The sequence below is a fragment of the Serratia sp. Res13-Sevr-LER1-36-b genome (assembly GCF_015673035.1).
In the GTDB taxonomy this organism is placed as follows: Bacteria; Pseudomonadota; Gammaproteobacteria; order Enterobacterales; family Enterobacteriaceae; genus Chania; species Chania fonticola_C.
The window spans coordinates 519043-634385 of record NZ_JADACK010000005.1 but is presented as its reverse complement, the minus strand read 5'-3'; the positions used below and the strand labels follow the sequence as shown (position 1 = coordinate 634385).

Below are 115343 nucleotides of genomic sequence, written 5' to 3'. Positions count from 1 at the left end.
CCGAACAAACACTTCCTGCTGAATGCGGAAGAGCCGAAAGATTGGCGCGAATGGGGCACCGCCATCCCAAGGGACAACTGATAGCTCTCGGCAGGGTTCACTGTTCTGAACCCTGCCGAGTTCGCGGTACCGCACCGCGCCCACCTAAATAATCCCTATCATTGCTGCTTTGCCATCCATCTCATTGACCAAAACTTGCCGGTATTCTCAGGCAGGCTGTTTATGGTAAACTAGCCCCTTCGATTTTTTTCCGCCCTGAGAGCTCCCTGTGGCTAAACCTGCCCCTGCTTTTTTGCCTCCTGCTTTTCTCGACGCAACTCGCGCCATCATGCCTGACCATTTATCCATGGATGACTTCATCGCTATTTGCCAGAAACCCTTGCGGCGTAGCCTGCGGGTCAACACGCTGAAAATCAGCGTTGCGGACTTTCTGGCGCTGGTAAAGGACTACGACTGGCGGCTGGAACCCATCCCCTGGTGCCCCGAAGGCTTTTGGATCGAGCGCGAGGACGAAGCATTACGGCTGGGTAGCGCGGCGGAGCATCTAAGCGGCCTGTTCTACATTCAGGAAGCCAGCTCCATGCTGCCGGTGAGCGCCCTGTTTGCCGGGCGTGAAACCCCGCGCCGGGTGCTGGATGTCGCCGCCGCGCCGGGTTCCAAAACCACCCAGATCGCCGCGTTGATGGGCAATCAGGGCGGCATTGTCGCCAATGAATATTCGGCCAGCCGAGTCAAGGTGTTGCATGCCAACATCAGCCGCTGCGGCGTCAAAAATACGGCGCTGACCCATTTCGACGGCCGGGTGTTTGGCGCAGCCTTACCGGAAAGCTTTGACGCCATCCTGCTGGATGCGCCCTGCTCTGGTGAAGGCGTGGTGCGTAAAGATCCGGATGCCATGAGCAACTGGTCGCCAGAAAGCGTAACCAGCATCGCGCAAACCCAATGGGAACTGATCGACAGCGCCTTCCACGCCCTGGCCCCCGGCGGCGTGATGGTTTACTCCACCTGCACGCTGAATGCCCAGGAAAATCAACAGGTGGTACATCAGCTGTTGGCAACCTATGGCAACGCCGTCAGCGTTGAGCCACTGGGCGAACTGTTTCCACAGGCGCAACTGGCCCTCACACCAGAAGGCTTCCTGCACGTTTTCCCACAGATTTATGACAGTGAAGGCTTCTTCGTCGCCCGGCTACGCAAAAATCATAGCGTTCCGGCTTTGGCCAAACCAAGCTATAAGTTGGGCAAGTTCCCTTTCGCCCCACTTTCGGCCCAGGAGTCCTCGCTGGTGGCGCAGGCGGCTGCAGCCTCGGGTTTAGTTTGGGATGAAACCAGTAAATTATGGGCGCGGGATAAAGAAATCTGGCTGTTCCCCGCCGCGCTGGAACCTTTAGTCAGCAAAGTGCGTTTTTCACGCATTGGCCTTAAGTTGGCGGAACGCTTCCCAAAAGGGTTCCGCTGGCAGCATGAGGCAGTGATCGCCTTGGCTGCCAGTGGCAACCCACAGACTTTTGAGCTCGATGCGGCACTGGCTCAGGAGTGGTTTCATGGCCGCGATCTCTACCCCTCGCAACCCCCACAGAGCAATGAGTGTATCGTCACTTATCAGCATCAGCCGCTAGGGTTAGCCAAACTGATTGGCAGCCGGATTAAAAACAGTCTGCCCCGCGAACTGGTGCGCGATGGAGTACTGGATTTCCATCAATAACGTTTAATAGGCCACGGTCACCGTTACGGTGTCACTATAACTTCCCGCTGGCTGGTTATTTTGCGAGAGATTAACCGAAGCAGTATAGGGGAAGGATTGCGAGGTGCCCGTGCCCGTCGCGTTGCTATTGGTGGCAGCGGTCCAAACGGTGCTATCCCCTTTGAACAGTTGATATTGAATATAGCTGGTGGTGCCGTTTACCGTAGACGCCATTTGCCTGTATTGGCCCGAACTGGCGACGCTGCTGGTCAGGTTGACCGAATAACTGGCGCTGAGGGTGCAACGTACGCTGATGGTATTGGAAACTACCGTAGTGAGGCCAGACGGCAACGCCGCGCTTCCGAACCCAACATTTGGCGCGCTGTCGATGTAGCAATAGTTGCTGACAACCAGCGACAGGTTGATATTGGAGCCGGACGTTATACTCCCGGAGTCTGCGACACAAATGGGGCCAAGCGCAATCGAGCAGATGTTCCAGTCCCAAGAGATCGGGATAGTATCAGTATAAGTGCCAGCAGCCAGGTTAGAGTTCATTTGTGGCCGGATAAAAATCGGCAGCGTGCTGTTTGGTGCGGTAAAAAGACCTAGTAAATCCAGTGCAGTAGTACTGGTCCAGGTAATGACGCTGCCCTGATTATATAGGGTGCTACACCCTCCATCCTTGCACAGACTGTATGGCAGATACTGGCCGGTCGCCGCACTGTATAAACGTGGCTGGGTGCCAGATGGATGTAAAGTCGTACCGATGGTGGCCTTGATAGTGTTAGTGCCGCCAAGATTAAGCAGCGAGCCGGTACATTTCAGCCCGCTACTGACAGAGGTGGTTAACGGGGTACTGCTGACATCAAAGGAATTCTGCGTGCCCAGGCTGCCCGCGGTTGCCGGAGCCGTGCAGCCCGCCCAACCGAACGGCATTACCCCCGCTAACAGCAGCAATGCCAATCCTGCCCGCATCCATCGTAATTGCATAATCATGATTTTTTCTCTTCGGCACTGCCTTGGCAGACCAGCGGCCCAACCTGTTCAATGCTGTGATAATTGGGGTTCAGGTCAAAATCCACACGGCACATTGAGAGGTCGTCCTGCTGAATACTTAACTGGCCGTGGGATTGTAAATGTGAGAAGTACACCAGCCCGTCATAGCCGACAACGGTGGTTTGTTGCGTGGTTTGTTCCGTGACCAACGTGCCCAGTTTCAGCGGTTGCCCGACGGCGTCATGCAACGTGATATTGGCCGAGAGGACTTTTTGTACCGGGAATTTCACCACCATCCCGCTGCCTTGCTTAACGGCAATGCGATTGTTGACCTGATTGGCCACCACGTCCGCCGGTAACGGCAGCGTGTCGATCTCGACCTTGGCCGGATAGTACGAACTGATCGAGGGGATAAGTAGATGCCCGTTGCTGTCGGTGGTGCCCATCTTCTGATTCTCGTACAGTACCGAAACCCCGGCGTAACTGTCAGTATCCACCACGATAAACGCGTCGTTGATCTTGTCCGACAGGAACCAGGAGTTGGCCATGAACACCACTGAGCCGCTCAGGTCTGCCCAGTTGGTATATTCCCCTTGTGGGCCGAAGATGCCGCCTTGCAGCGTGGCATAACGGGTTTTCCAGGTGGCATCGGCCTGTTGATAGGCATCGCCACCGCCGCTGTAAGCCAGGTTCCAGCCCATGCCGCCATCCGTGGGAGCGGCCTTGCTGGCCCCCACCTGCTGCTGATAATGCCCAGTATTGTTACGTGCTAACCCCGCATTGAGGCTGACATCACTGCCCAGTGGAATAATAAATTGCAGCTGCGCACTGTAACCGTTATCCCCCAACGTTTTGTTGAGTGAGACAAACATGCTGCTCTGGCCCCACAAGGCACGGCTGTAAGAGAGGTTCACCAGGCGGGTATGCGAGTTGTCATAGGCCTGTACGTCGTAATAGCCCAAGCCCAAAGTGCCATTACTTGAACCAAACGGCGAAGCACTGAAGGTGGCCTGATCGGATTGACGGCTCAGGCGGGTATTGCTGGTGTAAGACGTGAGATCCTGATAGCCCACGGTGCGCGAGGCCCGCTGCGCCGAAAAACTGAATAGCGTCGAATTATAGGAGTAGCCCAACGTGTACTGGCTACCGTCTTTTTTGTCCGTCACGTTAGTGCCCAGCGGATTATCAATATCCTGATTGGGATCAGGCATACCTGGCGTATTCGGCCGGACAATCTGGTCGTTCACCACGTTGCTGGTCGCCACTGGCGGATGATTAGCCTTGCTCTGGCTTCCTGACAGGCTCAGCGTCCCCCAGGTTCCCACCGCGATATCGGCCCCTAACCCGCCGAGTGCCAGCCCTTGTGTGGCCTCGCTGTGCCCAGAAAGCGTCAGATAATTACTCAGCCCATAGCGGTAAATCCCGCTGAAGGCTGCATCTGAATAATCGCCATTAGAGATGCCATAATCCTGGCGCACCGCGCCGAGTGACACATCAAAGTCGCTCAGGTTTTTACGCAGCAGGGTGTTGGAAACATAAAACGGCACCGTGGTCGATACCTGGCGCCCAACCGCATCGGTGGTGACGATCGTCGCTTCACCGGCACCGTTGATGTAAGGCACATTGGTGAGGGTAAATGGCCCGGAGTTAAGGTTATTGCTGCTAGCCTTAAAACCGTTGAGAAATAAATCCACGGTGCTGGGGACTGCGGCGGTACCGCTATATTGCAGTAACGGATAAGTCACCAGATCCGGGCGCAGGGCAAAATTGCGGCTGATACGTAATCCCCCCATGCGGGCCGAATTACTCCAGGTAAGCGAGTTGCTGACAAAATCCCCAAGCTGATAGCTGATCAGATCTTGTTCATCGCTATAACGCCAGAACGTATCGTAGCGCAGATAGCGGTCTTGTACGGCACTGCCACCCTCGCCCGATACGGTGTCGATATTGTAGCGATAGGTCCCGGTATTACTGATAAACCCCAGGTTGCTGAACAAACGCTGCTCCATCCAGGTGGCAACCGATCTGGAGCCTTCGTGGGGATCGGTATAATAGGAATCGTAGTTTAGCAGCAGACCTGTGCTGCTTTGCGCCACCGTGTAATTCATCAGGTTGCCGCCGCCGACGTCCTGTTTTGGCAGCCAGGCATCCGGTACCTGGAAAATCAGCTGCTGGGCGGCAGAATCATATTTCACCTTCACCCCAGGCAACTCCTCGACCTTAATCAACCCTTGCTGACCATTGGTCTGCACGTGGTTCTTCGCCAGCACGCCAGCCTCCACGTAATACGCGTTGTCCCGATAAGTCACGGGAACCACCTGCCCGTCGCTCTGGCCATTGACGACAAGGGTCAGGTAGAACATCGCATTGGTGATCACCGGTGCCGCACGCGGGGCATCGGGCAATGATGAGTATTCCTGCGCCTGAACGCAGAAGGTACTCAGGCAAAGCAGGCACAGACCGCCTCGGCAATACAGCGGATACTGATGACCGGGACGAGTAATGGCTCGGATCGGCATTCGTCGCGCTTCCTGCCGCTATTCGCCGCGCGGAATGACGATGGGTTTGGTGTTATCGGCAATTTGCGCATTGAGTTGCGCACCAGGACTAACCCCGGCAGGAACCGGCCAGCGCATCGACTGCCCAGGCAAGACGTAGCCCATAAAACCGGCGATCATGGTTTTCACGCCCTGCTGTTGGTTGCCTTTCTCTGACCAGAACACATTACTCAGCCGCGCATGCACAATGCCGCTATTACGAACCTGTAAATAGGTTTTTCCACCGTCATTGACCGTGTGCCATTGCAACACTGGGCGCGTCGCCGTAGCAGCATCGCGTTTGATATCGCTACGTTCGTTGGTCCACAAGCCGCCACCATCCATAAACAGCGGCAGCAGATAGCGCATCTGTAACTGCAACCCTACTACCGCTTTACTTTGCCCCCCGGCAGCGCCGTTGATCGGCGACGGGATTTCATCAACGATGATGCGGTAGGCCTGCTCGGTATTGGCCGGTACCGGTGTATTGCGGATCAGCCTGATCAGTTGGCGTTGCCCCGGCGGTACGGTGGCAAAAGGTGGGCTGGCGACCACGTTATTCTGATCGGCATAGCGCTCGTTAAAATTTTCCTGTTTCCATGCCAGCACACGCACCTGGAGAGAAACGGGTTCTGTCCCGCGATTTTCCAGCCATAAGGCCGAGCCGTTCTGATCGGACTCAATGATTTGATACACCGGCCAGACCAGCACCGAGCTGGCGGCTTGTGCCGTGCTTGAAGCACACAGGGTGTAACTCAGTACTACAGCGCTGATAATGCGGGTAAACAAGGTCGACATGGCTCATATCCTGATGATTCAATAAGTTAATGTTACGGTGACCGTATCGGTATAAGTTCCTGCCGAAGGCAGTGTGGTCACGGCGTATAACCGGGCATAAACCGGGTAAGTTTGTGTGGTACTGGGAAAACTGGGGATAGACATCACCAATGCGCCATTGCCCCAGACCTGACTACGGTTGGCATCGCGAAACAGCTGATAACCCAGCGTGTCGCTATTGGCGCTGTTTTGCATAAAACGGCGGGTGGCACTGCCCCCGTGGATGCCGTAATCCATGGCAATGCTGACCGTCGCTCCCGGCGTGCAGGTCACCACCACCGAACCGGCACCGGCGGTGCTCACGGTATCGACATTACTGGCAATGGTCGTCATGGTGCCGAAATTGATGGTGCCGAGGTTGGAAGTGGGGCTGGAAAATGAGCTGCCAAAAGCACAGCCGTTGGTCAGGGTTGCCGTCACGGTAAAGGTCGTGGTGGTTGGCGTGGCAGCACGTAGCGCACCGCACATCATCAACGGTAGCAGGATCAAGGAGACATGGCGCATCAATGCCCCCGCTACCAGGATACGGTGACATTCACCGTATCCAGATAAACACCGGCTGCCGGTGTGGTTTGCGCCGGAACACGACCATAAACGGTGTGCCATTGATCGGCTCCGTTGCCCGTGTCACTCAGCCCGGTGGTGTTATCCCAAATCGTCCCCCCGGGTTGGTTGGTGTAAAGGTTGTACAACACGCTAGCCGAGCTATTGGTGGTATTTACCATTTTGCGATTCGTGACCACGCCGCTGCTGCCCCCATCCAGCAAGATTTTATAACTCAGACCACTGACGCATTTGACACGGATTGAACCCGCCAACTGGGCGCTGGTCGCGTTAATCACAGTGTTCACAGCGGCAAAATTGCCGAAATTCATCGTGCCAAAGCTGGTATTGCCAGACGTCGTTGTTCCCGCTTCACAGGCGGGCAGCAACGTGGCCGCAATGCCGATCGTCGCCGCCTGGCCTAAGGGAATGTTGAGCAGCAAAGACTGCGACAAGATCGCAGGCAACAGCAGCAATACCCTGATCCCCATGCTCATTCCTTCCCGTATAGAAAACCAGCCAGGGGCTGATTCGCCCCCGACGGAATAACAGCCTTACCAGGAAAGCGTGGCGACTACGGTATCGTTGTAAGTCCCTGCGGTTGGTGTGGTACTAAGTTGGTCGCCAGGTAATACGCGGCCATAAATCGGGATGTTTTGCGCCGTGGTGCCTGTCGTTAAAGCAATCGGCGTATTAATGGCGATTTCCGTGGTGCGCGCACTATCAGAATAGAGGCGATAAGGAATGGTGTCACCGCCGGAGCTCATGGCGCGCAGCGCGCCCGTTGCCGCCAGACCGCCATTGAGCGACAGCGTCGGGCTAAGGCCGGTGCTACAGGTGATGGTGACCGCGCTGGAGCCATTGGCACCAAACACCGTACCGTTGATTACGCTGGTCAGGTCGGAGTAACTGCCAAAGTTCAAGGTCCCCCATTGGTTGGTGCCGCCAGTCGCGCCGCCATTACCCACGGTACAGCCGCTACCGATCGTTAACTGAATACCGACTTGCCCTGTCAAGGTCCCCGCCGCCTGCACACCAGAAGCCAACGTCAAGGTTGCAGCAGCCAGCAAGGCCAGTGATAAACTCTTTTTTTCGCCCATGATAACTCCCAATAACAACTTACACCGATGTGTATTCATGCAACCAGGTTGCGTATGGAAATTCTCTGGTGGACTCACGCACTGCCAAAAACTGCCAAAGGACGACGCTCAAGCCGGGTTCTGTTTTTTTGCAAGCGAACCCTGACGTTAACAACCTGATGACACAGGCTATCGTGGTTAAATATAGATTAATAAATTTAGCTTAAGCGGAATTTGTCTGCTTTCAATGAAATAAGAATAAAAAACCATTTTTCATATTATTAACAAATTTTACTCCAGTAAATCACGCCACACCTCGACTTTAAAATGGTTGAGAAGTGCGATAGTGAGTAACGTTAATATTTATCGTGGCAATCAAGTAAGCATTAATGGTTGGGTCTAGTGCTACGAGCAGCGTCAGGCGGGCCGATGGCTACTTTTTTTGTGACTTTTTCGCCTGTTTGTCTATGCTTAGTGGGTGGTCGCAACTGGTCACACCTCATACCACTAGCTTCAGCAAGGAGTTCCAATGGGCAAAACCGTCGTGAAAATAGGCAGCTTCGAGGTTGATGACGCGCATTTAACGCCAGCATCTGAACACGCCGAAGGGAAAAGCACCCTGGCGATCCCCTGCAAATCAGACCCCGACCTGTGCATGCAGCTGGACGGTTGGGACGAGCACACCAGTATTCCGGCTATGCTGGATGGCCAGCAGTCGCTGCTGTACAAACAGCATTACGATCGACATGCGGATGCCTGGGTGATGCGGCTGGAGTAGAGAGATTCAGGAGAAAGGACGCGCCGTGTTCCCATTGGGCACGGCACGTTGTTTTATGCGATGGCGATACCGCGCCCGGCAAAGAAACGGCCGAAATCCGCCAGTGACATTGTCACTTTCTGGCGGCTGACGAGGCTATCACCGGAAGGATTATGAAAGGTAAGGCTATGCCGATCTGCAGCGAACACCAACACTAGATGTCCACCCCGCGCTGGCGGCTGTACCGCGGGTTGCCGGATACTCGGATGCACCGAGGCGATAAAATAGCGGTGTTGCTCCAATAACGGCGGCAACTGATGTTCATCGAGATTGACTCGCACCTCTGCCGTTAGCGCAAACTGTTCACGCACAAACTTCACAAAAGGCGCATAAATCAGCCCTTTGATCCGTTCGCCATCACGCACATAGGCCCCGTAAGGCAAGCTGCGGCGTGCCAGCGCCAGCAATGGCGGTGCCGTGCCGTCCCGGTGCGTCAGCACCATTTTCAGACAGGCCATACCGCATACGTGGTTAGCCCACTCGACATATTCCTCCGGGCTGGCCGCCCCGCTCAGCCCCCAGTTGGCATCATCCGCCAACGTGGCACGCCCGGCAATCAGATCGGCAGCCAGCTCTGGCGTCGCCCATTGGCACACATAGGGCACTTCAGGCAGTGACATCACTCAGAATTTTTCTATAACCTTGAAATGCATCAACACCAGCGTCATATCCGGTGAGAATAGTTCATACTCTTCAAAGAAGCGTTTGTGCTCTTTACGCCAGTAATCCAGCGAGCGATCGCCTTCACCTTCCGCCAGGGCATGAGCCGCATCCACCTGCTCATAGGTACTCATATCCACCGTCGTCAGCTCAATGGCACACACCGGCTCATTCTTGCCGTCCACCACCACAAAGACATCGCCAGGCTGTGGAATACCTTCGCCATCCAGATTGGAGCAGGTGGCGGTCTTGACGCCATCCAGCACCAGCTTTACCAACTCATCCGCCTGCTGTTCGGTATCACCAAACGCCCAACGTTCTACATTTTCATACTTTTCAGGAATGGCCATTGCTTTACCTTTATTGATTGAGTCACAGGTGCTCAAGCAATATTACACCGTATTCCCTCACGTCTGCATCCATCACGTTGCTGCACCGGCTCGCAGCCCCTGCTTTTTACCTGACTTTACGGTAAAGTTCTGTGCGTACCGCAGTGCATCATTCATACTGTGGATCAACACGTCCTTAATGGCAGCCAACCTGCCAGGGCAGTAAAATGAACCAGGCAGAGCATGATCCCGATGACACCTTCAGTGATTTACTGAAAATCATCACAGTTATAGCCATCACCCTGATCGCTCTGGGTAGTTGGTACCTCTGCGTCTAAAGGAAAATAAGGAACCCCGAATTGCCAACCAAGCGTATGCGTACCAAACACTGGAAAATGTTTGTGATCCTGGTGCTGATCTGTCTGGCCCTGCTGTTATTGCGCTGGGCGGCTATCGTCTTCGGTTAATCCTGCATTCTATTAACCGCCTCTCCCGCTCGGGTAGGAGGCGCTTTGGCCACGGGTTCCAACAGCTCACGCAAATAGGCGATCCGGGCCTCTCCCTGCGGTAGCCACCAACGGCACCAGCGATTCTTCACTTCAGCATCTCGGCTAAGTTGATAATAAGCCGCTAATTGTTCAACCAGTTTCATGGTTACGCCCCTCTCGTTGATTTGACCAATCCAGTATTGAATATAAAAACAAGAAGAAACACTGATGGGATGATTTTTATACTTCCGGTTTTATTTTCTCTGTGGCCTGACGGGTAGCGCAGCCGGTTGGCAACTGCTACATTGAGCAAAAATCACCCAGCCGAGGTTAACGATGAAGTTCTCGGAACAGGAGATCAAACCAGTATGGGATGAGGTTGCCCGATTGATTGGCGACAGCGTGATGCAGTTGCGTCATCGCGGCGAGGAATTGTCGGTGGAGAGCCTGTCCAGGCAGTTGGCGCAGCATCTGGCGGAAAGCCACGATATTGAGCAGCGCATCCTGATCGGTGCGGCGATCAACATGCTGAAAGAGGGAAAGTGAATCGCCAACCGAAGTGGTTGGCGATCCTGTAAGAGCCCAAGGTATGCAAGCCCGGCCTCTCTTGGTGTTATATTCTCACGTCAGCCCTGGCAGAGTAATCGGAATAGTCCAGATTGGTGACAAAGAATACGCAGGCGCGGCCTACAGCGCCTCTACAACAGCGTGGCAGGCACGATATCGGCCCATAAGGCCCGTGCATCATTGCCCTGAGCCACCAGCCGTAGCGGGCCATTCCCTGGTAGCCACCAGCAACCCTGGCGTGCTGCCAGCAAGCTGCCGTCTGGCAACTGCCATTCCCCTCGCAACACATACAACACGCCAGCATGTTGTAATGATAGCCCGATGGTTTCAGCAATGCGTTGCACCTGTGCCTGGTAGTGGCCACGCCGCGTCATGATGTTGAAGTCCTGGCTGCTGCCACCTAATAATCTGGCCTCTAGCGCCACATCCCCGGGAAAGGCAAACGGCTCACCGATGCGCTGCAACTGGTGGTCGATCAGGCCTTCGCTGTACAAATGTACGCCATCGCCTTCCAACAAAGTGATAGAACGGTCAATGCCGTTAAAGGCCGAGAAAGGTCCGTCCTGCGCGATGGTAGCAATGCTGGCGCGCCAGCCGAATTCGGCGTTGCCCGGCGGTTGGCAGGTAATTTCGCGTGTTTCTCCGCCGCCATTACGCCAAGGGCTGACCGGCAGATCGGCAAAATCGAAACGGTTCAGTTTCATTACGCCTCCTGTTGGAACGTTTTCAGCACCTGTAGGAACTCTGCGCTGCTTTGCTGTTGCAGCGCATGACGCCCCTGCTCAATCACCTGTCGGCCGGCAACAAATACGTCGCGGATCTGCTCTTTGCCCCCGGCAAACAGCCAGCGGTTAAGGATAGATGCATCAGGCGCAGATGCCAGATACGGGTCGTCGCCATCCAGCACCAGCCAGTCCGCACGATAGCCTACCGCCAGCTTGCCAATTGCCGTACCACAGGCCTGAGCACCGCCCCGTAATGCCTGTTGATAGAGCACGTCTGCCACGGCGGGTTGCTCTGGCGTGGTCAGGCGGTTACGGCGTTGATCGCGCAGCCGCTGCCCATACTCAAACCAGCGTAACTCTTCCACCACGTTTAGGGAAACGTGGCTGTCCGAACCGATCCCCCAGCGCCCCTGGTGATGCAGGTAACTGTCGCCAGGGAAAATACCGTCACCCAGATTGGCCTCGGTAGTCGGGCATAATCCGGCTACCGCTTTGCTGCGAGCCATCTGCTCGAGCTCTTCACGATCAAGATGAGTAGCATGCACCAGACACCAGCGGCTATCCACCGGTAAATGTTCATACAGCCAGGCCACCGGGCGTTGACCGCTCCAGGCCAGGCAGTCGTTGACCTCTTTTTGCTGCTCAGCGATATGAATATGTACCGGCAAGGTCTGTTCAGAGGCCGCCAGGATCTGCTGCATCTGCCCCAGTTCAACCGCCCGCAGCGAATGGAAACATAACCCCTGATTCTGCAATGGCTGACCTGCCAGTTGGCGAGCTATCACCTGTTGTTGTTCGAGGTAGCTTTCCGCACTCTGAATGAAGCGCCGCTGCCCCGCTTGCGCAGGCTGGGCACCAAACCCGGCGTAACTGTAGAGCACCGGCAATAGGGTCATGCCAATGCCTGCCTGAAGCGCTGCCTCGCTGAGGCGCCCTGTCATCTCGCCCCGGTCGGCATAGGCTTTTCCTTCCGGTGTGTGATGCAGATAATGGAACTCGGCAACCTGGGTGTAGCCGCCCTTGAGCATTTCGATATACAGTTGACGGGCGATAACCCCAACCTGCTCCGGGGTTAAGCGCTGAACCAGGCGATACATCAGATCGCGCCAGGTCCAGAAGCTATCTTGTGGGTTGCCAGCCACCTCTGCCAGCCCGGCCATCGCGCGCTGGAAGGCATGAGAGTGCAGGTTCGGCATGCCCGGCACCACATCGCCGTGCAGGCGCAGGCAACCGTCAGGGTCGGCATTGGGGGTCACTTGGGCCAATTGACCGTGCGCATCGACATCGAGCCGTACGTTATGGGCCCAACCGGTCGGAAGCAGTGCGCGAGAGGCAAAATAAGCAGGCATAGCAGTATTCCAAAGTAGGTGTAACGGCTAAGGACGCACGACTATCACGCCGCGCAGGTAAAAAATTTGTAAACCAGTTTCATTCATCTGGTGAACGGATGCTTACTTGTATATACATATACATATCTTCAACATCAACAGTAAACTGGTGTTATTATTTTTTTATTTGACGAGGTTAACGTCGTGGTAGATCAACAGACCGTGTTGCAACTGGCTGCAGCAATGAGCGAAACCCCCGCCCCGATCTATCAACGGGTCAAACAGGCCATCGTAAGCCAAATCCGTGCGGGCCACTGGCAGCCGCACCAACGTGTTCCCTCGGAAAGTGAACTGGTCAGCGAGCTGGGCGTCAGCCGCATGACCATCAACCGGGCCTTGCGTGAATTGACCAGCGAGGGCTTTTTGATCCGCATGCAGGGCGTTGGCACCTTCGTGGCCGAGGCCAAGGCACACACAGCGCTGCTGGAAGTGCATAATATCGCCGATGAGATCGCCGCTCGAGGGCACCACCACAGCAGTAAAATTTTGCAGTTGACCGCCCGCCCCGCCAGCGCAGAGGAGGCGACGGCATTGGGGATCCAGCCAGGCCAGCAGCTGTTCTACTCGCAGATTGTGCATTATGAAAATGACGTGCCGGTGCAGGTGGAAGATCGCTGCGTCAACCCGCTGGCCGCCCCCGATTATATGCAGCAGGATTTCGATCGGGTCACGCCCTATATTTACCTGACCCAATCCGCTCCGTTGACCGCAGGTGAACATATTGTTGAAGCCGTGGTGCCAACCAAGCAGGAGCGCGAACTGCTGCAATTGGAAGACCACGAGCCGGGTCTGCTGATCCATCGTCGCACCTGGTCTGGCAAAATGGTGGTGACCTCCGCCCGCCTGCTCTATCCAGGCAGCCGCTATCAGCTGTTTGGCCGTTTTACCAATCAGGTTTGAGTTAGAACGAGCGTACTACCAAGTGGGCGCAGCGTACAGCGCCCCTACGATCGAATCCAGTGACGTTAAATCCTGCCTTTTTCGCGTTTCATCACATCTCGGTAACAAATTTTATCCCCCTCTCTTGTCGCAGCCCGGCGAATGCGCTAGGTTGTTTTTAATTGTATATACAACCATGTGGGAGCGGGAACACCATGACGTCTGAGATCCACTGCGACAGCCTGTGGCACGGGGCCGATATCGTCACCATGCGTGACGGCAAGTATCACATCATCAGCAACGGTGCGATCGCCGTGCGTGCAGGCAAGATTGTCTGGATGGGTGAACAGGCCGCCATGCCTGCCTTGGCCGCGACCAAAACGGTGAAGCTTGACGGTGGCATCATCACCCCTGGCCTGGTGGATTGCCACACGCACCTGGTGTTTGGCGGCAACCGCAGTGGTGAGTTTGAACAACGCCTGAACGGGGTGAGCTACGCAGAGATTGCCGCTCAAGGCGGTGGGATTATCTCCACGGTCAAGGCCACGCGCGATGCACAAGAAGAGTTGTTGCTGGAACAAGCACTGTTCCGCCTGCGGCCATTGCTGGCCGAGGGTGTCACCTGCGTAGAAATAAAATCCGGCTACGGTTTAACGCTGGCAAGCGAGTTGAAAATGTTGCGCGTGGCACGTCAGTTAGGCGCGACATTGCCGGTCGAGGTGAAAACCACCTGTCTGGCCGCTCATGCCCTGCCACCGGAATATGCCGGGCGCAGCGACGACTATATTGACCTGGTGTGCAATACCATCATCCCTGAAGCCGCAGCTGCAGGCCTGGCAGATGCAGTGGATGCGTTTTGCGAACACCTGGCCTTCTCCCCTGAGCAGGTTGAGAGGGTTTTCGCGGCCGCTGAGCTTGCTGGCCTGCCGGTAAAACTGCACGCGGAGCAGCTTTCTGCGCTCGGCGGTAGCGCATTGGCGGCACGGCATCATGCCCTTTCCGCCGATCACCTGGAATATGCCACCGAACAAGATGCGATAGCGATGGCGGCAGCCGGAACCGTCGCGGTGCTGTTGCCGGGCGCCTACTACCTGTTACGCGAAACGCAGTGCCCACCGGTTGAGCTGTTCCGCAAACACGGCGTAGCGATGGCTATTGCCAGCGATGCCAACCCAGGCACCTCACCCGCACTATCGCTGCGTCTGATGATTAATATGGCTTGCACCCTGTTCCGTCTTACGCCGGAAGAAGCGCTGGCTGGCGTAACGCTGCATGCCGCCAAGGCTTTGGGCCTGCAGGAAACCCACGGCTCGCTGGAAGTGGGCAAAGTGGCCGATTTTGTTCACTGGCCGCTGGCACGCCCGGCAGAGCTGGCTTACTGGTTGGGCGGCCAACTGCCCTGCACGGTGATTTTCCGAGGAGAAGTCCGTTAATGATTTGCGATCCTTTCGAGTTCCAGAGCGGCCAACTGCCGCTGTTGATCAGTATTCCCCATGCCGGCACCCGCTTGACGCCAGCGGTTGAGAAAGGGCTAACCGATGAGGCCCGCCCCCTGCAAGACACCGACTGGCATATCCCACGGCTGTACGATTTTGCCCGTGCCATGGGGGCCAGCATCCTGGTCGGTAACTATTCGCGCCTGGTGATTGACCTCAACCGCCCGGCAGATGACAAACCGCTCTACACCACTGCCACCACCGGTCTGTTTCCGGATGTGTTGTTCGATGGCCGCCCCAGTTTTCTTCCGGACGCCGCCCCTTCGGACGAAGAAAGGGCCGGATACCTGCAAAACATCTGGCAGCCCTACCATCAGCAACTACAAAATGAGCTGGCACGGCTAAAAGCCCAACACGGTTACGCCTTACTGTTTGACGCCCACTCGATCGCCTCCGTGATCCCGCGCCTGTTCGACGGCAAACTACCCGATCTCAACCTGGGCACCAACGGGGGGGAAAGCTGCCCAGCTTCACTGAGTGACAGGCTGGTCACCTGTTGTCAGCAGCAGCAACAGTTCAGCCACGTGCTCAACGGACGTTTTAAAGGGGGCTACATCACCCGTGCCTATGGTCAACCGCAGGAAAACCAGCACGCGGTGCAGCTGGAGCTGGCACAGGTGAACTATATGTCCGAGCAGACATTTGAATTTGATGCCGCCCGTGCCGCACCTTTACAACGCCTGTTGCAGCAGATGATAGAAAGCATGCTGGCCTGGGGCGAGCAACAACGCTAATCCGCCACAACTCCGGTGCCGCTATTGCGCCGGAGTTGACCTTGACCTCACCATTATCCCCTCCTGTCTTTCACGCCCTTCCATGACGATTTGAGCACTGCATCCCAATTTTGATGGAAAGGTTGCCCACTGGTCTGAACAGCGCACAAAACAGCGGCCCGTGACTTTTGCCTTGCGCCACAATTGGGCCTCTTTCATCCCATGCCCACCCGTTGCAAGCCAGAGATCAGGGATTGAAAGACCACCCTTGCCATACCCGCCATCCACTTCTTTATCCTGGCTGCGGTAGACACTCGTGTGTAGTCGGCCACGGTGATGTGTGGCGTTCGTTATCTCAGGAGGAAACTATGTCTGACACCCCGCTAAACTGGCGCGCCGCACAGGCAGCCGCCGCTCAACTGTTGGCAGGCTGGCAAACCGCAGGCCAACCCGGTGGGGCAATCACCCTGTTTGACACCGATATGACCCAGGCGGTGGTGTGTGCTGGGCTGGCCGATCTGGCACGCCGCGATCCTTTCACTGCCGATACCGTGGTGCGCTATACCTCCATCACCAAACATATTTTTGCCGCGCTGGCGCTCAATGCCACCGATAACGCCCTGCAGCTTGACGAGCGCCTTGGCAGTCTACTGCCCGAATTGCAGGGACAACTGGCGGAGGTGACGGTAGGCCAGGCTTTGGACATGACCAGCGGGCTACCTGATATTCGGCAAACGTTGGGGCTGCTTGGCGTCTCGGTCAACACCGTCAGTGAGGCCCAGCCAGTGATGGATTTTATCCATGGTTTAACCCGGCTCAACTACCCGGCGGGCAGTGAGATCACCTACACCAATACAGGCTATCGTCTGGTAGAGGCGGCGTTGAAGACTAAAGGATACGCTTTTAATGATCTGGTTCAGCAGCATCTGGCCCGCCCTCTGGACGTACAGCTACAAGCCCCCGAGAGCTGGTTTGATGTGGTGCCTGGGCTAGCTCCAGGCTATTGGCACACGGGCAACGGTTGGCAGCAGACCAGCGCCGGTTTGCATCTCTCCGCCTCTGGCAGCCTGACAGGGAGCGCCAACGCCCTCACCCGCTGGTTACAATGCCTGCTGGCCAATAAAGGCCCTGGTAAAGGGATCCTGACGCAGCTAAGTGCCCCGCGTCGGCTCAGTCAGGGTCAAATAAGCCATTACGGACTAGGGCTGGCGCAAACGCCACTTGGCAGCCAGACATTGCTGGGCCATGGCGGTTCTCATGCCGGTTATAAGACCTATTTTCTGCTAGCGCCAGACCGGCAAGCGGGTGTCCTGCTGGTCGCCAACCGTGAGGATTGTGACAGCTTTGCCATCATTTTACAGGTGATGGCGGCGCTGCTGAATGAACCACTGCCCCAACGCAGCACGGCGATCCCAGATGGCATCTACGCCACCCGGGCGGAACCCTATTGGTTGGAAGTTAAAGGGGGCAACGTGGCTTATCTGGGCACCAACGAACCGCTGTATCAAAGTGAAGACGGTTATGCGGTATCGCTCTCGGCCCATCAACCAATGCGCCTTAAGTGGACGGGTGAAGCCGTAGAAGGTGAAGTTGGCCACGTTGCACGCCGCTTTCTGCCTGTGGCTAGCGAAACGGTTTGTCTCAAGCAGGTTCAAGGGCAATGGTATCACCCACAATATCGCACCGCATTCGAAATTTGCGGCAACCAGATCCACATCGGGGTCGGCCCGGCGGTGCAAACCGGCACCCTGAGTTCGCTGGGGGACGGGCGGATATTGGTTGAAAGCAACGATGGGCCCAACCTGAATCGGTTTTGTCTGTATTTCCGTGGTTACCAGGTCGATCTGATCGCCAGCCGCAGCCGGGTACTTACGTTCAAAAAGAACATCAGCGCCCGTGCGTAAAGGTTCGCCGTGCTCTGTAGGGGCGCCGCATGCTGCGCCCGCCTAGCAGGGCGGTGTATCATTCACGCTAATTATTAAAAAATAGATCGTGGCCATCAGACAAAAAATTGTTCACGCTCAAAACTACTCATGATATTCGAGCAAATGCCGTAGATTTTTCTTGCGGCAAAATAAGCCATTCAGTAATTTTAGTGGGCCTCAAAAATGAGTAAACCTGCTCTTTTTCGTTGCACCTCAAAAACCATCTTATGTCATCGATAAATGATACTACTCAATTTCCCGCCGTCCCGTGCGGGAGTTCTTTTACTACTTTTCACTACTACAACGCCACTTTTTAGTCTTTTTTGTTGCTGTTTTGTTGCGAATAATTTACCTTTAGGCCTTGAAAAGCTCAACCACTCAGCGTGGCGACACCGCTATTTCTGGGCGTTTAGGAGTTATAACCATGCACATGACGTTGATGGAGTACATCCAGCTGCACTTCAATGGTGATATTTATCGCTATGCGCAATTTGAAGGTGTCAGCCGTGAGCAAATCCTCAAGTGGATCGACAATGAGTGCTACGTTATCAAGGGTAAATTGGTTATGCCGGTTAAACATTTACCCGCGGAAAGTTAGCTGTAATGATGAAAAAAAACCCCGCCAGTGCGGGGTTTCCTGTTTCTGATACCACGGAAAATCAGAAGTTATAACCGGCAACCAGGTAGTAACCCCAGCCGGTAGACTTGATTGGCCCCTGCGGCGTACCGATATCCACCCCATCATTCCATTGACCACCGTTATGGAAGTAACGAGCCACGAAGGAGTAATGCCAGTGATCGTAGTTCAGCGCTAAAATGTGGCTGGAGGCGATAGAGTTGCTGGTACGCGCCTGGCGGCCATCCACTACGAAGTTGTCGCTGCCCAGATCGGAGTCAAAGTCAAAGTTGGTGAAACCGATATAGCTCAGGTTGCCACCCCACATTTCGGTCAACGGCACAAAGTATTTCACCTTGAAGCGATAGCCGTCCCAGCTGTTCTCGTTGGATGCACCATAGTTCTGCCATTGGTATTTGGCATAAATGTTCATCGACAGGCTCATCGGCAGACCGGTATCGATATCGGTGCCTAGCCCCATATACCAGGTGCTTTGACGGGAGGCGTTGTTACGCCCCATGTCGTAAATGTAGTTGTTGGCAAAATACCACTCTTTGAACGGCCCAAAGCCCAGGTTGGTGCCGGTCAGTTTGTCGATGGAGAAGCGCGGTTCGATCTCCATAAACAGCGGTGAGCCTTTATCCCAGATACCACGGTTTGGGGTGTTACCGGTGCCGAAGAATTTTGGCACATCCACGTAACCATAGAAATCCAGCCAGTCTTTCTTGGCAAAGGCTTCATACTCCAGATACACGTCATTGTTCAGCTGCGGCCCGAAGCGGGTATGGTAGCTGCCTACTACGTTGACACTCTGATGCCACCAGTCTGAAAGATACTGGCTGTCTTTGCTTTCTGCCGCCATGGAAGCGGGGCTGAAAGACGCGGAGAGAAGCACACCTGCTGCGAGAGCTATTTTCTTCATTTTATTACCACATGCTGAGTGGGCCAATTCCCTGCCCGTTAGAATGATATGAGTCTGGCGACGCCTGCTGTAAACAAACGGTTACCTATTGCCGGTTGCCGTGCGCATTATAGAAAGCTCTCGCTGTAATAATCTGTGATCCAGTTAGGCATTTTACCATCGCGTAATCGATTGCGTTCTCATTTTATAAAATAAATTGCAGTGCAAAACATTTTTGATGTGATTTTCATCATGTCGGTAAATTTCAAACGACGATTTTTGGTGTCTTTGTGTTCAACACCAAATTTTAACCTGGGGTTAAAAAGCGCGTAAAAAAGCCGACGCTTATGTCGGCTTAGTGGCTGGCGGGCCCCTTATGTGGCGGACCGGTTGGTTTTATCAGCGGGCTCCAGGTACGGCTTTGGCAATGTTCTCTTGCCGGAATACCACCTCATCACCCGTGGCAATTTCCCATTGGCTGACCGGGATATCGACTTTCGGCGAGGCCACGACTACCGAGCCATGGATCAGCTTATCGTCACGGCGCAGGATCATCACATCCAACTGGTATTCATGCGGCAGGTTAGCGGTGGTTAGACGAACGATATCGCCGGTGCTGAAACTATGGCCATTTAGCGCTGGCTGCTGAATAAATTGAATATCTTTTCTCATTTTCCCGTTCCTTCTGGCAGAACACTTACCTTGAGATTAGCTCGAAATTCATTATTCTGCCGCCTGCGCAGGTAAAAAATAGGCCTCAGTCGGCGCGGGTGGCCCGCCAGCAAATCAGCGATCCTAGCGTTACCATCACCACCCCCTGCCAGAAGTTGAGGGTCAGTGCGGTGCTGAGTACCACGGCGGCAAATACCGATGACAACACCGGGGTAAAGTAAGATACGGTCGCCAGCAGCGTCATATTGCCATGCAGGATCCCAACGTTCCAAGCAGCATAGCCAGCCCCCATCGCCGTCCCCACGCACAGCAACGCCACCACAACCGGCAGGCTAAAGTGCATGCCGCTTTCATTACTGAAAGGATAAATCAGCCACAGTGCCAGAGCGGTCAGCGAGATAAACAGCACCACCGCGTTTTTGCCCTGGGCGATCCTCTTGGTCACGTTGCAATAGATGGCCCAAATCACCGCACCACTGAATGCCAGCCCGTAACTCAACGGATTGCTGCGCACGTTGGCCAGCATTTGCGCTGGTGACCAACCGCCGCTGCCACTCATGATCCAGCCAATCCCGAACAGGGAAAGCAACAAACCAGGCACAACCCACCATTTGGCCTTTTGCCCATTGAACAGGATGGCCATCAATACGGTAAAACAGGGCCAAAGATAGTTGATCATCCCCAACTCAATAGCCTGTGTGCGGTTGCTGGCAAAGCCCAACGACAGCGAAAGGCAAATCTCATACAGCACAAACAGCAGGCTGCCGAGGATCAGATAGGAACGGCGGAACTCGCGCAGCTTGGGAATGCCCATCACCACCAGCAGAAACAGCGTGCCCACGCTATAGATCATCGCCGCCCCGCCTACCGGCCCCAGTCCTTCACTGACGCTGCGGATCAGCCCAACCACGCTGCTCCATAACACAATGGCCAACAGGCCGAGCAAGGTAGCTTTATGGGAAGCAGACAACGGAGGCATTAGCGTAGGATCCAATTGGTTATTTTTGTGCGGTTTTTTACTCTACTGCCCTACCGGGGAAAAAGAAAGGGCGCAACGCTGCGCCCATACCTTTACTGCTGAGGCTGGCGCTCCAACTGCGGAGGAGGCTGGCGGAAACGACGGGTGAGATAGGCAAGATAGCCAAACCCGAGCGCCGCCCACAGCAGCCCCATGGTCAAGGAACTTTTTTCCAGGTTCAGCCACAAGATCCCTACCGTCAGCGCTCCCACCAGCGGCAAAATCAGGTAATGGAAGCGGTCTTTCCAGCTCTTATTGCGCCCTTGACGAATATAGAAGTGACTGATCACCGAAAGGTTGACGAAGGTAAAGGCCACCAGAGCACCAAAGTTAATCAGGGCTGTGGCCGTCACCAAATCGAAGGATAATGCCGATAACGCCACCAAACCAACCAACAGCACGTTAAGCGCTGGCGTGCGCCATTTAGGATGCACGTAACCAAAGAATTTTTCCGGGAACACATTATCGCGCCCCATCACATACAGCAGCCTGGACACGCTGGCATGGGAAGCCAGGCCAGAAGCCAGGGTGTTGATAAAGGTGATGCACAGGAATATGGACTGGAACAGCTTGCCACCCACATACAGCGCGATTTCCGGCAGTGCCGCATCCGGCTGTTTGAAACGCTCAAGTGTTGGGAAGAACAGCTGAATAAAGAACGACACGGCGATAAAGATCACCCCACCATAGAGTGCAGTAAGGAAGATAGCGCGGGGGATCACCCGGGCGGCATCAGGCGTTTCTTCACACAGCGTGGTGACGGCGTCAAAACCCAGAAACGAAAAGCACAGGATGGTAGCGCCGGTAATGATCGGCAATAGATGGGCGTTTTCACTGATAAAGGGTTGCAGACTCCACACCTGGCCAACCCCTTCGCCATTGTGCAACCCCCGTACCACCAGGAAGATAAACACCACGATAATCGCCACCTGCGCCACCACAAACAGGGTGTTGAAGTTTGCCACCAGGCTGACGCTTTTCAGGTTGATGGCGGTGATCAGGATCACAAACCCGACCACCCAGATCCACGGTGGGACCTCTGGGAACAGGGCCGTAAGATAAATTTTGGCCAATAGCGTATTGATCATCGGCAAAAACAGGTAATCCAGCAGTGATGACCAGCCAACGAGAAAACCCACGTGCGGGTTGATAGCCTTTTGCGCGTAGGTGTAAGCCGAGCCCGAGGTCGGGAACTGGCGCACCAGCTTGCCATAGCTGATGGCGGTAAACAGCACCCCGGCCAATGCCAACAGGTAGGACGCCGGAACGTGCCCGTCCGTCACGCCAGAAACGATACCGAAGGTGTCAAACACCGTCATTGGCGTCAGATAGGCCAGGCCCATCATCACCACTTGCCACAGTTTCAATGTCTTGCGCAGTTGCGGTTTGCCCGCGCCATTATCGTCGATGGCACTTATCGTCATTGGGTTATTCCTCACCGGCGTCCTGTACGCCAAGTTGGAAGAAGTCATCACCGTCGCGCACGGCTTCGCCAGGCCACAGGTAGCCCGCGGGAATGCGCCGGCGCGCGGTAGGATCGGGCTGAGGACGTCAGGCGTTTTTCAGCATCCACTCGATTTCGGTTTCGGTGATCAGCCGCTCAAACTGCTCCAGCTCATCGGTCTTACAGGCCAGATAGACGTGGCTGAAACGTTCGCCCAGCAGCGCATTGAGCACCGGCTGGTGTTCGAACTCATACAGCGCATCGCTCTGACGGATCGGGAACGGTAGCCCCTCTTGCTCCAGCCCGTTGCCGGTGACTGGCTCAAGCAGCGGTAACTGAGTGTCGAGGCCGTAGACAATCCCGGCCAGAATGGTTGCCATCACCAGATAAGGGTTGGCATCGGCCCCCGCCACGCGATACTCCACGCGGTGGTTGTCGCGATCGCCACAGGGAATACGTAACGCTACGGTGCGGTTGTTATGGCCCCAGGATGCCTGGGTGGGAACGTACATCCCCGCCTGGAAGCGGCGGTAGGCGTTGACGTTGGGTGCCAGCAGCGCCATAGAGGCAGGCATCAAGGCGATCATGCCAGCCAGCGCCTGCTTCAACAGCGTGGAGTCTTCACCATCCGCATCGGCAAAGACGTTGTTACCTTGCTTGTCCAGCATGCTGATATGCACATGCATACCGCTGCCCGCATGTTCCTCGTAAGGCTTGGCCATAAAGGTTGCATGCATATGGTGCTTCTCTGCCACCATGCGTATCAGCCGCTTTAACGCCAGGGCATGGTCACAGGCCTGCAACACATCATTGGTGTGATGCAAGTTAACCTCAAACTGGCCCGGTGACGCTTCCGCTACCGCACCGTCGGCCGGCAGCCCTTGCAAGCGGGCCAGTTCGTCGATTTCGCTCAGCACGTCGGCAAAGTGGTTAAGGTTGTCTACCGAATAGACCTGGCTCTGGGTGTTACGCTCCTGGGTGCCGGGGGCACATGGGGGCTGTAGATAACCTTCCGGATCGCGCTGGCGATCGATGAGATAGAACTCCAACTCTACCGCTACTACGGGGAATAACCCGCGCTGACGCAAACGCTGCCACACTCGGTTCAGCACATTGCGCGGTTCAACGTCAAAGGGAGTACCATCTTCATCCAGCATGGTGAGCAGTACCTGGCCCAGATATTGCGGATCGGCCGCCGATGGCGTCAGGGTTCCGGCTACCGGCACACAAATATGGTCCGGCTCACCCATTTCCTGCCCCAAACCTGCCTCTTCCACCACGTTGCCAAGAATATCCATCGCGAACACCGAGGCTGGGAAGTAACAGCCCTTCTCCAGTTTACCCAGCCCGCTTACCGGGATGCGCTTGCCGCGGAAGCTGCCGTTGAGATCGGTCAGCAATACGTCGATATGCTGGGTTAACGGATAACGTTCCAGATACTTCTTCACTTCGCGCTGGAACGTGCTACTTCGCCTTTCTTCATTGTGTTGCACAAAGTTTTCGACTTCTACGATGTTGGTTTGCATGTTTCACCTGCCGTTGTGTTTGGTCTGTGGTTCTCACACTTACTGGCTTCGATGTTTTGACCATCTTGCTCAATATAATGTCCACCAATGAAACATAGATGCAACAAAAATGTTTTGCAAGTGTTAATTTTGGTTTGAATATTGGCCATTCGACTGCTAGATTTAGTGAATATTGAACAAAAAAGGCGATTAAACGGCTTATCGGTCATAATTTCGAACAACCTGTAGGGGATAGCATGGGCAATATATTTAACAGACCAATCGTCGGCGTCGTGATGTGCAGGTATAGGTTAAACCAGCACCTCACCCAGACCTTGCAAGAAAAGTACCTAAATGCGGTGTTAGCTGCCGGAGGATTACCGATCGCCCTGCCGCACGCGCTGGCAGAGCCGGAAATGCTGGCAGAGTTGCTGCCCCATCTCGACGGCATCCTGCTGCCGGGCAGCCCCAGTAATGTGCAGCCGCACCTTTATGGTGAAAACGGCGATGAGCCTGACGCCGATCCTGGGCGCGATGAATTGAGCCTGGCGCTGATCGGCCAGGCACTGAGCAGGCGCATCCCCCTTTTCGCCATTTGCCGCGGTATGCAAGAGCTGGTGGTCGCGACTCAAGGTACGCTACACCGTCGTTTATATGAACAACCCGAGCTGCTCGAGCACCGTGAAGATCACGATCTGCCGCTGGAACAGCAATATGCCCCTGCTCATGAAGTCACCGTGCAAGACGGAGGATTGCTGGCGCAGCTGCTGCCGGATTGCCACCGATTCTGGGTGAATTCCCTGCACGGCCAAGGAGCCAAAACCCTTGGCCCAAGCGTGCGTGTTGAAGCCTATGCCGCCGACGGCCTGGTAGAAGCCCTCAGCATTCGCGATCAGCCCTTTGCCTTAGGGGTGCAGTGGCACCCTGAATGGAACAGCGATGAATATGCCCTGTCCCGCCTGCTGTTTGAGGGATTTATTAACGCCTGCCAGCACTACCAAAAGGAAAAACGCCTATGAGCGACGTCAGCTTGGCACCGGGGAAACGCTTATCACAGATCCGCCAGCAGTTAGGGCTATCACAGCGCCGGGTAGCCGAACTGTCTGGCTTGACGCACAGCGCCATCAGTACCATTGAGCAGGACAAGGTCAGCCCGGCCATCAGTACGCTGCAAAAGCTGCTGACAGTGTATGGGCTGTCGCTATCGGCTTTCTTTACCGAACCGGAACAGCCGCATGAGCCGCAGATCGTGATCGACCATGACCATCTGATCGAAATCGGCAGCCAGGGAGTTTCGATGAAGCTGATCCACAACGGTGACCCTAACCGCACCCTGGCAATGATGATCGAAACCTACGATCCGGGCACCACCACCGGTGAACGGCTCAAACATCAGGGGGAAGAGATTGGCACCCTGCTGGAAGGCGAAGTGATGCTGCAGGTCAACGGGCAAAGCTTTCACCTACGGGCAGGCCAGAGCTACGCCATCAACACCGCGATCCCCCATAGTTTCAGCAACACCTCGGCGCGCATTTGCCGAATTATCAGCGCACATACGCCGACGACATTCTGATTAACGGAGCAAGGTATGGACTTCCACCACCTGGAATATTGGCAACAACGGGCACAGGCCCTGAAGATTGAAAACCGGTTGTTTATCAATGGCCGCTACCTCCCGGCAGCCGAAGGGGAAACCTTTAGCGTTCAGGATCCTGCCGGGGTTCGTGAACTGGTACAAATGGCCCGTGGCAGCCACATTGATATCGATTTGGCCATCAAGGCGGCGCGCGAGGTGTTTGAACGCGGCGACTGGTCGCAAGCCTCCCCTGCCAAACGCAAGGCAACATTGTTCAAACTCGCTAACCTGATGGAAGAGCACAGCGAGCAATTAGCGTTGTTGGAAACGTTAGATACCGGCAAACCCATCCGCCATAGCCTGCGCGACGATATTCCAGGGGCGATCCGCTGTATCCGCTGGTATGCCGAAGCCATCGACAAGGTTTATGGCGAAATTGCCCCAACCGGCCATGATGCGCTCGCCCTGATCCAGCGGGAGCCAATCGGCGTGGTGGGTGCCATCGTGCCGTGGAACTTTCCGCTGCTGTTAGCCTGCTGGAAGTTAGGCCCGGCGCTGGCGGCCGGGAACAGCGTAGTGCTGAAACCCTCGGAAAAATCACCGCTTACGGCGGTTTATCTTGGCGCTTTGGCACAGCAGGCAGGATTACCGGATGGCGTCCTGAACATTATTCCTGGTTTCGGCCACGATGCGGGCAAGGCGTTGGCACTGCATAACGACGTGGATGCTCTCGCCTTTACCGGCTCTACCCAGGTAGCCAAGCAGTTGATGAAGTACGCCGGTGAATCCAACATGAAGCGCGTGTGGCTGGAGGCCGGTGGCAAGAGTGCCAACATTATCTTCGCCGACTGCCCGGACCTGGATAAGGCGGCGCAGGGAGCGGCGGCCGGGATCTTCTATAATCAGGGCCAGGTGTGCATTGCCGGTACGCGGCTGCTGGTAGAGGAAAGTATTCAGCAGACCTTTTTACAGGCATTGCAACGCCATGCAGCGGCCTTCGCACCGGGCAACCCGCTCGATCCGCAAACGCTCATGGGTACGCTGATCGACCAACAACACTGTGAAAAAGTCACCAGCTATATCGAACAGGGTTTGAGCCAGGGAGCCTCGCTGTTCCTTGATGGACGTGCCCATCCGCAAGGCGATCATCACGGCTATCTCGGCCCCACCATTCTCACTCAGGTGGATAACGCGATGCACGTCGCACGGGACGAGATTTTTGGCCCTGTCTTGGCCGTCACGACCTTCAACGGTGAGCAACAGGCACTCACATTGGCCAACGACAGCGAATACGGGCTTGGCGCGGCCGTCTGGACCCGCGATTTGTCACGGGCACACCGCATGGCCCGCCAGTTGAAAGCAGGCACCGTGTTCGTCAACAACTATAACGATGGCGATATGACCGTACCGTTCGGCGGCTACAAGCAAAGCGGTAACGGCCGTGATAAGTCGCTGCATGCGCTGGATAAATTTACCGAACTGAAAACCACCTGGATTTCACTGGAATAAGGATTTGATGATGACTGAACACGTAAAAAGCTACTATGCGGCAACGGCCAATGACCATCAGCCTTATCCGCAGTTGAATGAATCGATCGACTGTGACGTCTGTATCGTGGGGGGCGGCTATACCGGCCTGTCATCGGCGCTGTTTCTGGTTGAAGCCGGTTATAACGTGGTAGTGCTGGAGTCTGCCCGCATCGGTTTTGGTGCCAGCGGCCGCAACGGTGGCCAACTGGTCAACTCCTACAGCCGCGACATCGACGTGATCGAAAGCCGTTACGGTGCAGAAAGCGCCAAGCTGCTTGGTAGCATGATGTTTGAAGGCGCAGAGATTATCCGCAGCCGTATCAAGCGCTATGCCATTGACTGTGACTATCGCCCCGGCGGGATCTTCGCCGCGCTGAACAATAAGCAATACCACGCGCTGATCGAACAAAAGCAGCACTGGGAGCGTTACGGCAATACGCAACTTGAACTGCTGGATGCCGACCGTATCCGCCAGGAGGTCAGCAGTGATCGTTACGTTGGCGCGTTACTCGATCACAGCGGCGGCCATATCCATCCACTCAACCTGGCGTTGGGCGAGGCCGAGGCCATTCGCCTGCAAGGAGGACGGATCTTCGAACAGTCCGCAGTCACCAATATCCGTCACGGAGAGCCAGCGTTGGTCAGCACCGCCAGCGGCCAAGTCACCGCTCGTTACGTGATCGTAGCCGGAAATGCCTATCTGGGCGATAAACTGGAGCCAAGGCTGGCCAAACGCAGTATGCCGTGCGGGACTCAAGTGGTCACCACCGAGCCCTTGGCTCCAGAAGTGGCAGCCTCACTGATCCCACAAAACTATTGCGTGGAAGATTGCAATTACCTGCTGGATTATTACCGTTTAACCGGCGATAACCGGCTGCTGTACGGCGGTGGCGTGGTCTATGGTGCCCGCGATCCGGATGATATCGATAACCTGATCCGCCCTAAGCTGCTGAAAACTTTCCCGCAGTTGAAAGGCGTACGCATTGATTACCGCTGGACCGGCAATTTCTTGCTGACGCTATCGCGCATGCCGCAGTTTGGCCGGTTGGAAAACAATGTCTACTACATGCAAGGCTACAGCGGGCACGGCGTGACCTGTACTCATCTGGCAGGCAAGCTGATAGCAGAGCTGATGCGTGGCGATGCAGAGCGTTTTGACGCCTTTGCCAAACTGCCACATCTGCCGTTCTTTGGTGGCCGTAACCTGCAAATCCCCTTCACCGCCATAGGCGCTGCCTACTACACCCTGCGCGATCGAATTGGGGTTTAATTCAACGCCACCTCAGCACAAATCTGCTACTTAAGTTGATACATTTTTCTAACTAGGCTGATTCTTACAGGTCGGACTAGTTAGATCCTTTGTTTAGCAAAATTATCAGTAAGTTAGCGATCTTAATTTTTATTAAATAGCGTTTAATATTTTACATGGCATTTACTTAATATTAATAACTACCGTAATGAATTAGAGCGGATTTTAAACTGAAATTTGCTGATTACACTATATTTTATATTGTTTCTTTCTTGCTCTACCGCCAAAAAAACAATATTATGAGACTTAGGATTAACGTTAATTAAGTTAATTATACTGTCTGACATGGAGTGAATCAGCATGACAAAGCCCCAATATCTCATCGAAGGAGATGTCCTTTTCTGCCCGAATAGCGTCGGTTTTTATCATCAGGAACTTCAAGAAGAAATCGTCACCATTTCCTCATCTGCAGCTCGACTTTTCTCCTTTCTTATTAAAAATAAAGGAGAAATTGTTGAGAGAGAAGTGCTTCTGCAAAGAGTGTGGGATGATTACGGTCTACAGGCCAGCAATAATAATCTCAACCAATGCCTGAGCACGCTACGACGGATCATCAAGAGTATGGGCATTGATAAAAACATCATAGAAACCATACCAAAAGTAGGGTTAAGAATAGCCAATGACGTCGCCATTGAAGAGATCGCAATTAATCAGGGTGAAGCTGAATTGCCCTGTAAAAAGAAAAAGAATTTTCTGAGCAAAGTTAAAATCACTTACGTTTTAATTGCGCTGGTGATTATATTAACGGTGACTACCGTGGTGCATATATTTCACATCTATCAGCACTACTACCAATCAGATGCGAACTATACCGCTATGAGGTGGAACAATGCGGCCTGCGAGTTATCTGCAGATCCGTCAGTTGGTAATATGCCTAAGCTTTCCTCTTTTGCTAACACAGGCAGTCACCTATTAAAAAGGGAGCTGGTTAGCTCCCTGAAACTGTAGTCATTTTCGCCAAGTAGCGGCGCAGCATGCTGCGCCCGCTGATTCAACCGACAGGCTCTAGCTCACATCGCTACGCCGATAAAGCGCAACGCCTACGGCCAACACGCCAAGCATGCCGGCACAGCTACGGTTTACCCAGCGCATTACGTTCGCCGAGAATTTACGCATCGCATGGCGGCCGCCGTAGGCATAGATTGTCATCATCACGCAGTCGATCATTGCGCTGACCAAAGCCAGGATCAGGTATTGCATGGCGATCGGCTTTTCTGGCTGAATAAACTGCGGCAGAAAGGCCGAGAAAAACAGCAGGCCTTTAGGGTTGGACAAACCAACCATCAGGGAGCGCAGGAATGCCGTTTTCCCGGTCGCCGCGGCGGCGCTAGCGTTTACCGCCAAAGCCTTTACCGGTGCCCGCCACAGCACCCAAGCCAGGTAGACCAGATATAACGCACCGCCCCACTTCACTACGGCAAACAACTGCTCAGAGGCCTGCAACAACGCCCCTAGTCCGCAACCGACAGCGCCGATCAGCAACAGATCGGCCAATACCGCCCCCAGGAAACCGTAACTGGCAATACGCATACCGTGGATTGCACCATTGTTTAGCGCCAACAGCATGGAAGGGCCAGGCGTCACCATCACCGCACTGACGGCAATCACGTAAAGCAAAAGCGTAGTTAACTCCATCAACAACTCCGGATAAATGTAAAACTCTCTGCGCCGCTGCATCGCAATACGACAACATCGCTATGGGTGGGGAATATAGGGGATCAGCCCAATGTGATTCAAGTCACATTCTGTTTGGGAGGGGGTAATGGAGCAAGAAATCACCCCAAAAGGCATCAATTCAACAAAAAACAACCAACATGCGGACTTATTGCTCACAAATAACGAACAAATTCACAAAACGTATGAATAAGGCCAAATGCATACAAATTAATTAACTATAATGTTGCAATAATGCAGCAATTTATTGATGAACTCTCGTCTCAAAAAACATATAGTAATAGCAGATTAGTTATCAACGATTTCCCTGGTGTTGTTGTGTTTGCCCCTCATTTTTTGCGGGGCTTTTTTCTTCCCCTCCGCCCCTTCTCCCCACTTGTTACTCCCTTTTTAGCGCGCAGCTAGCTACGTCTCTACCAGTGGTTTACCAATCTATGTGGAGCTATCATCGAGCGATAAAGGTACACTGAACTCCTCCTACCTCTACCCGGTGAAAAAGATGTCTTTCTTTGATGCTTTTAAGCTATTCGGTGACGCCCCCGTTGATGTCACCTGCCCTGAATGCGCAAAAAGTTCGCCGCAAAATCGCAGCAAGGTGAAAAAAAACGTCACGCTGATCTGCCCCCACTGTGGACATTATTTCCGTAAACGCGAAGATTGAGAGTGCCAGGAACGAACTGCGTCGGCTGAGATAGACGAGAGTGGCTACGAAAAAACCGCTTAGGTGGACATGGCAAACACGGCCATTATCCCCATGAGCAACGATTGGGTAATGCCTGCCCTCTTCATTGAAGAATTTACCCCGGAATTTCACTCCAGGCTGACCCCATGACTATCGACTCCCAGTCTCTGACGCTCAAACAGGTTGGAAGCTAAGCACTGTTTGTTTGAATTGCTGGTAGGTTTCGTCGTCATATGGCGCGGGGATGTCAGCATTTTTGATCGCTTTTATCGCAGCTTCACACAGCGGAGGATAGCCGTTGCCCTGCAGGTCATATACCTTCCCGTCTTTAGACATCTTGATGTTGATGTCACAGGTTTTACCGCGATAGTCATCCTCGATAAAAAGCTTCCGTTGAATGGCTGTCTGAACCTCACGAGCGTACATGAGCGGTTTATCAACGAGCGGTGCCACTTCCGTTGGCCTTAGCTCGATGGTTTTGTTATTGGTGCTCTTGTGGGGGCTACAGGCCGAGGCAAACAACATGCTGAGTAGACAAACAGAGGCAAGTTTTTTCATGTCTAAATTCCTTTTTAATGTTTGCATTAAATGTAGCAAAAAGGATCTTTCACGATAACAACCGAAGTTGATTTCTGTGCTGGCTACATTGCAATGAATATTGGTAGACACAAGGGATTCAAAGACTACTGATAAACCCTCCCCGGCCTCAAACGTAGGGGCGCTGCATGCTGCGCCCGCTTTTTATCAATAGGTTAGCTAGTTTCGAACAGTTTGTACCGTTAAAAAACCAGCGACATTGTCATTTTGTCGCCAATCACAAGGGATTTAAAATCCCTTGTTTTCTGAGCTGCCTGCACGGCAGTGAACTGTTCCATCCTATCTCTAATTATCTGTTAATTAAACAATAATCTTTATAATCACTGATAAACCCTTTTTTGTGACCGTCACCATCCCATCTGTAAAATCAATAAGTTATGAACCTCCCACAAAATTAGGGTCCAGCCAGAGACAGCGACCTGAAGCCGTATCAGAGGGGGGGTGAAGCGATCGGGTATTTATCAATACAGACGCTGGCTTGCACCTCAAGTGTATGCCCACCTTATCCTTCGCATCTGTATCCTTGGCGGCGAACTTACGGGCAAAACTACCGCCTGTGCTGGGGTAGAGATGATTAGAATTTGAAACCATTGAGCAGATTGTCTCACGGCCACAGGGACCCACCATATTCATAAATTTTACAGAATTAAAGTAAAACGAAAACCGGTTAAGACACCGGCCTTGCGTGAATAAAATTATTTATTATCAATTGAATACCAAAAAAAAGCAGAGTAAATTTTTTGATGCCCGCATCAAAATAGAACAAAAAACAATCAATAAATATAACTATGTCTATACTGTTTGAAGTGCGCACACATTCACTACATGAATACCCCCCTATGTCTTCCCTTACCTTAGATAAGGTTATGCTATGACGACTTACTACGCACCGACACAACAGCAACTTAATGATATCGTTAATAGTTTCACACAATACACGCAAGCCCCTTCAGGGGTTGCCATTGCCATCGGCTGGTCACTCACCGGCGACGAACCCGCGGAGGATATTTTTCTCGCGATCAAAGGCACGTTACGTACCGGTGACGACAATGAAATCACTCCCTCCAATCACATACTATTTAAATTAGCCTCCACCAGTAAATTATTCACCGCGACGGCGTTTGCCTATGCTTGCCAAGATGAGAATAGCCCTATACGGACTGACAGCCTACTTGGGCAATTCATTCAATTTACCGGCCCGATGGGAAATACGTTAAACAACCTGTCGCTAAAAAGCCTGGCAAACTATACCAGCGGCCTTCCTGCGGATAATGTCTCGTCTCCCCCAGGTCTTCTCCCACCACTCAGCCCCGACACACCGTATTGTGTAAAGGAAATGATTAGCTTTTTAAATAAGACAGAATTTAACGTCGAGCCGGAAAACACCATTTATCAATACTCTAATCTAGGGTTTTCATTACTTGCCGTAGCAATTTCACGCGCCTACGGCACTAACGGTTTTAATATCTGGGTTCGCGACCACCTTTTTCAAAATGACACACTACAGATGCATGACTCTCGTTACTGTCCCATTCCTGAAGAACCGTGGCCAGAAAGCTTCCCTCAAGGTTATAACCTGGACCAATCCAACAACCAATATATCCCCATTACATCGCTCTACAACAGCAAATTTGGTGCTTATTATGGCGGTGGAGGGGTAATGTCTTCCCCCCATGATATGCTGACATGGCTTAACTATAACCTTGGTAAACTGCCTGAAGATCCCAGCATTCCTACCGGCCCTTTGTTATCCATGTTACAAAACCCCTCAACGGAGGTACGTACCAATAATCAAGGCTATCTCGGTCTAGGTTGGTTTATATCACCTGATAAAAGTATTCTGTCAAAAAATGGGGAGTTGCCCGGCACCAATACTGCCATAAGAATTGCCGCAAGCAGCGATGCAGGTACCAACCAGGCACCAGCGGGGGTTTTCGTCCTGATTAACATGTTAGAAGTAAACTCGACATCAACCGATCTGGCCACGCAAATTGCCATAAAAGTGCTGGCGGCCATGGAAACTCCAAGCTGAGTATTGCGCTATAGGTTAATTGCGTTTTTACTCCGAGCTCAATGTTGCAATAATGCTGTTTTAATATTAATCCGCTATGCAATACAGCATTAATATCAGCTACCAGCAGGAAATATTAAGTAAAATGTTATCACTATCATGACCTGGTCACAGGACGGTGACCAGGTCATCATACCACCAAAATTCTCATCCCTGATTTGCCCCCACTCGATATAAAACGATAATACTACCGCATCTCACAGGCCAGACTAGCTAAGATAGGATCAATCATGCTACACAGTGTGTAGCATGATTGATCCTAGTAAGCTCCCCACGCCCGCCATTAAGTAAACCAACAACATCACAGCCACCATGTTCATTTAACGCTAGGATTGCACTACCAGAATCATGTCTAGAGGGACACTACGAGTATCAGGGATAGATACAGGTTCGCGGGATGAAAAAAGCTCGTTTTTTATACCACCGTGCGGAAGAGTTTCAGTGGAGAAAAGGAGATGGGAGCCGTAGCTCCCGTCAGATTGATAACTAAGAGTGCTGTTCTCTATTGGCAAACTGAATCGAAGACCTGGATCGCCGAAACAGGACTGTTTTTTGCCTGCGGCATCAGCATATACCCCACGGTACATTGCATTTCACTACCGGCGCCCCACTTCACAACCAGTTCTCCTTTGTCTTCCGCTACACGAGCATACATTTGCCCACCTTGCCCCACAGAACCCACACTGTTGCCTTTGCTATCAAAGATATCGGCGCCGAACGGTACCGGTTCCCCCTGATAGGTCGCATTCACCAGAATTGCCGTCCCCTGCTTGGTGTTGTATTTCAATTTCACCACCGCCCCGGAATACGGCGCAACTTTCTGACTGGTGTTATCCAACTCAACGTCCGCCGCGGTGCCTTTCGGATCAATACTGATTTCGTTCATCTGGTAGGGATTCAGGTAAGGCACCATCGCATAGCCGCGGGAGTTAACGTTCACCCCTGGATACGAAGACACGCTAGCCCCTTCTGCTCCCTTGGCCTCTACCAGGGCAAAGGTGTCTGAGGTGTAGGGAGTGAAGGTAATTCCTCCTGCGTGGGCGATCACCGTCCCTGTCATACCGGCAGAGCCGCTCTGGTAGCCTTTCCCGGTGCTGTAGGTTCCACTCAGTGCGCTGACCCGGCTGCGATAGTTACCATTCACCGACCCGCTGGTCCCCATCCCCTGGTTGGCGTTCATCGCGGTTATGCCATAACTGAACTGATTCTCCACACCGGAGGTACCGGATACCGTGGCCTGCTGGCCATAACGCCCACTGCTGTCATGAGACAGGTCCATTCGCAGCTGTGGCGTGTGGAGTTCGTCATTCCGGCCCAGTGGCAGGCTGAAGCTTAGCAGGTAGTTGGTTTGCATCTGCCCGATGCTTGAGTGACTGCGGTTGGCACTGATGCCGTAGGACAGGCTCTTATAGCGGTTGTTATACCCCACCTGATACTGTATGTCGCTGCCATCCTGATTCCAATAATCCTGCACTGAGCTACTGACATACAGTTGCCCCCAGTTATCCGGCAAGCCTTGCCCTGCGGTCAGCGTCAGGCGGTTTTTGACACGTGATATGGAGTCCAGAAAATTCCCCTGCTCCGCCGCATCACGGGTTTGCGCGGCGGTCAGAAAATCCAGGTAGTTTTGGGAAGAAGAGCGATGGTATACCGCCGAAAGGTTGCTGTTGGTTTCGCTGATAAGTTTGCTGTAGCTCAGTTGGTAACGCTGCCCGCTTAGGGTGCCGCCTGGCTGGTTCCGCCCATTGGCATCGGTGCTATCCCCCAGTTTCGTGCCTGCCTGCGTAACGTCAAAGGCCAGTGCCCCGATCGGGATCCCCAATGCCGCCCCTACCTGCACTGCATAGTAGTCCTGGCTGATTTGCAGCCCACCATAGCCGGTAATGGCATTGGTCAGGCCATATTGATAGGTACTCTGGAATAAAGTCGGTTCATCACGCAGGTTTTCGCTACGCAATTGACCGGCAGTGACGGAATAGCGCGATGACCCCGGGCGCAACAGTTGTGCCACCGAAGCATAAGGTACACTGAAGGTCTGTTCGGTGCCGTCGGACTCACGTACTGTAACCACAAGATCGCCACCGTAGCCGGTCGGATAAAGGTCATTAATCAGGAACTCCCCCGGCGTCACCGTGGTTTCATACAATACTTGGCCCCCCTGGGTCACGGTCACCCGGGCATTGGTGCGGGCGATCCCCCGGATCTCCGGCGCATAGCCACGCAGGGATTCCGGTAACATCCGCTCGTCGCTGGCCAGTTGGGCCCCGGTAAATGGCAAGGTATCAAACAATTGCCCGGTAGTATTCGATTCCCCCAGCAACATACGCCCTTTCAGTAGCGGGATGTCGCGCTGTAAATAGGTATTGATACTGCTGTATTGGCTGGGCCCGTCACTCATCTGGTTATAGGAGCCGTTGTGGCGCAAATACCAAGCCCCCACGTTCAGCCCAGCATTCACCCCGGCGAACAGCGAGTTAAAGGTGTTGCCGTGCGATTCGCTGGTGTAGCCATTAACGTTGTAACCAAAGAGGAACGCCGGGATACCACTGTCCCATAATTCTGGGCTCACGGTGCCCCGGGCAATATTGAGCATGTAAATCTGTGGGATAATGATATCCAGGCGTTGTTCATTACTGTCGAAATTCACCTGGGCTTCGGGAAGCTTATTTTGCAGATCCATGCATAGGGCACCGCTAGACTGCTGTTTCAAAAAATCGGCGGGTAGTTTTTCGTAGTTGAACGCAATATTTTTAATAATGTCGCTGGTCAGGCAGGGATAGACCGATTTATCGGCCCGAGACTTGAATTCAATATCGGTATTGCTGATCAGTTGATCGTTGACATACAGCGCGGTTTTGTAAATTCCGGGCAACCCGGAGGCGCCTTCGGCGAAACGGCTGAGATCGACCGACTGTACGTCATCAACATTCAAAAAAGACGAGTCGAACTCCAGGCTCTTGGCACTGGTTTGCGGTGCATTTTCAGTTGCCGCATTGACGCCTCCCGCCACAAAAATCGATAGCGCCGCTACCGCCAAAGAGACGAACGGCACACGAATAGCGTAGCGCAAAAATTTTGACATCCCGCCCCCTCAAGAGCTTGATACCGGGTCAATCACTAAGACTTCAATATAAAAAATAGTGATAGATATTATTACGTTACTTTATTACAGCATCGAAGGCGTTGACCGCACCATAGTCATTAACAACGCTTCCACTGATTTTGTTGCCCCCATTGCCAGCCAGATTCAACACCATGCTTGAGCGCGGTGCCACCATGGCGTTGTCGAGTTTTTTGCCGTTGACTGACAGGTTCACAAAATTGACATAAAACGGCGTGGGATTGGTTGCCTGTACTTTGCCGCCTTGCGTATTCCAGGTAACGGTTTTATATGCATCATTGGCATTGCCTTGCAGGCCCGCCGGGCGATAGAACAGCTTGATCCGGGTACGGAAAGCCATTTGCAGACGGTTTTCGTTCGTTTTAGCTTCGCTCTTGGCCGGAACTTCCAGCACATTCAGCCAGAACACTGATTCCTTATCCATTGGCAAGCTTCCGCCGGCATAGCTGATACGCAGTGTCTGGCCTTTACCCTGCTCCACCCGGTTCATCGGTGGAGTCAGTACAAAAGGAACTTTGATAGCCGCAGGTTTGGCGTTGGGATCACCATTATCTATCCAGCTCTGCAGCAGTACCGGCGAGGGGCCGACATTATTGATTTTGACGCTGACTTCTTTGGCGTCCGACGGATAAATCACCCGTGTGCCGCTGAGTACCACGCTGGCGAGGCTGCTGCTGCTGAATAGGGCAATCGCTGCAAAAGTGCCAACCTGACGCGCAATATTGAGAGGAAAAAGTTTCATAAAAAACCCCTGACCCAACGGAAGATAAGAAGGGGGACGACTCCCCCTTCGAAAACTGCTTATTGATACTGAATAGAATAGACTACATTGCTGATCACAGTGCCAGCAGTAGTGGCTCCTTCGGCATAATAACGCACTGCATAAGGCAGGGTAGCGCTACCGCTGGTAACATCTTGATAAGTGGTGTTGGTCACCTGGTTCGCGTTACCGGCCTCGATCACTGCCCGAGACGAGCTGGACGCGTCCAGCAGTTGCAGACTGACGTTGGAAGCCGTGCCAGTCAGGTTTTTCAGACGCCCGGTCACGGAATCTACCGAAGCACCCGCTTCAAAGAAGGCTGAGGCGGTCTGCAGTGTGCCTGAACAGTTGTTCAGTGCCATCACGAAACCTGTTTCACCTGCGGTTTGGGTCGCGCCATTCAACTGGCTGGTGCCGACGGTTGGCAGCACGACAGTGGCGTCTGCCGTCTGACCATCGACTACGACATCACAGGTGTTGGCGGTCAGTTCACCGTTGAAGGTGATGGTACCGGTAGAAGCGGCCTGAGCCAGACCCACAGAACCAAATACTGCAACCAGGGAAGCTACGATTGTTAAGTTTTTCATGTTTATTCCTATTTACCTTGCGTCATTAAACTATTAGGTTACCCACGGAGGGTAGATATCTTTGTGCAGTACATAACTCTATAAATATGGCGAGTATATGTCGGCAATAACACAGCATTTAAAATGCAGGGCAATAACTGGCGTTATCAAATTAAATGAAGACAAACTACATTCACAAGATATCAATGAACGGCAGCTCCTTGTTGAAAGCCTTTCAGCGTACCTTTATCCCTTACCTATCACGAACCATCCGTCCGGTACTGCATACTGCTTTGCTGTTGGAATAAATATTACCGCCGAATACAGAATATTCTGAGTGAAGTAGTATAAAACGCATAAAAAAACCACTTATATGAATATTAATCAATAAGTTACATGAAATTCTTATATAAAAAAACGCATTTCTTAATTGTTCTAACAGCACTGAAACGCCATATAAGAAAAACAATAATCCCATTGATATATAACAGAAAGGTACAACATTGAGGGGTTTTGGCAGCGATACATCGATAGCTTCGCTTACCCGTAGGGTCTTTCATTAATCAGTAATAGTTAATTGTAAACGTGACTTTGCCGTTCGCCTTGCCTGGCGAAGTCCCAGAAGCGGTTTGAATATAACGGGCAGCCAATGGAACACGAATTGTCGGGCTACCGTCTTTTGGTAGCGTTACTGACTGCTCTGCCGCAAAGTTAAACAGCGTCGGCGTTTGGCTGCTATTTCCCCAACCGAGCTGTATCCCCACCCCCGATGCTGCACCGGGTACCGTAGAGTCAATAGCCATAATCCCATTGGCAGCATCAATCACCGAAGTCGTCGGGGTCAGTCGCACGCCAATACTATTATTGGTTGAGTTGGCTACCTGCCCGGAGCCGATAGAATAATCAAACATTAATGTACTGTTGGCGGCATTATAATAACCATAGAAGGTTGGGCAGTTGGTCAAGGTGATCGAAGCATCAACCCACGGAGTGGTTGCCCCCTGTCTGGTAAAGTATTGCCGCGTGTCGTAACTCCCCAGATTAACATTCACATCTGGCGTAGTGCAGGTCTGGGCTGATACCGTTAACTGCCCCTGAAACTTGATAATGTACGCTTTAATAGGAAGCCCGGTTGTCGCCGGATAATTTATCGGATTCACAACCGAGAGTGCGGCAGTTGGTAGTGTGGTCGCATTAAGGGTGTAACTACCCGGTGTAATCGCACCAATTTTGATCAACGTTACATAGATCGTTCTGTTTGAAAGAAATGGTTTATAGGATCCCCCTGTCACCAGGCTGTTCACATCCGCCGGAAACTGATAGTTAGGTTTGCCTAATATGGCTGCATCGCCATTATTATTGCGGGAGATGGCAATTCCTACCCCAGGGATATTGGTCTGATAGACAGCGCCACCGAAAGGACTACCCGCCCAGTTGGCGAGGGGAAGAGGCGCCAGCTCAACGATCCACGCAATGTTAAGCCACATTGAGGTATCCGTCGGCGAGTCACAAGACATCACCGAGAGGCCGGTAGCACCACTCAACCATCGGCCCTGATAAATCACCGTTCCGACTGGAAGATCACTCCCCGCCGAGATCGCTGAAGGAGACAGAGTCACATTATCGGTACGTGGGGAGCCATTCATCGGTGAACAGACTACAGCAGCCCAAGCACTATTGCTGGCGGACATGAGCAAAAGCAATCCGATCGTACCTTGTATTATCCCCTTCATTTTTACCTCTGGCGCTAAAGGCGCACTACGTTTGTCATTTTCAATGTCAGAACCCGATGCCAAGCTAGTTTAAGACCACCATATTCGCTGCGAGTCGTGGCTTTCAAGCTGACATTAACGAAACCCGTCACGTTGAGTAAGCAGCCGCAACCAAGCAACGAAGATAAAGCCTTTTCAATGCGACAGAACCGGAAAAAGTGCCAATCTGACGCGCCATATTTTGAGAAAAAGCTTCATCAAAACTCCTGGCCCAACGGGAGTTAAAAAGGGATGAGTCCCCTTCAACAACTCACTATTGATACTGATTAGAATAGACTACATTGCTGATCACGGTGCCGGCAGCGGTGACTCCTTCAGCATAAGGTAGGTTTCAAACCTTCCCATATAGCTGCGCTCCTCCAATATGCAGCACTCGTTTTTATGCAACCGATTCTTAGTCTGCGCTATTTTTGAAGTGTCTAAAGCCCATAAATCAGATCACCAATGTTGACTTAGCTGCCCAAATACTCCCTTATATTGCAGCTTTGTCGTCTCCTACCGGGAGACCAAGATTATCCAATAGCCAACTTGCTACGTTGGTGAACTAGCTGTGTTTAAAGGAATAAATATCAATGTCTTTGATTGAAATAGCTGCGAGTAGCACTTACGCCGCTTCAGTATGGATGGCTGCCCGTAATAATGTTCATACTTGGTGGATAGGCATTATTGGTTGCCTACTCTACGGGTGGGTATTTTTCTCTGTTCAGCTCTATGCCGATGTCACACTTCAGCTATTTTTCATTGCCAGTAGCATCGCAGGTTGGGTGAACTGGCTAACTGGCAATCAAGGTAAGGCAATCCATATCCGTAAAACCTCAGGGTGGTTGCTTGGCGGTTTTGCCCTGGCAGCCTTGCTGGTATCCTCTTGTTATGCCTACGTGCTTCACACTTATACCAACGCCTGGTCTCCCTGGCTCGACTCCTTGATCATGACATTCAGTATCATGGCGCAGTTTATGCTGATGGGGAGAAGGATCGAGAACTGGTATGTGTGGTTGCTGGTAAATACTATTGCGGTACCGCTTTACGCTTCACGTGAGCTTTACATCACGGCGATCCTCTATCTCATCTTCTGGTGTAATGCCTGGTACGGCCTTTATCAATGGCGTCAGGAGCTGAAAGCAAGATGAAACGCTTTGCTACTGGGCTGATCGTGGGCAAGTTTGCACCATTACATCATGGCCATGAAATACTGATTAACACCGCACTTGATGCATGCGAGAAGCTGGTCATTATCAGTTATTCCTTACCTGAACTCCCCGGCTTCGGCCCTGCTAGACGGCAGGCCTATCTACAGACCCGTTTTCCACAAGCACACATTCTGGTGATAGAACCCAAGGACGCTTTAGCTTGGGGCATTGGCCAGATGCCTCATAATGAAGGCGATGACGATTCACACCGCCATTTCGTCGCCTCATTGTGCCTACAGCACCTAAACATAATTCCTGAAGCCGTATTCACTGCCGAAGATTATGGCTCAGGATTCGCTCAGGTGCTTAGCAAACGTTTTCAACGGCAGGTTTCACATGTACGTCTGAGGCGCGAGCTAGGGCCCGGAGCCGTGTCGGGAACACTGATTCGATCAGACATTCATCAATATCGACACCTGATGGCACCGGAAGTGTACGCCCATTTTGTTCACCGCATCTGTATCCTGGGCGGGGAATCTACGGGCAAGAGTACCTTGAGTATCGCATTAGCTACTGCACTGGACACTGTGTCAATCTGTGAGTATGGCCGCGAACGATGGGAACAAAGAAAGGGACATCTGATTTTCGAAGACATGCTGCATATTGCACATACCCAGACCTTATGGGAGATGACTGCATGCCCAAATCGCTATTTAGTTTGTGATACTTCACCGCTGACAACGTTATTTTACTCGTTGGCCATGTTTGGTAGTGCAGACCCAGCATTGGAGGAGTTAGCCTGCCGACATTATGACACAGTCGTGCTTTGTGCTGACGATTTCGCTTTCCACCAGGATGGCACACGCCAGGATGAGTCATTCCGTCAACGACAACAGCAATGGTATATCGAAGAGTTGACCAGACGTGGCATTCCCTTTTTATACGTTACTGGCAGTGTGACACAGCGAGTAGAGCAGATACTTGATCATCTTTCTCCCTCTAAGGTTTCGATTATTTGAACACAGAATGTTACTACAAAGACACTGTTAGCTGGACTATCACGATAGTATAAAAATCTGCTTTATTTTTTCGTTTACGCTGCGCATCTCTGACTTCCTAAGCTTCCTTCAGTTCGATGGTTTAGCCCGCCTCGTCGGGGACACAAAGAACGGGAGCCATCAGGCTCCCGATATTCAATAGTGAATTTTTGATTTATTGGAAATTCAGCATGAAACCAGCTGCAGCCTGATAATCACCCGCTTGAATATTTCCCGGCACACCATCTCCCTGAAGGTAAACGGTAAAAGGAAGGGTGTTATTACCATTCTGGAGCGAAAAATTTTTGCTGGGCTTTCCCAGTTCAAGCACATTTCCTGCCCCGTCGATCAATGCAACACTGGCACCGCTAGCCGTACCTGTAATACCAAGACGACCATCCTTTCCTTCCGCGCCAACGAAAGTAACGGTTACACTATTACCGCCAGAAACTTCACAATCTTCCATTCGAATATTGAAATGTTGCGGAACCGACTTTCCAGAGCCATTGTTTTCAAGCAGTGCGGCATCGGCCACCTGCCCTAACGTAACCGTCTGGTCAATGGACTCAGGTGCTATAGCGCAAGATGTTTGCGTCTTAATAATGCTGCCTGACACAGTCATTCTTCCACTACCTTCGGCCATCGCCGCCGAGCTAAAAGCGAAGGTTGTTAAAAATAGTACAGCGAACAAGTTTTTAACTTTCATAATAAAATCCCTTATTAAAAAACAATTGCACCGAATGCGCATGTCAATAATCGCATTTCATCAGAAAATTAAAATTCATTTACGTTGTGTCAGCGACAGGCAAAAATTAATTTAATCCAGCCTAGTTTCGTGCGTTTTTTAGTCGATTTTGTACAACCTAAAACGTTGGGGGAAATATTTATTGAGGGCAGTCGCGGCTATTGGTGTATCCACTTGCTGAACATAGTTCACTCATGACCATCATCATAATTGAATTTACCACTCCATTCTTATATGTTACTAGTAGAGTGACACAACGGCTAACGTAGATTCGTGACCATTTTCTTTTTACCAACAGGTTTTGAAATGACTAAATCCACAAGGTCAAAATACCAACTTCAATGCTAGCCGGATTTAATTGATAATAGAGGAGAACGTTTAAAGGCTCATTTTTGTAGCAGTGAGGGGCACCAACTGCCCCGGTTGTTTTTTTGCTGGAATTTATCCAGTCACTGTTTCCACTCTGCAAGTCGCTGGTATCGACACGCCGAGCAACTCTTGCAATGTCACTCAAGCTTTTCTCCAAGCGTAAAAAAACCACCAGAAGGTGGTTATAGGCAGGATTTTATTCCTTCTGTTCTTTTTTTTACTCCTCGCCACGGATCCAGTGAACCTCTCAGCGAGTAGAAATCAATCTTGGTTATACCGCCATCACTATAGACATCTGCATTATCCGCTATCGAAATAATGCTGTAATACTTCCCTGTTTTCTGTGATGAAACAGGCCCGCCCCCGGTTAACTTACTTTGCCACGCAACCAAGATACATTCCTGCGTCTCCTGAACTCCGTTAGATGTCGTAAAAGAGGCAACAATCTCTTGATCTTCTCTATAAGTGTAGGGGTTGACGCACCCCGTGATAGTTATCACCCCTAACGTCAGAAGTAGTTTCTTCATATCCATATCCTTTTAGTATTTTGACCGAATAGTATCAGGATATTGTTAACAGAAAAACAAACGGGAACCATCAGGTTCCCGTTATCATTCAACGCTAAAACACACTTACATATGTTTAACGATAGCGTCACCAAACTCTGAACATTTCAGCAGTTTAGCACCTTCCATCAGGCGTTCGAAATCGTAAGTCACGGTCTTAGCAGCGATAGCGCCTTCCATGCCCTTTACGATTAAGTCAGCAGCTTCGAACCAGCCCATATGACGCAGCATCATCTCAGCGGACAGGATGATGGAACCTGGGTTCACTTTGTCCTGGCCAGCATACTTAGGTGCAGTGCCGTGGGTAGCTTCAAACAGCGCACAGTCGGAACCGATGTTGGCACCAGGGGCAATACCAATACCGCCAACCTGAGCTGCCAGGGCGTCGGAGATGTAGTCACCGTTCAGGTTCATACAGGCGATCACGTCGTATTCAGCCGGGCGCAGCAGGATTTGTTGCAGGAAGGCGTCGGCGATCACGTCTTTAACCACGATCTCTTTACCGGTGTTCGGGTTTTTGATTTTCAGCCATGGGCCGCCGTCGATCAGTTCACCACCGAACTCTTCACGTGCCAGTTCGTAGCCCCAATCCTTGAAGGCACCTTCGGTGAACTTCATGATGTTGCCTTTGTGAACCAGCGTCACTGAATCACGATCGTTGGTGATCGCATATTCGATGGCCGCACGAACCAGGCGTTTGGTGCCTTCTTCGGAACAAGGCTTAACGCCAATACCGCACTGCTCTGGGAAACGGATCTTCTTCACGCCCATTTCGTCACGCAGGAACTTGATCACTTTGTCGGCTTCTGCAGAACCCGCTTTCCATTCGATACCGGCATAGATGTCTTCGGCGTTTTCACGGAAAATCACCATATCGGTCAGCTCAGGCTGCTTAACCGGGCTTGGTGTGCCCTGGTAATAACGCACCGGGCGCAGACACACGTACAGATCGAGCTGCTGGCGCAGTGCCACGTTCAGAGAACGAATACCGCCACCCACTGGCGTAGTCAGTGGGCCTTTGATCGCTACGCGGTAGTCACGAATGAGTTCCAGTGTTTCTTCCGGCAGCCACACGTCTTTCCCGTAAACGTGGGTGGATTTTTCACCGGTATAGATTTCCATCCAGGAGATTTTACGTTCGCCGTGGTAGGCCTTTTTAACCGCTGCATCCACCACGTGGATCATGGCAGGAGTAACGTCAACGCCAATACCGTCACCTTCGATGAACGGGATGATAGGGTTATGCGGAACAACCAGTTTACCCTGGGCATCAACCGTAATCTTTTTACCTTCTGCCGGAACAACTACTTTGCTTTCCATCAACCTCTCCTTTCTGTCTTCAAGCGCAATTTTTGTTAATGCTTTGTAAGATGCGTGTCAATACTACTTGAATATTCAGCTCGCGCCAATCCGAAACGGATTAGGCTATAATGCGCTTAACATTCGAAATCGCAAAGACCATGACTAAATTCTCTGTTAAAAATCACCAAGTTAAACGATTCAGCCGCAGTAAACCCGCAGCACGCCAGAAATCCCAGGCGCCGCGGCGAGTGGTTATCTTCAACAAACCCTTTGATGTGTTACCACAGTTTACCGACGAAGCCGGCCGCGTCACCCTGAAAAAATTCATTCCTTTCAGCGATGTTTATGCCGCCGGGCGACTCGATCGCGACAGCGAAGGCTTACTGGTGCTGACCAACGACGGAAAGCTACAGGCGCAGCTAACCCAGCCTGGCAAACGCACCGGTAAGATTTATTATGTGCAGGTGGAAGGCGAACCCCAGGAGAGCGATCTGGCTGCATTGCGCCTTGGCGTTACGCTGACCGATGGGCCAACCCTGCCCGCCGGAGCGGAGCTGGTCGAAGAACCAGAATGGTTATGGCCACGTACTCCACCCATCCGCGAACGCAAGACCATCCCCACCAGTTGGCTGAAAATCACGCTCTACGAGGGCCGAAACCGCCAGGTGCGTCGCATGACGGCACATATCGGCTTCCCTACCCTGCGCCTGATTCGTTACAGTATGGGCAATCTTTCCCTGGGGAGCTTGCAACCTGGGGAATGGCAGACCGTCGATTCACTATAAGGAACCGCCATGTTTAAGCCGCACGTCACCGTTGCCTGCGTGGTTCATGCCGCCGGTAAATTTTTGGTGGTCGAAGAAACCATCAACGGTAAAGCCCTGTGGAATCAACCGGCCGGCCATCTCGAAGCGGATGAAACGCTGGTCCAGGCCGCCGAGCGCGAGTTGTGGGAAGAAACCGGCATCCGCTCCACGCCGCAGTCTTTTCTGCGGATGCATCAGTGGATCGCGCCAGACCGCACGCCGTTTTTGCGCTTCTGCTTTGTGATTGAGCTGGAGCAGCCGCTGCCCACCGAGCCGCAAGACGATGACATCGACCGCTGTCTGTGGCTGACCGCCGAGCAGATCCTGGAGGCTGAAAACCTGCGTTCACCGCTGGTGGCCGAGACGATCCGTTGTTATCAGCAGCCGGAACGCTACCCGTTGTCGCTGGTTGCCAGCTTTAACTGGCCGCTTTAACGGCAAATAAGGGCCGTGCGCGCAGGCGGCCAACGTGGTAAAATCCTGCGCTTGTTTTTTATCGCACAGTACGTGTTCAAGTTCGTGAGATCCCCATGTCAGACAACAGCCAGAAAAAAGTGATCGTCGGAATGTCCGGCGGCGTCGACTCTTCCGTTACCGCCTATCTGTTACAACAACAGGGCTATCAGGTCGCTGGGTTGTTCATGAAGAACTGGGAAGAAGACGACGACGAGGAATACTGCTCGGCCGCCACCGATTTGGCCGATGCGCAAGCCGTCTGCGACAAGCTGGGCATCGAGCTGCATACGGTGAACTTCGCAGCGGAATACTGGGACAACGTGTTCGAGCTGTTCCTTGAAGAGTACAAGGCAGGCCGTACCCCTAACCCGGATATCCTGTGCAATAAAGAAATCAAATTCAAAGCGTTCCTGGAGTTTGCGGCTGAAGATCTAGGGGCGGATTTTATCGCTACCGGTCACTATGTCCGCCGCCAGGACGTGGATGGCAAAAGCCGCCTGCTGCGCGGCGTCGACGGTAACAAAGACCAAAGCTATTTCCTGTATACCCTGAGCCACGAGCAGGTCGCACAAAGCCTGTTCCCGGTCGGTGAGTTGGAAAAGCCAGAGGTACGCCGCATTGCGGAGCAACTGGAACTGGTTACCGCCAAGAAAAAAGACTCCACCGGTATCTGCTTTATCGGCGAACGTAAATTCCGCGACTTCCTGGGCCGCTATCTGCCAGCACAGCCAGGCCCAATCGTTAGCGTCGACGGCCAAACCATCGGCGAGCACCAGGGCTTGATGTACCACACCCTCGGCCAGCGTAAAGGCTTGGGCATCGGCGGTATGAAAGACAGCAGCGAAGATCCGTGGTACGTGGTAGATAAAGACGTCGCCAACAATATTCTGGTGGTCGCTCAAGGCCACGAACATCCGCGCCTGATGTCTATCGGCCTGATCGCCCAGCAGTTGCATTGGGTGGATCGCCTGCCGTTGACACAACCTCTGCGCTGTACGGTTAAAACCCGTTATCGCCAGCAGGATATTCCCTGCACCGTGACGCCGCTAGATGCCGAGCGCATCGAAGTCCGCTTCGACGAGCCGGTCGCAGCCGTCACCCCAGGCCAGTCCGCCGTGTTTTATCAGGGCGATATCTGCCTGGGCGGCGGCATTATTGAACAGCGTATACAGGAGTAACCGTGGCGAAGAATTATTACGACATCACGCTGGCCATGGCCGGGATTAGCCAAGCTGCCCGTCTGGTACAGCAGTTGGCGCACGAAGGGCAAATGGATGGCGAAGCCTTCCACACCTCACTCAACAGCCTGTTGCAGATGGATCCCCCTTCTACCCTGGCGGTGTTCGGCGGCGAAGAGCGTAACCTGAAGATGGGGCTGGAAACCTTGATTGGCGTACTCAACGCCAATAACAAAGGCCCGGCTGCCGAGCTGACCCGCTACACCATCAGCCTGATGGTGCTGGAGCGCAAGCTGAACGCCAACAAAACGGCGATGAATACGCTCGGCGAGCGCTTGAGCCAGTTAGAGCGTCAGTTGGCGCATTATGAACTGGGTTCAGATACCATCATCAGCGCCCTGGCCGGTATCTATGTCGATGTCGTGGCACCATTAGGGCCGCGTATTCAGGTAACAGGTTCACCCGCCATCTTGCAAAATCCGCAGGTGCAGGCCAAGGTTCGTGCCACCCTGCTCGCCGGTATTCGTGCCGCCGTGCTGTGGCAGCAGGTTGGCGGTAGCCGCCTGCAGTTAATGTTTTCCCGTAATCGTCTGCTCAAGCAGGCGCAAAATATCGTTGCTCATTGTTAAACTTCCCAGGAGTTGCTACCGATGGAATTATCCTCACTGACCGCCGTTTCCCCCATTGATGGACGCTACGGTGATAAAGTCAGCGCACTGCGCACCATTTTCAGCGAGTATGGCTTGCTGAAATTCCGCGTGCAGGTTGAAGTACGTTGGCTGCAAAAACTGGCCGCTTGCGCAGAGATCAAAGAAGTTCCCGCTTTTGACGCCGACGCAAACGCTTACCTTGATAAGATCGTCGCAGAATTCAGTGAAGAAGACGCCCAGCGCATCAAGACCATCGAGCGCACCACCAACCACGATGTGAAAGCGGTGGAATACTTCCTGAAAGAGAAAGTGGAAGCGGTACCCGCTCTGCACGCCGTGTCCGAGTTTATCCACTTCGCCTGTACCTCTGAAGACATCAACAACCTGTCCCACGCGCTGATGCTGCACACCGCGCGTCAGGATGTGGTGTTGCCGCACTGGCGCAAGATCATCGAATCCATCAAAGGGCTGGCGCTGGAATATCGCGATATTCCCCTGCTGTCCCGTACCCATGGTCAACCCGCTACCCCGTCTACCGTGGGTAAAGAGTTTGCCAACGTGGCCTACCGGATGGAGCGTCAATATCGCCAGTTAGAGCGCGTTGAGATCCTCGGTAAAATCAACGGCGCGGTGGGCAACTACAATGCCCACATCGTGGCCTATCCGGAAGTGGACTGGCACCGTTTCAGCGAAGAGTTTGTCACTTCGCTGGGGGTGACCTGGAACCCGTACACCACCCAGATCGAGCCGCATGACTATATCGCCGAGCTGTTCGACTGCGTGGCGCGTTTCAATACCATCCTGATCGACTTTGACCGTGATATCTGGGGTTACATCGCCCTGAACCACTTCAAGCAAAAAACCATTGCTGGTGAGATCGGTTCTTCCACCATGCCGCACAAGGTTAACCCGATCGACTTCGAGAACTCCGAAGGCAACCTGGGCCTGGCTAACGCGGTACTGGGCCATCTGGCTAGCAAACTGCCGGTTTCCCGCTGGCAGCGTGACCTGACGGACTCCACGGTGCTGCGTAATCTGGGCGTGGGCCTAGGCTATGCGCTGATTGCCTATCAGGCCACCATGAAAGGCATCAGCAAGCTGGAAGTGAACCGCGCGCACCTGCTGGATGAGCTGGATCACAACTGGGAAGTGCTGGCCGAGCCGATCCAGACCGTGATGCGCCGCTACGGCATCGAAAAACCGTATGAGAAGCTGAAAGAACTGACCCGTGGCAAACGCGTGGATGCGGCAGGTATGCAAACCTTTATCGATAGCCTGGAACTGCCAGAAGACGAGAAAACCCGCCTGAAAGCCATGACGCCAGCTAACTATATTGGCCGCGCCACCACCATGGTTGACGAGCTGAAGTAAGCGTCTTCCCTTATATCTTTAAAGGCTCTTTAGTTACCCGCCCAAGGGCGGGTAAACTTTAACCGAGCTGAACCTGATCCCACAGCCGGATCACCTATGAAACAACAAGCCGGCAAGATCAGCGACCCTACGCAGCGAAAAGATTATCTTGCCGTTTTATAGTGAGCTATCTGTGAAACGCCGCCCTTTATGGTAGAAAACTCGATCGTGCTCACCGATTGGTCTTAGTACGCGGCAGGGAACGCCCACAGCAACCACGTCTGCAGGCACATCCTTGGTCACCACGCTTCCAGCACCAATAACGCTGTTACGACCAATGGTAACGCCAGGGTTAATGATGACCCCACTCCCAATCCAGACATTATCTTCAAGGGTTACGGGCAAAGAAAACTGCTGGCCGGTAATCCGCACCGCAGGATCCACCGGGTGCCCCGTGGTAGATATCGTGACATTCGGTGCAATCATCACATTATCGCCAATCTGGACCTTACCGTCGTCCACCACAACCAGATTAAAGTTGGCATAAAAGTTATCCCCAATAGCGATCTGGCTACCATAGGCAACATGCAGTGGCGGCTCAATCCAAAAGTTCTTGCCAATCCTTCCCATCAGTTGTTGGATCAGCGCTTCACGTTTTGTCCGCTCTGAAGGCCGCGTATGATTAAAGTCATAAACCAATTCTTTTCCGCGCAGGCGCTCTTCTGCCATACCTTCATCCATATCAGTGTATAAACACCCACTGGCTAACTTTTCCCGTTGCGTCATCATCGCATTATCCTTGTCGTTGACTATGCCATATCCCTTACGGCTTCAGGTTCACGTTTAAAAGCTGACAGCGGCCCACGTCCCGACAAAGTGAAGACTGATATCAGAGTAAACGTTAGCGCAATAAGCCCCAGGATAAGGTAGGTTCCGTGGAAGCCGACTTTTTCATACATGTTCCCGGCAAAGACCGACATAAACATGATGGCTAATTGTTTAAAGAAACAGAAGCAAACCAGATAAATAGTGGCAGAGAAACGCACCTCAAATACCGAAGTGATATATTTAAAACAGCCGACGATCAGGAACGGGATTTCAAACATATGCAAGGTTTTCAGAATAACCACTTCTAACGGCGTAGAGGCAAATGAAGAGCCGATAATACGTACAGACATGATTAGCCCCGCGAGCAACAGCGCATTTTTCCCACCGATACGATTCACAATGAGCGGTGCAAAAAACATGATTGAGGCATTCAGCAACTCCCCCATCGTGGTGACATAACCAAAAACACGCGTTCCTTGATCGGTAGAAGAGAAAAACGAAGTGAAAAAGTTGGCGAATTGCTGATCAAACACATCATAGGTACAGGAAACGCCTACCACGTACAGGGCTAAAAACCACAGTTTTGAGTCTTTCAATAATTCGAACGCCAAGCGTAAATTAAATGGCTTGGTGTTAGCGCCCAATTTGTCAGCAACCTGGGCGGTACTGCCGGTTTCAGGCTTGGCGATAAGTAACAGGATCGCCAGTATCACGGCACAACCAGAGCCTAACCAGAATACAAATTCGTTGTTGATGGTAAACATGATGCCAACCACAGAGGCACACAACGCCCAGCCCACACAACCAAATAAACGTGCGCGGCCAAATTCAAACGAGCTACGGCGGCTTACTTTCTCTATATACGCTTCAATAGCCGGCGCACCTCCGTTATAAATGAAGCCAAGATAAATCCCACCCGCAATGGAGCCTAAAACAATATTGGTGCGTAGTAACGGGCCAAAAACATAGATAAAGAACGGCGCAAACAACACCAGCATCCCTGTGATTATCCACAGCAAGTGTTTTCTCAACCCCAGCTTATCCGACAGCAAGCCAAATATCGGCTGAAACAGTAATGAGAAGAAGGAGATGCTGGCAAAGATAATGCCGGTATCGCTTTTACTGACCTGGTTGATGTCATGCAGCCAGATAGGGAAAAACGGAAAATAGGCGCCCATGATGAAGAAGTAGAAAAAGAAAAACAGCCCAAACATCCAGAAGTTAGTGTTTTTTAAATAGTACATGCGAACTCCTTGTGCAAAACCCAAGCGCGTTTGAGCTCATACTCAAGTACGCGACATTATTTATATTTTCATCAGGTAGGAGATAGATACTTTTCTGTATTTTAAATACTCGAGTTGCGGGAAGGTGCTAAACCCACGCCCCCAGTCACACAGATAACCATGTGACTGGGGTAAACAAGTACAACTAAGAATCCATCCTGTGATGAATAAGTATTATCCGCCGTACTGCCAAACCAACTTATAGTTATAGTGCTCAGCATCCAAGATAAAATCTGGGCTCACACTCGGGCTCCATGAGTCATCACCGCCGACCCCCATATGGAAACCATCTATATTGACCCAAACCCCCTGCTCCGCACGCAACAAATGGTTATGCGAGGTATCAGCCAATTGTTGCTGGCCATATTGGCTGAGGCCAAAGTGGAAATCCCCCTGCCACTGCCAGTGGCCAAAATTCAGTTGCCGAGTATTGCAACGCAATCCATTCTCCGTTGGGAAAATGTATGGCGTATGTAGCTCAGAAAGCGGTAACGTCCACCGCCCAAGCTGAGCGGAAAGCTGGCGGTCAGGGTAGTTTTCGTGTGGGCCTAACCCCAGCCACGTTGCATGTTCAGCAACCTCCGCAAGTTGGCAGCTCAAGCCAATCCGCGCCGGCGCTGGAATTCCATGGGCTACGTCAACGTTGACATCAATATGCAGTTTACCTAGGCGGTTAATCAAAAAGGTCTTGCGGCTGATAAACATGATGTTGTTTTGGTAGGTATAAGCATGGGCTGTGCAGATCTGCACGCCTTGGGAAATCGCATCAACTTCACATTGCAGTAAGCGCGTTTCTAGCGCGTACATACCAGCCCTCTTCCAACGTTCTACCCACGCATTAGGATCGATGTGGGCGGCATCGCTCACCCCAATGTCATTATCAAGCGGTGCACGGGTAAAGTTGTCGCGTAACGGCGTCAATAGAGCGGCTTTTTCACCCTGCCACCACTGCTCAAGCAAACCGGTTTGCCGATTGAACTGCCAGCGCTGTGTCCCCCACTCAATGCTGAAAGCGTCATTATGCTCGTTCAACCGAGGTGACTGCGCCTGAACGTCACTGTGGTCGGTTGGTAAGGTTAATGGTCGAGATAAACGCCACTGGTCCCAGGCACAACGATGATGTTCTTCAGACCATGCTGTTGCCTTGATTTGGCGAACCTCCACGTTCAACCACAGTTCACCGCTCTCTTTCAGTTCGGGAATGTCACCCAGTACGATTTTCTGTGTACCCTGCGCCGCTAATGACAGTTCAATCTCGCCCTGTGCAATAGCTTTCCCGTCCAAGGCTACATTCCAATAAAGCCGCTCGTTATCGCTGGTACGGAATAAATACTCACTGTTCACTTCAATCGTTAACGGCTGCTGTTCGAGCATTTGGAATTGATAAAACTGCTGGGCACGTTGCGCTTCAAACAGTGCCGGGTGCGGACTGCGATCGGGGAATACCAACCCGTTTAGACAAAATTGGCGGTCATTAGGCATATCACCGAAGTCGCCGCCGTAGGCCCAGTATGATTGACCATCATCGGCAAGACGCGTCAGACCTTGGTCGACCCAGTCCCAGACAAAGCCCCCCTGCAGTCGCGGATGTTTACGAAAAGCCTGCCAATAACGATCAAAACCGCCAAAGCTATTGCCCATGGCATGGGCGTACTCGCACAGGATCAGCGGACGCTGTTCGTCGGGTAAACCGATCCACTTGCTGATCGACCATTTGGGTACCGCTGGGAAGGGTTGATCCTGCTCAACCCTTGCGTACATCGGGCAGATAATATCCGTTGCGGCTGTGTTGGCTCCGCCGCCTTCATACTGTACCGGACGGGTAGGATCCTCGCTTTTTATCCAGCGGTACAGAGCATCATGGTTGCCCCCATGGCCAGATTCATTGCCCAATGACCAGATGATAATACAAGCGTGGTTACGGTCACGCTGCACCATGCGCGTAACGCGCTCGCTCATGGCGGGTAGCCAGAGCGGATCGTTGCTTAGCCGGTTCATCGGCCGCATGCCGTGGGTTTCAATATTAGCCTCATCCACTACATACAGACCGTAGCGATCGCACAGCTTGTACCACAGCGGGTGGTTAGGATAATGGGAACAGCGCACAGCGTTGAAATTATGCTGCTTCATCAGCAGGATATCCTGACGCATGGTGGCTTCATCCATGACTTGGCCATGCTCTGGATGGTGCTCATGGCGGTTGGTGCCACGTATCAATAGCGGCTGTCCGTTAAGTTTCAGTAAGCCGTTGCTGATCTCAACCTGTCGGAAACCCACATCATAGGCTTCAGCCTCCACCAATTCACCGGTTGGGGAGAGCAACTTGACCACTGCACGATACAGTGCTGGCGTCTCTGCACTCCACAAGGCGGGTTGATCCACCGACAAACGCAGGGTCGTACGCTCATCATAAGCGCCGCGCTCATCGATAATCTCGCTGCCGAAGTCCTGCATTTTCTCGGCGATCAGGGCATCTTTACGCCACAGTTGCACCTGCACCCGGTATTGTTGTGGCTGATGAGCTCGCACCTCTACCACCAACTCCCCTCGGCGGAAACTGTCGCTTAATGGCGTGGTAATAGTGATATCGCTCAGATGAGTGGCGGGTTTATGCAACAGGCTGACATCGCGGAAAATCCCGCTCATGCGCCACATATCCTGATCTTCCAGATAACTACCGTCGCACCAGCGTAATACCATCACCGCCAGCCGGTTTTCCCCTGGAACCAAAAAGTCGCTGAGATCGAATTCAGCAGGTAAACGGCTGTCTTGTGAATAGCCAACCCAATGACCATTGCACCACAGATAAAACGCAGAATTGACACCGTCGAAAATAATCCGGGTCTGCCCCTGCGATAGCCACCCATCATCGACATTAAATGTGAGCGAATAACATCCCGTAGGGTTTTCTACCGGAACGAAGGGGGGGTTAACCGGGATCGGATAGGTGACGTTGGTATAAATCGGTGCGTCATAGCCTGCCAATTGCCAGTTTGACGGCACCTGTATTTCATCAGCGTTGTCCAGATCGCTCTGTAGCCAAGTCTCCGGCACCCGTTCTGGCTGACTAAAATAGCTAAACTTCCAGGTCCCATTTAATGAAACAGACTGCGCTGAAGCTCTATCTTCTCTGGCATCTTCCTCATTGCGCCAACTTTGAAATGGCGGGTGTGCTGGTAGGCGACGGTATTGCGTACAGCCAGGATTTTCCCAGTCTCGACGAGATAAAACAGCGCTGAGTGATTTCCCTGTTTGAGATGCGTTCATGCTTCCCCTCCAAAATGTTATACGCTCACAATTAACAATAAAATGAACAGTACGCGTAGAGGTGTAAAGCAAATATCCTTGGGAAAGCGAGGTCAGTCACAAATTAAGCTCAGGGATCGCAACCGATCCCTGGCGTTGGCGGCTATTTTCCCTCGAGCGCGGAGATTTGGCGTGCGATACGCAGCAACTCCTGAGATAAAGTTTGCAGCGATACCTTCTCTTGATTCATAACCGCCGTTGTATGCCTTTGCACCAGACTGGTCGTCAAACGCAAAGAACCGGCATGAGGCACATGTCGCTCTTCCAGGCACTGAACCAGGCGTTTAACGCTTTCCTGCCCCAACATCCGAAAGTCCTGCTTAATGGTTGTCAGCGGGGGGTAATAATAAGCACTGTCTTCAGTATCATCGTAACCCACTACCGACATTTGCACCGGAATTTGCAACCCATACTCCTGCAGAGCACGCAGCACGCCTAACGCCATTTGATCGTTGGCAACCAATATCGCCGTTGGGTGTTTCGGCAAGCTCAGGATCTGCCCGGCAAGCTGATAACCGGAAGCCGCACTCCAATCGCCATGGAGCACCGAACAAGGCTTCAACTGACACTCCGCTAACGTAGTCAGCCACCCCTGATAGCGCAAACGCGCCGAAATCGAGACCAGCGGCCCGGTAATCAGTGCTATATCACGATGCCCAAGAGCAACGACATGTTCTACCCCTTGACGAGCCCCCTCATAGGGATCAAAAAGAATGCTGGAGACATCAGAATCAGGGTCGACGTCCAAAAACAGCGCAGGCACCTTGCCACAAACTTGTTCAATAGCGTGAGAATCTTCAGCGCAGAGAGAAACATTAATCAGTAATCCATCCACCCGCTGCGACAACAACTCATTTATCGCAGTGCGACAGGCCTGAACGCTAAGATCTTCCACCATGGAAATCACCACGTTAAATCCCATCTGGTTCGCCTGCGTTTTAATTGCCGAAGCGATTTGGGAAGGTGCGTGCAGCGCTAGTTCGGTGGTCGCCAGCCCTAGCGTAAAACTCTGTTTACCTGCAAGTTGCTGTGCGACACGGTTTGGTACGTAATTCAACGCAGCCATTGCTTGCTCGACCTTCGCGCGGGTTTTACCCGAAACGTGTTCAGCACGATTTAATACCCGCGACACGGTTTGATACGACACTCCGGAATAGTCGGCGACGTCATTCAGCGTGACAGATTTAGGCTTCATACAGTTTCTCGCGTCGATTAATTCAAATAAATCAAGCTAATGAGTGTTAATCATAGCAGCTTAAGAAGCTATTCAACCAGGCATTATTGGCGGCACGGCCTGAAGGTATTGATTTCAGGCCTTCGGGCATATAAAACGTGAACCCGTTAATCCCGCAACCCTTATTTTTTACTAAAAACTAATGAAAGTTCGCCGACATCACTTACAATGCCAGATAACGAAGTTTGCCGTTCAGGCTGTGAGATAAGGATAGATATGGCAACGCTGAAAGACATCGCGGCCGAAGCAGGAGTTTCATTGGCAACGGTCTCCCGGGTTTTGAATGACGATCCCACGCTCAACGTCAAAGAAGAGACCAAACATCGCATTCTGGAAATTGCCGAAAAGCTGGAATACAAGACCAGCAGTGCCAAAAAGCATCTGACTAACGCGGTGGTGCAACATCACGTGCTGGCGCTATACAGCTATAAGCAAGAGATGGAAATCAACGATCCTTACTACCTTTCCATCCGTCACGGCATCGAAACCCAGTGCGAAAGGTTGGGGATTGAACTCACCAACTGCTACAAAAACAACCAACTGCCGGATCTGAAAAAGATCACCGGCGTGCTGATCGTCAGTAAACCTGCGCCTGAGATCCTGCGTAAGGCCGCAGCGTTAACCGACAACATCTGCTTTATTGATTTTAATGAGCCCGGTTCCGAATACGACTCGGTAGATATCGATCTGGCAAAAATCAGCAAAGAGATCATCGACTTCTTTATTGAGCACGGAGCCAAACGCATCGGTTTTATCGGCGGTGCCGACGAGCCGAATAAAGCGGATATCCGCGAAGCGGCCTTTGTGGAATATGGGCGGCTGAAAGGCGTAGTCCGCGAGCAAGATATCTACCGTGGCGATTTCTCTAGCGCCTCCGGTTATGAGCTGGCGAAAAAGATGCTGGCAACCACGGATTACCCTTCCGCACTGTTTGTCGCCTCAGACTCCATTGCCATTGGGGTGTTGCGCAGCATTCATGAGTTGGGGTTGAAAATCCCACAGGACATCGCCCTGATCAGCGTGAACGATATCCCGACCGCGCGTTTCACCTTCCCACCGCTTTCTACCGTGCGTATCCACTCGGAAATGATGGGGATCCAAGGGGTCAACCTGCTGCTGGAGAAATTCCGTGATGGTCGTGCCCTGCCACTGCAGGTCTACGTGCCCAGCAAGTTAAAGCTGCGTGAAACCACCAAGTAACTGACGACTCAATTCTCGCCATGTAGGGGCGCCGTATGTGCGCCCGCTAAAGCACCTGTCTCGCATCCAAACGCCTGGTTATTAGTAAAATATACTAATAATTACGGGGTTTTTTACCTCGAAATCTGCCAATTTTTGCCACTAACCCACGCCTACCACACCAATTCTCCCTTCTTTTAACCCGATCACAGATCCACCAGCGCATCGGGCTTAAAGCGTGATCGAGTTAAAGTAAAACAAATTATTGGCTATATTTTAGTAAACATTTTACTAAAATCCATTCCAAGCATTGACGCATTCCATGCCAAGACTGCGACCTACAGCATTCAGATTAGGAGAGATGACGTGAATAATTGGGAGAACTTTCAACACCTGCATGAGAACCGAATGGCCCCCCGCGCCTACTTCTTCTCATATGACTCGCTTAAGCGTGCCCAAACCTTTCAGCGCGCCCTCAGCAGCCATTTTATGGCACTCAGCGGCCAATGGAGCTTTAACTACTTCACCAACCCGCTGCTGGTGCCCGAAGACTTTTATTCACAAAAGATGACTGACTGGGGCCAGATCACGGTGCCCAACATGTGGCAGATGGAAGGCCACGGCATCCTGCAATACACCGATGAGGGCTTCCCCTTCCCGATCGATGTCCCTTTCGTGCCGACAGACAACCCAACTGGCGCTTACCAACGTAGCTTTACACTAGGTGAACAGTGGAGTGGGAAACAGACCATCATCAAATTCGATGGGGTCGAGACCTATTTTGAAGTGTACGTCAACGGCCAGTATGTCGGCTTCAGCAAGGGCAGCCGCCTGACCGCCGAATTTGATATCTCCGGATACGTGCACTCCGGGGAAAACCTGCTCGCCGTGCGCGTCATGCAGTGGGCGGACTCGACCTATATTGAAGATCAGGATATGTGGTGGACTGCTGGCATTTTTCGCGATGTCTATCTGGTGGGCAAAGAGCCGGTTCACGTACAGGATCTGACCGTTCGCACCGATTTTGCCGATGACTACCAAAGCGCGACCCTGTCTTGCGCACTGGAGATCGAAAACCTGTCTGGCGCACCGCTAGCAGACTACGTGGTCGAGTATGCCCTGTTTGATAACGATAACCTCCTGGCGCAGCAGTGCCTAGGTGCACAAACGCAGACCCATTTTGCTATCAATCTGGCTTATCCAATCCATTGGTCAGCGGAAAACCCTTATCTCTATCAGCTGTATATCACGCTTAAAGACCAAAGCGGCACCGTGCTAGAAGTGATACCTCAACGCGTCGGGTTCCGCGATATCAAGGTGCGTGACGGCCTGTTCTACATCAACAACCAGTATGTGATGCTGCACGGCGTCAACCGCCATGATAACGACCATCTGAAAGGCCGTGCGGTAGGCATGGATCGCGTCGAAAAAGATCTGATCCTGATGAAACAGCACAATATCAACTCGGTACGTACCGCCCATTACCCTAACGACCCGCGCTTTTATGAGCTGTGCGACATTTACGGGCTGTTCGTGATGGCCGAAACCGACGTTGAAACCCACGGTTTTGCCAACGTGGGCGATCTGAGCCGCATCACCAACGATCCGGCCTGGGAAGCAGTATTCGTCGATCGCATCGTGCGCCACGTTCACGCGCAGAAGAACCATCCGTCGATCGTGATGTGGTCGCTGGGCAATGAGTCCGGTTACGGTTGCAACATCCATGCGATGTACCATGCCACCAAGGCCATCGACGATACCCGCCTGGTGCACTACGAAGAAGACCGCGACGCCGAGGTGGTGGATATCATTTCCACCATGTATACCCGCGCGCCGTTGATGAACGAGTTTGGTGAACACCCGCACGCCAAACCGCGCATCATCTGTGAATACGCGCACGCCATGGGCAATGGCCCCGGCGGCCTGACGGAATATCAGAACGTGTTTTACCAGCACGATCATATTCAGGGCCACTACGTTTGGGAGTGGTGCGATCACGGCATCCTGGCGCACGATGAGCAAGGCCAGGCGTTTTACAAATACGGCGGCGACTTCGGCGACTATCCGAACAACTACAACTTCTGCATGGACGGGCTGATCTTCCCGGATCAAACCCCAGGGCCAGGCCTGAAGGAGTACAAGCAGGTTATCGCGCCGGTGAAGATCCGTGCGCTTGAGCCTCGCCTTGGCACCTTCCTGGTCGAGAACAAGCTGTGGTTCACCAATCTGGATGATTACACCCTCACCGCCGAAATCCGCGCAGAAGGGGAAACGCTGGCAACGCTGCCTCTGCGGCTGAAAGATCTGGCGGCCAACTCTTCACGGGAAATCCGCCTTGAAATGCCTGAACTGGATGAGCGCGAAGCCTTTGTGAACTTCACCGTGCGCAAGAACTCCAGCACGCTGTACAGCCCGGCCAATCATGATATCGCGGTGTACCAGTTCCAGCTCAAAGAGAACACTGCGCAAACAGAAGCCTATACCAACCCCAACGCCCTGCCTCTACGGGTTGCGGAAAGCCGCCTGGCATACTGTATCAGCGGCCAGGACTTTACGCTGACCTTCTCCAAGGTGAACGGCAAGCTGACCTCCTGGATGAGCAACGGGGAAGAAATCATCGCCTCTGCTCCGGCGTTAAGCTTCTTCAAACCGATGATCGATAACCACAAACAGGAGTATCAAGGCTTGTGGGAGCCCGCTCATCTGCAAATCATGCAAGAGCACTTCCGCACATTGGACGTCGTTCAGGCCAATGGCCGCGTTGAAATCACCGTGACCAGCATCATCGCCCCGCCGGTCTTCGACTTCGGCATGCGCTGTTGCTACCGCTACCAGATCAATGCCGAAGGCCAGCTCAACGTGGAACTCAGCGGCGAGCGTTACGGCGATTACCCGTACGTGATCCCGGCCATCGGGCTGGGTATCGGCATTAACGGCGGCTTTGATCGGGTGAACTACTATGGCCGCGGCCCGGAAGAAAACTATCAGGACAGCCAGCAGGCCAACCTGATCGATATCTACCAGACCACGCTGGCCGAGATGTTCGAGCACTATCCGTTCCCACAAAACAACGGTAACCGCCAGCATGTGCGCTGGGCTGCGCTCACCAATCGTCACGGTACCGGCCTGCTGGTCAAACCGCAGCAACCGATCAATTTCAGCGCCTGGGAGTACACCAGCCAGAACCTGCATCAGGCGCAGCATACCAATGAGCTGCAACCAAGTGGATATATCACCCTCAACCTTGACCACCAAGTGATGGGGCTGGGTTCCAACTCTTGGGGCAGCGAAGTCCTCGACTCCTACCGGGTTTACATGGCGCCATTCCGCTATGGCCTGACCCTGATACCGCTGCAAGCCGGTGACGTCAGCGCACAGACGCTGGCCAACCATGACTTTGCCAATGACTTCTTCACTCCAACCACCAATGAGGCCTGATCCATGCACGTAATAGACAACCTGGAACAATTCAAAGTGGTTTACCGGGACGGGCGCAAATGGAACCGTTGTGTGGAAGCCATTGACAACATTGCCAATATCAAAGACGGCGTGATGCACTCCATCGGCGATACGCTGGTCTATATGATTGAAGACGGCGTCACCTGCAATCACTCGACCTTTGAAGGCAACCGTCGCTATTTCACCATCCATTACTACCTCGAGGGCGGCGAAACGGTGGAATTCGCGCAGAAATCAGCCCTCACCCCCGTTGAGGCCTACCGCGATGAAACCGACCGCGAATATCTGCAAGGCACCGGGCAAACCTGCGAATTACGTGCCGGGCAACTGGCGATTTTTGACAATCAGGAAGCCTACCGCTTCCACGGCGATAACCGGGTAAGAAAAGTGGTGCTGCGGGTCACCATTGAGGATGGCTACATGTTGAACAAGTGATCCTGCTGATTATGAAGCGAACCGGGCGGGAAATCACTCCCGCTCCATCCAGATTGAGTTCATCATTGATGTCGTTCATCGGAGGACGCTATGTCCGATTCTTTACGTGGCACGATTGGCAAGTTTGCCCTGTTGTCGATGACCTTTGCGGCGGTGTTCAACGTACGCAATATCGTCAACAACAACATTGAACTGGGCTTGAGTTCAGCCCCGGTATTTTTGTTTGCAACCCTGGTCTACTTCATTCCCTTTGTGTTTATTATCGCGGAGTTTGTGTCCGCCAATAAGAACTCCGAGTCGGGAATGTACGATTGGTTAAAACAGCCTCTGGGCACCCGAGCAGCCTATATGGGGTCGTTCCTGTATTGGTTCGTCAACCTGTTCTGGTTTGTATCACTGTTGCCCAACGTGATTGCCTATGCGTCGTACGCCATTATGGGCCGCGAATACGCCTTTTCCCCGGTGATGGTATCGATCATCTCAATCGTACTGTTTGCCGCCACCACCCATATTTCCACCAAGGGTGCCAGTTGGCTGGGCAAGATTGCCGAAGTCGTCGCCTATGGGGTGTTCGCCCTGTTTGCGATTTACGTGCTGGGAGCACTGATGGCGCTGAGCGGCGATCACGTCCCGGCGCAACCTATTACGCTGGAGGCGATGACACCGACGGTGAATTGGGCAACGTTGGGTATCATGTGCTGGATCTTCCAGGCGGCTGGCGGTGCGGAAACGGCGGCGGCCTATCTCAATGACGTCAAAGGGGGACAGAAGTCGTTTATCAAGGTGATTATCATTGCAGGTGCCGTGATCGGCGGGATGTATGCCGTCGGTTCCCTGCTGGTTAACGTGTTTGTCGCGCGTGAAAACCTGACCTACGCGGGCGGCATGGTGGAAATCTTCACCGGGATGGCCAAGTACTTCGGCATTTCCGAAACGCTGGTGGGCCGCCTGGTGGGCATCGTGCTGTTTATCGCCATTTTTGGTTCGATGATGATGTGGACCTCCGCGCCGGTGAAGATCCACTTCTCCGAGATCCCGAAAGGCGTTTACGGCCAGAAAACCACCGAGCTGAACAAACATGGCGTTCCGGTACGTGCTGCATGGTGGCAATTTGCCTTCGTGTTCGTGATGTTGGTGGTTAACGGCTTTGGTTCCGAATCGGTACAACAGATGATGAACACCGCGATCAACCTGACGGCGGGTACGGCGATGCTGCCGCCGATCTTTATCATGGTGGCCTACTTCGTGTTCCGCTGGAAGCATGACGATACGCCGCGCGAGTTCCGCATGGGGTCGCGCAAGTTCGGAATGGGCGTGGTTTCGGTGCTGATCACCATCTTTGTGGTCAGTATGACGGCATCGGCATTCCCGCCGGGGGTCGATCTGATGAAAGCCTTCTTTATCAACGTCTGTATGACCGCGGTGTTCTCGGCCCTGGCCTGGTGGTGGATTTCACGCTTCGAGGCCAAGCAGGTAAGAAATAAAGCGGCGCTGAGCGAGCAGTAAGCTACATAGGGGCGAACATCCACATGTTCGCCCCCTACATATCAAGGCATAAACGCCTGCAAACGCTGTATCTGCTGGCCGCCGGTACCAAAATTCTCGTCAGCCAGCCAACCTTCGAACGCACTACGCATCTGGGGCCAGTTTTGGTCGATCATGGCGAACCAGTCGGTATCCCGGTTGCGGCCCTTGGTGACCAACGCCTGCAAAAAGCGCCCTTCGTATTGGAACCCAAAGCGTTGCGCTGCCTGCCTGGAAGGCGCATTCAGGCTATCGCATTTCCATTCACAGCGGCGGTAGCCCAACTCGTCAAAGGTATGGCGCAGCATCAGGTAAATCGCCTCGGTGGCGCAGGAGCGCTGCTTCATCAGCGGTGACCAGCAGACGTGGCCAATTTCCAACACGCCGCTAGCCTCTTCAATCCGCATAAAGGCCACCGTGCCAACGGGCATATCGGTGGCTAAATCGAACACCACCAGATTCACCAGCGCCGGGTTGGCCTGCAGGTTTTCCAGATGCGCACGCAGTTCCTGCGGGCTATCCGGTCGCTCCCTCATCAGGTAAGTCCAGTCACGGCCATCTGGCGCTAGCTGGTAAGCCGCAAACAATGCGGCAAAGTCCCGCTCGGCATCCAACATCGCGAGGCGGCAAAACTTGCCCGCCAGCGTCACCTCCTGCGGCCGTGGCAAGGCATGCCATTGCGCCAAGGGTTCACCCACCGGCTGACCATATTGATTTATCGCCATAAAAGTATTCCGTCTGGTTGCTGCAAAAGCAGGTTCTCCACCGCAGCATATACCGATGTCAGATCGCATCATACAGACCAATTAACCCTAGCGACTAGACCAATCAGCCGAAGCTCGTTAGGCGTAATAGTCAAGGCTAATTGTTAATGAAATGATCTAAATCAAAAACAATGTGAAGAAAATGTTTTGAAACAGATGCTTTATTGTTTGTTTTAGCCACCAAGACTTAAACTTAGATCACCATACCAGTAGCTTGCTAATCATTATTGGTCATGGAACAGCAACTCCCTCTGCCCGTTACTGCCCAAGACAGCGGCGGTGCGTACCTGATTCGCACGCGGGCATTTCTGTGAAACATATTCAAGGTGGAACTATGTCACAACAGCACTCTTCTATACCGCCCAGGCGGAGCTTTCTTAAAAAGACTTTGGCGTTAATCCCACTGGCCGCAGCCGGAGGTACCGGCGTTCTGACGATGACGCCCCTGCCAGCCTCGGCGGCGGGTGTCTCCTCTCACTATGTTCCCGCTTATTTCAATAACGAAGAATGGCGCTTTCTGCTGGCGGCCTGCGATCGACTGATCCCCAGCGATAGCAATGGCCCCGGTGCCGTCGAAGAAGGCGTGCCGATCTTTATCGATAAGCAGATGGAAACGCCTTATGGTCACGGCGGCCTGTGGTATATGCATCCGCCGTTTGTCCCTTCGGCCCCTGAATTAGGCTATCAGTCCAAACTGACTCCGCGTGATACCTATCGCATTGGCATTCGCGGCCTCAATGCGCACTGCCAGCAGCAGTACCAGAAAGCCTTTGTGGATCTGGATCATGCCCAGCAAGATCAGATCCTGACGGCGTTGGAGAAAGGTGAGTTGGACTCCGAAGCCCTGCCCGGCAACGCCTTTTTCAGCCAACTGCTGCAAAACACCAAAGAGGGTTATCTGGCCGATCCACAGCACGGCGGTAACCAGTCGATGGCCTCATGGAAGCTGATCGGTTTCCCTGGTGCGCGGGCAGATTACACCGACTGGGTCGATCATCCCAATCAGGCTTATCCCCTTGGCCCGGTAAGTATCTCCAGCAAAAGGAATGCATAAATGAGCACGATAAAAAAGCCACCGGTAGACGTGGTGATTGTCGGATTTGGCTGGACCGGTGCCATTATGGGCATGGAACTGACCGAAACCGGCCTGAGCGTATTGGCACTGGAGCGCGGTGAGCAGCGCGATACCTACCCTGATTTTGCCTATCCACGGATTGCGGACGAATTGACCTATGGCATCCGCCTGAAACTCGAGCAGGAGATGGCGCACGAAACCGTCACCGTGCGGCACACGCCAGCGGATTTCGCCGTGCCTTATCGTCAGCTTGGATCCTTTTTGCCCGGCAACGGCGTTGGCGGTGCTGGCGTCCACTGGAACGGCATGCACTGGCGCGCCCTGCCCGCCGATCTGAAAATGCGTACCACAGTGACGGAAAAGTATGGCGACAAATGGGTGCCAGAAGGCATGTTGTTGCAGGATTACCCTCTCAGTTACACCGAGCTGGAGCCTTACTTCGATAAGTTCGAGAAGGTCTGTGGCACCGCAGGCAAAGCCGGTAACCTGCAAGGCAACATCGTCAAAGGCGGCAACCCGTTCGAAGGGCCACGCACTAGCGAATATCCCACTGCCCCCCTCAAGCAGCTCTATTCTGGTTCGCTGTTTGGCAAGGCGGCCGAGTCGCTCGGCTATCACCCGTTCAGCATTCCAGCAGCCAACTGCTCAGAGCCTTATACCAATCCCTACGGTGTGCAACTCGGTCCCTGTAACTACTGCGGTTACTGTGAGCGCTTCGGCTGCTTTATGTACTCCAAGGCCTCACCGCAAACCACCATTCTGCCGGTGCTGATGAAGCGGAAAAACTTCGAATTGCGCACCCAGTCGCAGGTTATCAAGGTCAATCTGGACAGCAGCGGCAAAAAGGCCACCGGTGTCACCTATGTCGACGCCCAGGGCCAGCAGATTGAACAACCGGCGGACCTGGTGATCCTCAGCGCCTTTCAGCTGCATAACGTGCGCCTGCTGCTGCTCTCCGGCATCGGTAAACCTTATGATCCCGTCACTGGCGAAGGGGTCGTTGGCAAGAACTACGCCTATCAGATGAACAGCGGCATTTCGCTATTTTACGATAAGGACACCCACTTCAACCCGTTCATCGGAGCCGGAGCCGCAGGCACGGTGATCGACGACCTCAACTCGGAAAACTTCGACCACGGCGAGTTGGGCTTTATCGGTGGTGCCTATATTTCCGCCACCCGCACCGGTGGCCGCCCGATCCAACAGATGTCATTACCGCCAGGAACGCCCACCTGGGGCAGTGGCTGGAAACAAGGCATCAAAGATAATTATCCGCACTCGATGAGCATTGGCTCTGAAGGCTCGGTGATGCCCTATCGCGACTGCTATCTCGATCTCGATCCCACCTATCGGGATGCCTATGGGCTACCGCTGCTGCGCATGACCTTCGACTGGAAGGCTAACGAGATCAAGATGACCCAACACATTACCAGCAAGATGGCGAACATCGCCAAAGCCATGGAGCCGAAGCAGATGGCGATTTCGGTGATGGGCAGCGGTTCGCACTATGACGTGCGCCCGTACCAATCCACCCACACTACCGGCGGGGCAATCACTGGCGACAACCCAAAAACCAGCGTGGTGAACAAGTACCTGCAATGCTGGGACGTGCCCAACGTGTTTGTCACCGGTGCCTGCGCCTTCCCGCAGAACCTGGCTTATAACCCCACCGGGATCGTCGGTGCGCTGGCCTATTATTCAGCGGAAGCGATCCGTAATCAGTATCTGAACAACCCCGGCCCGTTGGTTCAGGCCTGATACGCAAGGAGAAGACGATGAAAGGATTAACCCCCTCGCTGCTGGCCTTGTTGGTATTAAGCGCCAGCGCTCAGGCCGCCGAGGATACCCACCAGGTTGGGCAAATCGCTCATGGCGAATATCTGGCCCGCGTTGGTGACTGTGCCGCCTGCCATACCGCGCCAGGTGGCATGGCATTCGCCGGTGGGCTGAAGATGACCACCCCGGTTGGTGCGATCTATTCCACCAATATCACTCCAGACAAAACCACCGGGATCGGTGCCTACGATCTACAAGCGTTTGCCGACGCCCTGCGTAAAGGCATTAGGCGCGATGGCACTCGGCTCTACCCGGCCATGCCCTATCCCTCATTCGCCAAAATAAATGATGAGGATATACGCGATCTGTATCTCTACTTCACCCAACAAGTAACTCCGGTGGTGCAGCAGAACAAGGCTAGCGATATCCCGTGGCCGCTGAATATGCGCTGGCCATTGGCGATGTGGGACGGCATTTTCCGCGAGGATGGCGCCTATCAGCCAGACGCTAACCAAAGCGCACAATGGAACCGTGGGGCTTATCTGGTACAAGGATTGGGCCACTGCGGCAGTTGCCATACGCCACGCGGCATTGGCTTCCAGGAGAAGGCGTTGAACCAGACTGATGACGCCTATCTGAGCGGTGGGACGCTGGAAGGTTGGCACGCCGCCAGCCTGCGTGGTGATGCGCTCAGCGGGCTGGGTAGTTGGAACGCGGAAGATCTGACCCGTTTCCTGAAAACCGGCCACAGCGACAGATTTGCCGCCTTTGGCTCCATGGTGGACGTGGTACAAGACAGCACTCAGCACCTGAGCGACGAGGATTTGCAGGCGATCGCCGCTTATCTGAAATCGCTGCCTGCGGGGGATGAGCAAATAACGCCAACGGCCAACCAGCCGCTGGCACTCTACAGCACCGGCCAAGGCAACCCAGGCGGTCAGGCTTATCTGGACAACTGCGCCGCCTGCCACCGCAGCGATGGTCAGGGCTATCGCAATACCTTCCCACAGTTGGCCCATAATCCGGCGTTGCTGGCGGAAGACCCTGCTTCGGTGATCAGCATCATTCTGAATGGTTCACGTACGCCGATGACTATAGACGCCCCTACAGGACTCACCATGCCAGACTTTGGCTGGCGTCTGAGCGACCAGCAGGTGGCCCAGATTGCCAGTTTTGTGCGCACCAGTTGGGGGAATAACGCCGCTCCGGTCACTGCCGATCAGGTCAAAGAAATACGGGAGAACAGCGCCGCCAAACCTTCCCAGCAGTAAACACTACAACGGGCCTGGTCTGCCAGGCCCAACCATTTCCACCAATCTCGTCCTGCACGGTTGCACCGCCCGACGAAATCACCTTAAATAAGCTATCGCATTGAGGCTACAGGATTTCGGTCATCTATGAGCACGGATCCCAACCAGCGCCTGCTGGACAAACTGCAACACGATCTGACCAGCGCTGGCGCTATGCCGCTCTACCTGCGCTTTAACGAATCGATACGACAGGGCATTGAGCTTGGCATATTGAGCCAAGGGGATTTTCTGCCCAGTGAGCGCCATTTCACCGAACGGCTGGGGATCTCGCGCATTACGGTACGCAAAGCCCTGGCCTGCCTGGAGCAGGACGGCATTATCGGCCGTTCGCGGGGCTATGGCACCTTCATTCAAAATACCGTGGCTCAACCTAAACTGGCCTATTCGCTGGCGGATGTGAAAGGATTTTCACGTGAAGTGATGCTACAAGGGCGCAAGCCGGACACCATGTGGATCAGCCGTGAGCAAATCCCGGCGGATAGCACACTGGCCGAGAAGCTGTCGCTGGCCGAGCATACGCCGGTGTACAAACTCAAACGTATTCACTTTATCGATCAGCGCCCCATGTCGGTGGCGGTGTCTTATGTGGTGGCGGAGGCGATAGCCAACGTTGATGATATTGGCGTTTCTCTGTATGACTACTTCCGTTTGAACAACGTGGAGTTGGGATCGCTGCGTAGCCAGGTCAGCGCCGCCATGAGCGACGGTGAAACTCTGCAAGCGCTACAGCTGAAAGAACCCATGCCGCTGCTGATCATCAAGCAAACGCTGTTCGACAGCCGGAAAAAGCCCATCGAATACAGCGAAAGCTTCTGCCGCAGCGACATGTACGAGTTTATCAGCGAGGATTGAGTTCCTCGCTGGCCAGGAGCTGGGCCAGGGTTGGCGCACAATCTCCACCGGCCTGCGATACCACGTAACCGGCGATGCTATTGGCTAGCGTCATACTTTGGCGGGCGGTCAGGCCCAGTGCCAATCCGGCGAGCAAACCGGCGCTGTGGCTATCGCCAGCACCAATGCTGTCTACCACTTTGACCTGGCTAGCGGCGATCCAACCATGATCCTCTGGCCCGGCAAAGTAATATCCGCCTTCCCCGCCACAGCGCACAATCACCAGTTGCCCGGTGGTTAACCATAATTGCTGGCAAAAACCGGCAATATCTTCCTGCATGCCAAGGTGCTGGGCTTCACGCTGGTTTAGCGTCAGGATCACACCAGGGCGGATTAGGCGTTGCAGCAGGCTCTCCGCCATCACGTCGATGCGCGGGCCAATATCCAGCACCACTCGAACCTGTTCGGGCAGGCGTAACAGCCAATCCACCAGCACGTGGCCCTGCCTGGCACCCAGTTGATAACCGGAAAGGTAAACCAGCCCGCTTTGTGGCGTCACGTCTGCCAACCACTCTGGCTGCCACTGGTTCTCTATGCCATCGATAGAGATAAAGGTGCGCTCACCGTCCGGTTCGACCAGCGCCAGACACCAGCCGTTATCCTCACCACCCACTTGCAGATCGGAACTCACGCCGCGCTGCGCCATCTCGCTACGCAAACGCTCTGCCCACACGCCTTCACCCACCGGCAGCAGATTGCGGCTGGTAATGCCCAACTGGCGCAGAGCCACGGCGATATTCAGCGCGCAGCCCCCTAAATGCAACCCCTGCATCTGAGCCGACACGTCGCCACCGCGCACCGGCAAGGCATCGGCACTCACCACCATATCCATCACCGCTGCGCCAATCACCGTCATCGGGCACTGCTGATGCCAGCCACCCTGAGTCAGCGTCTGCAATAACTCGCGTCTTTCGTTACTCATTCAGCCTCCTGCCAGCGCTGGCGGAAACGGAGAAAAGCCTGCGCGTAGTGGTTGATATCCAGCGGATTCACCCGCTTTAATTCTGCCAACATGGCCGCGTCGAACGCGTCGATACCGTTCAGGGCACCGCAGATCGCCGTGGCCATCGCGCCGATGGTGTCCGTATCACCGCCCAGGTTGGCGCACAGGATCGCACAACGGGTAGGATCGGTTTTCGCCAGTTCAACCATCGCCAACGCGGCCGGTACGGACTCTATGGTGCTGACCCCTGCGCCAACCAGTTGGTAGACACGTTCGGAGGCCTGCTCGGTACCGCCAGCCTGTTCGACTACCTGGAAGGCCAGTTCGATACGCGCCGCTAAAGACGCGCTGAAGGTGGTGCTCTGGCGGCGCTGAGCGTAATCTGCCACCCCCGGCAACGCCAGGCGGATCTCTGCCCAACTGGCCCCTTCGACCGCCTTGGCAACCGCCCAGGCAATCACCACCGCACCGGCAACCGCGATATCGGATTTATGCGTCGGGCTGGAGGCCAGCCAGACCTGCTGGCAAAACTGCTCCAACGGCGCAGAAGGCAGCACACAACCCAACGGGGAAACCCGCATCGCCGCGCCGTTGGTCACACCGTTATTTTCCAAATTGCTAATCGGCGTGCCCTTCTTCTGCTCCCCCAGCGCCAGTTTGGAACTCGGACCCAGGATGTTTTTGTTGAAGGCATCAAAACTATCGACCCAGCGGATCACGTTGCGGGCAATCAGCTCCGGCACCACTTCACCGTCGGCCTCGATCAAGGCGTCGGCGAGTGCCAGAGCCATCGAGGTATCATCGGTATACTGCGCTGCCGTGAAATAGCAGGCGGCACTGTTTTCCGCCGGGCCGTCGAGGAAGCGGTCGATCCAGCCAAAGTGGCGCTTAACCCGCTCACGCGGCCACAGCTCGGAAGGCATGCCGAGCGCATCGCCCAGCATTTGGCCATAAAGTGCGCCCACCACACGTTGTTCCTGGGTTAACTGCTTCATCTGTTTCTCCTGAATTTTTACCTTGCCAGGCAACACGCCCGGCGCAACGAATTAAGACCGTGCCACGTCAATCGGGGTGATGTTGTCGCTGCGTTCACGGAAGAACAGCAGGAACAGCAGCATGACGCCCACCACCATCACCGCACCCACGCCCCACACGGCAAACCAGTCAAACGTCATGCCGTCTCGCGGTTGTTCAAGGGCGAAAGTGGTCATCGCCCGGCCCCCGAGCCAGTTACCAATAAAGCTACCTAACCCCTGGCAAATCAGGGTGATTAGGCCCTGAGCAGCGGTACGCATATGCGGCGGCGCTTTTTTGTCGACGTAGATATAGCCGGTCACGAAATAGAAATCGTAGCTGACGCCGTGCAGCAAAATACCCAGGAACAGCATGCTGTAGGCCCAGACGTCGGCAGTGCCGCCGTAGATAAAGAATACATAGCGGATCGCTGCGGTCACAAAGCCCAGCAGCAGCACCTTCTTGATGCCGTATCGCTTGAGCAGCAACGGTAGCGCCAGCATGGCGAAGATTTCCGAGACCTGCCCCAGCGTCATCCAGCCTGTGGCATTCGGCAGCCCAACCTGCGTCAGATAGCCATTGGCAAACTGGTAGTAAAACGCCAACGGCATACAGAACAGGAACGAGCACAGGGCGAAGGTGGCAAATGAGCGATCCTTCAGCAGGCCAAGCGCGTTCAGGCCCAGCAACGCCTTGATATCCACCGGGCCAGTGCCTTTGGCTGGCGTATTGGGCAGCACAAAGCTGTATAAACCGAGCGCGATCGAGGCTACACCGGTAATGATTAACGGCAGGTTGCTATCGGAAATATTGCCTAAACCCAGCAGCGGCGGCAGCATAAAGCCCACCACCAGACCGGAGGCAATCCACCCCAAGGTGCCCAGTACGCGGATGCGCGGGAACTCTTTCTCGGTATCGGTAATGTTGGCAAAGGCGATGCTGTTGGTCAGCGCCACGGTCGGCATATAGGTGATGGCATAAATCACCAGCAGCGGGAAGAAGGTGGCAAAGGTGGTTTGCCAGGCGATGATAAACATCAGCACCCCGCCTGCCAGATGCAACCAGCCCAAGACTTTTTGCGCGGCGAAGTAGCGATCGGCAATGACGCCAACCAGCACCGGCGAGAGGATTGCCGCAATCGCCGTACTGCTGTACGACCAGGCAATTTCGCCCGGCGTAAAGCCCAGTTTGTTGAGGTATTGCCATAGGGGAACAAACCACGCTCCCCAGATAAACCACTCGATAAACATCATGACAGACAGCTTCAGATGAGGACGTTTCATTATTATGTATCCTTGCTGGCTACCTTCCCGGCATCGGCTCGGGAAAGCGGTGTAGGGTTCCTGGTATTAGTATCATTACGATACCTATATAATACATTAATGATACCTTTAGTCCTTTGCAGCGATCCCGCTCACACTTCCGGCAGTCAGGCTTTGTTTAAGTTTTGTTTACCTTTGGCACTGCGCTGTTTATCCTGCGTTTATCAGCCATTGCCGATAATCAATGGATGACAGAATCAAGCGATCAGGGAATGGTCAGCTAATGCGCGTTACCACAACGTGGCCAACAGCGTGTAACCTTTTCAGTGTGGGTGCCTGGTGTTGCACCCGCCTAAACAACAGGAGTCTGTACCATGCGAGTACTGGTTGTTGAAGACAATGGCCTATTGCGCCACCATCTTAGTGTGCAAATGCGCGAAATGGGGCATCAGGTTGATGCCGCAGAAGATGCCAAAGAAGCTGACTATTTTCTGCAGGAACATGCGCCTGATATCGCCATTGTCGATCTAGGGTTGCCGGGTGAAGATGGCCTGAGCCTGATCCGCCGTTGGCGTGCCAACCAGATGAAGTTGCCGATCCTGGTGCTGACCGCCCGTGAAAGCTGGCAGGATAAGGTGGCGGTGCTGGAAGCCGGTGCCGATGATTACGTCACCAAGCCCTTCCACCTGGAAGAAGTGATTGCCCGCATGCAGGCCTTGATGCGCCGCAATAGCGGCCTGGCTTCACAGGTGATCGTACTGCCGCCATTCCAGATCGACCTCTCACGCCGTGAGCTGAGCGTCAACGAACAGCAAATCAAACTGACGGCCTTTGAGTACACCATTATCGAAACGTTGATCCGTAACGCGGGTAAAGTGGTCAGCAAAGATTCATTGATGTTGCAACTCTACCCCGATGCCGAACTGCGCGAAAGCCACACCATCGACGTATTAATGGGCCGCCTGCGTAAAAAGCTACAGGCCGAATACCCACAGGAAGTGATCACCACCGTACGTGGTCAGGGCTACCGTTTCGATGCCAAGTGAGCATAATGTTCAACAGAGATAAAAAGCCCTTCTCACTGCGCGCCCGCTTTCTGATGGCCACCGCCGGGGTGATCCTGGCGCTGTCGCTGTCCTACGGGCTGGTTGCGGTCGTCGGCTATATCGTCAGCTTTGATAAAACCGCCTTCCGCCTGCTGCGCGGTGAGAGCAACCTGTTCTTCAGCCTGGCGCAGTGGAAAGACCAGAAGTTGACCATTGCCATCCCGCCCGATCTCGATCTCAACTCCCCAACGCTGGTGTTTATCTACGACGAAAAAGGCAACCTGTTGTGGAGCCAGCGCTCGGTGCCGGAACTGGAAAAACGGATCCAGAAAGAGTGGCTGCAAGAGTCCGGTTTCTATGAGATAGATACTGACACCCGCGTCAGTAGCGAAGTGCTGGGCGACAACCCCAAGGCCCAGGATCAGCTGAAAGACTATGACGATACCGACCATGAGGCGTTAACCCACTCGGTGGCCGTCAATACCTATGCCGCCACCCCACGCCTGCCCGCCTTGAGTATTGTGGTAGTCGACAGCATTCCGCAGGAGCTGCAACGCTCGGATGTGGTGTGGGAATGGTTTAGCTACGTACTGCTGGCCAACCTGCTACTGGTCGTGCCTCTGCTATGGCTAGCTGCGTATTGGAGTTTGCGGCCGATCAAGGCGCTGATAACCCAGGTCGGTGAATTGGAAAACGGCGAGCGCGAGCAGCTGGATGAAAATCCCCCCAGTGAACTACGTGGCTTGGTACGGAACCTGAATATCCTGGTGCGCAACGAGCGTCAGCGCTACACCAAATACCGCACTACGCTGTCCGACCTCACCCACAGCCTGAAAACCCCGCTGGCAGTATTGCAGACCACCCTGCGCTCGCTGCGTTCCAGCAAGCAGACCACTATCGAAGAAGTCGAGCCGATCATGCTCGAGCAGATTAGCCGTATCTCGCAGCAGATTGGTTATTACCTGCACCGGGCCAGCATCAACTCTGGTCAAACCGTGCTGACCCGCGAAATCCATTCGGTTTCTGCCCTGCTCGACAGCCTCAGCGTGGCACTGAACAAGGTCTATCAGCGTAAAGGGGTAGTCATCACCCTCGATATCTCACCAGAAGTCACCTTTATGGGCGAGAAAAACGACTTTATGGAGGTGATGGGCAACGTGCTGGAGAACGCCTGTAAATATTGCCTGGAGTTTGTGGAGATCACCTCGCTGCACTCGGACAAATACCTGACGATCGTCATTGATGACGACGGCCCCGGCATCCCGGAAAGCAAGCGTGAGCTGATCTTCCAACGCGGCCAACGCGTCGATACTCTGCGCCCCGGACAGGGGATTGGCCTGTCGGTCGCCGCCGAGATCATCGAGCAATATGACGGGCAAATTACCATCAGCGACAGCCCGCTGGGTGGAGCACGGATGGAGGTCACCTTCTCCCGCCAGCACGACTCCCACCATCACGATTAAATTCTATCGCTCAGGCCCCGATCCACGGGGCCTAACTTCCGTTATAATCCCTGCAGGCTCACTCTATCCTGGAATAGAACATGGATTACCAATTAGATCTCGACTGGAACGACTTTTTGCAACGCTATTGGCAAAAGCGCCCGGTAATTATCAAGCGTGGTTTTAACAACTTTATCGATCCGATTTCCCCGGATGAGCTGGCCGGGTTGGCCATGGAGAACGAGGTGGACAGCCGCCTGGTGAGCCATCAGGAAGGTCGCTGGCAGGTTGGCCACGGCCCGTTCGAAAGCTTCGACCATCTGGGCGAGAACAACTGGTCATTGCTGGTGCAGGCCGTTGATCACTGGCATCAGCCTTCCAGTGCCCTGATGCAACCGTTCCGTAAGCTGCCGGACTGGCGCATGGACGATCTGATGATTTCGTTTTCGGTACCGGGCGGCGGCGTTGGCCCACATCTCGATCAATACGACGTGTTCATCATCCAGGGTACTGGCCGCCGCCGTTGGCGCGTGGGCGAAAAAGTACCGATGAAGCAGCACTGCCCGCACCCTGACCTATTACAGGTAGAGCCGTTTGACGCCATCATTGATGAAGAGATGGAGCCTGGTGATATTCTGTATATCCCACCGGGATTCCCGCATGAAGGCTACTCACTGGAAAACTCGCTCAACTATTCCGTCGGCTTCCGCGCGCCGAATGGCCGCGAGATGGTGAGTGGCTATGCCGACTACGTGCTAGCGCGCGAGTTGGGCAGCAAGCGTTACACCGATCCGGATATCGCGCTGCGCGATCACCCGGCGATGGTTCTCCCCCATGAAGTTGATGCACTGCGTGGGATGATCCTGGAGCTGGTGCAGCAGCCGGAGCACTTCCAGAACTGGTTTGGCGAGTTTATTTCGCAATCGCGCCACGAGCTGGACATCGCGCCGCCAGAGCCGCCTTATCAGGCCGGTGAAATCTATGAGTTGCTGCAACAGGGTGAGCCATTACAACGTTTGGGTGGGTTACGCGTGCTGCGCGTTGGCGACCAATGCTTTGTCAACGGTGAGCTAATCGACACCGAACATCTGCAAGCCGCCGATGCGCTGTGCCAGCACGCCAGCGTTGATGCCACCTTGCTGGGCGACGCGGTGGACGATCCGTCGTTCCTGGCCCTGCTGACGGCATTGATTAACAGCGGTTACTGGTATTTTAACGACTAGGACGCCCCTCACCCCAACCCTCTCCCACAGGGAGAGGGGGCTGGTATGGCGTTATAGTCAGGTACAGTAATTACTCTGTAACGCCGTTGAGGTCTAGGCTTAGTGCCACATTCGGTCGCCTCGCCCTTTGGGAGAAGGGGCTGGTATGGCGCTGTAGTCTGGTACAGTAATTAATCTGTAACGCCGTTTAGGTCTAGGCTTAGTGCCAAAGCCCAGTGGTAGCACATTCGGTCCCCTCGCCCTTTGGGAGAGGGTTAGGGTGAGGGGCCTTTGTTAATGCAAAAAACTACCGCTTAGCGCGCTCGGCGCTCAGAGTGGCAATGCGCATAATCACCGCCACCGCCTGCTCCATCCCTTCCAGCGTAATAAACTCATGCTTGCCATGGAAGTTATAGCCGCCGGTAAACAGGTTTGGACAAGGCAGCCCCTTGAAGGACAGCTGTGCACCATCGGTACCACCGCGGATCGGCTTCATCACCGGCTCAATATCGCAGTCCCGCATCGCCTGCTGTGCCAACTCAATCACATGAGGATGCTCGGCCACCTGCTCCCTCATGTTGTAGTAATTATCCTCGATAGCCACCTCAATGTAGCAATCCCGTGGTAAACCACGGCCAACCTTTTGCGCGACTTCAATCATCTTGCGCTTGCGAGCCTCAAAGCCTTCACGCTCAAAATCCCGCAGGATGTAGTGCATCTCGGCACGTTCTACGTTCCCCTTGATGCTGTTGAGATGGTAAAAGCCCTGATACCCCTCGGTATGCTCCGGTGTTTCCTCGGCGGGTAACTCCTGTTGGAAACGGGTTGCCAACGACAATGCGTTCACCATCACCCCTTTGGCACTGCCGGGATGTACGTTATTACCGACGATTTTCACCGTCACCGCTGCCGCATTGAAGTTTTCACACTCCAGCTCACCAACTCCACCACCATCAACGGTGTAAGCCCACGCGGCATCAAACGCGGCAACGTCAAAGAAATGCGCTCCCTTGCCCACTTCTTCATCCGGCGTGAACGCCACGCGGATATCGCCATGAGGTATTTTTTGCTGCTTTAGCCGCACCATTGCGGTCAAGATCTCGGCAATCCCGGCTTTATCGTCAGCCCCCAACAGCGTTTTGCCGTCGGTGGTGATCAGCGTTTGCCCCAGCATCTGATGCAAAATCGGGAACATCACCGGCGATAACACTTCATCACCGATACCTAAGGCAATGTCACCGCCGCGATAGTTTTCCACTACCTGCGGTGTCACATGCTTACCCGAAAAATCGGGTGAGGTATCAAGGTGAGAAATAAAGCCAATGGCCGGCACTGGCCAGCTCACATTGCCAGGCAGCGTGCCCATCACGCAGCCATGTTCGCTTAGCGATACCCGTTCAAACCCCAGCCCAATCATTTCCTGTTGCAACGCACGCGCCAGCTTCAGTTGCCCTTCGGTACTAGGCACATGTTTGACGTTCGCTTTAGCCTGTGTGTCAAATGAGACGTAGTTAAAAAAGCGATCTAGTAGTTTATCCATGGTTCCGCCCTCAGAATTTCGCGTTTCATTATGCGGAACCGATCCGGATCAAATATTGAGACAGGTCATTAATAATCAGATTTAACACAAATCATTAAAGCAAGTGATGGTTTAATAGGGTAACTACCGACGCAAAAATCGGCCAACTGGCATGATTTATGGGCTGTTTGGCTTTCAATTACCGGATTCAGCGTCTATCATGCGCCCTCTTAAATTTTTGATCGGCGCCGCTGGCTTTGAGCTTCAGTACCTGACGGGTCACTCCCGTAAGCTCGCGCAGTCTTTTCCAGCGGCGGTTCTATCTGCACCACCGTACGGGATAGAGACACTAAAATGACTGAACAATCCTCTTTGGTTACACTGAACGCCCTGAGTAAAAGCTTTGACGGCAAAGAGATCATTCGCGATCTCAACCTTGAGATTAACGATGGTGAATTCCTGACCCTGCTTGGCCCTTCCGGCTGCGGGAAAACCACCGTGCTGCGGCTGATTGCCGGGTTGGAAAATGCCGACCACGGGCAGATCGTGCTCGACGGGCAAGACATCACCGCCATCCCGGCCGAGCATCGGCACGTTAATACCGTGTTTCAAAGCTATGCCCTGTTCCCCCATATGACCGTGTTTGAAAATGTCGCCTTTGGCCTGCGCATGCAGAAAACCCCAGAGGCGGAGCTAACACCGCGCGTGGAGGAAGCTCTGCGCATGGTGCAATTGGACGAGTTCGCTCAGCGCCGCCCGCATCAACTGTCTGGTGGGCAACAGCAACGGGTCGCGATTGCCCGGGCCGTGGTGAATAAACCTAAACTGTTGCTGCTCGACGAGTCGCTTTCGGCACTGGACTACAAGCTGCGCAAGCAGATGCAGAACGAGTTGAAGGCGCTACAGCGCCAATTGGGCATCACCTTTGTGTTCGTCACACACGATCAGGAAGAGGCGCTGACCATGTCCGATCGGATTGTGGTGATGCGCGACGGGCGAATAGAACAGGACGGTACCCCACGGGAAATCTACGAAGAGCCCAAGAACCTGTTTGTCGCCAGCTTTATCGGTGAGATCAATATCTTTGATGCGGTAGTGCTACATCGTATCGATCCGCAGCGGGTGCGCGCTCGTGTAGAAGGCCGTGAGTGTGATATCTATGCCGATCTCCCGGTCGAGCCTGGGCAATCCCTGAAAGTTCTGCTGCGCCCGGAAGATCTGCGCGTCGAAGAGGTGAACGACAGCGAGCAGATAGATGGCCTGATCGGCTACGTGCGCGAACGCAACTATAAAGGCATGACGCTAGAATCGGTGGTTGAACTGGAAAACGGTAAGATGGTGATGGTCAGCGAGTTCTTCAATGAAGACGATCCTGACTTTGACCACTCGTTAAACCAGAAGATGGCGATAACCTGGGTTGCAAGCTGGGAGGTAGTGCTGGCCGATGAAGAAATCGCGTAATTTGCTGCAAAACCTGGTGATCAGCGGCACCGTCGGCTGGCTGGTGCTGTTTGTTTTTCTACCGAACCTGATGATCATCGGCACCAGTTTCCTCACCCGTGACGATGCCAATCTGGTGCAGATGGTGTTCACTCTGGATAATTACACCCGGCTGTTTGATCCCCTTTATGGCCAAGTGATGCTCCACTCGCTGAACATGGCGGCGATCGCCACCTTGTGCTGCCTGCTGCTGGGTTATCCCTTTGCCTTTATTCTGGCTCGCCTGCCGCAAAGAGTACGCCCGCTGCTGCTGTTCCTGCTGATTGTGCCCTTCTGGACCAACTCGCTGATCCGTATCTATGGCCTGAAACTGTTTCTCAGCACCCGCGGCTATCTGAACGAGTTCCTGATGTGGGCTGGGATCATCGACACGCCGTTACGCATTATGTATACCTCTGGCGCCGTGGTGTTGGGGCTGGTTTACATTTTGCTACCATTTATGGTCATGCCGCTCTACTCCAGCCTGGAAAAGCTGGATAAATCCTGCCTGGAAGCGGCCCGCGATCTCGGGGCCAGCAAGCTGCAAACCTTTATCCGCATCATCATTCCGCTGACTATGCCAGGCATTATCGCCGGTTGCCTGTTGGTGCTGCTGCCCGCTATGGGGCTGTTCTACGTGGCCGACTTGATGGGCGGAGCCAAAAACCTGCTGATCGGTAACGTCATCAAGAGCCAGTTCCTGAATATCCGTGACTGGCCGTTTGGTGCCGCCACCAGCATTTGCCTGACGCTGGTGATGGGGCTGATGCTGTGGATCTATTACCGGGCCGCCAAGCTGCTGAACAAAAAGGGGGAACTGGAATGATCGGACGCCTGTTGCGCGGTGGCTTTATGAGCCTGATTTACGCCTATCTCTATATTCCCATCGTGATCCTGATCGTTAACTCGTTCAACACCTCGCGCTTTGGCATCAACTGGCGGGGTTTTACCACCCACTGGTACAGCATGTTGATGAACAACGACAGCCTGTTGCAGGCCGCTGGGCACTCGCTGACCATGGCGGTGCTTTCCGCCAGCTTTGCGACCATGATCGGCTCTTTGGCGGCGGTGGCATTGTATCGCTATCGTTTTCGCGGGAAACCCTTCGTCGGTGGCATGCTGTTTGTGGTGATGATGTCGCCGGATATCGTCATGGCCATCTCGCTGCTGGTGCTGTTTATGCTGCTGGGGGTCTCGTTGGGCTTCTGGTCGCTGCTATTTTCGCATATCACCTTCTGCCTGCCCTTTGTGGTGGTCACCGTCTATGCGCGCCTGAAGGGCTTTGACGTCAAGATGCTGGAGGCCGCACGCGATCTGGGAGCCAGCGAAATGGTGATCCTGCGTAAAATCATCCTGCCGCTGGCGATGCCCGCCGTCGCCGCCAGTTGGCTGCTAAGCTTCACGCTGTCGATGGATGATGTCGTGGTCTCTTCGTTCGTGACCGGGCCAAGCTACGAGATTTTGCCGTTGAAGATCTATTCGATGGTGAAAGTCGGCGTATCTCCTGAAGTTAACGCCCTGGCGACCATTCTGCTGGTGTTATCGCTAGCGCTGGTACTGACCAGCCAACTGCTGTTGCGCGATCGGCAAAAACACTGATTTGCCAACGGGATAAGCGCCTTTACCCCACTGGGTACGCCACCTATAATGGCCACTCTCTGGGGTATCGCGCATCACGCTATACTGTAAAAACACGCACTGCTAAAGGATCCGCACCATGAAAAAGTGGTCACATCTGCTCGCAGCCGGGATGATGGCATTGAGCCTTGGCTCGGCAAACGCCGCGGACGACGGCAAAACGCTCTATTTCTACAACTGGACCGAGTATGTCCCGCCAGGGCTGCTGGAACAGTTCACCAAAGAAACCGGTATCAAGGTGATTTACTCCACCTATGAATCCAACGAAAGCATGTACGCCAAGCTGAAAACCTACCGGGACGGCGCGTACGATCTGGTAGTCCCTTCCACCTATTTCATCGCCAAGATGAGCAAGGAAGGGATGCTGCAAAAGATCGACAAAAGCAAACTCAGCCACTTTAACGATCTCGATCCCAACCTGTTACACAAGCCGTTCGATCCCAACAACGATTACTCCATTCCCTATATCTGGGGGGCAACCGCCATTGGCGTCAATACGGATGCCATTGATGCCAGCACCGTAACCGCCTGGGCCGATCTGTGGAAACCGGAATACAAAGGCCGCGTGCTGCTCACCGATGATGCGCGTGAAGTGTTCCAGGTCGCGCTACGTAAGCTGGGTTATTCGGGCAATACCACCGATCCTAAACAGATCGAGGCTGCCTATAACGAGCTCAAGACGCTGATGCCAAACGTGCTGGCGTTTAACTCTGATAACCCCGGCAATCCGTATATGGAAGGTGAAGTCGATCTAGGCATGGTGTGGAACGGTTCGGCCTATGTCGCACGCCAGGCTGGTACTCCACTGGAGATCGTCTGGCCGAAAGAAGGCGGTATTTTCTGGATGGATAGCCTGGCTATTCCGGCTAACGCCAAGAACGTCGAGGGAGCGTTGAAGCTGATCGATTTCCTGCTACGCCCGGAGATCGCGGTGCAGGTTGCGGAAACCATCGGTTACCCTACCCCCAATCTGGCCGCGAGAAAGCTGTTGCCTAAAGAGATCGCCAACGACAAATCGCTGTATCCAGATAATGCGGTGATTGAGAACGGTGAATGGCAAAACGATGTGGGCGATACCAGTACGCTGTATGAGACCTACTTCCAGCAGCTAAAAGCCGGACGCTGATCCCCTCAGCAGCTCCCTCTCCCACAGGGAGAGGGAGCTGCTAAAGTGGCATGGTCAGATCTCGCGTTCAATCTGTATCCCCCATGTCCAGGTAAGTTTCTATAACTGATAGCGGACTTGAACCCTCTCCCGGCGGGAGAGGGTTCAAGTGAGGGGCAAGCACCAATCTCCCCCCAACTTCCTGCTACGGTTTATCCGCCCGCTCGACCTTGCCCATCAGGAACTTGTGCACAAAGCGTGGCACCACTTCGCTGGCCGGGCCGTAATGCTTCTCTTCGAACTGGCTTTCCACCAGGCTTGGCTCCAGGTTAAGCTCCATGGTATAAGCCCCGCCCAACCGTGCCTCGTGAACAAAACCTGCCGCCGGGTAAACATTGCCAGAGGTGCCAATCGCGATAAAGAAATCGGCCTTGGCCAACGCGGCGTAAATCTCATCCATGCCCAACGGCATTTCACCAAACCACACCACGTGGGGCCGCAGAGGCGCAGGGAACTGGCAGCAGTGGCAACGTTCTTCCACGCTCAGGTCTCCCAACCATTCCACCACCTGCCCAGAACTGGTGCAGCGCACTTTCAGCAGCTCGCCGTGCATATGCAGCACCTGTTTGCTACCGGCCCGCTCGTGCAGGTTGTCGATATTTTGCGTGACCAGCAGGAAGTTCTCCTCCCCCAACCACTCTTCCAAATCGGCCAGCGCACGATGAGCCGCATTAGGGCCGATATCTGACTGCTGTAGCTGCCGGCGGCGCGCATTATAAAACTCCTGCACCAAGGCAGGATCGCGCTGAAAACCGTCCAGGGTGGCGACATCTTCCACCTTGTGCTCTTCCCACAGCCCATCGGCAGCGCGGAAAGTACGGATGCCAGACTCGGCAGAGATCCCAGCCCCCGTCAGCACCACAACAAACGGCTTTTTCAGCTCTGCCGCCGCCATGGTATCGCGTTGGAATATCCGCGAGCGAAAACGCTGATGCCGCACATGCTTACTCTTGCGAAACTGACACAACCGATGGCGAGTGTGCATGAACTCTCCTTATTTATGACTTTCCACCAAATTGAGGAACGCTGCCCCACGAACACCACCGGCATCGCCATAGCGCGCCTTCTCGATGCGTGGCAGTTTGGCTACCCGTAACAAATGGGTGGGCAAACGCTGGGGCAACGCCTGATAAATTGCGGCAAAATTCGATAAGCCGCCGCCAATCACCACCAGGTGGGGGTCGATGATGGTCAGCAGGTTGCCCAGGCAAATGGCCAGGACATCCAGAAAACGTTCTACGTGCGCCACGGCCTGTGGCTCACCGGCCTGATAATGCGCAATGATTTGCTGCGCTGGCAACTGTTGTTGATAAAAATGCGCGTACATCCACTCAAATCCGCGGCCCGAGATGTAATTCTCGATGCAACCGTCATGGCCGCAGCCACAGGGAACGCGAGGAATATCACGCCCGAGCACCTCCAGCGCATCCACAGGCAAGCGGAAATGGCCAAACTCTCCGGTGATAAAGTTACGCCCAGAGACCACTTTACCATTAACGATCAAACCACCACCAACTCCGGTACCCAGGATGATACCCAGCACCGTCGGGTAATGGCGAAACTCTTCGTCCCAAGCTTCCGAGAGCGTGAAGCAGTTGGCGTCGTTATCGACCTTGACCTCACGGCCAATCAGCGCGCTCAGATCGCGAGGCAGCGGCTGCCCCATCGCGGCCGGGACGTTGGCGGTAAACAAGGTGCCATCTTCATTTGGCAACCCGGGAATACCTATGCCCACCAACCCTTGCGTACCACAGACGGCATCGGCCTCATGAGTGAGATCGCGTAATATCGCCAGCAGTTGCCGGTAGTCGTCACGCGGCGTCGGCACCCGCTTTTGCCAGATACGTTGCAGATTGGCGTCGAACACCCCAAGTTCAATCTTGGTGCCGCCCATGTCGAAACCGTAGTACATAACTCGCCCTCAGGGTAAAAAAATGGGGCCCGCTACTGGCCCCAGGTTTTTATTACTGCCCGCTCAATACGCGGGCCGGATCGATGCGGCTGGCACGTCTGGCCGGATACCAACTGGCCAGCAGGCTAAGCACGATTGCCGTACCCAGTACGATCGCCACGTCAAGCCAGTGCAGCTCGGACGGCAGGAAATCGATAAAGTAGATGTCACCAGACAGGAAAGAGTGGCCCATCAGCTTTTCGATACCTTTCATGATATTAGTCAGCTGTAGCGAGGCAATCACTCCAACCACTACCCCACTAAGGCTACCTACCAGCCCGGCCAACAGGCCATACCAGACAAAGATGGCGCGGATAAAGCCGTCTTTGGCCCCCAGCGTACGCAGCACGGCAATGTCGCCGCTCTTGTCCTTCACGGCCATCACCAAGGTGGAAACGATATTGAAACAGGCTACGCCAATCACCAGCACCATCGCCAGATACATGATGGCGCGGATCATCTGAATGTCGCGATACATAAAACCGTAGGTGCCAATCCAGCTCTTGATATAGACGGTAGCATCGGCAACTTCCCCGGCGTCACGCACCAGCTTGTTAGCGGCGAAGACGTCGTTGACCTTGATGGCGATGCCGGTGACACTGTCACCCATATCCAGATATTGCTGTGCATCCGCCAACGGCACCATGGCCAGACTGTGATCGAGCTGGCCGCTAAGTTGCAGGATACCGGTGACATGCAGGCGAATACGCTTCGGCTGCAACAGTTTCATCTCAGGATCGCTATTGGGGATCATCACCGTGACGTAAGAGCCCTGCTTCACGCCCAGAGCGTCAGCCACCCCTTTGCCCAGGATCACCTGCTGCTCACCGCTTTTGAAGTTAGCCCAGGCATCGCCCTGCACATAACTCGGCAGCGCGCTGAGCTGTTTTTCCTGCGCAGGATCGACCCCTTTAACCTGCACGGCGCGTAGCTGAGCACCATTTTCCATCAGCCCGGTAAAGTTGATATAGGGTGCCGCAGCCAAAATGCCCGGTACCTTTTCGACCCGTTGCAGGATCTCCGGCCAGCCGGTAAACGGCTGCTTGACCGGTTCGATCTCGCCGTGCGGCACCACCGCCAGAATACGGTTCTGCAGTTCACGTTCGAAGCCGTTCATCGCGCTCAGCCCCACGATCAGCACCGCAACGCCCAGCGCGATGCCGATGGTGGAGATCACCGAGATTAACGAAACCATGCCGCCGCGCCGCCGGCCACGGCTAAAACGCAGCGCCATCAGCAATGAAAGTGGCGAAGCGCTCATTACTCGGCCCCCATCAGGGTCAGTTGCGCCTGTAGATGGCCGTCTGCCATTTCCAACTGGCGGCTCAGGCGTTTAGCAAGTTGTAGATCGTGGGTGACCACCAAAAATGCGGTGCCCTGACGTACGTTCAATTCGCCCAGCAAATCGAAGATGCTGTCTGCGGTGCGTTTATCCAGGTTGCCGGTAGGCTCATCCGCCAATACCAGCGAAGGGTTATTCACCAACGCCCGGGCAATCGCCACGCGCTGACGTTCGCCGCCGGAGAGCTCGGACGGGCGATGTTTGCTACGTTTTTCCAAGCCCACGGCCGCCAGCATCTCCAGCGCCTTTTCCTTCGCCAGCGCCGGTTTCATGCCGCCGATCAGCAGCGGCATCGCGGCGTTCTCCAGCGCGGTGAAATCTGGCAGCAGATGATGGAACTGATAGATAAAGCCGAGCTGGCGGTTGCGCAGTTCAGCTTTGGCAGTAGAAGAAAGCTTGTTCAACGACTGCCCTTTGTAGATCACCTCACCCGAGGTGGGCGAATCCAGCCCCCCCAGCAGGTGCAGCAAAGTACTTTTACCAGACCCCGAGCTGCCGACGATCGCCATCATCTCGCCCGGTTGCATGGCAAAACTGACATTGCGCAGCACGTCGGTATGCAGGTTGCCTTCCTGATAGGTTTTACACAGGCGCTCACACTGCAATAAAGGATGGTTACTCATAACGTAAAGCCTCAGCGGGTTGTACGGCGGCAGCGCGCCATGAAGGGTAAAGCGTGGATAACAGCGAGACCGCCATCGCCACTACGGCAATGATCGTCACCTGGATAGGGTCAACCGCCACCGGTAGAGAAGCCCCGTCGATCAACGCGCCAAGGATCGGCATCAGGTTGTTCAGATTGGTGGCAAGCAGAACGCCTAACAGCGTTCCCAGTAGCGAGCCGATAATCCCGGCGCTGGCCCCCTGCACCATAAAGACCGACATGATCTGCCGCCGCGTCAGGCCCAGGGTTTGCAGAATGGCCACTTCGCCTTGCTTCTCCATCACCAACAGGCCCAGCGAGGTAATAATATTGAATGCCGCCACTGCCACGATCAGGCTAAGCAGCAGCCCCATCATGTTTTTCTCCATGCGCACCGCCTGGAACAACTCGCCCTTGCGTTCGCGCCAATCTTTCCACTGGGTGCCTTCCGGCAGCGTTTGCTGGCTAAGGGTGTCAACGCTCAACGGTTGTTGCAGGAACAAACGCCAGCCGGTGATATTACCCGTCGGGTAACGCATCAGACGTGAAGCATCTTGCTGGTTCGCCAGCAGTTGATAGCCGTCCACTTCACTATTGGCGTGGAAGGTACCAATCACGGTGAACAGACGTTGGCTCGGGATGCGGCCCATCGGGGTAAACTGGCTGGCGCTCGGCACCATCAGACGCAGTTGATCGCCACGCTTGACGCCCAACTGCCCGGCAAGCTGCTCACCGATAATCAGGTTGTACTCGCCCGGTTGCAGCTGTTGCTGTTTAACGTTGACCAGATAAGGCGTCAGCGGATCGGGCTGCTGCGGGTCAACCCCCAACATGACGCCAACGGCCACGCTGCGAGCACTTTGCAGCACCACATCGCCGGTAGTCAACGGGGTGACTCGGGTGACACCATGCAGGTTTTGCACGGCAGAGGCTGGCAGCTGTTCAGGGTTGATGGAGCCCTGTTTACTGGTGATCAGTGCCTGCGGCATAAGCCCCAGGATGTTGTTTTCGAGATCTTTCTCGAAGCCATTCATCACTGAAAGCACCGTCACCAGCGCCATCACCCCCAGCGTAATGCCAATGGTGGATAGCCAGGAAACAAACCGCCCAAAGCGGTCTGAGGCTCGCCCGCGCATATAACGCAGGCCAATAAATAACGCGACAGGTTGATACATGAAATCCGTTTTGTTGCCGTAGCTTAAGCAAAGTGATCAAGGATAATAAAGGCTCTACCGGGTTTATGGAACCACCCGGCCGGTTTTATTCATCATGTTTGCACGGGTTTACAGAAAATGCCGGATTTTGACCTTCCTGATGACACCGTTGTTTCCGCTGATAGCCGTTTAACCGTTTGACAATCCGTTTACAACGGGCAAATTAATAGACTGAACGAATCAATGCCAACCACATGAGGTAGTCATGACCGTTAAGCCCCACTGCATCACCGCCGCCGATATTGCCAAAGCGGCCGAAATCCTGCAAAACCACGCGATCCGCACACCGGTAATGACTTCCCGCCAGGCGGATGAGATCGCCGGTGCCCAGCTCTTTTTCAAGTGCGAGAATTTCCAGCGCATTGGGGCCTTTAAATTCCGTGGTGCCTATAACGCCATCAGCCAATTGGCTCCGGCCCAGCGCCAGGCCGGAGTGATAGCCTTCTCATCCGGTAACCATGCGCAGGCCATGGCGTTGGCGGCGCGTGAGCTTGGGGTGAACGTCACCATTGTGATGCCACATGACGCCCCCGCTGCCAAGCTGGCGGCAACCCGCGGTTACGGAGCTAACGTGGTGATCTATCAGCGGCTAACCGAAGACCGGGAAGCCATCACCCAACGGTTAGCGGCGGAACAGGGCTTAACGGTGATCCCTCCTTACGATTATCCGCAGGTGATGGCAGGCCAAGGCACCGCAGCTAAAGAGCTGATCGAAGAAGTTGGCCCGTTGGATATTCTGCTGGTTTGTACCGGTGGCGGCGGATTGCTCTCTGGATGCGCCGTTGCGGCACATCACTGGTCGCCCGGTTGCCGGGTATTTGGCGTCGAACCCGAAGCGGGCAACGATGTGCAACAGGCGTTCCGCAGCGGTGAAAAAGTGTGGATCCCGGTACCAAAAACCATTGCTGACGGCGCGCAAACCCAGCAGGTGGGCAATCTCACCTTCCCGATCATTCAACACTATGTGGAAGATATCCTGACGGTGACCGACCAACAGCTATGCCAGCAAATGCGTTTCTTTATGGAGCGGATGAAGATAGTAGTCGAACCGACCGGTTGCCTGGCTGCCGCTGCGGCGATGAATCAGGTCATCGATCTGAGGGGCAAAAAAGTCGGGGTGATCGTCAGCGGTGGCAACGTGGACGTCGATAAAATCGGCCAGTATCTCGCCATGGCGCAGAATTGATTAAATTACCGCCAACAGGAAGCTTGCTCGCGCTTTTACCAGTGTCAGTTTATAAGCTGCTAGGCTAGTATAACCAAGGTAAAAGGTGATGGGCTTGAACCACTTGATGGTCTCCTCACCCTCTCCCTCTCCCAGAGGGAGAGGGTGAGGGAACCGAATGTGCCACAGCCATACTCCGTTCCTAATCGCAACACCGTTCCAGCTCCCTCTCCGTGGGGAGAGGGTTGAAGTGAGGGAGAACGGGTTAGCTTTAGCCAAACGCCAGGTAAACAGGATTTTGTGGTATTCACACGTCAAGCGCCACGGTGAACACCACAAAAACTGTTATTCAATTCATTGATTAAAGATAACTGAATGAGCATTTCTGATAAAAGCCGCAGCTCCGCATCGTCCTACCGTTACTCTCTTCCTGACCGCGCGGGCGATTTACGCCAGCTAGGGCAACTCACCGGCTCTGCCTGTGCCGTTGAATGTGCGGAAATCGCCGAACGCCATCCAGGCCCGGTGATGCTCATCGCCCCGGATATGCAAAATGCATTGCGGTTGCGTGACGAAATCCAGCAGTTTACCGATCAGATGGTGACCACCCTTTCCGACTGGGAAACGCTGCCGTACGATAGCTTTTCGCCCCATCAGGAAATCATCTCGGCGCGGCTTTCCAGCCTGTATCATCTGCCGACCATGGCACGCGGCATCATCATTTTGCCGGTGAATACGCTGATGCAACGCGTCTGCCCGCATGAGTTCCTGCATGGCCATGCGTTGGTGATGAAAAAGGGCCAACGGCTGTCGCGGGACCTGCTGCGGGCACAGTTGGAACAGGCCGGTTACCGCAGCGTCGATCAGGTGATGGAACATGGCGAATTTGCTACGCGCGGTGCGTTGCTGGATTTGTATCCCATGGGCAGCGAAGAACCTTATCGCATCGACTTTTTCGACGACGAGATCGACAGCCTGCGCACCTTTGATGTGGATAACCAACGCACGTTGAGCGAAGTTGAAGCCATCAACCTGCTGCCAGCGCACGAGTTCCCGACCGATAAGGCCGCCATTGAGCTGTTCCGCAGCCAGTGGCGTGAACAGTTTGAAGTGCGTCGCGACGCCGAACATATTTATCAGCAAGTGAGTAAAGGCACCTGGCCTGCCGGTATCGAATACTGGCAACCGCTGTTCTTCAGCCAGCCGCTGCCTTCCTTGTTCAGCTATCTGCCAGCCAATACGCTGCTCGTCAACACCGGCAACCTGGAAGGCGCCGCCGAGCGTTTCTGGCTTGATGTCAATCAACGCTATGAGAACCGGCGGATCGATCCGATGCGGCCGCTGCTGGCCCCGGATACCCTTTGGCTGCGGGTCGATGCGCTATTTGCCGAGCTGAAAGCCTGGCCGCGAATGGCGTTGAAAACCGAGGAACTGCCCGCCAAAGCCGGTTGCACCAACCTTGGCTATCAAACCCTGCCGGATCTCGCCGTCCAGGCCCAGCAGAAGGCCCCACTGGATAATCTGCGACGCTTTATTGAAAGCTTCACCGGGGGCGTGGTCTTCTCAGTAGAGAGTGAAGGCCGCCGCGAAACCCTGCAAGATCTGCTTGGCCGCATCAAGCTGAGTACCAGCCTGATCCATCATCTGGACGAGGTCGAAGCATCGGGCCGCTACATGATGGTCGGCGCCTCTGAGCGGGGCTTCCTGGATACGCTGCGTGACCGGGCGTTGATTTGTGAAAGCGATCTGCTCGGTGAGCGCGTCAGCCGCCGTCGGCAGGATAATCGCCGCACCATCAATACCGATACCCTGATCCGCAACCTGGCAGAGCTGCACCCAGGGCAGCCGGTGGTGCATCTGGAACACGGCGTTGGCCGCTACGTTGGCCTGACGACGCTGGAAGCCGGGGGCATCAAAGCGGAATACCTGATCCTCTCCTACGCCGGTGAGGACAAACTGTACGTGCCGGTCTCTTCCCTGCACCTGATCAGCCGCTATGCCGGTGGAGCCGACGAAAACGCCCCACTGCACCGGCTCGGCGGGGATGTCTGGTCTCGAGCCAGGCAGAAAGCCGCCGAACGCGTGCGTGACGTGGCCGCCGAGCTGTTGGACATTTACGCCCAACGTGCCGCCAAGAGCGGTTTTGCGTTCAAGCATAATCGTGACCAGTATCAACTGTTTTGCCAGACCTTCCCGTTTGAGACCACGCCAGATCAGGAACAGGCCATCAACGCGGTGCTGAGCGATATGTGCCAGCCGCTGGCGATGGATCGTCTGGTGTGCGGCGACGTCGGCTTTGGTAAAACTGAAGTGGCGATGCGTGCCGCCTTCCTGGCCGTCGAGAACGGTAAGCAGGTCGCGGTACTGGTGCCGACGACCCTGTTAGCGCAGCAGCACTTCGACAACTTCCGCGATCGCTTTGCCACCTGGCCAATCCGCATCGAAATGATGTCGCGTTTTCGCAGTGCCAAAGAGCAGCAACAGATCCTGGAAGAGGCAGCCGAAGGCAAAGTGGATATCCTCATTGGCACCCATAAGCTATTGCAGAGCGATCTGCGCTGGAAAGATCTGGGGTTGTTGGTTGTCGATGAAGAACACCGCTTTGGCGTACGCCACAAAGAGCGCATCAAGGCAATGCGGGCCGACGTTGATATCCTGACGCTGACCGCCACGCCAATCCCGCGCACCCTGAATATGGCCATGAGCGGCATGCGCGATCTGTCGATCATTGCTACCCCACCGGCCCGCCGTCTGGCAGTGAAAACTTTTGTCCGCGAGTACGACAGCCTGGTGGTGCGCGAGGCCATCCTGCGTGAGGTACTGCGCGGCGGCCAGGTGTATTACCTGTATAACGACGTTGAGAATATCGATAAAGCCGCCGAACGCCTGGCGGAGTTGGTGCCGGAAGCGCGGATTGCCATTGGCCACGGACAGATGCGGGAACGCGACCTGGAACGGGTGATGAACGATTTCCACCACCAGCGCTTCAACGTGCTGGTCTGTACCACCATTATTGAAACCGGCATCGATATCCCCAGCGCCAATACCATCATTATCGAACGGGCCGACCGCTTTGGCTTGGCACAGTTGCATCAGCTTCGTGGCCGCGTCGGGCGTTCTCACCATCAGGCCTATGCTTATCTGTTAACGCCAAACCCGAAGGTCATGAGCACTGACGCACACAAGCGGTTGGAGGCGATTGCCACGCTGGAAGATTTGGGGGCCGGGTTCGCGCTCGCTACCCACGATTTGGAAATCCGTGGTGCTGGGGAACTGCTGGGAGAAGACCAAAGCGGCCAGATGACCACCGTGGGCTTCTCGCTGTATATGGAGCTGTTGGAAAGCGCCGTCGACGCCCTGAAGAACGGGCGTGAGCCTTCACTGGAAGATCTCACCAGCAATCAGACGGAAGTGGAACTGCGCATGCCAGCGCTGCTGCCCGATGACTTTATCCCGGACGTGAATACCCGTTTGTCCTTCTATAAACGCATTGCCAGCGCTAAAAATGAGGGTGAGCTGGAGGAACTGAAGGTTGAGCTGATCGACCGCTTTGGCCTGCTGCCGGATGCAGCACGTAATCTGCTGCAAAGCGCGGCGATGCGTCAACAGGCGCAGATACTGGGGATCAAGCGTATCGAAGGCAACGAGCGCGGGGGCTTTATCGAGTTTGGCGAGAAGAACCGGGTCGATCCAGGTTATCTGATTGGCTTGCTGCAAAGCAAACCGCAGGTTTACCGCTTGGATGGGCCGACCAAGCTGAAGTTTATGTTGGATCTTAGCGACCGGGCCGAACGCTTGAAGTTTATCGGCGAACTGCTGGCGGCGTTCAGAGAGCATACTTTGGCCGCTTGATGGTCAATGTCCCCTTACCCTAACTTTCCCAAAGGGTTAAGGAATTATAACTAATTTTTATTATATTTTTCAAATAGTTAGATGATATTTTTTACGAATTGTCTGTTCCATTTTGTTCGTAAATTGGCAGTGAGAGAATTACGATCGACTTCTTCCCGTCTGCTTGAGGCTGTTTTTTTAGCCCTTTCATGGGTAGAAACAGCCTATTTTGCGCCAAATCGTAACCCTCACTGCCGCTCGCGGTTATTCTTACTGTTCCCTTCCGTAATTCCGCCTGGCCGCCCACATGATCGCAAGTGCATCAATGATGTTCTGCAACAACAGAGCTGGCGCGACCATATACCACCGCTCATGGATTTCGATATTGTAGTGTTTTATATAAGCCGAGCAGTTAACAACTTCACCACATCATCTACAGAGGGCAAAGATGGATGGCTCACCATGCGGTGTAACGCAGTATCATAGTTTTCATGCCAAACAGGTTGAATCATTTCATAACCATCCTCGCGCAGTTGGTTAACGTTGCGACGTACAGCAGCTTTCTTCCACATCACGGTCCCCATTACCGGGAAGAACAACACCGGAAAATCCGCAGCAAGCACTACCGTGGTCAAGCGATTTGGCGCAGCACCTTGCGCGACCGAGGCCAGCGTATTCGCCGTTGCAGGCAATACCGCCATAATGTCATGGTCAGAAACAATCTTTGAAGGTTTGTCGCTGGGCCAATCAGCAGGTTTTTCACCCGCAATCACACGGTCAGCCCACAGCCCGAGCGTTTCCGCGGGGATAAACTGCTCTGCTTGCCGAGTCATCAACACGGTTAACGAACAGTGAATATTCTTTTTGATCGCCTTCAGGTACTCAGGAAGATAGGTGATATCCACCGAGCCGGTGGCACCAATTAAAATCCGCTTCTTCTCCGTCATGATCGTGCTCCACACAAAGCTCTCTAATAGCCACTGCTATGAAAGTAAAAGCCGCAGCCTCTACTTTCATGCATCAAATACCCGCAGAAATTACAGCGTACCAGGAGGTGCTTCACCCCAGCCCCACTTCTTAATCGTTTCCCGCTTAGGGCGTGGCGCTTTAGGTTGCGAATTCGCTTGGGCGCGACGCGATCCCCACTCAATATAAGCGGCAAATGCGGAACGGAACTCAGGATCGGTAGGCAAGTTAACCTCGTCCACACACTCCATCATCAAATCCACCCAACGCTGACGCTGCTCCGGTTGGATACTCCTGCCGCGATGCTTGGAAACCATGCCCTTAAATCCGCCTCGATAAGCCGTGTAATTAGCCTCCCCCCCCAGAACCTCTTCCAGCCAGATAGCGACATGCTCCGGGTGGTCACCCGCCATATGAGCAAACATCGGCGCTAATAACTCATCCTTTTCAACCTTGGCGTAAAAGGTCGTCATGAGTTTTAGCAGAACCTCTCTTCCACCCATCCATTCAAATAAAGTTGGTGTATTTTCTGACATAAGTACTCCAGCAAAGTTAGTTGGTGATGATTCAGACAATATTGATAACTCAACCTAATTCCAGAGAAGCCAGGGCATTAATTCCTGGCTGATAATCTGCAGGCGGTTCCCCACGATACATCCGGCAAGTATGAAACAATGTTTTGAACCCTAAAGAGCGGACAAATTCGATGGCTTGTTGGGCGTATTCTGGAATATCTAGAGTGACATTCGTCTGCTGCGGTATCTCATTCATCGCGGCCAACAACAGTGCTTTCATATTTTTCTCATTAGCGGCATAGAAAGGCCCGACTCGATAACCATCATCGGAAGGACGTAAACCAATTACGCCTTCAATCCCTTCATTACCCACTAACAGAAGTCCTTTTCGCCCTTGGTCGAAAAACCACTCAGCAAGTAAACCGGCACGAGAATACCCGACAAAATTCGCGTCAAAATCAATCACAGAGGTAATATTTTTTTGATCGACGAGTTCTATATTGTGTAGTTCGACAATGTTTTTAGTCGCCGCTCCCACCATACGGAAAGTGTGATAGTGTGTTTTGAACCCATACTTCTGATAATTGTCCTCTTGGGCGGGCATGCCATCCAGGCCAATACAGCGCCCTTCAGCATGTTCAATCGCCATACTCCAAACCGCCAAGCCAAACCCTTTACCGCGAAAATCGGGATTAACAATATAATGGCCGAGATGAGCGTAATTTTGCGCGTGGTTCACAACAGATATCGAAGCAATCGGCCTATCTTGCCAATAACCGATATAAAAACCCAGCGTATCTACATTAAGGAAACGACTCGCGTCTCCTTCCCCAAGATCCCAGCGCTCCTGACGTGCCATTTCCACCACCACCGGCCATGTTTCGGGTGTAGCGATACTTACCTGAAATTGGCTTTCAGGGCATTCGGTTATTTCATTCATAGTATCTCCTAACCGGACGAATAACTTCGGTTACAACCCCATAGACTTGCTAATAAACTCTTTAAGCACTTCACTCGTGCCGCCATAAATAGTTTGCACCCGGCTATTTGCCCAGGATTTTCCTATATATGAATCACTCATATAACCAGCCCCTCCATGCAACTGCAAACAGCGATCGGCCACTTTTATCTGAAGCTCAGTAGTCCAGAGTTTAATTCTTGCCGCATCAACCACGCTGAGGCTTTTCTGGTTAAAGCGAGCGATTGCATCATTTAAATACACCCTGGCTATTTTTACTTCCGTATCCAGCTCCGCCAGCATAAACCTATTCGCTTGAAACGATCCGATAGGCTGCCCGAAAGCCTTACGGTGCTTTACCCATACCAGCGTTTTTTCAAGTAGATATTCCGCTGTGGCAACGGCAACGGTCGCAATGCTCAATCTTTCTCGCGGCATCCCTCCCATAAAATAGAGGTTGCCAATATTCTCGCGACCAATAAGATTTTCGCAGGGAACCCGACATGCGGTGAAATGAAGATCGGCGGTATCACTGGCATGCCAACCTATTTTTTTCAGCAATGGCCCGCGCTCAAAACCCGGGGTGTTTCGTTCAACGATCAGCAAACTGGTGCCCTGCCCACGTGACGCCTCTGAGGTTCTTACCGCGGTCAGAATAAGATCGGCATTAATCCCATTGGTGATATAGCTTTTATGACCATTGACAATATAGTGCTGCCCTTGCTTTACCGCGGTAGTCTCAAGATCTGCCGAATCCGATCCACCATTGGGTTCGGTAATAGCGATCGCCGCAATAAGTTCACCGCTGCACAACCCTGGCAGCCAGCGAGCTTTCTGCTCATCGGTACCGTGGCTGTCTATATAACTGGCGATCACATCATTATGAGAGATAATGACTGGCGCGGTCATCTCGGCGCGAATTAACTCCTCCGTCAGGACAGCAGCATAGTGATAATCAGGCTTCTGCTGACCGCCCAATTCACGGACAACGCCCAATCCTAATAACCCCACTTCACCCGCGTGGCGCCAAAAATCACGCCCGATCAGGCCGTTAGTTTCCCACTCAGATAGAAAGGGATTAGCCTCACGCGCCAGGAAATCACGGCAGGTGAGTCGAAACTGTGTTAACTCTGTGTTTTCCATAATATCCTCAGAAAGATTCCGCGACCAATGCCTGAGTCTCTGGTACCTGCGAAAATAGCGCCTTTACCAAGTCAAAATAGTTATAAATAGCGAAATGGCCCCCTTCGATAGGGTGTAGTTGGGTGGTGGCAAACGTATGGTTCCGCCACGCTGCTTGCATTTCTTCAGTGACATGTTCATCTTGATCCGCTGAGATAACGTCCAAGGGTTGCGACACTTTTTTATCCACAAACGCTAGGAACTGATGGCGCAAGATATAATCGGTACGGAGCGAGGTCACCAGCCTGCGGGCGAAGGCGGGCTCATTGAGAATGCTCTCTGGTGTCCCATTATCCGCACGCATTTTTGAAATGATTTGATCGTCCGTCCACAAATGTCGGTCATCGTCAGCCTGCACGCTCGGTGCGATAGAGCCTGAAATCACGGAAAACAGCGGGCGCATAGCATAGTTTTCCGCCAACGCCGCACTCACGATAAAACTCAGCACGCCACCAAAACTATGACCAAACGTCACCCATTCGGTCGTCCCAGCCTGCTGGCGCAGGGCAAAGTCCGCATGGATATCGGCGCAGATCCGATCGACCAACAACGGCAGATTGTCGATCACCTTTTCACGGCTCAGCACGTCACGGCCAGGTATCTCGATAGGCTTGAATACCAGATTGGAATCCCCTTTGAAGCGGCCAAGCCAAGCACGATAGACGCTCGCGCTGGCGCCTGCGTGTGGGAAGGCATAAATGACGCGCTTGGGCGCAGACGAATTCATATATGGCTCCCCAGTAAGAAAGAGGCGATACGCTCAGCAACCATCACGGTAGTGAGGTTCGTGGGCATCGAGGGGATACAAGGGAAGAGTGAAGCATCTGCAACGGCGATTTGGCTCAGGCCGTGCAGGTTACCCTGTTCATCCGCTGCAGTCTGCGGATCGCTCGCACATCCCATCCGTACCGTACCAGAGGCATGCCAGCCGGGGCTGAGCAGATTTTCGATGGCGTTATGCATAACCTCATCATTGTCGATCATAGCCTCAGACCAGAACTGGATACCGTCGAGATATGTCGCAAGCTCAGGATGATTGATCAACCGCCACATTTGACGTACACCCCCGACCAAGCGCGCGATATCCTCTGGCTCCTGTGATAACGGCAGATCGATCATCGGCAGTTGCTGACTATCCCTGCTCTGGATAAACACTCGTCCTCTGGACTTGGGACGCATCAGCATCACAGAGGCCCCCACCAAGCGTGGGTAATCGGTGCGATTCTGAAAACCGGGTACGGTCTTGCTCGCCACGTTGTTCATTAATCCTAATTGCACATCAATCTGCGCATCGTACCCGCTGTTCAAGCGCGCCGCAGTTTGCCGCCACGGTGTTTCCTGGATGCTATTTCCAGATTTTGGGAGTGCCCATAGTACTACCGAAGCGTGATCGGACAGATGGTTGCCAATGGCAGGCAGATCGGCCACCACGGGAATATCAAGTTGTTGTAATAAACGCGCATCTCCAACGCCGGAACGCTGCAAGATTGCCGCAGATCCTATCGCCCCGGCGCACAGCACGATCTGGTTGGCACGATAGGTAGTATAGCCCCCGTCGTGCGACGCTTCGACACCAACAGCCTTGCCCGCGTTAAACAGCACTCTCTCGACCGTCATGTGCGAGAGGATCTGAAGGTTTTCCCGCTCGCGTGCCGCAGAAAGATAGGCGCGGTAAAGATCGTACCTTTCCGCTCCCTGCACCACATTGGCTGGTACGACACCCACCGCCGCACTTTCTCCCTCATTCAGATCGTCAACAAAAGCGATGCCGTTCTGTTGGCATATATCGGCAAAGGCTTTCTCCAATGGCAAGATATCGTCCCCTACAGGCCTCCGCAACCTGAGAGGCCCTTGGTGACCATGCAGTGAAGAATCCGGACGGTCAACGTCATTTTCCAGCTTCTTGTACCACGGCAAAACGTCACACCACGCCCATTGACGACACCCCATATTTACCCAGCGGTTAAAATCGCTGGGAAAGGCCCTTAAGGCTACGGCACCGTTAATCGCAGACGATCCCCCCATGACTTTCCCCAGGCGATAGCCAAAGGCTTTACGCCGGTTACGCTCTAACGGCTGATTATCATCTACCTGGACGAAACGAGAAAATCGCTCTGTCCCATGCACGTTGGCTTCGTATGGCCAGTTATAGCCTTCAAGAACCAGGCGGGAAGCATCCCGCAACGGACTATCAGGTTGAGCAACGTCAGAATCCTGCCCCGCCTCAAGCAATAAAACACTGTGTTTGCCACTTTCGGAAAGACGAGAAGCCATCACACAACCCGCTGTCCCGCCTCCGACCACAATAAAATCATAATCAACCTGCTCTGGAGCCGGTTTAAATGGATGCGTCATGCGTATTGCTCCTGAATCTTGTCCGCTACGCTGGAAAGGATGCGCGAAAAATCACGTACTGAGGCATTCATAAACAGGCTCTCGATCATATCCTGTTCACTGGACGGGCCGACCTTGAAGGTTTCGCGTACCGCGCTCAACAGCCCTACCGCATGCAATGAATCGCCACCGATGTCGAAAAAACCATCATTGACATCAAAGTCACCGTGTTGCAGCTGTTTTGACCATAAGGCGAATACACGGGCCTCAAGCTCATCGGCGGGTTCACTCTTATCCGACGCAGCTACCACTTCCCCCCATAGCACGGGCAAAGCGTTACGATCTATTTTCCCATTAGCTGTCAATGGCATACTGTCCAATAAGACAAACCAGGTTGGTATCATATAAGAAGGGAGATGAGCTTGAGCGAGTTCGCGTAGTGTACCTTCCAACGCGCTCTTTTCGTTCTCGCTGGCCAGTTGCTTCGGCACAATATATGCAGCTAGCTGCTTTTGGCCGGTTTTCGGGTGGCTTACCGCAGTGATCACGACGTGGTTCGCCTGCGGATTCTCCAACAGGCAAGCCTCTATTTCACCCAGTTCGATGCGATAGCCATTAATTTTTACCTGATTATCTTCACGTCCAAAGATCTCAATCAGTCCTTCATCAATATAGCGTCCCAAATCACCGGTTCTATACAGCCGCTCGCCAGTGATCGGATGGTTAAAAAATCTCTCCTGCGTTTTTTCAGCATCGCCCAGGTAACCTTGTGCCACGCCAGCGCCTGCAATGAACAGCTCACCAGTAACCCACTTGGGACAAGGTTCAAGCCATTCATTGAGCACATGAAATTGCTGATTAGCCAATGGCTTACCGTAAGGAATGCTTTTCCAGGCGCTATCTACATGCCGGATTGGGTAAGCAATTGACCAGATTGAACCTTCTGTCGCCCCACCAAGGCTGATCACATCAATACCGTTGACGGCGGCCTTGATTTGATCCGGCAGGTTGACCGGGATCCAGTCTCCACTCATCAGCACCAGACGCAAAGCACTGCCAGAAAGCTGCGAACCGGCCCGCTCTACCAAGGCTTTCATTGGTGCCGGCACGCTATTCCACAAAGTCACCCGATGTTTGGTGATCTTTTCAGCCCATATTTTCGGATCGTTAGCCTCATTTTCCGCAGCAAACAGGATGCTGCCACCGGCTCCCAGAACTCCAAAATAATCATAAACGGATAGATCGAACCCCGCTGGCGCAACGGAGAAGACACGGTCATGCTGATTGACGTTGAAACGACGATTAATATCCAAAACCGTATTAGCGGCGTTGCGGTGCGTAATCATTACCCCTTTTGGCTCACCAGTAGAGCCGGAGGTAAAAATAACGTAGGCCAGATCATCCAATGTCTGTTTTGCCACCAGTGAAGGAAACTTCATCGGTGCAGCACTATTAATGACCACCCCGATGTTGATTAATCCTTCTATTGGTTCCAGGCCAGCAGGCGTCACGATGGCTTTCGCAGCACAGCGCTCAATCAACCGCGCTTTACGCTGCTCAGGAAATTGTGGGTCAATCGAGACATAAGCCGCACCCGCGAACAGTACACCCAGAATGGCGGCCAGCATTTCCGGCCCTTGCGGCAGAGAAACAGCAACGATGTCACCCGGTTCAATGGCCACAGCAGCACTCAGTTGCTCGGCAACGTGGTTACCGCTGGTGACCAACTCCCCGTAGCTGACCTCTCTTTGCCCCTGAATAATCGCCGTTTTGGTTGGGAACAGACGTGCAGCATGCAAGATCAGATCCTGCAACAACGCAGGTGGCATACCATCATCCGTCGAATTTGCAGCCAGTCTCTCCTGCATGTCGTCCGTGTTCAAGGTCACTACCGCACCCTGTTGTGACCAAATCTGCGGGTTTTCGCCACAGGCGTTCAGCAGTTTAACGGCTGCCTCAAACATCATTTCCGGCATACCCGCCGGGAACAACCCTTCGACGTAGTTCCAGTTCATCACCAGATCGCCATTGATACGCAACAACTGATTTTCGAGCCAGACGCCGGGCGTTTGGGTGCTGCTATACTTGACCATCGCCGTGCCTTCCCAGCCATAGTCGGTGACAATATCTCGTAGTTCCGCATTCAAGGTATTGCTGAATACCACCGGGAAAGAGAGCGCCCGTCCTCCCTGGCTCCGACGCGTCATTTCGCGTAGAACCTGGATCCCATTGAATGAGGAATGCCAGTAGTTCAACAACTGTTCAGTCTGCAACATCACCAAGCGCTGACCAAACGCCTCCGACTTACTGTCTTTAACACACAACAGGCTTGACTGAAGATAATTCCCTACGCTTTGTTGCACATCCGGGAAATAGTTACGTCGCGCATGCTGAGTTAAAGTGAGAGTAAAGTTCTGGCGCCGCGACCACTGCCGCAAGGTTTCAACATAAACGCCAAGAAAGAGTGTTTCCAGGGTAATACCCTGTGCAGTCGCGCTCTGACGAAGCTTATTGACTAATTCCAGTGAGATCGGGTGTGAAAGCGTTTTAAATATGGGGTTTTTAATTAATTCAGGTGACTGATACAGTGGTAGTTCAGGAGCTGCGGGCATCACACCCACTTTATTTAACCAATAATCCTTATCCCGGCAGCCTTGCTTACTCTGCAGAAGTTGCCTTTCTCTTTCGATATAATCGCCAAAATTAAATTCCGGCTCGGATTTTACTACATATGGATTTTGATAGAACCGCCACCAATCCTTCATCACTATTTTCACACTATGCAAATCAAGAAACATCAATTCAAAACAGAGGTGTAAACGAACCTTCATTTTATTCAATAAGGAGGCTCTAATCTCGAAAGACGGTGCAACAGCCAACGAACGTAAATGCGTTTCCATGTCACTTCGTGTGCTATTAATAAATTCCTGCAACTGGTTATCATCCATGTATTGGCAATCCGTCACGGCAATCTCATAATGTTCAAGGGCCGCAGAAATTCGTTGACGGCCACTATCAGTCAGTTCGGCGCGCAGCATGGCATGCAGGGACAGCGTTTGGTTCAAGGCTGCATTGAGCCGCTGGAGATCGGGGTTGAAAATTTCGACTTCAAAATAGTAATGCGTTGCAATCCCTCCCAGAGGTATTCCTGCATTGCGACCAATCAAATAAGCGTATTGAATATCGGTTAGCGGAAATGACTCATCCTCTTTTCTTTCCACTGTTTTATCAAAGGTTGTTGAATCATCTACAGGTAGTTTCCCATTAAGCAACTCATTTATTTTAGTGACATTTTTTTCAACGGAATGTTCAATCTGATTGGTGATCAGGTCATTTTCTTTTCCTGAAAGTTTTAAGCCAATTCTCTTGGCCGATTCCTGCATGACTCGCATAAAAAGCCCCTCTGAGATTATTCAATAAAAATAGCATGAGAGCGTTACGCATCCATCAAAACGTTTAAGAATACCAATTACTTAAAGTTAGGGGTAAAACCTCCCCCAAAAAATACCGTTGTAGCAGCAAACATCGGATAGATGAGATGCCCAAGCCATTAATATAAGCATCGTGAATATTTCACTACAACAATCAATCAACTGATCAATTGATTGTTGAAATACCACATTAATATGTTTTATGACGTCAAGCATAAACATCACAGTGCATAACAATTTGATATCATAAAAAAAACAAGCAATTACTCGTAAAGACATGAATTAATTGAAATAAAATAAAAAACCATTCAGCACTCATGATAAGTAACCAGTAATGACCATCAATAAAGTAATGAAAAATTAATATTAATTTATACGCATTTTTCTTTTTAACTTGACAACATCAGATCAACACGCACAATATTCAATTAATCAATTGAATGATTTTATTTAATCATAAATAAAACTAATGATTACACATAGAAAGTAAACTTATCCAACAGATGACAAGTAGGGTGGTAAAATGAGTAATGATTTTGTGACAGACAAACGCGATTCGGCCCTTCCTGAAGATATGGCTCGACCATTAGTCGTAGAGGAAAATAACGCTTTAGTGTTTGCTATTCTCGCCTCCATTCAGGCAACGCTGATTTTTACAATCGTCATGATTGGAGTCCCACTACCAGCGATTGGCACAGAATTCCAGTTGGTTCAAGCCGAACTGGTGTTGGTGAGTGCTGCCTATGGGTTGCCATTTAGCGGCCTGTTGCTGTTTGGCGGGCGACTAACTGATCGTTACAGTGGAAGAAAAATGTTTACTTTGGGGATGCTTATCTTCGGCCTTGCGTCATTGAGCGGCATGTTCGCTTCCTCCTATTGGATTCTAGTAGCAATTCGCTTTTTGCAAGGGATCGGTGCCGCGCTTACGGCTCCAGCCCTGATGGCATTATTGCGCCAACTCTACCGAGAGGCGGGCCAGTTCAACCATGCAATGGCAACCTGGGGCGGAGTATCGGTTCTGGGGGGAGCCGTTGGTTTTCTTTCATCAGGCATCATCACCACTTGGCTGTCTTGGCGGTGGATGTTTATTGTTCCGGTTGTTGTTAGCTTGTCCGGTCTGCTTTTGGTACGCACAATGATGAAGCCGCTCCCCCTACATGATAACGACTCTCCTGGTCTAGATTTGAGTGGTGCTCTATTGGCGACTAGTGGCATTTCGCTGTTCAGCTTTGGCCTGATCATGAGTGGCGAATATTCTTGGCTGACTGCGCCTGTCTATCTGCCTGTTGCCGCTGGCCTGCTGTTCATTTTCACTTTCTTGCTCGTCGAGCGACATGTTAGCTCTCCTCTGCTACCCCCTGGTTTTATCCTCAACCCGATGCGCATGACTGGCCTGATTGGTATTCTACTGGCCGCTGCGGGTATGGGCTTGATTACCTTTTTACTTTCCCTGTATCTGCAACAATTTCGCGGTTGGTCATCTTTTGCAACCTCCATGGCCTTTATACCTTATACCGTTGGACTCCTAATTATGAATCGTGCCGCCGGGGCCCTCATTATGCGCTTCGGCGCCTTGCAAATCACAATTGTCGGGCTACTGCTCGGTGCTGCGGGGCTGCTTTTATTGGCACAGCTCAATGAGCAAACCCACTATGTACTTGGCCTGCTTCCTGGTTTATTTATCCTCCCCGCCGGAGCTTCTTTGACCTTTTCCGGCAGTGCGGTACTTTCTACGGCAAATGTTCCCCTACGCGAAGCGGGCCTTGCGGGCGGCGTAATGAACACATCAATGGAGTTAGGTCCAACTATGGGGCTGGCTGCATTAATGGCGGTAGCGGCAACCCAGGCAAACGTAGTTAATGGCTATGCATGGGCATTTGGCACTGCAGGAGGAGTCTATTTACTCGCAGCGATAGGCGCGCTAATTTTAATGAAAAAGATCAATTAGCCTTAATAATCGAAATACCACTGGAACCATAATGTTGAGTATCAGGATCCAGTGGTGTTTCCGTGACAGGTTATACCAGTAAACAGAGAAAACGAGGGCTTACCGGTTAATTTGCACCTCCAACCCGGCGGCCTTCCACTCCGGAAAGCCATCCTCTAGGCAACGAGCGAGAAACCCATTGGTATGCAGGGTTTTCATAGCGTTGAGAGAGAGGACGCAGTACGGCCCGCGGCAATACGCCACCACTTCCTGTCCTTTAAGCAGTTCAGATAGGCGACCCTCTAGTTCTTCGGCCGGAATATTGACCGCTCCAGGCAGATGGCCAGAGGCAAACTCTTCGGGGGGACGCACATCCAGCAGAGTAATATCCCCCTCATTCAAGCGATGTAGAAGCTCTTCGCGAGAAATCGATTCCAGCCGTTCACGCTGGCTGAAAATATCAGTAACGAATGATCTGATCTCGCTATGTCGATATTCCACAAATTGCCGAATCGCCGTCAAGATATTCTGGACTGGCCCATTGCCCAAACGGTAGTAGACGTTTTTCCCTTCGCGGCGTGATTGCACAAACCCCGCACGTTTGAGATGTTGAAGATGCTGAGAAGCATTGGCTATCGTAAGACCAGCCAGTTCCGCTAGCCTTTCAACCGGTCTTTCTCCCTGTGCAATATGCTCAAGCAGTAGCAGACGATGTGAGTTCCCCAAGGAACGTGTCACTTCTGCAAATTCATTAAGAACTTGACGTTGACTATCGCCATTGAGTGTTGACATATTGTTTTTACTACCCCATCATTCAATATAATAATTGAAAGATATTATATCAAAGGTTGAAGGAGCCCACCAGTTTACTGCTGCTACCTTTCAATCGAGATTGTGTTACAGAACATGTTACGTTTTCCACGTCCTAGAAGCGTAAAAAGGATCGTTAAATGGATATATTATTACGTGCAGTGCTGATTGGTACTGGAGCAACCTTAGTAATGGACATCTGGGCATTAATGCAAAAACGCTTTTTTGATATCCCTTCGCTCAACTATCAGTTAGTCGGGCGCTGGTTAGGACACATGCCAAATGGCAAGTTTTTTCACCATACCATCATGCAGACAACACCAATAAGCGGAGAAAAGGCTCTGGGGTGGACGGCACACTACGCTATCGGCGTCGTCTTTTCTCTGATATTTATTTATCTCATGGGGCAAGACTGGCTTGAGCACCCCACATTTTTGGCAGCACTCATTATGGGCATTATAAGCGTCATAGCCCCTTTCTTTGTTATGCAACCTGGATTTGGTTTTGGCTTGGCTGCATCCAAGACACCGCAACCTAATATAGCGCGCCAGCGTAGTCTAATAGCACACGGTTCGTATGGTGTTGGGATATATCTGAGTGCTGTTTTGCTACAGTACTGCTGGCCGATAAGCTGAGAAAAGTCACTAACGCGGGTAATGACTCCAATAGGTAGAACATGTACTTTTCGATGGAGGCCCCAATGACCTTTTCTTGCAACTCAATCGACCATGAGAATCAGATTGTTTTATGGTACATGCGCTTTACAGGGGTTCGCAACGTTAGGTTATTACGTTCAATACATTTAGTAAATATGCAGCCTGTCAGATGCTTATCCTTCTGTACTTTCCGGCTATAACTGCCCCATTCATCACTGGCTAGCATGCCGATATTGAACGGGATCAGTAATCGGCAAGTTTCATCGGTGCGGTGCCCAAAGGTGTAGGCCAGTACACTGCCTGTTTTGGTATTGTTTGCATACTAGAGCCAGTGCTGGCGAACCTTGTTGCAGACTAAGCTCCACTGTTCATCGAGTTCGCAGGTAAGCGCTACATCAGCATGAGCGACTAGTGAGGACGTTATCCGCTTCGGCGCGAGTTATTAAAGTACGCATGACGGCGTTGATACCGACTTTTAGCGTTCTTACCGTATCCGGACACCAGCACCGTTGAAGGCCTAATCAACGATTATCGGCGCCAGAACGATTCCTTCTCCCTGTGGGCTGAGGAATCCCCAGAAAAATTGAGACGAGAAGCAGGCTGTTTTTCACCCGGGAACGGGATGAAAAACAACCTTAAGCAGACGAGAAAAGGTCATCGTAATTATCTCACTGCCAATTTGCGAACAAAATGGAACAGATTGCTCGTAAAGCACTCGTTCTAATTATCTGAATCCACTAAAAAAATTAGTAGGGATTATTCCTCAGCCCTGTTGAAGGATTATTGTGAGGAGTAAACTGCGAAGATCAGACTTTGGTCAGTATCAACTGACCGCTTTTATCCAGCGGGATCTGGGTGCCTGGATCGTGATCCATGCGGATTTTGCCCTGCTGGTCGCCAATCTTGTAAGTCACGTCATAGCCCAGCATTTTCTGCGATTTGTCATACACCGTTTTGCAGCGCTGCTGCGTGCTGGTGGTAGTGTCGTTGTCTTGCAAGGCACCCTGTACCTGGTGCCCGGCATACCCGCCACCCAGCGCACCTACCACGGTCGCAACATCACGGCCCCGGCCACCGCCAAACTGGTGGCCAATCACGCCCCCGGCAACCGCACCCAGCACGGAGCCAGCGATGCGATTTTCATCCTGAACCGGCGCACGATGGGTCACCGTGACGTTGCGGCACTCTTGCCGAGGGGTTTTGATGGTTTCTTTGATCGGTGTTGCGGCGAGAACCTGCGCATATTGTGGGCCGGGAGTGAATACGTCCAGACCAGCTACGGCAGCAATTCCCAGAGCGGCTGCAATACCAATCCCAACACCGGCTAACATTGATTTGTTCACAGGAAATCCTCCTGAATGTGTTACCACGCATTATGCACCGGGCGAGCTCGCCGTGATCACTGGCGATCCCCCGGTTTACGGCGTGCGTGACGCGCCGTCTGTAAACTCCCTAAAGTCTGCACAAGGAAGTTCAGCCTCGCAATAAGACTCAATGAGCAAAACGCACTGTAAACGGGCCAAAACCCATGAATTGAGAAGAATCCTATCCCTGCCAGCCCCCCCTATCTCACGGCAATAAAAAAACCCACGCGGCAAGCCTACGTGGGTTTTCATCAACCGAACGAATGGGTTAAAAAAATCAGTGCATCTTCAAGCGCGGACGGATCACGCGGTTGATACCACCCACCAGCATCATCAGGCCGGTTTTGGTATAGCCATGCAGCGCTACCTGGTGCATACGGTACAGCGAAATATACACCACGCGGGCAATACGCCCTTCGACCATCATTGAACCGCGCATCAGGTTACCCATCAGGCTACCTACGGTGCTGAAGCGGGAAAGCGAGACCAGTGAACCGTGATCCTTATAAACGTAAGGTTTCATCGGCTGATCGTGCATCATCGCCAGGATGTTGCTATAGCAACGTGATGCCATCTGGTGAGCAGACTGTGCCCGTGGTGGCACAAAGCCGCCGCCTTCACGTGGGCAGGAAGCGCAGTCACCGATAGCAAAAATGTTGGCATCACGGGTGGTTTGCAGCGTTGGCTCAACTACCAGCTGATTGATGCGGTTGGTTTCCAGCCCAGCAATCTCTTTCATAAAGTCTGGAGCCTTGATGCCGGCCGCCCACACCATCAGATCGGCATTGATAAATTCGCCGCCTTTGGTGTTCAGGCCATGCTCATCGGCACTGGTCACCATGGTATTGGTTAATACCCGCACGCCAAGTTTGTTCAGTTCCTGATGCGCCGCTGCGGAAATACGCGGCGGCAGCGCTGGCAGAATACGCTCACCGGCTTCCACCAGGGTAACCTTCAAGGCGCTGTTATCCAGCCCTTCAAAACCGTAGCTGTGCAACTGTTTGACCGCGTTATGCAGCTCTGCCGACAGTTCAACGCCGGTAGCCCCACCGCCCACGATGGCAATATTCACGCTCTCCTTCTCTTCCGGATTGGCAGAGAACTTGAGGAACAGGTTCAACATCTCGTTATGGAAACGGTGCGCCTGATTCGGGTTATCCAGGAAGATGCAGTTATCTCTTACCCCTGGGGTGCCAAAGTCGTTCGAGGTGCTGCCGAGCGCCATCACCAGGATGTCGTAGCTCAACTCGCGGGCGGGAACCAGCTGGCAGCCTTGCTCATCGCAGATCTGCGTTAACTGCAGCGTTTTATTTTCACGGTCAATGTTGACCAGTGAACCCAGTTGGAAGTTGAAGAAGTGATTACGCGCATGTGCCAGGTAGTTCAACGCATCCACACCGTCATCCAGGGAGCCGGTAGCCACTTCATGCAGCAACGGCTTCCACAGATGGCTGTGGTTGCGATCCACCAGCGTGATCTCCGCTTTGTGCTTACGACCCAGTTTATGGCCCAGGCTGGTTGCCAGCTCCAGACCACCGGCACCACCGCCGACAATAACAATTTTTTTCTTTGGCGTTGTCAAAATGACCCCCTGAATGTGAACCAATTGTTGCCTAAGGGTAAATAAATAATATCCTTAGAATACATAGGGTTCGCTTAAGTTAAACCTGCAATCTGGGGCCAGAATAGCACGAGAGGTTATTTGGTCATACCAAAATTGATGTACGTCAAAGTTTTTTGGTTAAAGGCTGGACGAAGGGATTTTTTGAGGATTGTGATTCAAATAGTTAGCGTGAGATCACAGTTTTACATTTTGCTGCCCACCGGCGAAAACGGGCACGATAAAAACAAAAAAGCCGCAATTGCTGCCCTTGGGGAACAGCGTTCACGGCTCAAAAATGCGTTATAAAACTGTTACGCCAATGTCTTGAACGCTTTGATGCGTTGCAAGTGCGGCGAGATGTTTTTAAACTTGTGACTCTGCTGTTCATCCCAGACGATTTCATAATACTTGTGCAGCAACTCGGCACTACGCTGGCTGTCCAACACTTCGTCCTGGCGAGAAAGCACCACCAGGCAGCGATCGCGATTCTTCTCACGAAAATCTTCCACGCATTTGGTGGCGATATCGCGATACTCTTCCGGCCGGTCGATCTTGCCGTGCATATGTTCTTCCGGGTACAGATTCGGGTTGAAGATCACCTGACGGATACCGCACAAAAAACCGATACGTTCGGCCCAAAAACCCCCAAGACCCACACCGCAGATCAATGGGTGGGCATCCCCTTCCTGCTGTACCGCCTTGTCCACCTCTTTCAATAAATGCTGCATATCATGGCGCGGATGCAAAGTGCTGTAGCTGATAAAGCGCACGTCCGGATCGATGAACTGTAACTGCATAATCTTTTCATGATTGCCGGGACTGGTGGAATCGAAGCCATGCAAATAGATAATCATGTGGTTCCTCGCAACAAGCTGGGGGCCGCTGGCAGCCCCCATTATTAACGCCGCCTTCTTGCGGCGCCCTGGCCGTTCACCCCGCTGAGCGTTGCTTATGCTCTTCCCAGCGTTCATGCAATTGACTCAGCGCATGATGCGCCTTTTGCCAACGGTCGGAATCGCGCAGTTCCTGACGGGTGAACTGACCGCGATGATATAACCGCTGCAATTTCTCTACTTTGACCGGGGACAGGTTATCTAACACGCTGACCGCCCCTGCCCGATTATTACAAACCAGGATCATATCGCAACCGGCATCCAGCGCCGCCTGGCCACGTTCGGCATAGCTGCCCATGATCGCCGCCCCTTCCATCGACAGATCGTCAGAGAAGATCACGCCCTCAAAGCCTAGCTCCTGACGCAAGATTTGCTGCAGCCAGTAAGGCGAGCCGCTGGCCGGGCGCGGGTCTGCTTCAGTATAGATAACGTGGGCTGGCATGATGGCATCCAGCAATCCGCGTTGGATCAGCTCACGGAAGATAGTCATATCATGTTCGCGGATTTGAGCCAATGGCCTTGGATCGCGAGGCGTTTCTTTATGCGAGTCCGCCGTGACTGCGCCATGCCCTGGGAAATGCTTGCCGGTGGTTTTCATCCCGGCGCTGTGCATCCCCTGGATAAAGCGTTCGGCCATCACTAACGCCTGCTGCGGATCGCTATGGAACGAACGCTCGCCAATCGCCGCGCTGGCGTGGCCGATGTCCAATACCGGGGCAAAGCTGATATCGATATCCTGGGCAATCATTTCCGAGGCCATCAGCCACCCGGCTTCCTGAGCCAGACGCCCGCCTTCCTGAGCATCGTTGAGCGCCGCAAAGGACTGCGCCGCCGGTAAGCGGGTAAAACCTTCGCGAAAGCGCTGTACGCGCCCGCCTTCCTGATCCACCGCCACAACCAGCCGCGAATGCGAGGCCGCGCGGATTTGGCGAACCAGCTCACGCAACTGCTGCGGATCGGCAAAGTTGCGGGTAAACAGGATTAAGCCCCCTACCAGCGGGTGTTTTAAAATCTCGCGTTCTTCTGCGTCCAGCTCATAGCCGACGACATCTAGCATTACTGGGCCCACGGCCACCTCACATCAGTATTCATGATTAATTTGACGATGATAAACAAAAACGCCGGTATAACGCTGCGCCCCAACGCAAAAATTCCGCATCCCGACACTGCTGCCAGCGCACTTCGCACCACATCAGCATCAGGTAATCCACCCACGGCAACCAACGCTGAACCTGTGAGGCCAACTGCGGCAAATCGGCATAGCCGTGGGGTTGGTATTGCTCTAAAAAGCGTTGTTGCACAGCCGGGGAAAATTGATTGAAGCGAAACATCGCCGCCAGCTCAAGGGCGATATCGCCATCGGCGGCATACTCCCAGTCGATCAGCCTGAGCTGCCCGGCCTGTCGCAGCAGATTACCGGCATGAATATCCATGTGCAGCGTTGCCAACTGCAACGGTCGCGGCATGGTACCGGTGATGAAATAGCGCTGCCAACGCAGCCAGGCTGGCGTGATCCGCCGGCGATCAATTTGCTGCCAATAGCGGGTAAATTGCTGTTGCAGATCCAGCCGGTAACCACTCAACCCACGGTTATGCAACTGGGCGGTCAACTCTGCCAACTCCCCGTTGGCCGTTAAGGAAGCAAACGCCGTTTCGTCAACGCTCTCACCGGCAAGCCATTCGACGACCAACCACTCAGGGCTCTGTAACCACACCCTTGGCCCCATGCCTAATCCAGCACGCTTGAGCACTTGCCCCTCACGCCGACGGTTAACGCCGAGCATGCGTTTTTCCGGCGTCTGCGGACGGGCTAGCAGTTGCACATCGCCACTGTCGATCCGCCAGCTCTCGCCGCTCAACCCTTCTACCAGGCTAAAATGACAACCGGCGGTATTTACCGCCGGCAGCCTGTTACTCAAGAGTCGCCGCAGCTGGGATTCAGTATTTGACGTCGCCATTGCCTGACCAGACGATCTCACCGGTTTGTACCAGCATCAGTTGCATTTCCATCGCCGGTGACTTCACATCGCCACTGACGTCGCTATACAACACGTATTGCGCATTGACGATGCGCGCCAGGCCAATCGCCTTGCTGCGCGATCCGAGACTGTCTTCCGCCGACAGGCCCAGCGTTTGTTTGGCGCTCGCCAACTGCGATTCCGGCACGACGGCAAAGGTGTTGTTGGATGCCAAAGCCTGATGCAGCGCCGAGGTGGCGTTGCCGATGCTCAATGAGCCATTGGTATTGTTTTTCACGCTGTCCAACAGCAATACGCTGCCAGGCGTGACGCCATCAGCCTTCAACATCTGATTGACCAACGGCTGCACGCTGCCCAGCCAGTCAAGCTGCTGGATCTTCGGCGGCTGTGGCACCGGCTCGTTGGTTGGTGGCAACGGTTCAGGCTGAGGCTCTGGTTGCGGTTGTGGCTCTACCGTCACCGGTGCCGTAGGCTCTGGCGGACGTGATGGACAACCGGTTAACACCAACGCGGCCAGTGCCACCCATAGGAACTTTTTCATTACCTTCTCCAACGTAACCCAAAACTTATAAGTATAAATACAGACGTACACGCTTGGCATCAAGGTTGCCATTCAACGAATAAATCTCGGTGTCTGAATTGGCGGCAACGGTGACCGTACGCGGCTGTTCAAAAGGCAGGATATCTAACCCCTGTTTGTCATACCAGTAGAAACGATAGTGGAGGGTCACCGGCGTCGTCTGGGTGTTGCTGAGCACCGAACTGGCCCGCAGGCGGCCAGATGCGTCGGCAATAGACGGGTTATCCGCCAGAATACCCGCCGTCAGTACCGGTGAATCCATCACCACCGTTTGCCGTTCATTGACCGAGATGCCCTTCGGGCTGCTACAGCCCATCAGCATCGCGGCGGGGAGCACCAGCGCCATCAAGTAACGCGTCGTGTGGATATAGCGCATGGTCTTCCTCGGTTAACGTGACAACAACGGGCCCAGAGCGCGCCCACCGACTAAATGCATATGAATATGATAGACCTCTTGCCCGCCGTGACGATTGCAATTGATGAGCAAGCGGTAACCGTCTTCGGCAATCCCTTCCTGCTCGGCAATTTTGGCCGCCACGGTGATCATACGGCCTAATGCGGCCTCGTGTTCCACGGTCACGTCGTTCACCGTTGGGATCAGGACGTTCGGCACGATCAGGATATGGGTCGGTGCCTGTGGGGAAATATCACGAAATGCGGTGACCAGCTCGTCCTGGTAGACGACATCGGCAGGGATTTCACGGCGAATAATTTTACTGAAAATCGTTTCTTCGGCCATCTGGAACTCCTTGTTCAGCGAAAATATTGGTTTACGCAGTATGCGTGACAAATTCTACTGCTATCAACCCGATTGCGCACTTTCCGTATCGAGTGATGGAGAATCACTCAACCTTACGAGTTTTCCAGCGGTTATTGGCTACCAATCAACTGCGGCGCATGGCCACGCATCCAATCAGCCAACGAGTCTAACGTGGGGCGCAACGTTTTACCCAGAGGCGTTATCTGGTATTCCACCCGTGGTGGCACCTCAGGAAACACTTGCCGAGTGACAAGACCGCATTGTTCAAACTGGCGGAGCTGACGCGTCAGCTCTTTTTGCGCGATTGGGGCCACCGCGCGCTGTAATTCGCTAAAGCGTATTGGACCGTCGATCACCATCAGGCGATACAGGATCGGGATCGCCCATTTTCCCGAAACCAAATTAACGAAGCTCACCATCGGGCACGGTTCTCCCGCCGGCGGTAACGGGAAATTTTTTTCGACCTGCCCTTTCACTATTGACGCCATTGCATCCCACCTTGTCTTTTAGTATCCAAACGGTACCTACTATGCAAAAGGTACTGAGAGACCAATAATGGCGTAACTGACCAACGAGAGGAAGGGTTATGTCACGATTAACAGGTAAATACGCGTTGATTACCGGGGGAACCAGCGGCATCGGGCTGGAGACGGCCCGGCAGTTTATTGCCGAAGGAGCCACCGTGGCGATCACCGGGCGCAGCGCAAGCGGGTTAACAGCGGCTGGCGAAACGCTAGGGGATGTCGTGCTATTGCACAATGACGCCGGGGATATCGGCCAACAGCCGGTTTTAGCCGCGCAGTTGGCTAAAAGCTGGCCCCGGCTGGATATCCTGTATATCAACGCCGGTGATGTCACCCATCTGCCGTTACAGGAATGGGATGAACAACGCTATGACCAACTGATGAACACCAATCTCAAAGGCCCTCTGTTTTTGATCCAGGCCCTGTTACCGTTGCTGGGCAATCCTGCCTCGGTGATCCTGTGTGGTTCCGTCAGCGCGCATATTGGCCTGGCGCAAAGCAGTGTCTATGCCGCCAGTAAAGCCGGGATTTTGTCTTTGGCGCGTTCGCTTTCTGCTGAGCTGCACCCACGCGGTATTCGTGTCAACGGCCTTAGCCCTGGCCCAACGGCAACTCCGGCGCTGGGCAAGCTGAGTTTACCGGCACAGGCTGAACAGGAATTGCGCGAAGAGATCCACGCGCTGGTGCCGATTGGCCGCATGGGGACTGCGCTGGAATTGGCCAAAGCCGCCGTATTCCTCGCGTCTGACGAATCCAGCTACATGGTGGGCAGTGAACTGCTGATCGACGGTGGCGTGGGGAATTTAGCACGGAGTTGAAAGGCTATTGTAGGGGCGCTGCATGCTGCGCCCAATGAGATCATGCCAATGTTTGCTCGACGAGTTTATCGCTTCAGCAAAACTTCCAGCCTGGCTTTCACCTCACACCATTCATCATCGATAATGCTGAACCTGACCGAGTTACGTTTGCGCCCGTCGGGCATGATGCGTTCATGACGTACAATCCCCTCCTGCTTGGCACCAATCCGCAAAATTGCCGCGCGTGACTTGTCGTTCAGTTCGTCGGTGGTGAACTGTACCCGTACCGCCTGTAATACTTCAAAGGCATAGCCGAGCAGTAGGTATTTCGCTTCAGTATTCACGCCGGTACGCTGCACCGATTGGCTCAGCCAGGTGTGGCCGATTTCCATTTTGCGATTAGCCCGGTCGATTTTCCAGAAACGGGTACTGCCGATAATTCGCCCGCTAGCCTGCTGAACAATGACAAACGGCAGCATGGAGCCAACATCACGGCCTGCCACGGCAGTGGCGATATAGCTGTCGATCGTACTGGCACTCGGCACTGCGGTAACCTTCAGGTTCCACAGTTCGCCATCAGCAGCGGCGCTCAGCATTGCCTCACGGTGCTGTGGCTGCAAGGGTCGTAGTTCGATTTGAGTGCCGACCAACGTTGGTGGCTTGAGCACGGATGGGGTGGACATTATTCCCTCTCTTGCAGCGATCGATGAACTGCCATCAGCATCGCAATAAACAGGGAAAAAAACCAACAAATTAAACAGGATGTACACTGAGCCCGTTCAGCTTACTTGTTCTATGTAACAAAGCGCTGATTTATTACCAGGCGGGATTACTGTTAACATTCGCTTGGGTGCTCTGGATCTTTTTGTCCTGAGCATGAGCAAGGGATAGAAAGAGAAAAGCCCCGAATCGACGTAAATCAACCCGAGGCCACTCTTATGCCCAAACACCATAAAGGTAGCCTCTTAGCCGCTGAAAGGCAAGGACAAGGAGGCTATCATGCCGCAAAAGTTAGTAGTAATGGCCCTGGTTATTCTCTGTATCACCGTACTGGTGTTCACCTGGATGACCAGGAAAAGACTCTGTGAGATCCGCATTCGTAGCGGAGAAACGGAGGTTGCGGCCATGATGGCTTACGAATCCGCAAGGTAAGGCAACCCAACGGCGGGGCTTGCCCCTGCCTGTTGGTTGTTTGAGCAGAGATCCATGAGCACCCCTCCCTATCTTGTTAAGCAATCCCACACACAAAAGCCCGCAGCCGCCATAGCATATGTAATAAAAAAAGGTTTAAAAAACAATTAGTTATATAGAAATTCATCACCGCAAGAAACGGGCAAAAACCAATAAATAACAAGGATGAGCACTGAGCTGGTTCATCTTACTTGTTCTATGTAACAAAGCGCTGATTTATTACCGGGCAGGATTAGGGGTAAAATTCACGTGGGTGCTCTGGATCTTTTTGTCCTGAGCATTAGCAGGGATAGAAAGAGAAAAGCCCCGAATCGATGTAAATCAACCCGAGGCCACTCTTATGCATGAACACCATAAAGGTAGCCTCTTACCCGCCGAAAGGCAAGGACAAGGAGGCTATCATGCCGCAAAAGTTAGTAGTTATGGCCCTGGTTATTCTCTGTATCACCGTACTGGTGTTTACCTGGATGACCAGGAAAAGACTCTGTGAGATCCGCATTCGTAGCGGAGAAACGGAGGTTGCGGCCATGATGGCTTACGAATCCGCAAGGTAAGGCAACCCAACGGCGGGGCTTGCCCCCGCCTGTTGGTTGTTTGAGCAGAGATCCATGAGCGCCCCTCCCCATGTTGTTAATCAACCCATAAAAAAGGGAGGCCTAAGCCGCCATATTGTAGGCAACAAAAACAAGCAGTTACATATTTATCAATGCTTTAAATACCTGTAACTGCGTGCTGAAAACGGGGATAGCGTGGGGGTTTTGGGCAGAATGTGGACACAATCCCCATATGCCAATACCAAATTCAAACTCTCATTTGTAAAATTTAAAGATTATTACTTATGTAATCCAATCAATTAATCTCATAATTACATAATTACATAATTACATAATTACATAATTACATAATTAATAATATAAATTACTAAACAATTTATCCCTATTATCTATTCTTATTTTCAGTCCATCTCCAAATATATGAAACTCTTCATTGTCGATATAACTTTCAGTGTGCCTTTCACTCTCTAAGATAACTTTTGAAAAGTTACTAAAATCACCAGTTTCCATGGCAACTAGCAACTGGTCAGTTAACTTAATTGAAACGCCATAACGAGCTGAAATATAACGAGTAAATCTTGGGTGGGACAATGATTTTAAATGATAGTAATATGAACTAAAATACTCAGCATCTGAGAATTCGACATCTAACCCATCCTGCTCCGGCTCTGGATCTTGAAATTTAACACTCATTGAAGTGTCAAAATATACTTGAGAGGCAATGTATAATATAGGGGTAGCACCGTTAACCGTCTTAATTACATCGAGTTGGTCTAACGCTGTATTTTGTGTTGTATTATTATATTTTCCAGAAGTCCCTTTTGCCTCCACAATAATATAATCTCCTTGAAAATTCCGCCCAATCAAGTCGGGGCGCGATTTTGTTTTACGTGAATAGGTCATGGGAGTTTTCAACATGTGTAAATGTGCTAACCAAGGAACATTAAGTAATTTTTGAGAAAGTAGTTTGGAAATAGCCATTCCTAACATGAAAGACATAAATGTTTTCTCTGTAGGATCAGAATCCTTATAAATTACCGACTTATGTATTTCATTTTTACTTAAGTCAAGAATAGAGCGAATAAGGCTAATGCGATTTATAATTTCATGACTAGAAAACCCACCATTTATATGCAGCTGACGATGGTAGCGTTTTCCTACAGTTATCATCGCCCATAACAGCTCAGTCTCACTAATTTTCACCCCAGATGAACTATTCAATCCTGCATAACTTCCAGAGAAATCAACAATATTACAATTCAAATGATGCAACATAAATATCTCCGTATATTTTAAAGTATAAATTACATATGCGAAAATTTAAAAATCAAAC

The 115343-nt window shown here is 53.1% G+C and carries 104 protein-coding genes and 1 pseudogene (1 of these 105 running past the window's edge); 46 read left to right on the top strand and 59 right to left on the bottom strand.

Going from position 1 to position 115343, the window contains the following annotated elements; genetic code table 11:
- Nucleotides 1-81: the 3' portion of a PqiB family protein gene (locus tag IMQ33_RS03995; RefSeq protein ID WP_196062499.1), read on the top strand. The gene continues 2553 nt to the left of window position 1, outside the view; only the last 81 of its 2634 coding nucleotides appear in the window; the start codon falls outside the window, past its left edge; the stop codon is at nt 79-81.
- 187 nt (nt 82-268) lie between these two features.
- Nucleotides 269-1705 carry a 16S rRNA (cytosine(1407)-C(5))-methyltransferase RsmF gene (rsmF, locus tag IMQ33_RS03990; protein ID WP_196062498.1) on the top strand — a complete coding sequence of 479 codons (1437 nt, stop codon included), beginning with the start codon at nt 269-271 and terminating at the stop codon, nt 1703-1705.
- A 3-nt stretch (nt 1706-1708) separates the two neighbouring features.
- Here rsmF and IMQ33_RS03985 read toward each other — a convergent pair whose 3' ends face one another.
- The 6 genes from IMQ33_RS03985 to IMQ33_RS03960 form a co-directional block, all read right to left on the bottom strand.
- On the bottom strand, nt 1709-2680 hold the full coding sequence (locus IMQ33_RS03985; RefSeq protein WP_065685977.1) for a spore coat protein U domain-containing protein: 972 nt from the start codon (nt 2678-2680) through the stop codon (nt 1709-1711).
- A complete protein-coding gene (locus IMQ33_RS03980; RefSeq protein ID WP_196062497.1) occupies nt 2677-5199 on the bottom strand; it encodes a fimbria/pilus outer membrane usher protein in 2523 nt (840 codons plus the stop codon). Before IMQ33_RS03980 ends, IMQ33_RS03985 begins: the two co-directional genes overlap by 4 nt.
- 18 nt (nt 5200-5217) lie before the next feature.
- Nucleotides 5218-6015 carry a molecular chaperone gene (locus IMQ33_RS03975; RefSeq protein WP_065685975.1) on the bottom strand — a complete coding sequence of 266 codons (798 nt, stop codon included), beginning with the start codon at nt 6013-6015 and terminating at the stop codon, nt 5218-5220.
- An 18-nt stretch (nt 6016-6033) separates the two neighbouring features.
- Nucleotides 6034-6558 carry a spore coat U domain-containing protein gene (locus tag IMQ33_RS03970; protein ID WP_065685974.1) on the bottom strand — a complete coding sequence of 175 codons (525 nt, stop codon included), beginning with the start codon at nt 6556-6558 and terminating at the stop codon, nt 6034-6036.
- A gap of 11 nt (nt 6559-6569) precedes the next feature.
- Complete coding sequence (locus IMQ33_RS03965; RefSeq protein ID WP_065685973.1) at nt 6570-7088, bottom strand: spore coat U domain-containing protein; 519 nt, start codon at nt 7086-7088, stop codon at nt 6570-6572.
- Nucleotides 7089-7151: 63 nt separating this feature from the next.
- On the bottom strand, nt 7152-7697 hold the full coding sequence (locus tag IMQ33_RS03960; RefSeq protein WP_173409410.1) for a spore coat U domain-containing protein: 546 nt from the start codon (nt 7695-7697) through the stop codon (nt 7152-7154).
- 508 nt (nt 7698-8205) lie between these two features.
- Here IMQ33_RS03960 and IMQ33_RS03955 point away from each other — a divergent pair.
- Nucleotides 8206-8454, top strand: a complete 249-nt coding sequence (locus tag IMQ33_RS03955; RefSeq protein WP_021178226.1) for a DUF1480 family protein — start codon at nt 8206-8208, stop codon at nt 8452-8454.
- A gap of 53 nt (nt 8455-8507) precedes the next feature.
- Here the strand turns inward: IMQ33_RS03955 and IMQ33_RS03950 are convergent, their stop codons facing one another.
- Nucleotides 8508-9113 (bottom strand): hypothetical protein, encoded by a 606-nt coding sequence (locus IMQ33_RS03950; RefSeq protein WP_161712002.1) that lies wholly within the window; start codon nt 9111-9113, stop codon nt 8508-8510.
- A gap of 3 nt (nt 9114-9116) precedes the next feature.
- Nucleotides 9117-9503 carry an ASCH domain-containing protein gene (locus tag IMQ33_RS03945; protein ID WP_021178228.1) on the bottom strand — a complete coding sequence of 129 codons (387 nt, stop codon included), beginning with the start codon at nt 9501-9503 and terminating at the stop codon, nt 9117-9119.
- A gap of 338 nt (nt 9504-9841) precedes the next feature.
- Between IMQ33_RS03945 and yniD the strand changes: the two genes are divergently transcribed.
- Nucleotides 9842-9949 (top strand): small membrane protein YniD, encoded by a 108-nt coding sequence (yniD, locus tag IMQ33_RS26065; RefSeq protein ID WP_223499378.1) that lies wholly within the window; start codon nt 9842-9844, stop codon nt 9947-9949.
- On the opposite strand, the gene IMQ33_RS03940 is transcribed toward yniD, so the two are convergent.
- Nucleotides 9946-10134, bottom strand: a complete 189-nt coding sequence (locus IMQ33_RS03940; RefSeq protein ID WP_161740277.1) for a hypothetical protein — start codon at nt 10132-10134, stop codon at nt 9946-9948. The genes yniD and IMQ33_RS03940 overlap by 4 nt on opposite strands.
- Nucleotides 10135-10306: 172 nt before the next feature.
- On the opposite strand from IMQ33_RS03940, the gene IMQ33_RS03935 reads away from it, so the two are divergent.
- On the top strand, nt 10307-10516 hold the full coding sequence (locus tag IMQ33_RS03935; protein WP_021804636.1) for a DUF2767 family protein: 210 nt from the start codon (nt 10307-10309) through the stop codon (nt 10514-10516).
- Between the two features lie 152 nt (nt 10517-10668).
- Here the strand turns inward: IMQ33_RS03935 and IMQ33_RS03930 are convergent, their stop codons facing one another.
- The gene (locus IMQ33_RS03930; protein WP_065685969.1) at nt 10669-11241 is read right to left on the bottom strand and encodes a HutD family protein; all 573 of its coding nucleotides are present in this window, start codon (nt 11239-11241) and stop codon (nt 10669-10671) included.
- Nucleotides 11241-12611 carry a formimidoylglutamate deiminase gene (locus tag IMQ33_RS03925; RefSeq protein ID WP_065685968.1) on the bottom strand — a complete coding sequence of 457 codons (1371 nt, stop codon included), beginning with the start codon at nt 12609-12611 and terminating at the stop codon, nt 11241-11243. The genes IMQ33_RS03930 and IMQ33_RS03925 overlap by 1 nt, the downstream gene beginning before the upstream one ends.
- A gap of 183 nt (nt 12612-12794) precedes the next feature.
- Between IMQ33_RS03925 and hutC the strand changes: the two genes are divergently transcribed.
- From hutC to IMQ33_RS03900, 5 genes are all read left to right on the top strand, one after another.
- On the top strand, nt 12795-13550 hold the full coding sequence (gene hutC, locus IMQ33_RS03920) for a histidine utilization repressor (RefSeq protein ID WP_065685967.1): 756 nt from the start codon (nt 12795-12797) through the stop codon (nt 13548-13550).
- A 194-nt stretch (nt 13551-13744) separates the two neighbouring features.
- A complete protein-coding gene (gene hutI / locus IMQ33_RS03915) occupies nt 13745-14962 on the top strand; it encodes an imidazolonepropionase (protein WP_065685966.1) in 1218 nt (405 codons plus the stop codon).
- Nucleotides 14962-15759 (top strand): N-formylglutamate deformylase, encoded by a 798-nt coding sequence (gene hutG / locus IMQ33_RS03910; RefSeq protein ID WP_196062957.1) that lies wholly within the window; start codon nt 14962-14964, stop codon nt 15757-15759. Before hutI ends, hutG begins: the two co-directional genes overlap by 1 nt.
- 347 nt (nt 15760-16106) lie before the next feature.
- Nucleotides 16107-17642, top strand: a complete 1536-nt coding sequence (locus IMQ33_RS03905; RefSeq protein ID WP_196062958.1) for a serine hydrolase — start codon at nt 16107-16109, stop codon at nt 17640-17642.
- Nucleotides 17643-18087: 445 nt separating this feature from the next.
- A complete protein-coding gene (locus IMQ33_RS03900; protein WP_021178238.1) occupies nt 18088-18261 on the top strand; it encodes a hypothetical protein in 174 nt (57 codons plus the stop codon).
- A 61-nt stretch (nt 18262-18322) separates the two neighbouring features.
- On the opposite strand, the gene IMQ33_RS03895 is transcribed toward IMQ33_RS03900, so the two are convergent.
- From IMQ33_RS03895 to IMQ33_RS03875, 5 genes are all read right to left on the bottom strand, one after another.
- Complete coding sequence (locus tag IMQ33_RS03895) at nt 18323-19201, bottom strand: nucleoside-specific channel-forming protein Tsx (protein WP_024529967.1); 879 nt, start codon at nt 19199-19201, stop codon at nt 18323-18325.
- A gap of 378 nt (nt 19202-19579) precedes the next feature.
- Nucleotides 19580-19852 carry a hypothetical protein gene (locus tag IMQ33_RS03890; protein ID WP_021804644.1) on the bottom strand — a complete coding sequence of 91 codons (273 nt, stop codon included), beginning with the start codon at nt 19850-19852 and terminating at the stop codon, nt 19580-19582.
- An 85-nt stretch (nt 19853-19937) separates the two neighbouring features.
- Entirely contained in the window at nt 19938-20831 is an 894-nt protein-coding gene (gene yddG, locus IMQ33_RS03885) for an aromatic amino acid DMT transporter YddG (protein WP_065685962.1), read from the bottom strand.
- A gap of 92 nt (nt 20832-20923) precedes the next feature.
- The gene (locus tag IMQ33_RS03880; RefSeq protein ID WP_065685961.1) at nt 20924-22294 is read right to left on the bottom strand and encodes an APC family permease; all 1371 of its coding nucleotides are present in this window, start codon (nt 22292-22294) and stop codon (nt 20924-20926) included.
- A 127-nt stretch (nt 22295-22421) separates the two neighbouring features.
- Nucleotides 22422-23840, bottom strand: a complete 1419-nt coding sequence (locus IMQ33_RS03875; protein ID WP_098931396.1) for a glutamine synthetase family protein — start codon at nt 23838-23840, stop codon at nt 22422-22424.
- A 236-nt stretch (nt 23841-24076) separates the two neighbouring features.
- On the opposite strand from IMQ33_RS03875, the gene puuD reads away from it, so the two are divergent.
- The 5 genes from puuD (at nt 24077) to IMQ33_RS03850 (ending at nt 29182) form a co-directional block, all read left to right on the top strand.
- Nucleotides 24077-24838: a gamma-glutamyl-gamma-aminobutyrate hydrolase gene (gene puuD / locus IMQ33_RS03870; protein WP_021178244.1), complete on the top strand. Its 762-nt coding sequence runs from the start codon at nt 24077-24079 to the stop codon at nt 24836-24838.
- Nucleotides 24835-25392 (top strand): HTH-type transcriptional regulator PuuR, encoded by a 558-nt coding sequence (puuR, locus tag IMQ33_RS03865; RefSeq protein WP_021178245.1) that lies wholly within the window; start codon nt 24835-24837, stop codon nt 25390-25392. Before puuD ends, puuR begins: the two co-directional genes overlap by 4 nt.
- A 15-nt stretch (nt 25393-25407) precedes the next feature.
- Nucleotides 25408-26904 (top strand): aldehyde dehydrogenase PuuC, encoded by a 1497-nt coding sequence (puuC, locus tag IMQ33_RS03860; RefSeq protein ID WP_196062959.1) that lies wholly within the window; start codon nt 25408-25410, stop codon nt 26902-26904.
- A gap of 10 nt (nt 26905-26914) precedes the next feature.
- Complete coding sequence (locus IMQ33_RS03855) at nt 26915-28195, top strand: FAD-binding oxidoreductase (protein ID WP_196062963.1); 1281 nt, start codon at nt 26915-26917, stop codon at nt 28193-28195.
- A 339-nt stretch (nt 28196-28534) separates the two neighbouring features.
- Nucleotides 28535-29182 carry a winged helix-turn-helix domain-containing protein gene (locus IMQ33_RS03850; protein WP_098931402.1) on the top strand — a complete coding sequence of 216 codons (648 nt, stop codon included), beginning with the start codon at nt 28535-28537 and terminating at the stop codon, nt 29180-29182.
- A gap of 57 nt (nt 29183-29239) precedes the next feature.
- On the opposite strand, the gene IMQ33_RS03845 is transcribed toward IMQ33_RS03850, so the two are convergent.
- Entirely contained in the window at nt 29240-29869 is a 630-nt protein-coding gene (locus tag IMQ33_RS03845; RefSeq protein ID WP_021804652.1) for a LysE family translocator, read from the bottom strand.
- A 538-nt stretch (nt 29870-30407) separates the two neighbouring features.
- On the opposite strand from IMQ33_RS03845, the gene IMQ33_RS03840 reads away from it, so the two are divergent.
- On the top strand, nt 30408-30569 hold the full coding sequence (locus IMQ33_RS03840) for a YnfU family zinc-binding protein (protein ID WP_021178250.1): 162 nt from the start codon (nt 30408-30410) through the stop codon (nt 30567-30569).
- Between the two features lie 195 nt (nt 30570-30764).
- On the opposite strand, the gene tolA is transcribed toward IMQ33_RS03840, so the two are convergent.
- Entirely contained in the window at nt 30765-31148 is a 384-nt protein-coding gene (gene tolA, locus IMQ33_RS03835; protein WP_196062960.1) for a cell envelope integrity protein TolA, read from the bottom strand.
- 910 nt (nt 31149-32058) lie between these two features.
- On the opposite strand from tolA, the gene IMQ33_RS03830 reads away from it, so the two are divergent.
- Complete coding sequence (locus tag IMQ33_RS03830; protein WP_196062961.1) at nt 32059-33219, top strand: serine hydrolase; 1161 nt, start codon at nt 32059-32061, stop codon at nt 33217-33219.
- A 541-nt stretch (nt 33220-33760) separates the two neighbouring features.
- Here the strand turns inward: IMQ33_RS03830 and IMQ33_RS03825 are convergent.
- The 4 genes from IMQ33_RS03825 to IMQ33_RS03810 form a co-directional block, all read right to left on the bottom strand.
- Nucleotides 33761-36340 carry a fimbria/pilus outer membrane usher protein gene (locus tag IMQ33_RS03825; protein ID WP_196062962.1) on the bottom strand — a complete coding sequence of 860 codons (2580 nt, stop codon included), beginning with the start codon at nt 36338-36340 and terminating at the stop codon, nt 33761-33763.
- A gap of 76 nt (nt 36341-36416) precedes the next feature.
- Nucleotides 36417-37121: a fimbria/pilus periplasmic chaperone gene (locus IMQ33_RS03820; RefSeq protein ID WP_065685955.1), complete on the bottom strand. Its 705-nt coding sequence runs from the start codon at nt 37119-37121 to the stop codon at nt 36417-36419.
- A 59-nt stretch (nt 37122-37180) separates the two neighbouring features.
- Nucleotides 37181-37726 (bottom strand): fimbrial protein, encoded by a 546-nt coding sequence (locus IMQ33_RS03815; protein WP_065685954.1) that lies wholly within the window; start codon nt 37724-37726, stop codon nt 37181-37183.
- Nucleotides 37727-38268: 542 nt separating this feature from the next.
- Entirely contained in the window at nt 38269-39192 is a 924-nt protein-coding gene (locus IMQ33_RS03810; RefSeq protein ID WP_230326857.1) for a fimbrial protein, read from the bottom strand.
- Nucleotides 39193-40049: 857 nt separating this feature from the next.
- Here IMQ33_RS03810 and pnuC point away from each other — a divergent pair.
- Together pnuC and IMQ33_RS03800 are read left to right on the top strand one after the other, a co-directional pair.
- Nucleotides 40050-40607 carry a nicotinamide riboside transporter PnuC gene (pnuC, locus tag IMQ33_RS03805; RefSeq protein ID WP_065685952.1) on the top strand — a complete coding sequence of 186 codons (558 nt, stop codon included), beginning with the start codon at nt 40050-40052 and terminating at the stop codon, nt 40605-40607.
- Complete coding sequence (locus IMQ33_RS03800) at nt 40604-41626, top strand: AAA family ATPase (RefSeq protein ID WP_196062965.1); 1023 nt, start codon at nt 40604-40606, stop codon at nt 41624-41626. Before pnuC ends, IMQ33_RS03800 begins: the two co-directional genes overlap by 4 nt.
- A 193-nt stretch (nt 41627-41819) precedes the next feature.
- On the opposite strand, the gene IMQ33_RS03795 is transcribed toward IMQ33_RS03800, so the two are convergent.
- The 3 genes from IMQ33_RS03795 to icd form a co-directional block, all read right to left on the bottom strand.
- On the bottom strand, nt 41820-42350 hold the full coding sequence (locus IMQ33_RS03795) for a fimbrial protein (RefSeq protein ID WP_196062966.1): 531 nt from the start codon (nt 42348-42350) through the stop codon (nt 41820-41822).
- A 590-nt stretch (nt 42351-42940) separates the two neighbouring features.
- The gene (locus IMQ33_RS03790; RefSeq protein ID WP_161740295.1) at nt 42941-43285 is read right to left on the bottom strand and encodes a hypothetical protein; all 345 of its coding nucleotides are present in this window, start codon (nt 43283-43285) and stop codon (nt 42941-42943) included.
- A gap of 105 nt (nt 43286-43390) precedes the next feature.
- Complete coding sequence (icd, locus tag IMQ33_RS03785) at nt 43391-44644, bottom strand: NADP-dependent isocitrate dehydrogenase (RefSeq protein ID WP_021804667.1); 1254 nt, start codon at nt 44642-44644, stop codon at nt 43391-43393.
- A gap of 140 nt (nt 44645-44784) precedes the next feature.
- Between icd and rluE the strand changes: the two genes are divergently transcribed.
- The 5 genes from rluE to purB all read left to right on the top strand — a co-directional run bounded on the left by rluE (nt 44785) and on the right by purB (nt 49087).
- Nucleotides 44785-45411, top strand: coding sequence for a 23S rRNA pseudouridine(2457) synthase RluE (gene rluE / locus IMQ33_RS03780; RefSeq protein ID WP_065686209.1), 627 nt, complete (start codon nt 44785-44787; stop codon nt 45409-45411).
- 9 nt (nt 45412-45420) lie between these two features.
- Nucleotides 45421-45867: an NUDIX hydrolase gene (locus IMQ33_RS03775; protein ID WP_065685947.1), complete on the top strand. Its 447-nt coding sequence runs from the start codon at nt 45421-45423 to the stop codon at nt 45865-45867.
- A gap of 95 nt (nt 45868-45962) precedes the next feature.
- The gene (mnmA, locus tag IMQ33_RS03770) at nt 45963-47066 is read left to right on the top strand and encodes a tRNA 2-thiouridine(34) synthase MnmA (protein WP_021178255.1); all 1104 of its coding nucleotides are present in this window, start codon (nt 45963-45965) and stop codon (nt 47064-47066) included.
- 2 nt (nt 47067-47068) lie between these two features.
- Nucleotides 47069-47695 (top strand): high frequency lysogenization protein HflD, encoded by a 627-nt coding sequence (gene hflD, locus IMQ33_RS03765; protein ID WP_021804670.1) that lies wholly within the window; start codon nt 47069-47071, stop codon nt 47693-47695.
- Between the two features lie 21 nt (nt 47696-47716).
- A complete protein-coding gene (purB, locus tag IMQ33_RS03760) occupies nt 47717-49087 on the top strand; it encodes an adenylosuccinate lyase (protein WP_024529948.1) in 1371 nt (456 codons plus the stop codon).
- A 156-nt stretch (nt 49088-49243) separates the two neighbouring features.
- Here purB and IMQ33_RS03755 read toward each other — a convergent pair whose 3' ends face one another.
- From IMQ33_RS03755 to IMQ33_RS03740, 4 genes are all read right to left on the bottom strand, one after another.
- Entirely contained in the window at nt 49244-49852 is a 609-nt protein-coding gene (locus IMQ33_RS03755; protein ID WP_161712068.1) for a maltose acetyltransferase domain-containing protein, read from the bottom strand.
- 23 nt (nt 49853-49875) lie between these two features.
- Nucleotides 49876-51138, bottom strand: coding sequence for an MFS transporter (locus IMQ33_RS03750; RefSeq protein WP_196062985.1), 1263 nt, complete (start codon nt 51136-51138; stop codon nt 49876-49878).
- A gap of 213 nt (nt 51139-51351) precedes the next feature.
- Nucleotides 51352-54444 carry a beta-galactosidase gene (locus tag IMQ33_RS03745; protein WP_196062967.1) on the bottom strand — a complete coding sequence of 1031 codons (3093 nt, stop codon included), beginning with the start codon at nt 54442-54444 and terminating at the stop codon, nt 51352-51354.
- Between the two features lie 142 nt (nt 54445-54586).
- Entirely contained in the window at nt 54587-55678 is a 1092-nt protein-coding gene (locus IMQ33_RS03740; protein WP_065685944.1) for a LacI family DNA-binding transcriptional regulator, read from the bottom strand.
- A gap of 255 nt (nt 55679-55933) precedes the next feature.
- On the opposite strand from IMQ33_RS03740, the gene ebgR reads away from it, so the two are divergent.
- The 4 genes from ebgR to IMQ33_RS03720 all read left to right on the top strand — a co-directional run bounded on the left by ebgR (nt 55934) and on the right by IMQ33_RS03720 (nt 62296).
- On the top strand, nt 55934-56917 hold the full coding sequence (gene ebgR / locus IMQ33_RS03735) for a transcriptional regulator EbgR (RefSeq protein ID WP_161711977.1): 984 nt from the start codon (nt 55934-55936) through the stop codon (nt 56915-56917).
- Between the two features lie 345 nt (nt 56918-57262).
- Nucleotides 57263-60334, top strand: coding sequence for a beta-galactosidase subunit alpha (gene ebgA / locus IMQ33_RS03730; RefSeq protein WP_196062968.1), 3072 nt, complete (start codon nt 57263-57265; stop codon nt 60332-60334).
- Nucleotides 60335-60337: 3 nt separating this feature from the next.
- A complete protein-coding gene (locus IMQ33_RS03725) occupies nt 60338-60790 on the top strand; it encodes a beta-galactosidase subunit beta (protein WP_065685941.1) in 453 nt (150 codons plus the stop codon).
- A gap of 90 nt (nt 60791-60880) precedes the next feature.
- Nucleotides 60881-62296 carry an amino acid permease gene (locus IMQ33_RS03720; RefSeq protein ID WP_024529944.1) on the top strand — a complete coding sequence of 472 codons (1416 nt, stop codon included), beginning with the start codon at nt 60881-60883 and terminating at the stop codon, nt 62294-62296.
- A 41-nt stretch (nt 62297-62337) separates the two neighbouring features.
- Here IMQ33_RS03720 and IMQ33_RS03715 read toward each other — a convergent pair whose 3' ends face one another.
- On the bottom strand, nt 62338-63039 hold the full coding sequence (locus IMQ33_RS03715) for a GNAT family N-acetyltransferase (RefSeq protein ID WP_196062969.1): 702 nt from the start codon (nt 63037-63039) through the stop codon (nt 62338-62340).
- A gap of 373 nt (nt 63040-63412) precedes the next feature.
- Here IMQ33_RS03715 and IMQ33_RS03710 point away from each other — a divergent pair, with 373 nt between their 5' ends.
- The 4 genes from IMQ33_RS03710 (at nt 63413) to IMQ33_RS03695 (ending at nt 68091) form a co-directional block, all read left to right on the top strand.
- Nucleotides 63413-64132, top strand: coding sequence for a gluconate 2-dehydrogenase subunit 3 family protein (locus IMQ33_RS03710; protein ID WP_161740952.1), 720 nt, complete (start codon nt 63413-63415; stop codon nt 64130-64132).
- Nucleotides 64133-65911, top strand: coding sequence for a GMC family oxidoreductase (locus tag IMQ33_RS03705; protein ID WP_065685938.1), 1779 nt, complete (start codon nt 64133-64135; stop codon nt 65909-65911).
- Nucleotides 65912-65928: 17 nt separating this feature from the next.
- On the top strand, nt 65929-67200 hold the full coding sequence (locus IMQ33_RS03700; protein WP_196062970.1) for a cytochrome c: 1272 nt from the start codon (nt 65929-65931) through the stop codon (nt 67198-67200).
- Nucleotides 67201-67326: 126 nt separating this feature from the next.
- The gene (locus IMQ33_RS03695; protein ID WP_065685936.1) at nt 67327-68091 is read left to right on the top strand and encodes a GntR family transcriptional regulator; all 765 of its coding nucleotides are present in this window, start codon (nt 67327-67329) and stop codon (nt 68089-68091) included.
- On the opposite strand, the gene IMQ33_RS03690 is transcribed toward IMQ33_RS03695, so the two are convergent.
- Genes IMQ33_RS03690 through IMQ33_RS03680 form a run of 3 tightly spaced genes read right to left on the bottom strand, consistent with a single transcriptional unit; the run spans nt 68078 to nt 71370 of the window.
- The gene (locus IMQ33_RS03690) at nt 68078-69052 is read right to left on the bottom strand and encodes a PfkB family carbohydrate kinase (RefSeq protein WP_196062971.1); all 975 of its coding nucleotides are present in this window, start codon (nt 69050-69052) and stop codon (nt 68078-68080) included. The genes IMQ33_RS03695 and IMQ33_RS03690 overlap by 14 nt on opposite strands.
- Nucleotides 69049-70068: an ADP-ribosylglycohydrolase family protein gene (locus IMQ33_RS03685; RefSeq protein ID WP_161711968.1), complete on the bottom strand. Its 1020-nt coding sequence runs from the start codon at nt 70066-70068 to the stop codon at nt 69049-69051. Before IMQ33_RS03685 ends, IMQ33_RS03690 begins: the two co-directional genes overlap by 4 nt.
- 51 nt (nt 70069-70119) lie before the next feature.
- Nucleotides 70120-71370 (bottom strand): nucleoside permease, encoded by a 1251-nt coding sequence (locus IMQ33_RS03680; protein WP_024531315.1) that lies wholly within the window; start codon nt 71368-71370, stop codon nt 70120-70122.
- 353 nt (nt 71371-71723) lie between these two features.
- On the opposite strand from IMQ33_RS03680, the gene phoP reads away from it, so the two are divergent.
- The 3 genes from phoP (at nt 71724) to IMQ33_RS03665 (ending at nt 75060) form a co-directional block, all read left to right on the top strand.
- Nucleotides 71724-72395: a two-component system response regulator PhoP gene (gene phoP / locus IMQ33_RS03675; RefSeq protein ID WP_021804688.1), complete on the top strand. Its 672-nt coding sequence runs from the start codon at nt 71724-71726 to the stop codon at nt 72393-72395.
- Nucleotides 72396-72400: 5 nt separating this feature from the next.
- Nucleotides 72401-73858, top strand: a complete 1458-nt coding sequence (gene phoQ, locus IMQ33_RS03670; RefSeq protein WP_065685932.1) for a two-component system sensor histidine kinase PhoQ — start codon at nt 72401-72403, stop codon at nt 73856-73858.
- An 80-nt stretch (nt 73859-73938) separates the two neighbouring features.
- Entirely contained in the window at nt 73939-75060 is a 1122-nt protein-coding gene (locus IMQ33_RS03665) for a cupin domain-containing protein (protein ID WP_065685931.1), read from the top strand.
- 286 nt (nt 75061-75346) lie between these two features.
- On the opposite strand, the gene pepT is transcribed toward IMQ33_RS03665, so the two are convergent.
- The gene (gene pepT, locus IMQ33_RS03660; protein ID WP_065685930.1) at nt 75347-76579 is read right to left on the bottom strand and encodes a peptidase T; all 1233 of its coding nucleotides are present in this window, start codon (nt 76577-76579) and stop codon (nt 75347-75349) included.
- Nucleotides 76580-76912: 333 nt separating this feature from the next.
- Here pepT and potA point away from each other — a divergent pair, with 333 nt between their 5' ends.
- The 4 genes from potA (at nt 76913) to potD (ending at nt 80801) form a co-directional block, all read left to right on the top strand.
- Nucleotides 76913-78019, top strand: a complete 1107-nt coding sequence (potA, locus tag IMQ33_RS03655) for a spermidine/putrescine ABC transporter ATP-binding protein PotA (protein WP_065685929.1) — start codon at nt 76913-76915, stop codon at nt 78017-78019.
- The gene (potB, locus tag IMQ33_RS03650) at nt 78003-78863 is read left to right on the top strand and encodes a spermidine/putrescine ABC transporter permease PotB (protein WP_024485242.1); all 861 of its coding nucleotides are present in this window, start codon (nt 78003-78005) and stop codon (nt 78861-78863) included. The genes potA and potB overlap by 17 nt, the downstream gene beginning before the upstream one ends.
- Complete coding sequence (gene potC / locus IMQ33_RS03645) at nt 78860-79636, top strand: spermidine/putrescine ABC transporter permease PotC (RefSeq protein ID WP_021804693.1); 777 nt, start codon at nt 78860-78862, stop codon at nt 79634-79636. Before potB ends, potC begins: the two co-directional genes overlap by 4 nt.
- A gap of 118 nt (nt 79637-79754) precedes the next feature.
- Nucleotides 79755-80801 carry a spermidine/putrescine ABC transporter substrate-binding protein PotD gene (gene potD, locus IMQ33_RS03640; protein WP_065685928.1) on the top strand — a complete coding sequence of 349 codons (1047 nt, stop codon included), beginning with the start codon at nt 79755-79757 and terminating at the stop codon, nt 80799-80801.
- Between the two features lie 184 nt (nt 80802-80985).
- On the opposite strand, the gene cobB is transcribed toward potD, so the two are convergent.
- From cobB to lolC, 5 genes are read right to left on the bottom strand one after another with little or no spacing between them, the layout of a single operon-like run.
- Nucleotides 80986-81825, bottom strand: a complete 840-nt coding sequence (gene cobB, locus IMQ33_RS03635) for a Sir2 family NAD+-dependent deacetylase (RefSeq protein WP_065685927.1) — start codon at nt 81823-81825, stop codon at nt 80986-80988.
- A 9-nt stretch (nt 81826-81834) separates the two neighbouring features.
- Complete coding sequence (nagK, locus tag IMQ33_RS03630; RefSeq protein ID WP_196062972.1) at nt 81835-82752, bottom strand: N-acetylglucosamine kinase; 918 nt, start codon at nt 82750-82752, stop codon at nt 81835-81837.
- A gap of 52 nt (nt 82753-82804) precedes the next feature.
- Nucleotides 82805-84052, bottom strand: coding sequence for a lipoprotein-releasing ABC transporter permease subunit LolE (gene lolE, locus IMQ33_RS03625; RefSeq protein WP_024531139.1), 1248 nt, complete (start codon nt 84050-84052; stop codon nt 82805-82807).
- Entirely contained in the window at nt 84052-84756 is a 705-nt protein-coding gene (lolD, locus tag IMQ33_RS03620; RefSeq protein ID WP_024485237.1) for a lipoprotein-releasing ABC transporter ATP-binding protein LolD, read from the bottom strand. The genes lolE and lolD overlap by 1 nt, the downstream gene beginning before the upstream one ends.
- Nucleotides 84749-85951, bottom strand: coding sequence for a lipoprotein-releasing ABC transporter permease subunit LolC (lolC, locus tag IMQ33_RS03615; protein WP_196062973.1), 1203 nt, complete (start codon nt 85949-85951; stop codon nt 84749-84751). Before lolC ends, lolD begins: the two co-directional genes overlap by 8 nt.
- A gap of 244 nt (nt 85952-86195) precedes the next feature.
- On the opposite strand from lolC, the gene IMQ33_RS03610 reads away from it, so the two are divergent.
- The gene (locus IMQ33_RS03610; protein WP_196062974.1) at nt 86196-87176 is read left to right on the top strand and encodes a threo-3-hydroxy-L-aspartate ammonia-lyase; all 981 of its coding nucleotides are present in this window, start codon (nt 86196-86198) and stop codon (nt 87174-87176) included.
- 354 nt (nt 87177-87530) lie between these two features.
- Nucleotides 87531-91007 (top strand): transcription-repair coupling factor, encoded by a 3477-nt coding sequence (gene mfd, locus IMQ33_RS03605; protein WP_098931453.1) that lies wholly within the window; start codon nt 87531-87533, stop codon nt 91005-91007.
- 374 nt (nt 91008-91381) lie between these two features.
- On the opposite strand, the gene IMQ33_RS03600 is transcribed toward mfd, so the two are convergent.
- The 7 genes from IMQ33_RS03600 to IMQ33_RS03570 form a co-directional block, all read right to left on the bottom strand.
- Nucleotides 91382-91933: a flavoprotein gene (locus tag IMQ33_RS03600; protein WP_065685922.1), complete on the bottom strand. Its 552-nt coding sequence runs from the start codon at nt 91931-91933 to the stop codon at nt 91382-91384.
- 90 nt (nt 91934-92023) lie between these two features.
- Entirely contained in the window at nt 92024-92488 is a 465-nt protein-coding gene (locus tag IMQ33_RS03595; protein ID WP_065685921.1) for a group II truncated hemoglobin, read from the bottom strand.
- A 49-nt stretch (nt 92489-92537) separates the two neighbouring features.
- The gene (locus IMQ33_RS03590; protein WP_196062975.1) at nt 92538-93407 is read right to left on the bottom strand and encodes a GNAT family N-acetyltransferase; all 870 of its coding nucleotides are present in this window, start codon (nt 93405-93407) and stop codon (nt 92538-92540) included.
- Between the two features lie 30 nt (nt 93408-93437).
- Nucleotides 93438-94568, bottom strand: coding sequence for an acyl-CoA dehydrogenase family protein (locus IMQ33_RS03585; protein WP_196062976.1), 1131 nt, complete (start codon nt 94566-94568; stop codon nt 93438-93440).
- A gap of 7 nt (nt 94569-94575) precedes the next feature.
- Nucleotides 94576-95334 carry a thioesterase II family protein gene (locus tag IMQ33_RS03580; RefSeq protein WP_196062977.1) on the bottom strand — a complete coding sequence of 253 codons (759 nt, stop codon included), beginning with the start codon at nt 95332-95334 and terminating at the stop codon, nt 94576-94578.
- Nucleotides 95331-96962: a GMC family oxidoreductase gene (locus IMQ33_RS03575; protein WP_196062978.1), complete on the bottom strand. Its 1632-nt coding sequence runs from the start codon at nt 96960-96962 to the stop codon at nt 95331-95333. The genes IMQ33_RS03580 and IMQ33_RS03575 overlap by 4 nt, the downstream gene beginning before the upstream one ends.
- Nucleotides 96959-100333: a non-ribosomal peptide synthetase gene (locus IMQ33_RS03570; protein WP_196062979.1), complete on the bottom strand. Its 3375-nt coding sequence runs from the start codon at nt 100331-100333 to the stop codon at nt 96959-96961. Before IMQ33_RS03570 ends, IMQ33_RS03575 begins: the two co-directional genes overlap by 4 nt.
- 562 nt (nt 100334-100895) lie before the next feature.
- Here IMQ33_RS03570 and IMQ33_RS03565 point away from each other — a divergent pair.
- Complete coding sequence (locus tag IMQ33_RS03565; protein WP_230326858.1) at nt 100896-102320, top strand: MFS transporter; 1425 nt, start codon at nt 100896-100898, stop codon at nt 102318-102320.
- Nucleotides 102321-102419: 99 nt separating this feature from the next.
- Here the strand turns inward: IMQ33_RS03565 and IMQ33_RS03560 are convergent, their stop codons facing one another.
- The gene (locus IMQ33_RS03560) at nt 102420-103091 is read right to left on the bottom strand and encodes a metalloregulator ArsR/SmtB family transcription factor (RefSeq protein ID WP_065685916.1); all 672 of its coding nucleotides are present in this window, start codon (nt 103089-103091) and stop codon (nt 102420-102422) included.
- 158 nt (nt 103092-103249) lie between these two features.
- On the opposite strand from IMQ33_RS03560, the gene IMQ33_RS03555 reads away from it, so the two are divergent.
- The gene (locus IMQ33_RS03555) at nt 103250-103744 is read left to right on the top strand and encodes a DUF2938 domain-containing protein (RefSeq protein ID WP_196062980.1); all 495 of its coding nucleotides are present in this window, start codon (nt 103250-103252) and stop codon (nt 103742-103744) included.
- Nucleotides 103745-103778: 34 nt separating this feature from the next.
- Here IMQ33_RS03555 and IMQ33_RS03550 read toward each other — a convergent pair.
- The 10 genes and pseudogenes from IMQ33_RS03550 to IMQ33_RS03505 all read right to left on the bottom strand — a co-directional run.
- A pseudogene (locus IMQ33_RS03550) lies at nt 103779-104282 on the bottom strand (IS1 family transposase); the annotation flags it as partial.
- A gap of 289 nt (nt 104283-104571) precedes the next feature.
- On the bottom strand, nt 104572-105108 hold the full coding sequence (locus IMQ33_RS03545) for a glycine zipper 2TM domain-containing protein (protein ID WP_173409428.1): 537 nt from the start codon (nt 105106-105108) through the stop codon (nt 104572-104574).
- A gap of 298 nt (nt 105109-105406) precedes the next feature.
- Nucleotides 105407-106711, bottom strand: a complete 1305-nt coding sequence (locus tag IMQ33_RS03540; protein ID WP_037374843.1) for an NAD(P)/FAD-dependent oxidoreductase — start codon at nt 106709-106711, stop codon at nt 105407-105409.
- A gap of 332 nt (nt 106712-107043) precedes the next feature.
- Nucleotides 107044-107586, bottom strand: coding sequence for an alpha/beta hydrolase YcfP (ycfP, locus tag IMQ33_RS03535; protein ID WP_024485957.1), 543 nt, complete (start codon nt 107584-107586; stop codon nt 107044-107046).
- Nucleotides 107587-107662: 76 nt separating this feature from the next.
- A complete protein-coding gene (gene nagZ / locus IMQ33_RS03530) occupies nt 107663-108682 on the bottom strand; it encodes a beta-N-acetylhexosaminidase (protein WP_029712059.1) in 1020 nt (339 codons plus the stop codon).
- 37 nt (nt 108683-108719) lie between these two features.
- The gene (locus IMQ33_RS03525) at nt 108720-109583 is read right to left on the bottom strand and encodes a phosphotransferase (RefSeq protein WP_196062981.1); all 864 of its coding nucleotides are present in this window, start codon (nt 109581-109583) and stop codon (nt 108720-108722) included.
- Nucleotides 109564-110145 carry a penicillin-binding protein activator LpoB gene (gene lpoB / locus IMQ33_RS03520; RefSeq protein WP_196062982.1) on the bottom strand — a complete coding sequence of 194 codons (582 nt, stop codon included), beginning with the start codon at nt 110143-110145 and terminating at the stop codon, nt 109564-109566. Before lpoB ends, IMQ33_RS03525 begins: the two co-directional genes overlap by 20 nt.
- A 25-nt stretch (nt 110146-110170) precedes the next feature.
- A complete protein-coding gene (locus IMQ33_RS03515) occupies nt 110171-110560 on the bottom strand; it encodes a YcfL family protein (protein ID WP_065685911.1) in 390 nt (129 codons plus the stop codon).
- Between the two features lie 12 nt (nt 110561-110572).
- Nucleotides 110573-110923, bottom strand: coding sequence for a purine nucleoside phosphoramidase (gene hinT / locus IMQ33_RS03510; protein WP_021178295.1), 351 nt, complete (start codon nt 110921-110923; stop codon nt 110573-110575).
- Nucleotides 110924-111054: 131 nt separating this feature from the next.
- The gene (locus IMQ33_RS03505; RefSeq protein WP_098932003.1) at nt 111055-111363 is read right to left on the bottom strand and encodes a helix-turn-helix domain-containing protein; all 309 of its coding nucleotides are present in this window, start codon (nt 111361-111363) and stop codon (nt 111055-111057) included.
- Nucleotides 111364-111530: 167 nt separating this feature from the next.
- Between IMQ33_RS03505 and IMQ33_RS03500 the strand changes: the two genes are divergently transcribed.
- Nucleotides 111531-112286, top strand: coding sequence for an SDR family oxidoreductase (locus IMQ33_RS03500; protein WP_196062983.1), 756 nt, complete (start codon nt 111531-111533; stop codon nt 112284-112286).
- 65 nt (nt 112287-112351) lie between these two features.
- Here the strand turns inward: IMQ33_RS03500 and IMQ33_RS03495 are convergent, their stop codons facing one another.
- Entirely contained in the window at nt 112352-112948 is a 597-nt protein-coding gene (locus IMQ33_RS03495) for a GNAT family N-acetyltransferase (protein ID WP_196062984.1), read from the bottom strand.
- 316 nt (nt 112949-113264) lie between these two features.
- On the opposite strand from IMQ33_RS03495, the gene IMQ33_RS03490 reads away from it, so the two are divergent.
- Both IMQ33_RS03490 and IMQ33_RS03485 read left to right on the top strand, forming a co-directional pair.
- A complete protein-coding gene (locus IMQ33_RS03490) occupies nt 113265-113417 on the top strand; it encodes a type I toxin-antitoxin system Hok family toxin (RefSeq protein WP_021178298.1) in 153 nt (50 codons plus the stop codon).
- 440 nt (nt 113418-113857) lie between these two features.
- Nucleotides 113858-114010, top strand: a complete 153-nt coding sequence (locus IMQ33_RS03485; protein ID WP_021178298.1) for a type I toxin-antitoxin system Hok family toxin — start codon at nt 113858-113860, stop codon at nt 114008-114010.
- 351 nt (nt 114011-114361) lie between these two features.
- Here the strand turns inward: IMQ33_RS03485 and IMQ33_RS03480 are convergent, their stop codons facing one another.
- On the bottom strand, nt 114362-115285 hold the full coding sequence (locus IMQ33_RS03480) for a hypothetical protein (RefSeq protein WP_173409432.1): 924 nt from the start codon (nt 115283-115285) through the stop codon (nt 114362-114364).
- Between the last annotated feature and the right edge of the window lie 58 nt (nt 115286-115343).

Excerpts from the sequence above, each read along its gene's own strand:
- potA (WP_065685929.1), top strand. The coding sequence starts at position 76,913 with ATGACTGAACAATCCTCTTTGGTTACACTGAACGCCCTGAGTAAAAGC.
- IMQ33_RS03555 (WP_196062980.1), top strand. The coding sequence starts at position 103,250 with ATGGATATATTATTACGTGCAGTGCTGATTGGTACTGGAGCAACCTTA.
- potB (WP_024485242.1), top strand. The coding sequence starts at position 78,003 with ATGAAGAAATCGCGTAATTTGCTGCAAAACCTGGTGATCAGCGGCACC.
- IMQ33_RS03890 (WP_021804644.1), bottom strand. The coding sequence starts at position 19,852 with ATGAGAAAAGATATTCAATTTATTCAGCAGCCAGCGCTAAATGGCCAT.
- lpoB (WP_196062982.1), bottom strand. The coding sequence starts at position 110,145 with ATGAAAAAGTTCCTATGGGTGGCACTGGCCGCGTTGGTGTTAACCGGT.
- IMQ33_RS03815 (WP_065685954.1), bottom strand. The coding sequence starts at position 37,726 with ATGAAAAACTTAACAATCGTAGCTTCCCTGGTTGCAGTATTTGGTTCT.
- IMQ33_RS03755 (WP_161712068.1), bottom strand. The coding sequence starts at position 49,852 with ATGACGCAACGGGAAAAGTTAGCCAGTGGGTGTTTATACACTGATATG.
- IMQ33_RS03480 (WP_173409432.1), bottom strand. The coding sequence starts at position 115,285 with ATGTTGCATCATTTGAATTGTAATATTGTTGATTTCTCTGGAAGTTAT.
- IMQ33_RS03875 (WP_098931396.1), bottom strand. The coding sequence starts at position 23,840 with ATGCAAACCAACATCGTAGAAGTCGAAAACTTTGTGCAACACAATGAA.
- IMQ33_RS03720 (WP_024529944.1), top strand. The coding sequence starts at position 60,881 with ATGTCCGATTCTTTACGTGGCACGATTGGCAAGTTTGCCCTGTTGTCG.
- mfd (WP_098931453.1), top strand. The coding sequence starts at position 87,531 with ATGAGCATTTCTGATAAAAGCCGCAGCTCCGCATCGTCCTACCGTTAC.
- IMQ33_RS03505 (WP_098932003.1), bottom strand. The coding sequence starts at position 111,363 with ATGGTGAGCTTCGTTAATTTGGTTTCGGGAAAATGGGCGATCCCGATC.
- ycfP (WP_024485957.1), bottom strand. The coding sequence starts at position 107,586 with ATGATTATCTATTTGCATGGCTTCGATTCCACCAGTCCCGGCAATCAT.
- rluE (WP_065686209.1), top strand. The coding sequence starts at position 44,785 with ATGACTAAATTCTCTGTTAAAAATCACCAAGTTAAACGATTCAGCCGC.
- pepT (WP_065685930.1), bottom strand. The coding sequence starts at position 76,579 with ATGGATAAACTACTAGATCGCTTTTTTAACTACGTCTCATTTGACACA.
- IMQ33_RS03585 (WP_196062976.1), bottom strand. The coding sequence starts at position 94,568 with ATGGAAAACACAGAGTTAACACAGTTTCGACTCACCTGCCGTGATTTC.
- mnmA (WP_021178255.1), top strand. The coding sequence starts at position 45,963 with ATGTCAGACAACAGCCAGAAAAAAGTGATCGTCGGAATGTCCGGCGGC.
- IMQ33_RS03965 (WP_065685973.1), bottom strand. The coding sequence starts at position 7,088 with ATGGGGATCAGGGTATTGCTGCTGTTGCCTGCGATCTTGTCGCAGTCT.
- IMQ33_RS03955 (WP_021178226.1), top strand. The coding sequence starts at position 8,206 with ATGGGCAAAACCGTCGTGAAAATAGGCAGCTTCGAGGTTGATGACGCG.
- IMQ33_RS03980 (WP_196062497.1), bottom strand. The coding sequence starts at position 5,199 with ATGCCGATCCGAGCCATTACTCGTCCCGGTCATCAGTATCCGCTGTAT.
- IMQ33_RS03830 (WP_196062961.1), top strand. The coding sequence starts at position 32,059 with ATGACGACTTACTACGCACCGACACAACAGCAACTTAATGATATCGTT.
- hutG (WP_196062957.1), top strand. The coding sequence starts at position 14,962 with ATGATTTGCGATCCTTTCGAGTTCCAGAGCGGCCAACTGCCGCTGTTG.
- phoQ (WP_065685932.1), top strand. The coding sequence starts at position 72,401 with ATGTTCAACAGAGATAAAAAGCCCTTCTCACTGCGCGCCCGCTTTCTG.
- hutI (WP_065685966.1), top strand. The coding sequence starts at position 13,745 with ATGACGTCTGAGATCCACTGCGACAGCCTGTGGCACGGGGCCGATATC.
- purB (WP_024529948.1), top strand. The coding sequence starts at position 47,717 with ATGGAATTATCCTCACTGACCGCCGTTTCCCCCATTGATGGACGCTAC.
- hinT (WP_021178295.1), bottom strand. The coding sequence starts at position 110,923 with ATGGCCGAAGAAACGATTTTCAGTAAAATTATTCGCCGTGAAATCCCT.
- IMQ33_RS03490 (WP_021178298.1), top strand. The coding sequence starts at position 113,265 with ATGCCGCAAAAGTTAGTAGTAATGGCCCTGGTTATTCTCTGTATCACC.
- IMQ33_RS03850 (WP_098931402.1), top strand. The coding sequence starts at position 28,535 with ATGACAAAGCCCCAATATCTCATCGAAGGAGATGTCCTTTTCTGCCCG.
- IMQ33_RS03930 (WP_065685969.1), bottom strand. The coding sequence starts at position 11,241 with ATGAAACTGAACCGTTTCGATTTTGCCGATCTGCCGGTCAGCCCTTGG.
- lolC (WP_196062973.1), bottom strand. The coding sequence starts at position 85,951 with ATGTATCAACCTGTCGCGTTATTTATTGGCCTGCGTTATATGCGCGGG.
- IMQ33_RS03795 (WP_196062966.1), bottom strand. The coding sequence starts at position 42,350 with ATGAAAGTTAAAAACTTGTTCGCTGTACTATTTTTAACAACCTTCGCT.
- IMQ33_RS03485 (WP_021178298.1), top strand. The coding sequence starts at position 113,858 with ATGCCGCAAAAGTTAGTAGTTATGGCCCTGGTTATTCTCTGTATCACC.
- cobB (WP_065685927.1), bottom strand. The coding sequence starts at position 81,825 with ATGCACACTCGCCATCGGTTGTGTCAGTTTCGCAAGAGTAAGCATGTG.
- IMQ33_RS03900 (WP_021178238.1), top strand. The coding sequence starts at position 18,088 with ATGCACATGACGTTGATGGAGTACATCCAGCTGCACTTCAATGGTGAT.
- puuD (WP_021178244.1), top strand. The coding sequence starts at position 24,077 with ATGGGCAATATATTTAACAGACCAATCGTCGGCGTCGTGATGTGCAGG.
- IMQ33_RS03595 (WP_065685921.1), bottom strand. The coding sequence starts at position 92,488 with ATGTCAGAAAATACACCAACTTTATTTGAATGGATGGGTGGAAGAGAG.
- ebgR (WP_161711977.1), top strand. The coding sequence starts at position 55,934 with ATGGCAACGCTGAAAGACATCGCGGCCGAAGCAGGAGTTTCATTGGCA.
- IMQ33_RS03565 (WP_230326858.1), top strand. The coding sequence starts at position 100,896 with ATGAGTAATGATTTTGTGACAGACAAACGCGATTCGGCCCTTCCTGAA.
- IMQ33_RS03600 (WP_065685922.1), bottom strand. The coding sequence starts at position 91,933 with ATGACGGAGAAGAAGCGGATTTTAATTGGTGCCACCGGCTCGGTGGAT.
- IMQ33_RS03960 (WP_173409410.1), bottom strand. The coding sequence starts at position 7,697 with ATGGGCGAAAAAAAGAGTTTATCACTGGCCTTGCTGGCTGCTGCAACC.
- puuR (WP_021178245.1), top strand. The coding sequence starts at position 24,835 with ATGAGCGACGTCAGCTTGGCACCGGGGAAACGCTTATCACAGATCCGC.
- IMQ33_RS03725 (WP_065685941.1), top strand. The coding sequence starts at position 60,338 with ATGCACGTAATAGACAACCTGGAACAATTCAAAGTGGTTTACCGGGAC.
- IMQ33_RS03940 (WP_161740277.1), bottom strand. The coding sequence starts at position 10,134 with ATGAAACTGGTTGAACAATTAGCGGCTTATTATCAACTTAGCCGAGAT.
- IMQ33_RS03500 (WP_196062983.1), top strand. The coding sequence starts at position 111,531 with ATGTCACGATTAACAGGTAAATACGCGTTGATTACCGGGGGAACCAGC.
- nagZ (WP_029712059.1), bottom strand. The coding sequence starts at position 108,682 with ATGCTAGATGTCGTCGGCTATGAGCTGGACGCAGAAGAACGCGAGATT.
- IMQ33_RS03690 (WP_196062971.1), bottom strand. The coding sequence starts at position 69,052 with ATGAGTAACGAAAGACGCGAGTTATTGCAGACGCTGACTCAGGGTGGC.
- IMQ33_RS03925 (WP_065685968.1), bottom strand. The coding sequence starts at position 12,611 with ATGCCTGCTTATTTTGCCTCTCGCGCACTGCTTCCGACCGGTTGGGCC.
- IMQ33_RS03970 (WP_065685974.1), bottom strand. The coding sequence starts at position 6,558 with ATGCGCCATGTCTCCTTGATCCTGCTACCGTTGATGATGTGCGGTGCG.
- IMQ33_RS03775 (WP_065685947.1), top strand. The coding sequence starts at position 45,421 with ATGTTTAAGCCGCACGTCACCGTTGCCTGCGTGGTTCATGCCGCCGGT.
- lolE (WP_024531139.1), bottom strand. The coding sequence starts at position 84,052 with ATGAGCGCTTCGCCACTTTCATTGCTGATGGCGCTGCGTTTTAGCCGT.
- IMQ33_RS03810 (WP_230326857.1), bottom strand. The coding sequence starts at position 39,192 with ATGTGGCTTAACATTGCGTGGATCGTTGAGCTGGCGCCTCTTCCCCTC.
- IMQ33_RS03580 (WP_196062977.1), bottom strand. The coding sequence starts at position 95,334 with ATGAATTCGTCTGCGCCCAAGCGCGTCATTTATGCCTTCCCACACGCA.
- potC (WP_021804693.1), top strand. The coding sequence starts at position 78,860 with ATGATCGGACGCCTGTTGCGCGGTGGCTTTATGAGCCTGATTTACGCC.
- IMQ33_RS03575 (WP_196062978.1), bottom strand. The coding sequence starts at position 96,962 with ATGACGCATCCATTTAAACCGGCTCCAGAGCAGGTTGATTATGATTTT.
- IMQ33_RS03985 (WP_065685977.1), bottom strand. The coding sequence starts at position 2,680 with ATGATTATGCAATTACGATGGATGCGGGCAGGATTGGCATTGCTGCTG.
- IMQ33_RS03665 (WP_065685931.1), top strand. The coding sequence starts at position 73,939 with ATGGATTACCAATTAGATCTCGACTGGAACGACTTTTTGCAACGCTAT.
- IMQ33_RS03700 (WP_196062970.1), top strand. The coding sequence starts at position 65,929 with ATGAAAGGATTAACCCCCTCGCTGCTGGCCTTGTTGGTATTAAGCGCC.
- IMQ33_RS03680 (WP_024531315.1), bottom strand. The coding sequence starts at position 71,370 with ATGAAACGTCCTCATCTGAAGCTGTCTGTCATGATGTTTATCGAGTGG.
- IMQ33_RS03800 (WP_196062965.1), top strand. The coding sequence starts at position 40,604 with ATGAAACGCTTTGCTACTGGGCTGATCGTGGGCAAGTTTGCACCATTA.
- IMQ33_RS03710 (WP_161740952.1), top strand. The coding sequence starts at position 63,413 with ATGTCACAACAGCACTCTTCTATACCGCCCAGGCGGAGCTTTCTTAAA.
- IMQ33_RS03705 (WP_065685938.1), top strand. The coding sequence starts at position 64,133 with ATGAGCACGATAAAAAAGCCACCGGTAGACGTGGTGATTGTCGGATTT.
- IMQ33_RS03740 (WP_065685944.1), bottom strand. The coding sequence starts at position 55,678 with ATGAAGCCTAAATCTGTCACGCTGAATGACGTCGCCGACTATTCCGGA.
- IMQ33_RS03750 (WP_196062985.1), bottom strand. The coding sequence starts at position 51,138 with ATGTACTATTTAAAAAACACTAACTTCTGGATGTTTGGGCTGTTTTTC.
- puuC (WP_196062959.1), top strand. The coding sequence starts at position 25,408 with ATGGACTTCCACCACCTGGAATATTGGCAACAACGGGCACAGGCCCTG.
- IMQ33_RS03525 (WP_196062981.1), bottom strand. The coding sequence starts at position 109,583 with ATGGCGACGTCAAATACTGAATCCCAGCTGCGGCGACTCTTGAGTAAC.
- yddG (WP_065685962.1), bottom strand. The coding sequence starts at position 20,831 with ATGCCTCCGTTGTCTGCTTCCCATAAAGCTACCTTGCTCGGCCTGTTG.
- IMQ33_RS03790 (WP_161740295.1), bottom strand. The coding sequence starts at position 43,285 with ATGAAGAAACTACTTCTGACGTTAGGGGTGATAACTATCACGGGGTGC.
- IMQ33_RS03610 (WP_196062974.1), top strand. The coding sequence starts at position 86,196 with ATGACCGTTAAGCCCCACTGCATCACCGCCGCCGATATTGCCAAAGCG.
- nagK (WP_196062972.1), bottom strand. The coding sequence starts at position 82,752 with ATGTACTACGGTTTCGACATGGGCGGCACCAAGATTGAACTTGGGGTG.
- tolA (WP_196062960.1), bottom strand. The coding sequence starts at position 31,148 with ATGAAAAAACTTGCCTCTGTTTGTCTACTCAGCATGTTGTTTGCCTCG.
- potD (WP_065685928.1), top strand. The coding sequence starts at position 79,755 with ATGAAAAAGTGGTCACATCTGCTCGCAGCCGGGATGATGGCATTGAGC.
- IMQ33_RS03560 (WP_065685916.1), bottom strand. The coding sequence starts at position 103,091 with ATGTCAACACTCAATGGCGATAGTCAACGTCAAGTTCTTAATGAATTT.
- IMQ33_RS03495 (WP_196062984.1), bottom strand. The coding sequence starts at position 112,948 with ATGTCCACCCCATCCGTGCTCAAGCCACCAACGTTGGTCGGCACTCAA.
- IMQ33_RS03590 (WP_196062975.1), bottom strand. The coding sequence starts at position 93,407 with ATGAATGAAATAACCGAATGCCCTGAAAGCCAATTTCAGGTAAGTATC.
- IMQ33_RS03840 (WP_021178250.1), top strand. The coding sequence starts at position 30,408 with ATGTCTTTCTTTGATGCTTTTAAGCTATTCGGTGACGCCCCCGTTGAT.
- IMQ33_RS03845 (WP_021804652.1), bottom strand. The coding sequence starts at position 29,869 with ATGGAGTTAACTACGCTTTTGCTTTACGTGATTGCCGTCAGTGCGGTG.
- lolD (WP_024485237.1), bottom strand. The coding sequence starts at position 84,756 with ATGAGTAACCATCCTTTATTGCAGTGTGAGCGCCTGTGTAAAACCTAT.
- IMQ33_RS03820 (WP_065685955.1), bottom strand. The coding sequence starts at position 37,121 with ATGAAACTTTTTCCTCTCAATATTGCGCGTCAGGTTGGCACTTTTGCA.
- IMQ33_RS03715 (WP_196062969.1), bottom strand. The coding sequence starts at position 63,039 with ATGGCGATAAATCAATATGGTCAGCCGGTGGGTGAACCCTTGGCGCAA.
- IMQ33_RS03515 (WP_065685911.1), bottom strand. The coding sequence starts at position 110,560 with ATGCGCTATATCCACACGACGCGTTACTTGATGGCGCTGGTGCTCCCC.
- IMQ33_RS03695 (WP_065685936.1), top strand. The coding sequence starts at position 67,327 with ATGAGCACGGATCCCAACCAGCGCCTGCTGGACAAACTGCAACACGAT.
- IMQ33_RS03950 (WP_161712002.1), bottom strand. The coding sequence starts at position 9,113 with ATGTCACTGCCTGAAGTGCCCTATGTGTGCCAATGGGCGACGCCAGAG.
- IMQ33_RS03745 (WP_196062967.1), bottom strand. The coding sequence starts at position 54,444 with ATGAACGCATCTCAAACAGGGAAATCACTCAGCGCTGTTTTATCTCGT.
- IMQ33_RS03945 (WP_021178228.1), bottom strand. The coding sequence starts at position 9,503 with ATGGCCATTCCTGAAAAGTATGAAAATGTAGAACGTTGGGCGTTTGGT.
- pnuC (WP_065685952.1), top strand. The coding sequence starts at position 40,050 with ATGTCTTTGATTGAAATAGCTGCGAGTAGCACTTACGCCGCTTCAGTA.
- icd (WP_021804667.1), bottom strand. The coding sequence starts at position 44,644 with ATGGAAAGCAAAGTAGTTGTTCCGGCAGAAGGTAAAAAGATTACGGTT.
- IMQ33_RS03905 (WP_196062958.1), top strand. The coding sequence starts at position 16,107 with ATGTCTGACACCCCGCTAAACTGGCGCGCCGCACAGGCAGCCGCCGCT.
- IMQ33_RS03825 (WP_196062962.1), bottom strand. The coding sequence starts at position 36,340 with ATGTCAAAATTTTTGCGCTACGCTATTCGTGTGCCGTTCGTCTCTTTG.
- IMQ33_RS03975 (WP_065685975.1), bottom strand. The coding sequence starts at position 6,015 with ATGTCGACCTTGTTTACCCGCATTATCAGCGCTGTAGTACTGAGTTAC.
- IMQ33_RS03935 (WP_021804636.1), top strand. The coding sequence starts at position 10,307 with ATGAAGTTCTCGGAACAGGAGATCAAACCAGTATGGGATGAGGTTGCC.
- IMQ33_RS03855 (WP_196062963.1), top strand. The coding sequence starts at position 26,915 with ATGACTGAACACGTAAAAAGCTACTATGCGGCAACGGCCAATGACCAT.
- phoP (WP_021804688.1), top strand. The coding sequence starts at position 71,724 with ATGCGAGTACTGGTTGTTGAAGACAATGGCCTATTGCGCCACCATCTT.
- IMQ33_RS03685 (WP_161711968.1), bottom strand. The coding sequence starts at position 70,068 with ATGAAGCAGTTAACCCAGGAACAACGTGTGGTGGGCGCACTTTATGGC.
- IMQ33_RS03895 (WP_024529967.1), bottom strand. The coding sequence starts at position 19,201 with ATGAAGAAAATAGCTCTCGCAGCAGGTGTGCTTCTCTCCGCGTCTTTC.
- IMQ33_RS03880 (WP_065685961.1), bottom strand. The coding sequence starts at position 22,294 with ATGACGATAAGTGCCATCGACGATAATGGCGCGGGCAAACCGCAACTG.
- IMQ33_RS03570 (WP_196062979.1), bottom strand. The coding sequence starts at position 100,333 with ATGCGAGTCATGCAGGAATCGGCCAAGAGAATTGGCTTAAAACTTTCA.